102 protein-coding genes (2 of these 102 cut by a window edge) are annotated in these 115343 nt (G+C 45.1%); 21 read left to right on the forward strand and 81 right to left on the reverse strand.

Annotated elements, in window-relative coordinates; genetic code table 11:
• Positions 1–598 carry the 3' portion of an SDR family oxidoreductase gene (locus tag LNL84_RS10495; RefSeq protein ID WP_244357195.1) on the forward strand. It extends 89 nt beyond the left edge of the window, so the window shows 598 of its 687 coding nt (coding positions 90–687); its start codon lies off the left edge, out of view; its stop codon occupies positions 596–598.
• A gap of 22 nt (positions 599–620) precedes the next feature.
• Here the strand turns inward: LNL84_RS10495 and LNL84_RS10500 are convergent, their stop codons facing one another.
• The 3 genes from LNL84_RS10500 to LNL84_RS10510 form a co-directional block, all read right to left on the reverse strand.
• Complete coding sequence (locus LNL84_RS10500) at positions 621–2564, reverse strand: DNA topoisomerase III (RefSeq protein ID WP_244357196.1); 1944 nt, start codon at positions 2562–2564, stop codon at positions 621–623.
• Between the two features lie 84 nt (positions 2565–2648).
• Entirely contained in the window at positions 2649–3200 is a 552-nt protein-coding gene (locus tag LNL84_RS10505; protein WP_244357197.1) for an NAD(P)H nitroreductase, read from the reverse strand.
• Positions 3201–3288: 88 nt separating this feature from the next.
• Positions 3289–5301 (reverse strand): NADPH-dependent 2,4-dienoyl-CoA reductase, encoded by a 2013-nt coding sequence (locus LNL84_RS10510; protein ID WP_244357198.1) that lies wholly within the window; start codon positions 5299–5301, stop codon positions 3289–3291.
• 322 nt (positions 5302–5623) lie between these two features.
• On the opposite strand from LNL84_RS10510, the gene sppA reads away from it, so the two are divergent.
• Together sppA and ansA are read left to right on the forward strand one after the other, a co-directional pair.
• Complete coding sequence (sppA, locus tag LNL84_RS10515; protein WP_244357199.1) at positions 5624–7474, forward strand: signal peptide peptidase SppA; 1851 nt, start codon at positions 5624–5626, stop codon at positions 7472–7474.
• Positions 7475–7584: 110 nt separating this feature from the next.
• Positions 7585–8598 (forward strand): asparaginase, encoded by a 1014-nt coding sequence (ansA, locus tag LNL84_RS10520; RefSeq protein ID WP_244357200.1) that lies wholly within the window; start codon positions 7585–7587, stop codon positions 8596–8598.
• A 50-nt stretch (positions 8599–8648) separates the two neighbouring features.
• On the opposite strand, the gene LNL84_RS10525 is transcribed toward ansA, so the two are convergent.
• Positions 8649–9098: a low molecular weight protein-tyrosine-phosphatase gene (locus LNL84_RS10525; protein ID WP_244357201.1), complete on the reverse strand. Its 450-nt coding sequence runs from the start codon at positions 9096–9098 to the stop codon at positions 8649–8651.
• 95 nt (positions 9099–9193) lie between these two features.
• On the opposite strand from LNL84_RS10525, the gene cobO reads away from it, so the two are divergent.
• A complete protein-coding gene (gene cobO, locus LNL84_RS10530) occupies positions 9194–9802 on the forward strand; it encodes a cob(I)yrinic acid a,c-diamide adenosyltransferase (protein ID WP_244357202.1) in 609 nt (202 codons plus the stop codon).
• A 308-nt stretch (positions 9803–10110) separates the two neighbouring features.
• The gene (locus LNL84_RS10535) at positions 10111–11319 is read left to right on the forward strand and encodes a NupC/NupG family nucleoside CNT transporter (protein WP_244357203.1); all 1209 of its coding nucleotides are present in this window, start codon (positions 10111–10113) and stop codon (positions 11317–11319) included.
• A gap of 60 nt (positions 11320–11379) precedes the next feature.
• Here LNL84_RS10535 and LNL84_RS10540 read toward each other — a convergent pair whose 3' ends face one another.
• The 3 genes from LNL84_RS10540 to apbC form a co-directional block, all read right to left on the reverse strand.
• Positions 11380–13506, reverse strand: a complete 2127-nt coding sequence (locus LNL84_RS10540) for an AsmA family protein (protein WP_244357204.1) — start codon at positions 13504–13506, stop codon at positions 11380–11382.
• Between the two features lie 142 nt (positions 13507–13648).
• Positions 13649–14290, reverse strand: a complete 642-nt coding sequence (gene udk, locus LNL84_RS10545) for a uridine kinase (protein WP_244357205.1) — start codon at positions 14288–14290, stop codon at positions 13649–13651.
• A 204-nt stretch (positions 14291–14494) separates the two neighbouring features.
• Positions 14495–15571, reverse strand: coding sequence for an iron-sulfur cluster carrier protein ApbC (gene apbC / locus LNL84_RS10550; protein WP_244357206.1), 1077 nt, complete (start codon positions 15569–15571; stop codon positions 14495–14497).
• 157 nt (positions 15572–15728) lie between these two features.
• Here apbC and metG point away from each other — a divergent pair, with 157 nt between their 5' ends.
• Both metG and LNL84_RS10560 read left to right on the forward strand, forming a co-directional pair.
• Entirely contained in the window at positions 15729–17789 is a 2061-nt protein-coding gene (metG, locus tag LNL84_RS10555) for a methionine--tRNA ligase (RefSeq protein ID WP_244357207.1), read from the forward strand.
• Between the two features lie 200 nt (positions 17790–17989).
• The gene (locus LNL84_RS10560) at positions 17990–18796 is read left to right on the forward strand and encodes a hypothetical protein (protein ID WP_244357208.1); all 807 of its coding nucleotides are present in this window, start codon (positions 17990–17992) and stop codon (positions 18794–18796) included.
• A 26-nt stretch (positions 18797–18822) separates the two neighbouring features.
• Here LNL84_RS10560 and fadR read toward each other — a convergent pair whose 3' ends face one another.
• Positions 18823–19662, reverse strand: a complete 840-nt coding sequence (gene fadR / locus LNL84_RS10565) for a fatty acid metabolism transcriptional regulator FadR (RefSeq protein WP_244357209.1) — start codon at positions 19660–19662, stop codon at positions 18823–18825.
• Between the two features lie 662 nt (positions 19663–20324).
• Between fadR and nhaB the strand changes: the two genes are divergently transcribed.
• Both nhaB and dsbB read left to right on the forward strand, forming a co-directional pair.
• Positions 20325–21917 (forward strand): Na(+)/H(+) antiporter NhaB, encoded by a 1593-nt coding sequence (gene nhaB / locus LNL84_RS10570; RefSeq protein ID WP_244357210.1) that lies wholly within the window; start codon positions 20325–20327, stop codon positions 21915–21917.
• A gap of 81 nt (positions 21918–21998) precedes the next feature.
• Positions 21999–22520 carry a disulfide bond formation protein DsbB gene (gene dsbB / locus LNL84_RS10575; protein ID WP_244357211.1) on the forward strand — a complete coding sequence of 174 codons (522 nt, stop codon included), beginning with the start codon at positions 21999–22001 and terminating at the stop codon, positions 22518–22520.
• 42 nt (positions 22521–22562) lie between these two features.
• Here the strand turns inward: dsbB and LNL84_RS10580 are convergent, their stop codons facing one another.
• Entirely contained in the window at positions 22563–23159 is a 597-nt protein-coding gene (locus tag LNL84_RS10580; RefSeq protein ID WP_244357212.1) for a YecA/YgfB family protein, read from the reverse strand.
• A gap of 166 nt (positions 23160–23325) precedes the next feature.
• Here LNL84_RS10580 and dusC point away from each other — a divergent pair, with 166 nt between their 5' ends.
• A complete protein-coding gene (gene dusC, locus LNL84_RS10585) occupies positions 23326–24282 on the forward strand; it encodes a tRNA dihydrouridine(16) synthase DusC (RefSeq protein WP_244357213.1) in 957 nt (318 codons plus the stop codon).
• Positions 24283–24357: 75 nt separating this feature from the next.
• Here the strand turns inward: dusC and LNL84_RS10590 are convergent, their stop codons facing one another.
• Genes LNL84_RS10590 through LNL84_RS10600 form a run of 3 tightly spaced genes read right to left on the reverse strand, consistent with a single transcriptional unit; the run spans position 24358 to position 27116 of the window.
• Positions 24358–25152, reverse strand: a complete 795-nt coding sequence (locus LNL84_RS10590; RefSeq protein WP_244357214.1) for an ABC transporter ATP-binding protein — start codon at positions 25150–25152, stop codon at positions 24358–24360.
• A complete protein-coding gene (locus LNL84_RS10595; protein WP_244357215.1) occupies positions 25149–26093 on the reverse strand; it encodes an ABC transporter permease in 945 nt (314 codons plus the stop codon). The genes LNL84_RS10590 and LNL84_RS10595 overlap by 4 nt, the downstream gene beginning before the upstream one ends.
• Positions 26094–26150: 57 nt before the next feature.
• Positions 26151–27116: an ABC transporter substrate-binding protein gene (locus LNL84_RS10600; RefSeq protein WP_244357216.1), complete on the reverse strand. Its 966-nt coding sequence runs from the start codon at positions 27114–27116 to the stop codon at positions 26151–26153.
• Positions 27117–27483: 367 nt separating this feature from the next.
• Between LNL84_RS10600 and LNL84_RS10605 the strand changes: the two genes are divergently transcribed.
• Positions 27484–28587 (forward strand): PQQ-dependent sugar dehydrogenase, encoded by a 1104-nt coding sequence (locus tag LNL84_RS10605; RefSeq protein WP_244357217.1) that lies wholly within the window; start codon positions 27484–27486, stop codon positions 28585–28587.
• 77 nt (positions 28588–28664) lie between these two features.
• Here the strand turns inward: LNL84_RS10605 and yfbV are convergent, their stop codons facing one another.
• Positions 28665–29117, reverse strand: a complete 453-nt coding sequence (yfbV, locus tag LNL84_RS10610) for a terminus macrodomain insulation protein YfbV (RefSeq protein WP_244357218.1) — start codon at positions 29115–29117, stop codon at positions 28665–28667.
• A gap of 336 nt (positions 29118–29453) precedes the next feature.
• On the opposite strand from yfbV, the gene LNL84_RS10615 reads away from it, so the two are divergent.
• Both LNL84_RS10615 and pta read left to right on the forward strand, forming a co-directional pair.
• Positions 29454–30650 carry an acetate kinase gene (locus LNL84_RS10615; protein WP_244357219.1) on the forward strand — a complete coding sequence of 399 codons (1197 nt, stop codon included), beginning with the start codon at positions 29454–29456 and terminating at the stop codon, positions 30648–30650.
• A 124-nt stretch (positions 30651–30774) separates the two neighbouring features.
• Complete coding sequence (gene pta / locus LNL84_RS10620) at positions 30775–32919, forward strand: phosphate acetyltransferase (protein ID WP_244357220.1); 2145 nt, start codon at positions 30775–30777, stop codon at positions 32917–32919.
• Positions 32920–32961: 42 nt separating this feature from the next.
• Here pta and LNL84_RS10625 read toward each other — a convergent pair whose 3' ends face one another.
• The 8 genes from LNL84_RS10625 to LNL84_RS10660 form a co-directional block, all read right to left on the reverse strand.
• Positions 32962–34230 (reverse strand): MgtC/SapB family protein, encoded by a 1269-nt coding sequence (locus tag LNL84_RS10625; protein ID WP_244357221.1) that lies wholly within the window; start codon positions 34228–34230, stop codon positions 32962–32964.
• 104 nt (positions 34231–34334) lie between these two features.
• Positions 34335–35276, reverse strand: a complete 942-nt coding sequence (locus tag LNL84_RS10630) for a glutathione S-transferase family protein (RefSeq protein ID WP_244357222.1) — start codon at positions 35274–35276, stop codon at positions 34335–34337.
• 234 nt (positions 35277–35510) lie between these two features.
• The gene (gene oppF / locus LNL84_RS10635) at positions 35511–36503 is read right to left on the reverse strand and encodes a murein tripeptide/oligopeptide ABC transporter ATP binding protein OppF (protein ID WP_279611007.1); all 993 of its coding nucleotides are present in this window, start codon (positions 36501–36503) and stop codon (positions 35511–35513) included.
• Between the two features lie 5 nt (positions 36504–36508).
• On the reverse strand, positions 36509–37480 hold the full coding sequence (gene oppD / locus LNL84_RS10640; RefSeq protein WP_244357224.1) for an ABC transporter ATP-binding protein: 972 nt from the start codon (positions 37478–37480) through the stop codon (positions 36509–36511).
• 19 nt (positions 37481–37499) lie between these two features.
• Positions 37500–38402, reverse strand: a complete 903-nt coding sequence (gene oppC / locus LNL84_RS10645; RefSeq protein WP_244357339.1) for an oligopeptide ABC transporter permease OppC — start codon at positions 38400–38402, stop codon at positions 37500–37502.
• Positions 38403–38414: 12 nt separating this feature from the next.
• Complete coding sequence (gene oppB / locus LNL84_RS10650) at positions 38415–39335, reverse strand: oligopeptide ABC transporter permease OppB (RefSeq protein WP_244357225.1); 921 nt, start codon at positions 39333–39335, stop codon at positions 38415–38417.
• Positions 39336–39436: 101 nt separating this feature from the next.
• Positions 39437–41065 (reverse strand): ABC transporter substrate-binding protein, encoded by a 1629-nt coding sequence (locus LNL84_RS10655; RefSeq protein ID WP_244357226.1) that lies wholly within the window; start codon positions 41063–41065, stop codon positions 39437–39439.
• 750 nt (positions 41066–41815) lie between these two features.
• Complete coding sequence (locus LNL84_RS10660; protein ID WP_244357227.1) at positions 41816–42652, reverse strand: helix-turn-helix transcriptional regulator; 837 nt, start codon at positions 42650–42652, stop codon at positions 41816–41818.
• Between the two features lie 92 nt (positions 42653–42744).
• On the opposite strand from LNL84_RS10660, the gene LNL84_RS10665 reads away from it, so the two are divergent.
• Both LNL84_RS10665 and LNL84_RS10670 read left to right on the forward strand, forming a co-directional pair.
• On the forward strand, positions 42745–44382 hold the full coding sequence (locus LNL84_RS10665; RefSeq protein WP_244357228.1) for a long-chain fatty acid--CoA ligase: 1638 nt from the start codon (positions 42745–42747) through the stop codon (positions 44380–44382).
• Between the two features lie 249 nt (positions 44383–44631).
• Positions 44632–45858, forward strand: coding sequence for an MFS transporter (locus LNL84_RS10670; RefSeq protein ID WP_244357229.1), 1227 nt, complete (start codon positions 44632–44634; stop codon positions 45856–45858).
• 91 nt (positions 45859–45949) lie between these two features.
• Here LNL84_RS10670 and LNL84_RS10675 read toward each other — a convergent pair whose 3' ends face one another.
• The 3 genes from LNL84_RS10675 to LNL84_RS10685 form a co-directional block, all read right to left on the reverse strand.
• Positions 45950–46471, reverse strand: a complete 522-nt coding sequence (locus tag LNL84_RS10675; protein ID WP_244357230.1) for an NADPH-dependent FMN reductase — start codon at positions 46469–46471, stop codon at positions 45950–45952.
• Between the two features lie 113 nt (positions 46472–46584).
• Positions 46585–46851: a YfcL family protein gene (locus LNL84_RS10680; protein WP_244357340.1), complete on the reverse strand. Its 267-nt coding sequence runs from the start codon at positions 46849–46851 to the stop codon at positions 46585–46587.
• Between the two features lie 34 nt (positions 46852–46885).
• Entirely contained in the window at positions 46886–47416 is a 531-nt protein-coding gene (locus LNL84_RS10685; protein ID WP_244357231.1) for an elongation factor P hydroxylase, read from the reverse strand.
• Between the two features lie 268 nt (positions 47417–47684).
• On the opposite strand from LNL84_RS10685, the gene LNL84_RS10690 reads away from it, so the two are divergent.
• Positions 47685–48308 carry a trimeric intracellular cation channel family protein gene (locus tag LNL84_RS10690; RefSeq protein WP_244357232.1) on the forward strand — a complete coding sequence of 208 codons (624 nt, stop codon included), beginning with the start codon at positions 47685–47687 and terminating at the stop codon, positions 48306–48308.
• Positions 48309–48428: 120 nt separating this feature from the next.
• Here LNL84_RS10690 and fusA read toward each other — a convergent pair whose 3' ends face one another.
• The 3 genes from fusA to prmB all read right to left on the reverse strand — a co-directional run bounded on the left by fusA (position 48429) and on the right by prmB (position 52892).
• On the reverse strand, positions 48429–50447 hold the full coding sequence (fusA, locus tag LNL84_RS10695) for an elongation factor G (protein WP_244357233.1): 2019 nt from the start codon (positions 50445–50447) through the stop codon (positions 48429–48431).
• A gap of 251 nt (positions 50448–50698) precedes the next feature.
• The gene (gene aroC, locus LNL84_RS10700; protein ID WP_244357234.1) at positions 50699–51784 is read right to left on the reverse strand and encodes a chorismate synthase; all 1086 of its coding nucleotides are present in this window, start codon (positions 51782–51784) and stop codon (positions 50699–50701) included.
• A gap of 175 nt (positions 51785–51959) precedes the next feature.
• Positions 51960–52892, reverse strand: a complete 933-nt coding sequence (gene prmB, locus LNL84_RS10705) for a 50S ribosomal protein L3 N(5)-glutamine methyltransferase (protein WP_244357235.1) — start codon at positions 52890–52892, stop codon at positions 51960–51962.
• A 63-nt stretch (positions 52893–52955) separates the two neighbouring features.
• Between prmB and smrB the strand changes: the two genes are divergently transcribed.
• Positions 52956–53486: an endonuclease SmrB gene (gene smrB, locus LNL84_RS10710; protein ID WP_244357236.1), complete on the forward strand. Its 531-nt coding sequence runs from the start codon at positions 52956–52958 to the stop codon at positions 53484–53486.
• 37 nt (positions 53487–53523) lie between these two features.
• Here the strand turns inward: smrB and sixA are convergent, their stop codons facing one another.
• Complete coding sequence (sixA, locus tag LNL84_RS10715) at positions 53524–53988, reverse strand: phosphohistidine phosphatase SixA (protein ID WP_244357237.1); 465 nt, start codon at positions 53986–53988, stop codon at positions 53524–53526.
• Between the two features lie 350 nt (positions 53989–54338).
• Between sixA and LNL84_RS10720 the strand changes: the two genes are divergently transcribed.
• Positions 54339–57122, forward strand: a complete 2784-nt coding sequence (locus LNL84_RS10720) for an insulinase family protein (RefSeq protein WP_244357238.1) — start codon at positions 54339–54341, stop codon at positions 57120–57122.
• Between the two features lie 109 nt (positions 57123–57231).
• Here the strand turns inward: LNL84_RS10720 and fadJ are convergent, their stop codons facing one another.
• Together fadJ and fadI are read right to left on the reverse strand one after the other, a co-directional pair.
• Entirely contained in the window at positions 57232–59346 is a 2115-nt protein-coding gene (gene fadJ, locus LNL84_RS10725; protein WP_244357239.1) for a fatty acid oxidation complex subunit alpha FadJ, read from the reverse strand.
• Entirely contained in the window at positions 59346–60668 is a 1323-nt protein-coding gene (gene fadI / locus LNL84_RS10730; protein ID WP_244357240.1) for an acetyl-CoA C-acyltransferase FadI, read from the reverse strand. The genes fadJ and fadI overlap by 1 nt, the downstream gene beginning before the upstream one ends.
• Before the next feature lie 511 nt (positions 60669–61179).
• Between fadI and LNL84_RS10735 the strand changes: the two genes are divergently transcribed.
• From LNL84_RS10735 to LNL84_RS10745, 3 genes are all read left to right on the forward strand, one after another.
• Positions 61180–61764 carry a sigma-70 family RNA polymerase sigma factor gene (locus tag LNL84_RS10735; RefSeq protein ID WP_244357241.1) on the forward strand — a complete coding sequence of 195 codons (585 nt, stop codon included), beginning with the start codon at positions 61180–61182 and terminating at the stop codon, positions 61762–61764.
• A complete protein-coding gene (locus LNL84_RS10740; protein ID WP_244357242.1) occupies positions 61757–62476 on the forward strand; it encodes a DUF3379 domain-containing protein in 720 nt (239 codons plus the stop codon). Before LNL84_RS10735 ends, LNL84_RS10740 begins: the two co-directional genes overlap by 8 nt.
• A 259-nt stretch (positions 62477–62735) precedes the next feature.
• The gene (locus LNL84_RS10745) at positions 62736–64022 is read left to right on the forward strand and encodes an outer membrane protein transport protein (RefSeq protein WP_244357243.1); all 1287 of its coding nucleotides are present in this window, start codon (positions 62736–62738) and stop codon (positions 64020–64022) included.
• 96 nt (positions 64023–64118) lie between these two features.
• On the opposite strand, the gene LNL84_RS10750 is transcribed toward LNL84_RS10745, so the two are convergent.
• The 51 genes from LNL84_RS10750 to LNL84_RS11000 form a co-directional block, all read right to left on the reverse strand.
• Positions 64119–64943 (reverse strand): MlaA family lipoprotein, encoded by an 825-nt coding sequence (locus LNL84_RS10750; RefSeq protein ID WP_425244302.1) that lies wholly within the window; start codon positions 64941–64943, stop codon positions 64119–64121.
• Between the two features lie 193 nt (positions 64944–65136).
• Positions 65137–66351 (reverse strand): c-type cytochrome biogenesis protein CcmI, encoded by a 1215-nt coding sequence (gene ccmI / locus LNL84_RS10755; protein ID WP_244357245.1) that lies wholly within the window; start codon positions 66349–66351, stop codon positions 65137–65139.
• The gene (locus tag LNL84_RS10760; RefSeq protein ID WP_244357246.1) at positions 66348–66839 is read right to left on the reverse strand and encodes a cytochrome c-type biogenesis protein; all 492 of its coding nucleotides are present in this window, start codon (positions 66837–66839) and stop codon (positions 66348–66350) included. The genes ccmI and LNL84_RS10760 overlap by 4 nt, the downstream gene beginning before the upstream one ends.
• Positions 66836–67390: a DsbE family thiol:disulfide interchange protein gene (locus tag LNL84_RS10765; RefSeq protein WP_244357247.1), complete on the reverse strand. Its 555-nt coding sequence runs from the start codon at positions 67388–67390 to the stop codon at positions 66836–66838. The genes LNL84_RS10760 and LNL84_RS10765 overlap by 4 nt, the downstream gene beginning before the upstream one ends.
• Positions 67387–69351: a heme lyase CcmF/NrfE family subunit gene (locus LNL84_RS10770; protein ID WP_244357248.1), complete on the reverse strand. Its 1965-nt coding sequence runs from the start codon at positions 69349–69351 to the stop codon at positions 67387–67389. Before LNL84_RS10770 ends, LNL84_RS10765 begins: the two co-directional genes overlap by 4 nt.
• Positions 69348–69833, reverse strand: coding sequence for a cytochrome c maturation protein CcmE (gene ccmE / locus LNL84_RS10775; RefSeq protein WP_244357249.1), 486 nt, complete (start codon positions 69831–69833; stop codon positions 69348–69350). The genes LNL84_RS10770 and ccmE overlap by 4 nt, the downstream gene beginning before the upstream one ends.
• Positions 69830–70036, reverse strand: a complete 207-nt coding sequence (ccmD, locus tag LNL84_RS10780; protein WP_244357250.1) for a heme exporter protein CcmD — start codon at positions 70034–70036, stop codon at positions 69830–69832. Before ccmD ends, ccmE begins: the two co-directional genes overlap by 4 nt.
• 2 nt (positions 70037–70038) lie before the next feature.
• On the reverse strand, positions 70039–70791 hold the full coding sequence (locus LNL84_RS10785; RefSeq protein WP_244357251.1) for a heme ABC transporter permease: 753 nt from the start codon (positions 70789–70791) through the stop codon (positions 70039–70041).
• 94 nt (positions 70792–70885) lie between these two features.
• Complete coding sequence (gene ccmB, locus LNL84_RS10790; protein ID WP_244357252.1) at positions 70886–71554, reverse strand: heme exporter protein CcmB; 669 nt, start codon at positions 71552–71554, stop codon at positions 70886–70888.
• 1 nt (position 71555) lies between these two features.
• Positions 71556–72173 carry a cytochrome c biogenesis heme-transporting ATPase CcmA gene (ccmA, locus tag LNL84_RS10795; RefSeq protein ID WP_244357253.1) on the reverse strand — a complete coding sequence of 206 codons (618 nt, stop codon included), beginning with the start codon at positions 72171–72173 and terminating at the stop codon, positions 71556–71558.
• Positions 72174–72379: 206 nt separating this feature from the next.
• On the reverse strand, positions 72380–72883 hold the full coding sequence (locus tag LNL84_RS10800) for a DUF2802 domain-containing protein (RefSeq protein ID WP_279611008.1): 504 nt from the start codon (positions 72881–72883) through the stop codon (positions 72380–72382).
• Positions 72883–73377, reverse strand: a complete 495-nt coding sequence (locus LNL84_RS10805; protein WP_244357255.1) for a chemotaxis protein CheW — start codon at positions 73375–73377, stop codon at positions 72883–72885. The genes LNL84_RS10800 and LNL84_RS10805 overlap by 1 nt, the downstream gene beginning before the upstream one ends.
• Before the next feature lie 63 nt (positions 73378–73440).
• The gene (locus LNL84_RS10810; protein ID WP_244357256.1) at positions 73441–74433 is read right to left on the reverse strand and encodes a chemotaxis protein CheW; all 993 of its coding nucleotides are present in this window, start codon (positions 74431–74433) and stop codon (positions 73441–73443) included.
• Complete coding sequence (locus LNL84_RS10815; RefSeq protein WP_244357257.1) at positions 74423–75202, reverse strand: ParA family protein; 780 nt, start codon at positions 75200–75202, stop codon at positions 74423–74425. The genes LNL84_RS10810 and LNL84_RS10815 overlap by 11 nt, the downstream gene beginning before the upstream one ends.
• Entirely contained in the window at positions 75199–76305 is a 1107-nt protein-coding gene (locus tag LNL84_RS10820; protein ID WP_244357258.1) for a protein-glutamate methylesterase/protein-glutamine glutaminase, read from the reverse strand. The genes LNL84_RS10815 and LNL84_RS10820 overlap by 4 nt, the downstream gene beginning before the upstream one ends.
• 11 nt (positions 76306–76316) lie before the next feature.
• Complete coding sequence (locus LNL84_RS10825) at positions 76317–78563, reverse strand: chemotaxis protein CheA (protein ID WP_244357259.1); 2247 nt, start codon at positions 78561–78563, stop codon at positions 76317–76319.
• Between the two features lie 9 nt (positions 78564–78572).
• Positions 78573–79289, reverse strand: coding sequence for a protein phosphatase CheZ (locus LNL84_RS10830; protein ID WP_244357260.1), 717 nt, complete (start codon positions 79287–79289; stop codon positions 78573–78575).
• 42 nt (positions 79290–79331) lie between these two features.
• On the reverse strand, positions 79332–79703 hold the full coding sequence (gene cheY / locus LNL84_RS10835) for a chemotaxis response regulator CheY (RefSeq protein WP_244357261.1): 372 nt from the start codon (positions 79701–79703) through the stop codon (positions 79332–79334).
• A gap of 42 nt (positions 79704–79745) precedes the next feature.
• Entirely contained in the window at positions 79746–80477 is a 732-nt protein-coding gene (locus LNL84_RS10840) for an RNA polymerase sigma factor FliA (protein ID WP_244357262.1), read from the reverse strand.
• Positions 80470–81357, reverse strand: a complete 888-nt coding sequence (locus LNL84_RS10845) for a MinD/ParA family protein (RefSeq protein ID WP_244357263.1) — start codon at positions 81355–81357, stop codon at positions 80470–80472. The genes LNL84_RS10840 and LNL84_RS10845 overlap by 8 nt, the downstream gene beginning before the upstream one ends.
• A gap of 12 nt (positions 81358–81369) precedes the next feature.
• Positions 81370–82863 (reverse strand): flagellar biosynthesis GTPase FlhF, encoded by a 1494-nt coding sequence (flhF, locus tag LNL84_RS10850; RefSeq protein ID WP_244357264.1) that lies wholly within the window; start codon positions 82861–82863, stop codon positions 81370–81372.
• A gap of 53 nt (positions 82864–82916) precedes the next feature.
• Positions 82917–85013 carry a flagellar biosynthesis protein FlhA gene (flhA, locus tag LNL84_RS10855; protein WP_244357265.1) on the reverse strand — a complete coding sequence of 699 codons (2097 nt, stop codon included), beginning with the start codon at positions 85011–85013 and terminating at the stop codon, positions 82917–82919.
• A gap of 116 nt (positions 85014–85129) precedes the next feature.
• Complete coding sequence (gene flhB / locus LNL84_RS10860; RefSeq protein WP_244357266.1) at positions 85130–86260, reverse strand: flagellar biosynthesis protein FlhB; 1131 nt, start codon at positions 86258–86260, stop codon at positions 85130–85132.
• A 31-nt stretch (positions 86261–86291) separates the two neighbouring features.
• A complete protein-coding gene (gene fliR, locus LNL84_RS10865) occupies positions 86292–87074 on the reverse strand; it encodes a flagellar biosynthetic protein FliR (protein WP_244357341.1) in 783 nt (260 codons plus the stop codon).
• Between the two features lie 9 nt (positions 87075–87083).
• A complete protein-coding gene (fliQ, locus tag LNL84_RS10870) occupies positions 87084–87353 on the reverse strand; it encodes a flagellar biosynthesis protein FliQ (protein ID WP_244357267.1) in 270 nt (89 codons plus the stop codon).
• 29 nt (positions 87354–87382) lie between these two features.
• Complete coding sequence (gene fliP, locus LNL84_RS10875; RefSeq protein WP_244357268.1) at positions 87383–88255, reverse strand: flagellar type III secretion system pore protein FliP; 873 nt, start codon at positions 88253–88255, stop codon at positions 87383–87385.
• Entirely contained in the window at positions 88242–88625 is a 384-nt protein-coding gene (gene fliO, locus LNL84_RS10880) for a flagellar biosynthetic protein FliO (RefSeq protein ID WP_425244303.1), read from the reverse strand. Before fliO ends, fliP begins: the two co-directional genes overlap by 14 nt.
• 67 nt (positions 88626–88692) lie before the next feature.
• A complete protein-coding gene (gene fliN / locus LNL84_RS10885; protein WP_244357270.1) occupies positions 88693–89109 on the reverse strand; it encodes a flagellar motor switch protein FliN in 417 nt (138 codons plus the stop codon).
• A gap of 21 nt (positions 89110–89130) precedes the next feature.
• Positions 89131–90177 (reverse strand): flagellar motor switch protein FliM, encoded by a 1047-nt coding sequence (gene fliM / locus LNL84_RS10890; protein WP_244357271.1) that lies wholly within the window; start codon positions 90175–90177, stop codon positions 89131–89133.
• Positions 90178–90184: 7 nt separating this feature from the next.
• Positions 90185–90679, reverse strand: coding sequence for a flagellar basal body-associated protein FliL (gene fliL / locus LNL84_RS10895; protein ID WP_244357272.1), 495 nt, complete (start codon positions 90677–90679; stop codon positions 90185–90187).
• A 28-nt stretch (positions 90680–90707) separates the two neighbouring features.
• Complete coding sequence (locus tag LNL84_RS10900; protein ID WP_244357273.1) at positions 90708–92237, reverse strand: flagellar hook-length control protein FliK; 1530 nt, start codon at positions 92235–92237, stop codon at positions 90708–90710.
• 121 nt (positions 92238–92358) lie between these two features.
• Positions 92359–92802, reverse strand: a complete 444-nt coding sequence (fliJ, locus tag LNL84_RS10905) for a flagellar export protein FliJ (protein ID WP_244357274.1) — start codon at positions 92800–92802, stop codon at positions 92359–92361.
• A 3-nt stretch (positions 92803–92805) separates the two neighbouring features.
• Positions 92806–94128: a flagellar protein export ATPase FliI gene (gene fliI / locus LNL84_RS10910; RefSeq protein ID WP_244357275.1), complete on the reverse strand. Its 1323-nt coding sequence runs from the start codon at positions 94126–94128 to the stop codon at positions 92806–92808.
• Positions 94128–94928 (reverse strand): flagellar assembly protein FliH, encoded by an 801-nt coding sequence (fliH, locus tag LNL84_RS10915; RefSeq protein WP_244357276.1) that lies wholly within the window; start codon positions 94926–94928, stop codon positions 94128–94130. Before fliH ends, fliI begins: the two co-directional genes overlap by 1 nt.
• A 38-nt stretch (positions 94929–94966) precedes the next feature.
• The gene (gene fliG, locus LNL84_RS10920; protein WP_244357277.1) at positions 94967–96019 is read right to left on the reverse strand and encodes a flagellar motor switch protein FliG; all 1053 of its coding nucleotides are present in this window, start codon (positions 96017–96019) and stop codon (positions 94967–94969) included.
• Positions 96020–97705: a flagellar basal-body MS-ring/collar protein FliF gene (fliF, locus tag LNL84_RS10925; protein ID WP_279611011.1), complete on the reverse strand. Its 1686-nt coding sequence runs from the start codon at positions 97703–97705 to the stop codon at positions 96020–96022.
• Positions 97706–97783: 78 nt separating this feature from the next.
• Entirely contained in the window at positions 97784–98095 is a 312-nt protein-coding gene (fliE, locus tag LNL84_RS10930) for a flagellar hook-basal body complex protein FliE (RefSeq protein ID WP_244357279.1), read from the reverse strand.
• Positions 98096–98208: 113 nt separating this feature from the next.
• Positions 98209–99618 (reverse strand): sigma-54-dependent transcriptional regulator, encoded by a 1410-nt coding sequence (locus LNL84_RS10935; RefSeq protein ID WP_244357280.1) that lies wholly within the window; start codon positions 99616–99618, stop codon positions 98209–98211.
• On the reverse strand, positions 99605–100696 hold the full coding sequence (locus tag LNL84_RS10940; protein ID WP_244357281.1) for a sensor histidine kinase: 1092 nt from the start codon (positions 100694–100696) through the stop codon (positions 99605–99607). Before LNL84_RS10940 ends, LNL84_RS10935 begins: the two co-directional genes overlap by 14 nt.
• Positions 100697–100911: 215 nt before the next feature.
• Complete coding sequence (locus LNL84_RS10945; protein ID WP_244357282.1) at positions 100912–102372, reverse strand: sigma-54 dependent transcriptional regulator; 1461 nt, start codon at positions 102370–102372, stop codon at positions 100912–100914.
• A gap of 237 nt (positions 102373–102609) precedes the next feature.
• Positions 102610–103020 (reverse strand): flagellar export chaperone FliS, encoded by a 411-nt coding sequence (fliS, locus tag LNL84_RS10950; protein WP_244357283.1) that lies wholly within the window; start codon positions 103018–103020, stop codon positions 102610–102612.
• An 11-nt stretch (positions 103021–103031) separates the two neighbouring features.
• A complete protein-coding gene (gene fliT, locus LNL84_RS10955; protein ID WP_244357284.1) occupies positions 103032–103337 on the reverse strand; it encodes a flagellar protein FliT in 306 nt (101 codons plus the stop codon).
• A 37-nt stretch (positions 103338–103374) separates the two neighbouring features.
• Positions 103375–105315 (reverse strand): flagellar filament capping protein FliD, encoded by a 1941-nt coding sequence (gene fliD / locus LNL84_RS10960; RefSeq protein ID WP_244357285.1) that lies wholly within the window; start codon positions 105313–105315, stop codon positions 103375–103377.
• Between the two features lie 48 nt (positions 105316–105363).
• Complete coding sequence (locus LNL84_RS10965) at positions 105364–105810, reverse strand: flagellar protein FlaG (protein WP_244357286.1); 447 nt, start codon at positions 105808–105810, stop codon at positions 105364–105366.
• Between the two features lie 126 nt (positions 105811–105936).
• Positions 105937–107067 (reverse strand): flagellin, encoded by a 1131-nt coding sequence (locus LNL84_RS10970; RefSeq protein WP_244357287.1) that lies wholly within the window; start codon positions 107065–107067, stop codon positions 105937–105939.
• Positions 107068–107336: 269 nt separating this feature from the next.
• Entirely contained in the window at positions 107337–108470 is a 1134-nt protein-coding gene (locus tag LNL84_RS10975) for a flagellin (RefSeq protein ID WP_244357288.1), read from the reverse strand.
• Between the two features lie 488 nt (positions 108471–108958).
• Positions 108959–110095: a flagellin gene (locus LNL84_RS10980; protein WP_244357289.1), complete on the reverse strand. Its 1137-nt coding sequence runs from the start codon at positions 110093–110095 to the stop codon at positions 108959–108961.
• Between the two features lie 460 nt (positions 110096–110555).
• Positions 110556–111749 carry a flagellar hook-associated protein FlgL gene (flgL, locus tag LNL84_RS10985; protein ID WP_244357290.1) on the reverse strand — a complete coding sequence of 398 codons (1194 nt, stop codon included), beginning with the start codon at positions 111747–111749 and terminating at the stop codon, positions 110556–110558.
• A 14-nt stretch (positions 111750–111763) separates the two neighbouring features.
• Positions 111764–113644 (reverse strand): flagellar hook-associated protein FlgK, encoded by a 1881-nt coding sequence (flgK, locus tag LNL84_RS10990; protein WP_244357291.1) that lies wholly within the window; start codon positions 113642–113644, stop codon positions 111764–111766.
• Between the two features lie 215 nt (positions 113645–113859).
• On the reverse strand, positions 113860–114816 hold the full coding sequence (gene flgJ / locus LNL84_RS10995; protein ID WP_244357292.1) for a flagellar assembly peptidoglycan hydrolase FlgJ: 957 nt from the start codon (positions 114814–114816) through the stop codon (positions 113860–113862).
• 12 nt (positions 114817–114828) lie between these two features.
• A protein-coding gene (locus tag LNL84_RS11000; RefSeq protein ID WP_244357293.1) for a flagellar basal body P-ring protein FlgI crosses the window boundary here: on the reverse strand, positions 114829–115343 show its final stretch. It continues 577 nt past the right edge of the window; the window shows 515 of its 1092 coding nt (coding positions 578–1092); its start codon lies off the right edge, out of view; its stop codon occupies positions 114829–114831.

Below are 115343 nucleotides of genomic sequence, written 5' to 3' on the forward strand. Positions count from 1 at the left end.
CACCTATCGCAGTGCCAGTTCAGCTCAGGAACTGCTTGCACTAGAAACCAGTGAATCCCATCTCACGACCCATGTTCTCGATGTCGTTAACTACCCCGAGGCCGCTCAACTTGTTTCGACACTTCCTGAACTTGATATGGTGATTAATAATGCAGGTTACTATGGCCCTAAAGGCTATGGTTTTGGAAATACGGACGTTGAGGAATGGCGCAAAGTATTTGAAATCAATACGATGGCCCCTCTTAAACTTGTCGAACTGCTTTACCCAAAACTGATTAACTCATCGATAAAGAAGATCATTTGTTTGTCTTCTAAAGTAGGCAGTATGGCAGAGAACACCTCCGGCGGCGGCTATATCTATCGCTCATCGAAGGCGGCACTGAACTCTGTCGTGAAAAGTTTGAGTAATGATTTAAGCCAGGAAGGATTTACTGTGCTGGCACTGCACCCAGGATGGGTTCAAACCCAAATGGGTGGGCCAAATGCGCTGATATCCCCTGAGGATTCAGCAAAGGGGCTGGTTGACGTCATCATCAATGCTCAGAGTCAGCAATCTGGTCAGTTTATCAACTTTGATGGCAGTATCATTCCCTGGTAAAAACAGCAGCATGAAAGGCGCGTTATGCGCTTTTCTTGCCTCGCTTGCTAAATTTCCTTTTCTTGTACGCAGGCCTCTCAACCTTGGGCAAATTATTTAGCGACGTTGGTACTGGTGACTGTTTCACTTGCTGCATAATCATCGCCACCTTTTGTTGTAGCGTATCCATGAATGGCTCATAGGCCTGAGTTCTTTCAGCCATACCCTGCAGTTGAAATTCCCAGTGAGCAGTCATATCGGGATAAGTAGACTCATCAGGTAACGCATGTATCAAGCCCCTTCCCGCTGGAGTCGCTCTAACTTGTTTACCTTCTCTTTTCAGCAGTTGTCTTTTAAACAGCGTATCTAGGATACCAGCGCGTGTTGCTTCGGTGCCAATGCCGTCCGTCTCACGAAGAATTTTCTTCAATGATTTGTCTTCAACAAAACGTCCAATCCCCGTCATCGCTTGCAGCAGTGTTGCTTCACTAAAATGCTTTGGCGGCTCGGTCTTTTTGTCTTTAATTTCCCCTTCCCTGCAATGCAGCGTAGTGCCAACGTCTAAAGGGGGTACAACATCGTCTTGCTGATCATTGTTATTGTCTGTTGCCGCTTTCCCCCCCAGGAGTACACGCCAACCGGGTTTGAGCAGTTTCTTACCCTTGGCAATAAATAGCCCCCCTTGAATATCAAACTCAAGCAGTGCTTCAGCATAAACTGCTGCAGGATAAAACTGCATGACATATTGGCGCGCAATCAAACCATAGATTTTCTCTTCATTGGCTGACAATACAGAGCTGGATTGTTTTGGAGTAGGAATAATTGCATGGTGCGCATCGACTTTACTGTCATTCCACGCTTTTGAACGCAAGCTCATGTCAGCGTTTGACACTGCAGAGCTTAGTGACGATGCATTGTTTGATATAGCCGCCATAACTTGACTTGCCTGACCATAGTGATCATTGGGAAGGTGACGGCTGTCTGAGCGAGGATAAGTAATGAGCTTATGTTTTTCGTACAAAGACTGACACGTATCGAGCACCTGCTGGGCACTCATTGAAAATCGTTTTGCCGCATCAATCTGCAAAGAGGACAAAGAGTAAGGCAATGGTGCATTGCTCTTAGTTTGCTTATTTTCCGATTTTTTTACTGTTGCCGGTTGATTAGCAATGCGGGCAGCGACATTTTCAACTAGCTTGCGCTGAATAACGCGTCCTTCCTCATCTTGCCAGGGCTTACACGCCTCGCTTGGTTTCCACCTTGCGCGAATGTCAAACAGCTCGTTACCCTCTTGATAGGGAATCAGTGCGTGCAGTGTAAAGTAGTCCTGAGGCACGAAGTTTTCAATTTCTTCATCTCGGCGTACCACTAATCCCAATACAGGGGTTTGCACTCTGCCCACGGAAAGAACACCTTGATAGCCGGCCTTTTGCCCGAGCAAAGTATATGCTCTGGTCATGTTCATTCCATAGAGCCAATCAGCGCGAGAACGAGCCAAAGCTGAAACCGACAAGGGGATAAATTCATTGTTAGAGCGTAACTGCTTCAGTGCTTTTTTAACTGCTGGTAGGTTTAGGTCATTAATAAGAAGTCGCTGTGCTTGTGATTTTTTCTGTTTGCTCACTTTGCAATAGTCGAGTACCTCATCGACCAGAAGTTGCCCTTCGCGATCCGGATCGCCTGCGTGAACAATCTGAGTGGCACCCTTAAGTAGCTTTTTCACTACAGTGAGCTGTTTGCTGGCGCTTTTTCTTGGCCTCAATTGCCAGGTATCGGGAACAATCGGCAGATCCACTAAAGACCACTTCTTGTATCGCTCATGATAACTGTCTGGCTCGACCTGCTCTAGCAAATGTCCGATGCACCATGTCACTACATCACCACTGCCGCATTGAATAAATCCATCTCCCTTTTTCTGGGGCTTAGGTAAGGCTGCGGCGATGGCTCTGCCAAGGCTTGGTTTTTCTGCAATGTAGAGTGTCGTCATTAAGGGCTCAGTGGATCGAAAAAATAAAGGTAAGCTTAACCAAGCTTACCTTTATTAATCAAGAAAAACTGTACAAATAAACAGTTATAAAAACTCAACGAACTTAGAGAGCTCTCTTTCCGGTACTTTCATCGGTGTACAGCCCGGTGTTCCAACATACAGAAAACCAACGATTTGATCCTCACCGTGTACACCAAAAGCTTCTCGAACATTGTCGTCGAACATCCATTTACCCGAACGCCAAAATGCCTGGAAGCCCTGTGCAACCGCAGCCATTTGCATGGCTTGTACCGCACAACCAGCCGATAAGTGTTGCTCAAACGCTGGCACATGCTCGTGCTCTGTCACTTTAGCGACGATGGTAATCACCAAAGGCGCACGGAAAGGTGCCTTTTTCGCTTTTTCAACAACAGCTTCTTCACTGCCAGCTTTGCGAGCCGCATTAGTTAAGATATCTGCCAGTTTTTGTCGGCCTTGATCACCTTGTGACAAAACAAATCGCCACGGTGTTAACCCAGCATGATCAGGGGCTCTTAATCCAGCTTTAATGATATTTTCCAGCGCCTCACCTTCTGGCGCTGGATCTGATAATCGGGCAATTGAACGTCTATTGAGCAATAACTCGAGCGCATCCATTATTCTTTCCTTTTGTTTCTTATCGCTATATTGAGATAGTAACAAACCCTTTCACAAATGACAGCCCAATTACGAATAATTATCAATACTAAAGCTTAATCGCCAACTCTACCCCCTGGCGTATGGCACGTACTGCATCCAATTCACCCGCATAATCCGCGCCACCAATAACATGTAAACGCTCACCAAACTCACTCCATTTATCTTCAAATGGTCTTACTGACTCCTGGCCAGCACAGATAATCACTTTGTCGGCCTCTAGCAATTGGTGTTCACCCTTAACGGTAATATGTAGGCCTTTTTCATCGATTTTATCGTAACTCACGCCACCGAGAAGATTAACTCCCCGTTTTTCCAATGTACGTTTGTGGATCCAGCCTGTTGTCTTGCCGGGACCTTTGCCTACCCTGCCAGGTCTTCTTTGCAACACCCAAACCGTTTTATCGCTTGCTTCATCAGGGAATGGGAATAGCCCTCCTGGGTGCTCAATCTCTTTGTCGATGCCCCATTCATGAAGCCAATCGTCTAAGCTATGCTCTTTTGGCTCAGTGAGCATTGAGGCGATATCAACCCCAATTCCACCAGCACCTACAATCGCGACGCTGTTACCCGGGTAAATTTTGTCACGGATCAGTGTCTGATAGTCGATGACTTTATCTGATGTGGTCAAGCCTTCTATACTTGGGATACGTGGTTGAACACCTGTGGAAAGAACAACTTCATCGTATTCGGCAAGTAAATCAAAATTGGCTTCTGTATCGAGGTGTAATTTCACGCCCGTTTCGTCAATTCGGTTGGCAAAGTAACGAATCGTTTCGCGAAACTCCTCTTTACCCGGTATTTGCATTGCTAATCGGAACTGGCCGCCAATTCGGTCATTCTTCTCAAAGAGATCAACCGAGTGGCCCTTCTCGGCTAACGTCGTAGCACAAGCTAGCCCCGCTGGCCCTGCGCCCACCACGGCAATATTCTTACTTGTTTTCGCTGGCTCAACATTAATTTCAGTTTCGTAACACGCTCTTGGGTTCACCAGACAAGTTGAGCGTTTACCTTTGAACACATTGTCCAAACACGCTTGGTTACAACCAATACAGGTATTGATTAGCTGCGCTTTATTCTCAACGGCTTTTTGTACAAATAGAGGGTCTGCGAGAAACGGTCTCGCCATAGACACCATGTCGGCATGCCCTTCACTGAGAACCCTTTCTGCCTCATCAGGTGTATTAATTCGGTTGGTTGTGACTACTGGTACAGAAAGATGAGGACGAATTTTTTCGGTCACCCAGGTAAACGCAGCTCTAGGAACCTGAGTTGCGATGGTCGGAATGCGCGCTTCGTGCCAACCGATACCAGTATTAATAATGGTCACCCCCGCTTCTTCGAGCGCCTTACCTAAGGTAACAACTTCGTCAAATGTACTGCCCTGCTCAACTAAATCGAGCATAGAAAGACGGAAGATTATAATGAACTCTTTACCCGCGGCTTTGCGCACGGCTTTAACAATCTCAACCGCCAAACGAATGCGGTTTTCATAGCTTCCACCCCATTCGTCGTAACGTACATTAGTACGTTTACAGATAAATTGATTAATGAAATAGCCTTCGGAGCCCATGATCTCTACCCCATCGTAACCCGCCAATTGCGCTAGGCTGGCACTGTTAGCGTAAGCATCGATCGTCTTGCGTATTTGTCGACTGCTCATTTCGTGGGGTGCAAATTTCGCGATTGGTGCCTTAATATTTGAGGCACTTTGCGCGAATGGGTGCATTGCATAACGTCCTGCATGCAGAAGTTGCAAAGCGATTTTAGCGTCATGTTTATGTACTGCGTCTGTAACTACTTTATGAGCCTTAGCATGTTTAGGTTTACTAAACTCGGAACTAAAAGGATGTAAGCGACCGCGGAAATTCGGTGAAAAACCGCCCGTCACAATTAGGCCGACACCACCTTTCGCTCTCTCTTCATAAAACGCGGCAAGCTTACCTAATCCCTCTTTATGTTCTTCAAGACCGGTGTGCATTGAGCCCATCAACACTCGGTTTTTGAGTTGGGTAAATCCTAAATCCAGTGGCTTCAGTAAATTTGGATACTTGGCAGACATCACTTCATCCTTATAGTTGTGGTCTGACCAGACTATTACTCACACTGTAAAAAAGCAACCACTTGGTTACATTTTGATAACATAAAACAGGTTTATTTTTGATTTCTTTGAACTTAATCTATGATGACAGCTCAGCTATTTTTATCAATTTGGTAAAAAGTATTGAGCTTTCAAATCGACAAAAGCGCTTTAATCGCCTAAGAATCAGGCCCAACTATAACTCATAAACACAAACCGTTTTGTATTTCATTAGTTTAAGACACCAACTAAACTAGGATTGTAGCCATTTTAACGTTCACCAATGTTGTGACGTGGAGAGAGAATGAAAACAGTATTTCGCTATATCGGCCTTTTCTTTAAAGGCATATGGAAGGTCATCAACTTTACAAGACTTGCCATCATTAACCTATTGTTCTTTGCCATCATTGCGATGCTGTATTTTGCGTTCACCCATGTAGAGCCTGCGAGCACAGAGGAAAAAACCAAGTCTGCTCTGGTGCTCAATTTGTCAGGGCCTATCGTAGAACAGAGCCGTTACTTTACTCCTATGGATTCCTTTACTGGATCTTTGTTTGGTAAGGATCTGCCCAAGGAGAATGTACTGTTTGATATCGTTGACAGCATTCGCCATGCGTCAACGGACGACAATATTTCCGGGCTGGTGCTGTCATTAAAAGAAATGCCTGAAACCAGCCTCACTAAACTACGTTACATTGCTAAGGCGATAAACGAGTTTAAAGCAACTGGTAAGCCTGTTTATGCTTATGGCGCTTTCTACAACCAAAGCCAATATTACTTATCAAGCTACGCCGATACCATCTTCCTTGCCCCTGATGGCGCAGTGCTTATAAAAGGCTACAGCGCCTATAGTATGTACTTTAAATCATTGCTCGAGAAGTTAGATGTCACCACACACGTATTTCGCGTCGGCACCTACAAGTCGGCAGTGGAGCCTTTCTTACGTGATGATATGTCTGACGAAGCTAAAGAAAGCGCAAGACGTTGGGTTACCCAACTTTGGGAAGCGTATGTCGAAGATGTCGCAACCAACCGTCAAATTTCCCCAGCTACGTTGAACCCAGACATGGACCAATTCTTGGCATTATTGAAAAATGTTGATGGTGACCTCGCTAAACTATCTCAACAGTTGGGGCTTGTCGATGAACTAGCGACACGCCAACAAGTCAATCAAAGTATGGTGGAGGCTTTCGGTAGTGATAACAAAGGTGGCTTTAATGCCATCGGCTATTATCGCTATCAGGCCGAAATGCCACGTAAGATACCAGAGCATGATGAGTCCATTGCCGTGGTTGTCGCCAGCGGTTCGATCATGGATGGCAAGCAACCTCGCGGCACCATTGGCGGTGATACTACGGCAGCCTTGCTTAAACAAGCTCGCGAAAATAAAAAAGTAAAATCTGTGGTGTTAAGAGTAGATAGCCCTGGCGGTAGCGCTTTTGCATCAGAAGTCATTCGCAATGAAGTGGCTGCACTGCGCAAAGCGGGAAAACCTGTTGTGGTTTCCATGTCAAGCGTCGCGGCATCTGGCGGCTATTGGATCTCAATGAGTGCCGACAAAATCATTGCACAACCGACATCGATCACTGGCTCCATCGGCATATTCAGTGTGGTAACGACCTTTGAAAAAGGGCTAGATGAAATTGGAGTACATACTGACGGGGTTGGCACTTCTCCATTCTCGGGCGTAGGTTTCGCTAGTGGCCTATCAAAAGGGGCGAGCCAAGCATTCCAAATGGGCATAGAAAACGGCTACAAACGCTTCATCGGTCTTGTAGCGGATAATCGCAGCCTTTCCGTCGAGCAAGTTGACAAAGTGGCTCAAGGACGAGTCTGGACCGGAAAAGATGCTTTAGAACATAGGCTTATTGACCAAATTGGCGATTTTGATGACGCTGTGGACGAAGCCGCTAAACTCGCTCAATTGGAAACTTATGATATTTATTGGGTTGAAGAGCCACTAACACCCGCTCAGCAATTTGTACAGGATATGATGCAGCAAGTCAGTATTAGTCTGGGATTAAACATAGAATCTTTGGTACCCAAAAGCCTTCTACCTGTGGCCAAGCAGTTTCAACAACACACTACATTACTTGACACCTTGAATGACCCGAAGGGTCAATACGTACTTTGTCTTACCTGTAACCTAGAATAACGACCATTCATACTGATAAAACCAATAAAGAGCGGCCATTACGGTGGCTCTTTGTTGGTTTTTCGCTATAATCTCGCCAATTACAGTCCCTTTATTCAGTGGCACTTTTCATGACTAGAAAACACATCTATATCGCATACACCGGCGGTACCATTGGTATGCAAAAATCAGCGCATGGCTACATTCCTGTTGCTGGCTTTATGGAAAAACAGTTGGCTGGTATGCCCGAGTTTCATCGACCAGAGATGCCTGAATTTACCATTCATGAATATGAACCACTGATCGACTCTTCTGATATGACGCCAGCGGATTGGCAACAAATCGCCGATGATATTCGTGACAATTACGACAAATACGATGGTTTCGTTATCTTGCATGGCACGGATACGATGGCGTACACCGCATCTGCGCTATCCTTTATGCTCGAAAATTTAGGAAAACCTGTCATTGTTACGGGTTCGCAAATACCTTTGGCGGAGCTTCGCTCGGATGGTCAAGCAAACCTTCTCAACGCGCTTCATATCGCAGCAAATTACCCGATCAATGAAGTCACTTTGTTCTTCAATAACCAATTGATGCGCGGCAACCGCAGCACTAAATCGCACGCCGATGGTTTCAATGCCTTTACATCGCCCAATATGCCTCCGCTACTTGAAGCTGGTATCAACATTCAACTGAGCAGCGGCGTCGAGATCAACAAGACTCCCGCTAGTGACTTCAAGGTGCATGATATTACGCCGCAACCTATTGGTGTCATAACCATGTATCCGGGCATCTCTCACGAGGTCATTCGCAACACACTGCTGCAACCCGTTAATGCCATGATTTTATTGACTTTTGGTGTTGGAAATGCTCCACAAAACCCTGAGCTATTAGCGCATTTAAAAGAGGCATCTGAACGGGGCGTTATTGTGGTGAATTTAACACAATGCCTAGCAGGTAAGGTCAATATGGATGGATACGCCACTGGTTGTGCGCTCGCCGATGCTGGTGTTATAAGCGGATTCGATATGACACCGGAAGCGGCTTTAGCTAAATTGCACTACTTATTGAGTCAAGGGTTAGATTATGAAGAGGTCAAGTCGCAAATGCTTGAGGTCCTTCGCGGTGAAATGAGCCAGTAACCCTGACAGTATCATTAAACAAAAACGCAGCATGCGCTGCGTTTTTAGATTTAAAGCTTTGCCAACACTGCATCAGCTGCATCTTCTATTAAATCCAGCACCAACTCAAACCCCTGTTCACCGCCATAATATGGATCGGGGATCTCGTCATGACTTGAATTACCATGACTCAGGAATAGTGAAAGCTTGTATTTTAAATGGTGCGGACATCGTTTCTTGAGATCGGTAAGGTTGTCTCTATCCGCCGCCAAAATCATATCAAAGAGTTCAAAATCATCTTCGTTAACTTGTCGTGCACGGATACCTGAAAAAGAGTAGCCTCTAGCTTCACCCGCCTGACGCGATCTTTTGTCTGGAGGATTTCCATGGTGATAACCAATCGTGCCGGCTGAATCGATTATCACATCTATCGCTTTCTTCTCAGCCCTCGCTCTGAGAACCGCCTCACCTGTGGGAGAACGACAAATATTGCCCATGCATACAACTAGCACTCGTTTCATGTGATTATCCTTAACTTTTGTCTTGTTTTTTTCTCTCTCTATTTCATTATCATATACTTAAACACTTACTAATTGCAGCTACCCAAGGAATAACCATGTCATTGTCGGATGAGCAAAAACAACAGCGTCATAAAGCACGTCAACAAAAAGTAAAAGAGAACGTCGATAAAAAAATTGCCCATGCCCAGCAAGAGAAAGGACTACTGCTGGTTATTACAGGTAACGGCAAAGGAAAATCAACTTCTGGCTTTGGTACGATTGCGCGTGCGGTAGGGCATGATAAAAAATGTGCCGTTGCTCAGTTTATAAAGGGGACTTGGGAAAACGGCGAACGTAACCTTCTTGAGAAATTAGGTGTCGAATTTCAAGTGATGGCAACTGGGTTTACCTGGGAAACTCAAAATAAAGCTGGGGATACCGAAGCTGCACAGCTCGTTTGGCAAGAATGTAAAAGAATGCTCAACGACGACTCCCTTGATGTCATCTTGTTTGACGAGCTCACCTATATGGTGAGTTACGGTTACATTGATCTTGATGAAGTGGTTAAAGCACTGACCAATCGGCCTAAGATGCAGTCTGTTATTATCACCGGACGTGGTGCACACCGTGAGTTGATTGATCTAGCCGATACCGTTTCAGAAGTCAAAAATATCAAACACGCCTTCGAGTCGGGCGTAAAAGCGCTAAAAGGTGTGGACTGGTAGGTTAACTATCGAACAACCTTATAGATCACAGATAAAAATGAGATGAAGATCTCGTTTTTATCTGTATACTCCTCTCCGTTTGCTCAGAACGTCTAAACGGGCAACAACCAATACAAGCCGTCACCAAGGAACCGTGAACGACCCCAAGGATTTGGACCAGCTTCAGATTTCGCTTGTAAAGGTACATCAATGAAAAACTTATTCTCTTACCACTCCTTGTGGCTTCCTGCACTACCTATCGTTTCCTCTTGGGGATCACAGCCCGCTTTTTTTAATTCTACTTTCATAGCTACGTACCGAGGGTAATCATGAATATTTTATCCGGATTTATCGGTATTCTTACCCTTCTTTTTATCGCCTTTCTATTTTCAGAAAATAGAAAAGCAATTAATTGGAAAATTGTCAGCCGAGCCTTATTACTTCAAACCCTTTTCGCTGCGTTTGTTCTCTACTTTCCTGTAGGACAGCATGCACTTGGGGCGCTGAGCAACGGCGTTGCTAAAATTCTGAGCTTTTCAGATATTGGTATTCAATTCCTATTTGGCGATCTTGCTAATGAAGGTTTTATTTTTGCTATCAGAGTACTTCCTATTATTGTTGTGGTCAGTGCGCTGATCTCTGCCCTGTATTACCTAGGTATAATGCAAATGGTCATTCGTTTTATTGGCGGCGGCGTTCAGCGTTTCTTAGGGACATCTAAGCCCGAGTCTTTAGTGGCTACCGGGAACATTTTTCTTTCCCAAAGTGAGTCTCCGCTGCTCGTGCGTCCATTCTTGCCTACCATGACCCGATCTGAGCTGTTTGCCGTTATGGCTGGTGGTATGGCATCGGTTGCTGGTAGTGTTCTTGGTGGTTACGCGGGGCTTGGCGTCGAGTTAAAATACCTTATTGCTGCAAGCTTTATGGCGGCACCAGGCTCTTTGCTTATGGCTAAATTGCTGGTTCCTGAGCAACAAACTCCAGCTTCTCATGACACAATCGAACTTAGCTGTGGCGAACACAGTAACCTGATTGATGCATTAGCCGCTGGTGCCATGAATGGTATGAAAGTCGCCGTCGCCGTCGGTACTATGCTAATTGCTTTTGTCAGTGTCATAGCAATGGCCAACGCAGGCATTGAATCGACACTAGACCTTGTTGGTGTCGAAGGCGTGAGCTTACAGACCATTTTTGGCTACGTGTTCGCGCCTATTGCTTGGGTCATTGGTGTTGAGCAAAGTGAAATGTTGCTTGCTGGCTCGTTCATTGGTCAAAAAGTTGTCATGAATGAGTTTGTGGCATTTATTGATTTCATACAGCACCAGGCAACGCTAAGTGAGCACTCTAAGGTCATTATTACTTTTGCGCTTTGTGGATTTGCTAACATTGGCTCTGTCGCTATCCAGCTTGGAGCCATCGGGATCATGTCTCCAGAAAGACGCTCTGAGGTTGCTAACCTAGGCTTGAAAGCGGTATTGGCAGGAACGCTCGCAAATTTAATGAGTGCTTGTCTTGCAGGCATATTTGTTACTTTGTAGTTCACTGGCATAAAGAAACGGTGTTGATATCAACACCGTTTCTTTCGTTAACCACAAATGTTAATTGAATAGCCCTTTTAGCAAACCATCCACGGCTTTCTTGGTCTTTTCATCTTTGATACCAAGGCGCTCTGTCGCTCGCTCAACTTCTTTTTTCGCTTTTTGCTTCAATACATCATCAAAAATTAACGCAAATTTCGGATCCGCCCACTGACCGGTGACTTTAATTGGAATCGTCACATCTCGCAATTCAGTGATCTGTTTGCCACCTTGACCTTCAAGGGTACCTACCACTGAGGTACGCACTAAGAAGTCCACGGTTTCATTCAGATAATTGGCACTGCCAGATCCTTCTATACGTAAAAGGGGCGACTCGGCTTTCATGTCATTAGTACTTACAATCCCTTTATTAAGTTTGAGCGTGGCACGCATTGCGCTGAAGTCTGTTTTCTTTGGTTCACTACTCGCTGAGACTCTCTGCCCTTGAATTTTCGCATAGGTATCGCGAATCATTTGTGCGATGTTAATACCATTAACAGCACCATCCAAAAAATTTATCTTTACGGTACCAACCAGATTATTCTTAATTCCTGTAGTCGTTAAGCTTTTTCCCGACACATCGACATCAATATTACCGGTTCCTTCTAACTTATCATTGTCCATAACATCAATAAGCAGTGGCTGAACTTTGACACCTTTAATGCGTTTTACCGCAGAATAAGTAGCCGGCGAAGTATTAGCATTAAGCTTCGCTTTAGCACTAATCGAGCCTCCGTAAAGCTGAGAACTGAATGAGGTGAGTTCAGCAACGCCTCTATTGACATAAAAATCCGCTTTCACTTTCTGCATATGAGCATTAGCTGCTTTAAATTTGTCGATACTAATAATGCCCTTAATGTCCAAGTTTGTTAAAGCCGATAGATCAGGCTCTACTTCCTGGTTTTGCGCTGGCGGGCTGGTATTTTCTGGCTTGCTCTCACTCTGAGATCCATCAGTGTCTGAAGCTGGCGATGAAGTACTCGCTTGCGCTGAGGATGCGTTAAGTGCGTCAACGTCAATATTTGGGCTATGAAGCGCAAAACGTATTTTAGGAATTTCAGCTAGTTGCACTGTGGCTTTGCCGTCTAACTCAATTTGATTGACGGTTAACTTATGCAAAACGAAATCAAGAAAACTCTTATCGAGATCAAAGCTGAGATCCGAAGACATCGCAATATCGGTTGGTGATTGTGGCAATGACGTCCCTTCAAGAGTGGCCTCTAGTTGCAAAGCGTCGACTTTCGCCAGCGTGATTGCTTTATTAATGGTTAAGCCAAGGCTGCCCTTGGCATTAAAATCCATATCCGGAGAAGATCCACTGACTTGATAAGTCATCGCGTTGACGGTGTCGAACACGAAGCTCTCTAGAGTAATCTGAGCGCTTTCAATGGTATTTCCGGCATCAGCATAGGAGGCATTGAACTCAATATTTCGCAAGTCATATTCTACAAAATTCTGGCTAAGCTTAAATTCAGCCGATCCCGTCGCAGCGAAGCTCTGTTCATTGGATTTGCCTTTGGCTTGAAAGTTCGCCGTTGTCCATTGGTCAGCAACAAATTCAGATACCGTTAGGCCAACATCAAAGAGCTGTGTCGAAGCCCCTGTTTGTTGATTACGAATGTCAAGCAGCGCATTCGAGACCGTTACACCTGACAAAGCAATAGACCATTCTTGAGCAGCTTGTGTTTCATCCGCTGGTTGCGATGCCGATTCATTGGATGTCGTCTGTTGCGAAGTGGCTTCTGTTTGTGTACTTGCTTTGGAGAAAGCATCAAGGTTACTTTCTCCATTTTTCAACGTTTCAATATAGACTTGAGCGCCATCAAAAACCACGCTGCCAATTTCAAGCCTTTTGTCTAATAAAGGCATGACACTGACGCTCACCCCGACTTGTTTTACAGTAAACAAATCAGGGTTAGTGAAACCGCTAGGGTTGTTCAGCCTTGTTTCACCTAGCTGAAAACCCAAGCTTGGGAAGAACTGCCAACCAATATCGCCGTCAATTACCAACTCTAAACCCGTTTGGTTTCGAACTTGGTCTGCAATAAGGGGTTTGAATTGATTAGGATTGACCATAAGCATTAATGCAGCAATTGCGAGAACAACAATGGCGAGTGGTATGGCAATGAAGAGAAACAGTTTTTTCATCAGCAACGTCCTTGCAAACAAAAACAAAAAGTGGCACATAAAGTGCCACTAATGTATTAAAAAATAAAGCCTTATTTGGACACTCTACGAGTATAGTCCAGATGACATCGTGTCACCTCTACAAATAAGTAAACCCTGCTGATTAGGACTTGAGTAATTTTGCAATGTGAGCTTTAAGAACATCGATTGCGATGCGGTTCTTACCACCACGAGGGACAATAATATCGGCATACTGTTTAGATGGTTCAATAAACTGCATAAACATAGGACGAACTGTCTTTTGATACTGTTTCAGCACAGACTCCATTGTACGGCCACGCTCTTCAACATCACGCTTTACACGTCTTAGCAAACAAATGTCTAAAGGGGTGTCCATAAATACGGTTGCATGCATTAGGTCACGAAGACGTGGGTCTGTTAATAGTAAAATGCCTTCTAGGATAATCACTTTTTTCGGTGTAAGCGGCTGTGTATTGTCTGTGCGAGTGTGCTCTGTGTAGCTGTACTCAGGTACCTCAACGGCTTCGCCCTTAGTCAGCTGCTCTAAATGCTGGCAAAGTAGATCATGATCAAGCGCATTGGGATGGTCATAATTAGTTTTTACACGCTCATCCATGCTCAAGTGGCTTTGATCGTTGTAATAGCAATCTTCCGTAATCACACCGATTTGATCATCGCCAACCTTTGCTCGCAATTCATTATAAATGGTACTCGCGATAAGACTTTTTCCAGAAGCGGACGCGCCGGCAATACCTACAATGACGCATTGATTATTATCAGACATTTTTGTTACACCTAGTGCTAAATGGTGGTGAATATTGTACCGAGCTAGCTAAGAACGCTTAAGCACCGCTCGGTATAAGTGCGCTAATTATATGGACAACATTCTCCTTATACCAGTCAAGATCGCAGATATTTGTCGAATCTAACTTTTGTTACACTTAAAGTGTAAGTACGCAATCGTTATCGCCACTAATAGTACTTTACATCACTCAACAAATTTGACTCCGATTGAGTCAGGCTTTGGTTGCCCAGTCCAGTACGCTTGTGCACAAACTCGTTCAGCCAGAGCAAGATACTGAGATTGATGCTCACTTTCTCTGTTACTTGCCATAGTAGGAATACCACTATCGATATCCTCACGAATTTGGATATGTAAGGGGATCTGAGCGAGTAAATTTAGCCCAAATTGACGTGACATATATTCAGCCCCCCCAGAACCAAAGATATGCTCTTTAGAGCCGCACTGGCTGCAAATGTGATAGCTCATGTTTTCAACTACGCCAAGCACCGGTACTGAGACCTTCTCGAACATTGCTGCGCCCTTAATCGCATCGGCGAGAGCAAGATCTTGTGGCGTTGTTACGATAATGGCTCCGGTCACCGGTATTTGCTGGGACAACGTCAGTTGAATGTCACCAGTGCCGGGGGGCATATCGATCACCAAAATATCCAGGTCTGGCCATTCGGTTTCATTGAGAAGCTGAACCAAAGCTTTAGAGGCCATTGGCCCACGCCAAATAGCGGCTTCACTCTCGTCAACTAAGTAGCCTATCGATTGTGTATAAATACCATGAGCTTCCACGGGCTGCATCCACTTGCCATCTCTGACCTCTGGCTTTGCGTCACGCGTGCCTAACATCAATGGTACCGATGGCCCATAAACATCCGCATCGAGTAAACCGACTTTTGCGCCCAATTGGTTCATAGCTAGTGCCAAATTCACCGCCGTGGTCGATTTTCCGACGCCACCTTTTGCCGACGTCACCGCAATTACATTTTTGACCCCTTTAACCGCCCCACCATTTTGAGATTCTAGAGTTTGAGTGATGGCCTTGACGCTAAACTCAAACGGTGCAACAAGCGATTGCTGTTGCTGGCTACTGATCCAAGCTGAAATCTCATCCACTAAGCTCTTACTTGCAAATGGCAAGGTAATTTCAAAAGTGCCATCGTGAGTAACACGCACCAAATTAGCGATCTCATTCCAACCGCTCATTAAATTTTTTGCTTCGAACTGTCCGAGCCACGAGCAAAATTCCTGTTTAGATTTAAACGTCTGCATAAAGCCTCCTGTTTTCTGCCATGCTATCACCGTGGCTTGGTAATCAGAACCCTAAAAAAGTTATGGGAATCCACTCTCAGACAACTTGGAGTCGTGACTGTCATCATGTAATATTAGCGATTAATTCAATGTTTATGACTGAAGCGAATAAAAAAGTATGGCAACTGATCCAAGAAAACTATTGGTAACCTGCGCCCTTCCCTATGCTAATGGTTCTATCCACTTAGGACACATGCTAGAACATATCCAAGCGGATATCTGGGTACGCTACCAACGCCTACGTGGCAACACAGTAAATTTCATTTGTGCTGACGATGCTCACGGCACACCAATTATGCTGAAAGCTCAGCAAATGGGGATCACGCCTGAAGAAATGATCGCGGCAGTTAGTGAAGAGCACCAAAAAGACTTTGCTGGTTTCGATATTAGCTTCGATAACTACCATAGCACACACAGCGAAGAGAACCGTGAGCTTGCTTCTCATATCTATTTAGAGCTTAAGAAAAACGGTTTTATCTCTAGTCGTACTATTTCTCAGCTCTTTGACCCTGAAAAAGAAATGTTTTTGCCAGACCGTTTTGTGAAAGGTACTTGCCCTAAGTGTAAGTCTGAAGACCAATACGGGGATAACTGCGACAATTGTGGCGAAACCTACAGCCCAACAGAATTGATTGATCCCAAGTCTGCTGTATCAGGCGCAACACCAGTAATGAAAGATTCTGAGCACTTTTTCTTCGACTTGCCACAATTTGAAAGCATGCTTAAAGAGTGGACTCGCTCAGGCTCTTTACAAACTGAAACTGCAAATAAAATGCAAGAGTGGTTCGAATCTGGATTGCAACAGTGGGATATCTCTCGTGATGCACCTTACTTTGGTTTTGAAATCCCTGGCGAAAAAGATAAGTTCTTCTACGTTTGGCTAGACGCACCTATCGGTTACATGGGTTCATTTAAAAACCTTTGTGACAAACGTGATGATCTTGATTTCAACGAGTATTGGAATAAAGACAGTAACACCGAGCTATACCACTTCATTGGTAAAGACATCGTATATTTCCACAGTCTATTTTGGCCTGCAATGCTAGAAGGCTCTGGTTTCCGTAAGCCAAATAACGTTTTTGTTCACGGTTACGTGACGGTTAACGGCGCAAAAATGTCTAAGTCAAAAGGCACATTCGTTAAAGCGAGCACTTACCTTGAGCACCTAGATCCAGAGTGCCTGCGTTACTACTACGCCGCCAAACTCAATAGCCGTATTGACGATCTTGACCTTAACCTTGAAGACTTCACTCAACGTGTAAACGCTGATGTTGTAAACAAAATTGTTAACCTCGCGTCTCGAAATGCCGGTTTCATCAGCAAGCGTTTCGAAGGCAAGCTATCTGAACACTTCGCCGAGCCTGAGCTTTACGACGATTTCGTCGCTGCAGCGGAACGCATTGCTGAGCTCTACGAAGCTCGCGAATTTGGCCGTGCCATTCGTGAAATCACAGCCCTTGCTGACAAAGCCAACCAATATGTAGATGAAAAAGCACCTTGGGTGGTCGCAAAAGAAGAAGGTAAAGATCAAGAACTGCAAGATATCTGCTCGGTCGGAATCAACTTGTTCCGCGTGCTAATAACCTACCTAAAACCGGTCATGCCTGATCTCGCTGCCCGTACAGAAGGTTTCCTAAATGAAGAGTTAACTTGGGATGGCGTTGCTCAACCTTTAACAAATCATGAAATCACTAAGTTCAAGGCGCTATTTAATCGTATTGATCCTAAGAAAGTCGAAGCGATGGTAGAAGCATCAAAAGAGGATGCGGCTAAAGAAATGGCGGCTAAGGAAAAAGCGGAAGCTGAGAAAGAGAAAGCAAGCCAAACAGAGCTAGATAAAGAACCCATTGCTGACGAGATTGAGTTCGATGACTTTGCCAAGGTGGATATGCGTATTGCTCGTATTATTTCTTGTGAAGAAGTACCTAAAGCGAACAAATTGCTTAAATTCCAACTTGATATTGGCGGTGAAACGCGTCAAGTTTTCTCTGGCATAAAATCGGCTTACAAACCTGAAGAGCTCGAGGGCAAGCTAACTGTAATGGTCGCGAACCTCAAACCACGCAAGATGAAATTTGGCATGTCTGAAGGAATGATCCTTGCTGCTGGTCCTGGCGGAAGCGATTTATGGATCCTTGAACCCCATGAAGGCGCTCAACCCGGTATGCGCGTAATGTAAGCACATCGATATCGATAATCCACAAAGCCAGCAATCTGCTGGCTTTTTTCATTTGAACGCCCCAAAAGAGCCATTATTGCACCAACCTTAAGCAAGTGATCGCCTATGTAATTTATAAGCTGTTGATTTTAATAGGTAATAATCTTGGCATTAGCATTGCTACTAAAGTGGTAGATCGCAAACTTTAGTAGGAGGTCAATATGTTTGTTTTCATCTCACTCGCGGTAGCACTGTGCACCTTATTAGGATTAAGTTATGCAGCTAAAAAGCACTCATCTCAGCACGAACACCGCTATCAGTTAATTGTCGCACTGCGTGATATCATCGAAGTTACTCGACAACACCGCAATGCGGCTCATTACACCTTGATGTTTGGTCAAGACAAATCAAGGCATATTACGTTAACGCAGCAAAGACTCACGAAGATGAGCAGTGACCTAATTGAACTGGCTCCGTTTGACAACAAACCGATGTACCGGATTCTTGAGCAAAACATCAAACAGCTATTGGGACGTTGGAGTCAGCTCAATGTCAGTCGCAGTCAAATCGCTCATGGGAAAATCATCCGACATAGTCTTTTGTTAATAGATGATCTTGTTGTCGACTGGATTGCTAACCAATATAGCGATGCTTTAGATATTGAGTATTCACAAACTTGGCAAGGCGTATTTGACTGCCTCGATGCCCTCACACAATTGCGTTTGTGTATCGACTATATTGACAATGAGAAAGGGGATAGCAGGCTTGTACGGAGAATGGAAACATTGCAAAAAAAACTTATTCGGCTAAGTGTCAACACGCCGACTCGAGTACCATCACCAACCAGCAGCTTAGCGATGACAACTTTAGAACAATATATTGAAAACCCTACGACGATTCGAAGCAAAGAAGATATGTACCAACTCACCACCACGTTGTCAGAGGTTATTTTCCTAATTTATGATACAACAATCAATGAAGTCATCCAGGAACTCTACCAACCTCTGCCCAAGACTGCACTCGCTTAAAAAAAAACCGCCTTTCGGCGGTTTTTTTAACTGTCGTCTTCAGTAAAGTTCGAAGGTAGGGTCGTCTTCATATGATTCCAAATCTGACCACTTGCAATACCATAATTACGAATAGCAATAGGAAGCTGCTCTCGATCGCCTGACTGACAAATCTCTAGTAACTCTTTGTAGAAGTTGAGAGCCAATTGGCGTGCTTGTGGGCTAGAAAAATAGTAACTTCCAACACGATCATACAACTTCTTCAAACCATTGAATATTAAACCGTAAATCTGGTTTCCTGAATGGAACGCGAGATGTTGAAATAGCATGTAATCATAAAAATTGAATGTCTTAGCAACCAAGATAGTTTGTCGCTTTGATTCATCACGCTCGTTATCATCTTTTATGCTTTGCTTAATTTTTTCACCAAACGGCGAAGTTTCTACAAAGCGGTCCCAAGATTCTGCCTGAAGCAAAGTCTCACATGATGAAATAACATTCTCTATCGTTTTTTCTGACGTTTCTTTATTCCCTTTAAATGCATAACGCATAAAAATTGGGCTAATATTCGTACGTGCCGCTAGCAAATCTTCTACAATGGATGTCGCATTATCGGCATCTAATGTCATCAGAGTATCCAGGATATGCAAACCAGATGTTTCCATAAACTGATTAACCTTGGTTGGTTTACCATGTTGAATCGTCAGCCAACCATCTCGTGCTAGTCTTTGAAGCACTTCGCGTAATGTAGTTCTCGTCACCCCTATGAGTTCTGAAAGCTCTCGCTCTGCCGGCAGAATTGAGCCAGGTGGAAATCGTCCATTCCAAATACTTTCGATAATATATTTTTCAGCAAACCCTGCTGGGCTCTTCGCCTTTATAACCATTTTGGGGTAAGTCCAATCAGTGTGTTTTGTTCGTAACTAGAACTCATCATACCACTACTTTAAGAAAATCGACAAGATACACGACTTATATCTGTAACAATTATAATAGAGTGTTAACTCTATTGTTCCTTTAGGCACCATGCATTCTCTATGCAGATTACACAAATCGTGTTGGTACGATGTCATCATAATGTCATCGGATTTCGCCAAAAAAAATACTTCCAAGCGCATATATACCTCTTTTTAATTATTGCGCTTTTTCCGAACATTCAATTCGAAATCTCCTGAATAACTGAATTTTTTCAATCGCATATTGTTTCTATTATTTGTGCGCTGAACCTAACTGCTTTGCAATCGACAACGTTTTTAAATCAGCTAGAGCAAGACCAGTAATTTGAGATATCTGCATAGATCGCGTTTTTCGTAAAAAGTCGAGTTTTAACTGTTACAACCCTTCTTTTTTGTTGACTAAATCTTAACGAGGAGTAGAGTTGCGAGCGAAGCAAGGAGTGCTTGATTGGCCTGTAGGGACTTGGCAAGACAACATGAAAATGCGTTTGTTGTTTTTCTAAGTTTTTGTAGCTAAAGCTCTGTTAGGACTCTCTCCCAGATACTCTCTCGCACCCTGCAATTTCAATTCATTACAACAAAAGAGTATTAACATGCCGATGTCTTTAGGTAATGCTTTTATCAAGAACTTCCTTGGTAAAGCTCCTGATTGGTATAAAGTTGCCATAATAGCTTTTCTAATCATTAACCCTCTTGTCTTTTTCTTTGTCAATCCGTTTGTGGCGGGTTGGTTATTAGTGATTGAGTTCATCTTTACTTTAGCAATGGCACTAAAGTGCTATCCTCTACAACCTGGTGGTCTACTCGCTATTCAAGCCGTGGCCATTGGCATGACATCTCCCGGGATGGTGAAACATGAGATAGTCAATAATATTGAAGTGCTTCTATTATTGATTTTCATGGTAGCCGGTATCTACTTCATGAAGAACCTGCTGCTATTTATGTTCACAAAAATCCTGTTAGGGATACGCTCTAAAGTCGTTCTTTCCTTAGCTTTTTGTTTTACCGCTGCGTTCTTATCTGCGTTCTTAGACGCTCTTACCGTTATTGCTGTTGTCATTAGCGTCGCAGTTGGCTTCTACTCGATTTATCATAAAGTGGCTTCAGGCAAGGCCATTGGCTCTTCCCATGACCATACTCAAGATGAGCACCTATCAGAACTCACCCGTGATGACTTAGAAAATTATCGTGCGTTTTTACGTTCGTTACTCATGCACGCAGGTGTCGGTACGGCTCTTGGTGGCGTAATGACCATGGTAGGCGAACCGCAAAACTTGATTATCGCAGATCAGGCTGGGTGGCTTTTTGGTGAATTTATCGTCCGCATGTTACCTGTTACAGCGCCTGTATTTGTACTTGGACTCTGTACTTGTGCTTTGGTAGAGAAATTCAAAGTTTTTGGTTACGGCGCACAGTTACCTGCAAACGTAAAACAAATCCTAGTCGACTTTGACCGCGAAGAGCGTAAAACGCGAACTAAGCAAGATATCGCGAAGCTAGTGATTCAAGGTTTGATTGCGGTTTGGCTAATCGTCGGTTTGGCTCTTCACTTAGCAGCCGTTGGTCTTATTGGCCTCTCGGTTATCATTCTGGCAACTGCGTTTACGGGCGTTATTGAAGAACACTCAATGGGTAAAGCGTTTGAAGAGGCATTGCCGTTCACCGCATTACTTGCTGTTTTCTTCTCAATTGTCGCCGTGATTATCGATCAAGAACTGTTCAAACCTATTATCGATGCAGTATTGGCTATCGAAGACAAAGGCACACAGTTGGCGCTGTTTTACGTTGCTAACGGTGTCCTGTCTATGGTCTCTGATAACGTATTTGTCGGCACGGTTTATATCAACGAAGTTAAAGCGGCACTACTTGAAGGCACTATCACTCGTGATCAGTTCGACCTCCTGGCTGTGGCGATCAATACCGGTACCAACTTACCATCAGTTGCAACTCCGAACGGTCAGGCTGCGTTCCTATTCTTGTTGACGTCAGCGTTGGCACCATTGGTTCGACTATCTTACGGTCGAATGGTGTGGATGGCACTGCCGTACACTATCGTACTGGCGATTGTTGGCTTGGTTGGTATCATTTACTTTGTTGAGCCAATGACAGCATGGTTTTACGATGCTGGTTGGATTTCGCACCATGTTGCTGGAGCAGCAGATAGTGCGGTAAGTTCCGGTCACTAATATTTTTAGTTGATTGTGAAGCTAATCCGCGTTAAAAAGCTCTGAGTAATCAGGGCTTTTTTATATTTTTAGGGATGAAACGTGACTTTACTATCTCAAATCCATACTTTCTCAAAAACGCGGCTATCTTGGCTATTACTCTTTTCTGCTACTATTTTATTTGAACTTTGTGCTTTGTTCTTTCAACACGTCATGATGCTAGGGCCATGCGTCATGTGCATTTATGAAAGAATTGCAATGCTAGGCATAGTGGGTGCCGCCATGATCGGCTTTGTTAACCCTGGCAATACTGCTGTTCGCTGGCTTGGTCTCGGAGCATGGGGAGCATCGGCCTACAAAGGGTTGTTACTTGCTCTAGAACATGTTGATTATCAATTCAACCCATCCCCTTTTAAAACATGCGACTTATTCGTTAAGTTCCCAGACTGGGCTCCGCTCAATGAATGGGCACCATGGATGTTTGAAGCTTACGGTGACTGCTCGAAAGTGGTATGGGAATTTTTGACGTTATCAATGCCACAATGGCTGGTTATTATTTTCGCAGGCAATTTACTCGCACTTGCTATCATCGTCCTGTCTCAATTTACCAAGCCGAAACACTAGTCACTGCCTCTACAAAAAAAGATGGCTTAAGCCATCTTTTTTCTATTTTGCACAGCACTGCTTAAACTTTTTACCACTGCCGCAAGGACAAGGATCATTGCGCCCTATCTCTTTGTAAGGATTAACCGATTGGGATTGATGACCAACCATAAGCTCATCGGCGGCCATCGCAACTTCAGAAATCATAGTATTTAATTGTGGTAACAAGTCCTTGAGTCGTGGCAGTGATTCGTAACCTGCTTCTTTCATCTGCACATGAGTTTGCTCTTCATCTATAGCGAGCATGAACGTCGTCAAGAGTGCTTGAAGCATCCTCAATGTTCCATCGCTCATTGGTTTATCTTGCCACTGTTCTTCTATCAAAGGCCAAACAACCATAAAACCTTCAGAAAAATCGGCTAATTTGTCTCGCTTACTCGCGATCTCACTGAGATCAAAGCTGTTGGCTTTTAATAACGCGTATTGACTATGGATTCGCTCCGTCACTGCGTCTTTAAGTTCCGCGTTAGGACCTTGTAATGTCTCTAGCCATAGCTCGGGATCCGTTGGTTTTGTCGCAAAATTAGCTGCCAATATTGCACCTTCAACAAACAGTGCACTTTCGCCCTGCCATCCAGCAGGTAATTCAATCAATGTCATTACTTTTCACCATGATAGGTAGATAGGCGAAGTATATACTCAATGACGTGGCTCAGCGACCTTCACGAGTACTATCGCTGTGCTTTTTACAAAAACCACCAGCGGTGGTCGATCATTACTTAAAATGAGGTTAGAATCGCCGCTTCCTTTACATACGAGAAGAATCATGCGACTAGTTTTGGGCCCGATGGAGGGCGTGTTGGATCATTTGATGCGTGAGATCCTAACAGAAATCAACGACTACGATCTTTGTGTTACCGAGTTCGTTAGGGTTGTTGATCAGGCTTTACCTCCTCACGTGTTTCACAAGATCTGCCCGGAACTACTGCAGGGCTCTCAAACCCGCTCGCAGACGCCTATTCATATTCAGCTATTGGGGCAAGATCCACGTTGGATGGCGGAAAACGCCGTCATTGCCGAGGGTTTAGGGGCTAAAGGTATCGATCTTAACTTTGGTTGCCCTGCACGTTTGGTGAATAAAAGTAAAGGAGGCGCAGCCTTACTACAGCATCCAGAACTCATCTACCAGGTGATTAAAGCGTGTCGCGAAGCGGTCGATGACAAAGTTCCCGTTACAGCCAAAATTCGCTTGGGCTGGGATAACCCTGAAGATTGTTTCGAGATCGTCGACGCCGTCGAAAAGGCAGGAGCGAACGAGCTGACAGTCCATGCACGCACTAAATCTGCCGGATACAAAGCAAGTGAAATTAAATGGGACTATATCCGCCAAATTCGCGAAAAGACCACGTTGCCGCTTATCGCCAATGGCGAAATCTGGAATCATGCCGATGGACAGCGCTGCATGGAAACCACACAAGTAAATTCCTTGATGGTCTGCCGCGGTGCTTTTAACGTTCCTAATCTAGGAAACGTGGTGAAGCACAATGCTTCACCAATGTCTTGGCCTGAAGTGGTTGAACTCTTATTACTATATTCAACTTATGAGATTGAAGGCGACAAAGGCCTCTATTATCCTAACCGCGTCAAGCAATGGTTCTCATATTTAAAGCAGCAATACCCTGAAGCCAATCGGTTATTTAGGGAGATTCGCACCTTCAACAAAGCCGCCCCGATTGTTGATCACATCCAGCGCTACCGCGACGAGTTATATACCGCAGTATGAATCAAAAAATCCCCCTTCGAATGAAGAGGGATTTTATGAACGAGAGATGTAAAGAGTTAGCCAGTTCGCTGATATCTAATTCAGTAACAAACTGTCATCGGCAAGTTCTTCACCGCGAACTTTTGAGAACATCTCAAGTAAGTCTGGAACGCTCATCCCCGCTCTTTGCTCACCAGCAACATCCAAGACGATTTCGCCTTGGTGTAACATCACTGTGCGATCCCCACAAGCCAAAGCATCCTTCATCGAATGGGTCACCATCATGACAGTAAGGTTAAACTCTTTAACCACTTTCTTGGTTAAATCAATGACAAACGCTGCCATGCGAGGGTCGAGAGCTGCTGTATGCTCATCGAGCAGCAATAACTTGCTGTCTGAGAGCGTCGCCATAACAAGGCTTACAGCCTGTCTTTGACCACCAGACAGTAAACCAATATTATCACTTAACCTATCTTCTAAACCCAAGCCAAGAATACTGATACGCTCCTGAAACAACTTTCTACGTTTAGCCGATAGTGATAAACCCCAGCCACGCTTTTTGCCACGCATATAAGCCAAAGCCATGTTTTCTTCGATGGTTAAGTCTCCACAAGTGCCAGCAAGAGGGTCTTGAAATACTCTTGCACATTGACTAGCACGTTGATCAACGGTTCTGCGAGTCACGTCGAGATCGTCAATAAGGACACGCCCGCCAACCATCGGCGTTTCTCCAGTGACAGCACCAAGCAACGTTGATTTTCCTGCACCATTCGAGCCAATCACCGTTAGGAACTGATGTTCTGGCACTTCTAAATCGACACCACGTAGCGCTCTGTTTTCTAAAATTGTGCCCTGATTAAAGGTCACTTGAATATCTTCTAAACGGATCATGCTGCTCTCCCCGTTTGATCGCCTGAATTCGATACCGCTTTATTCTCAGCAGGCTTACCGCCCTTTTTTGCCTTGAGGTTTCCTTTAAGCTTTGGCGCAATAAGCGCGATAGCAACGAGCACAGCCGTTACTAAGTTCAGATCGGACGCTTGCAAACCGAACATTCCAGAACTCAGAGCAAAAGCCACTGCTAATCGGTAAAGTACAGAACCGACAATCACAGCAATCACAGCAATCCATATACGGCGACCCGGTATCAAGGTTTGCCCCAGAATAACGGCAGCAAGACCCACTACGATGGTACCCACTCCAGATGTCACATCTGCAAAACTGTTCGTTTGCGCAAACAGTGCTCCGGCGAAGCCGACAAAGCCGTTGGAAAGCGCGAGACAAAAGTAAGTATAAAACGAAGTGCTTGCACCTTGCGCGCGCACCATTCTGTCATTGACTCCCGTTGCTCTTAACCCTAAGCCAAAATCACTGTTCAGTAGACGAACGACAAACCAGGCCGATATTAAAACCAGAATTCCGACAACGATTGGACGAATGTACATTGAATCGCCCATCATCTCGAATGGGGTTAAGATAGTTTCTTCACCAAGCAAGGCCATATTAGGGCGGCCCATGATACGAATATTGATAGAGAAAGCGGCAATCATGGTTAGAATTGAGGCGAGCAGATGCAAAATACCACAACGTACGGCAAGAAATGCGGTCACCCAGCCCGTCGCTGCTCCGGCAACAATTGCCATACCTGTAGCCACCCATGGATTGATACCTGCAACAATCGCAGTTGCTGCTACCGCCGCACCCATAGGAAAGCTGCCATCAACACTGAGGTCAGGAAAGTCGAGTACCCTGAAGGTAAGATAGACGCCCAGCGCAACAAGACCATAAATCATGCCAATTTCAAGCGCGCCAAAAAAAGCGAAAGCAGACATAACAACTCCTTTTCTGCTTTGATGCGCCTAGGCTGCATGCCTAGGCGACGACGAGATTTACTTCACGCTTGTTGCGCGGTCCATTACAGACTTAGGAATTACAATACCTAACTTTTTAGCTGCCGATGCGTTGATAACAAGATCAGAACCTTTAGCTACCTGAACATCAATTTTTCCTGGATCTTGACCTTCAAGAATTTGAGCTACGTAATCAGCCGTTTGAACGCCAATCTGATAGTAGTCAAAACCTAAACTTGCTACAGCACCACGCTCAACGTACGAAGTCGCTGCACCAAATACTGGCGTTTTCGCTTGGTTCGCCGCTACGATCATGCCTTCGATAGCACTAGCAACCGTATTATCAATCAGAGCATAAATGATGTCAGACTTTGCCGAGATAGCTTGAGTCGCCGTTTGCACGTCTGCACTTTTAAGTGCTGTCGCTTCAACTAACTCTATACCGTGCTTTTTCGTGCTGTCTTTTAACAGAGCCATCAAGCTAACCGCATTAGCTTCACCTGGGTTAAAGACCACACCAATCGTTTTAACAGACGGCATAATTTCTTTTATGAGTTCGACATGCTGATCAACTGGTGAAAGATCAGATAAGCCCGTTACGTTCTTGCCCGGTTGCTCAAGTTGCTTAACCAACTTAGCACCCACAGGATCAGTAACAGCGGTGAATACCACTGGAATATCACGCGTTGCAGAAACCAGAGCTTGAGCCGTTGGGGTTGCAATACCAACAAGAACATCAGGTCGCTCGCCGACATATTGACGCGCAATTTGTACCGCAATAGCTGGGTTACCTTGCGCTGTTTTAAAATCAAACTCTAGGTTCTTGCCTTGCTCATAACCTTTTTCTTTCAGGCCGTCGAGTAATCCTTGACGAGTAGCATCTAATGCTGGGTGTTCTACAATTTGGGATACAGCAACTTTGGCTGTTTTTGCCATAATACTAGTGGAGGATAGTAGTGCCGCTCCGGCTAAGATTGCTGCTGTGATCAGCTTGCTTGCTTTCATCTTGACTCCTTGATTCAGCAATTTTGTGTTTGCTCATGTGATGTTTTAGATAGGCGGTGAAACATGCCTTAATGGAAGTGTATACAATAAGTTACACCTCAAAATTCAATGCACATTTATCTCTGTGCGTAATGCTATTACTACCAGCAAGTTCACTAGATTGAAAGGAAATATTAACAAACAAGCTCACAAAGTGTGCATGCAATACTATTTAGTAAAATATTTACGAATCAAAGCGTATAAATTCCGATACAAGACGGTGTGTTTTGTCATTTCCACAAAGTAAACATCTGTTGATGATGCATAAACTGCGTGAATCAAAGGCAAGTGGTGCATCCGTTAATCTAGATAAGTAAAAGGGGTTTCAATGTTAACGTCACATCATAGGTTCCTTGTCTTTATCTACTGCCTACTATTCAATACAGGTATCTGCCATGCTATTGAATTGGAAAGCAGTCAACTCACCAAAGTTGCCACACTCAACTCTGTGCCTTGGGCCATCGAGAATTTTGCCAACAACCGGTTTCTCATTTCCTTACGCAGTGGCAAGCTCTTAGTTCTCGATAGCCATCTAGGAAGTATTAAAGAGGTACCTGGCCTACCAGACATATATGTCAAAGGGCAAGGTGGTCTGATGGACATCAAGCAAGCCCCCTCCGAGGACAATACATTCTATGTGACATATGCAAAGCCCATCGGTAACGGCGGGGCTCCAACCGTTGCCAAAGTCGTGATCAATAATGACCGAATATCGGTTTGGCAAGACTTGTTTACGAGCAATTTCACAGTGACCAGTGGGCGCCATTTTGGCAGTCGAGTTACCTTTGACCAAAAAGGTTTCTTATATATGACAATTGGTGACGGGGGCGATCGTGACAATGGGCAGGACACTACCACCCATGCTGGCACTATCGTCCGTCTTGGAAAAAGCGGTGAGATCCCTAATGATAATCCATATGTAAATAGCAGTAATGTGCTACCAGAGATTTATAGTTTTGGGCACAGGAATCCACAAGGTATCGCGTTTGACCCGCACAATAACGTCCTTTGGGCGATCGAGCATGGCCCACGTGGTGGTGACGAACTAAACAAAATCGAAGCCGGAAAGAACTATGGGTGGCCGATAACATCACACGGCCAAGAATACTGGGGCCCTATTAATGTGGGTGAAGCACAAGAAAAAGAGGGGATAGAGTCTCCTAAAAAAGTGTATGTCCCTTCAATAGCACCCGGTTCACTTTATATTTATACCAATGACTATTTCCCTCGCCTGCAAGGAAAGCTGCTTATAGGCGCGCTTAAGCTCACTCATATTAATATCCTGGACGTTAATAATCACGCACAGGTAATAGAGGAAAGGCGCTACTACTCTGAACTCAATGAACGCATCAGGGACATTACCTCAGATGACAAAGGCAATATTTGGTTTATCGCTGACAGTGGCGCTGTCTATATGGTGTCGCGGAAATAAAGTCGCTAGCATACAATAAGGCCCTAAACTCTTTCTTGTTAGAAGTGTTTAGGGCCTTTTCTATTCGTTCTTTTTATTTAGAACCAACGTTCAAGCGCGTTTTTGTCGAGTTGCCTAAATGCTCTGTTCAAAATAACGGCGAGCTCTCTGTATCTTGGGTTTGCGTTGACAGGTTCGAGCGCGAAGCCAGTCTCTGTTATTTTCTGATGAAGCTCTCGATACCAAGCAGCTAGAGAAGGCGGTAGCTGAGTATTCGCACGATTGCCCAACCACCACATACCTTGCAAAGGCAAGCTAATTGCAAACAGAGCAACCACAATAGCTTGTGGCATTGCTTGAGCATTACTAAATGTCATCTGAGTCAAAATACTAATCGCTGCGACAGCAGGCATCACTTTGATGCCAAATCTTGTGGCTTTTATGATGCGTTGCTCTGGAAACAGCGGAGTAAGCTCTTTTCTCATTGGCCACGTTTCCATGTAACGCTGGCCATTTTTTAAACTTTGAGTTAAACCAGCCCTATCACTCATCTTACAACCTCACTAAAAAAAAGTTGAACCATTCAAAAAATGATACAAAACATTGACGAAAGTTAAGATTCTTTCAAATTATTTTGTTATATTTCGCCATTATCGTTATTCTTATCAGAACCCTCATTCTCATTGTTGCCGTAAATTTCAATTAAGGCAACTAGAGTTGGCTTCTGCAAGGATAGCAAATGTGGTTTTCTTAAGAAAATCGCATATCATTATACGGTAATTGATGTATTTTTGACCAAAGTTAATTGGTGATATTTTGTTACGCCTTAACTTTGGGAAACGTTTATACCCCCGATCTTGGATCAGACAATATACAGGTAACCTCTAATGTCTAAGCTGGTTTTAGTTTTAAACTGTGGTAGTTCTTCTCTTAAATTCGCCATCGTTGATGCAGAAAATGGTAATGAGCACCTAACAGGTCTTGCTGAATGCCTTCACTTGCCTGAAGCGCGTATCAAATGGAAGCTTGACGGTAAGCACGAGGCACAACTCGGTAACGGTGCTGCACACGAAGAAGCATTGGCGTTCATGGTAGAAACTATCCTTGCTTCTAAACCTGAGCTAAAAGCTAACCTTGGTGCTATCGGTCACCGTATCGTTCACGGTGGCGAGCAATTCACATCTTCTGCACTTATCACAGACGAAGTACTTAAAGGTATCGAAGATTCTGCAACATTTGCACCTCTTCACAACCCTGCTCACATCATCGGTATCGAAGCAGCGAAGCACAACTTCCCTGAGCTGAAGAACGTAGCAGTATTTGACACTGCGTTCCACCAAACGATGCCTCAAGAGTCTTACCTATACGCACTACCATACAACCTGTACAAAGAGCACGGCATCCGTCGCTACGGCATGCACGGTACTTCTCACCTATTCATCGCACGTGAAGCAGCTGAGCTACTTGGTAAACCCGCTAACGAACTCAACATCATCAACTGCCACCTAGGTAACGGTGCTTCTGTTTGTGCTATCAAAAACGGTGAGTCTGTAGATACTTCAATGGGTCTAACTCCACTTGAAGGCCTCGTAATGGGTACTCGTTGTGGTGACATCGATCCTGCGATCATCTTCCACCTACACGACGCACTAGGTTACTCTGTAGAGCAAATCAACAACATGCTAACTAAAGAGTCTGGCCTTCTAGGTCTAACTGAAGTGACGTCTGACTGTCGTTTCGTTGAAGACAACTACGGTGAGAAAGAAGAAGCAACGCGTGCAATGGACGTCTTCTGCCACCGCCTAGCTAAATACGTAGCAGGTTACACGGCATCTCTTGACGGTCGTCTAGATGCTATCGTGTTCACTGGTGGTATCGGTGAAAACTCTGCACCAATTCGTGAGATGGTTCTAAACCGCCTTGGCGTATTCGGTATCGAAGTAGACGGTGAAGCAAACCTTAAAGCGCGTTTCGGCGGCGAAGGCACTATCACATCTGCCGACAGCCGCATCCCAGCAATGGTTATCTCTACTAACGAAGAGCTAGTTATCGCTGAAGACACTGCGCGCCTAGCAGGTCTTTAATGTTCAAACTGGCTAACTTTGGTTAGCCAGTTTTCTTATTGGGCTCAGCCGAAGTCTCCTTTCTCCAAAAGGACACAAGTTCTACTGAGCTTCCTCCCTAGATATAGTTTGAGGTACTTAAAGAATGTCCCGTACTATTATGCTTGTACCAACTAGCGCTGGCGTCGGTCTTACCAGTGTTAGCATGGGTGTACTGCGTGCTATGGAGCGTAAAGGCGTGAACGTATCGTTCTACAAGCCTATCGCTCAACCTCGCCATGGTGGCGACCAGCCAGATCTCACTTCTACTATCATCGGCAACAGTAGCGATATGCTCGTCGGTCAACCTCTACCAATGTCAGAAGCAGAGAACCTTTACGGTAGCGAAAAGGTTGACGTTCTGCTTGAGACTATTGTCGAGCGTTACAACCAAGTTAACAAGAATGCTGAAGTAACGCTTATCGAAGGTCTTGTACCGACTCGTAAGCATCCGTTCGCTAACGCTGTTAACGTAGAAATCGCGAAAACGCTTGGTGCAGAAATTGTCTTTGTCGCAACTCCAGGTACTGATAACCCAAGTCAGCTAAAAGAGCGTATTGAAGTCGCTTGTACTAACTACGGGGGTACGAAGAACAAGAACATTTCTGGTGTTATCATCAACAAGCTGAACGCTCCTGTTGATGAAGCGGGTCGCACGCGCCCAGATTTGTCAGAGATTTTTGATGACGCTGATACTGCGCAGCAAGCTAACCTTAAAGTTATGCAGATCTTCAACACGAGTCCAATCCGTGTTCTGGGCTGTGTACCTTGGAAGATAGACTTGATCGCGACTCGTGCTATTGACATGGCTAAACACCTGAACTCTGAAATCATCAACGAAGGTGACATCGCTTCTCGTCGTATTAAGAGCATCACATTCTGCGCACGTTCACTGCCTAACATGATCGAGCACTTCAAACCAGGCTCACTGCTAGTCACTTCTGCAGATCGCCCTGACGTTATCGTAGCCGCAGCTCTAGCGGCCATGAACGGAGTGGAAATCGGTGCAATTCTACTAACAGGTGGCTATGATGTTCCGGTTGAGATCGCAGATCTCATTAAACCTGCACTAGATACAGGTCTTCCGATATTCAAAGCACAAGGGAACACTTGGCAGACGTCTCTTAACCTACAAAGCTTCAGCCTAGAAGTCCCTGCAGACGATAAAGAACGTATCGAGTTCGTAAACGAACACGTTGCTGGTCATATCGACGGCCCTTGGATCGACTCTCTACTGGAAGGTACCATTGGTACTCGTAAACTCAGCCCACCTGCGTTCCGTTATCAGCTAACTGAACTCGCTCGTCGTGCTGGCAAACGTATCGTCCTTCCTGAAGGCGACGAGCCACGTACTGTCAAAGCAGCCGCTATCTGTGCTGAGCGTGGTATTGCCGAGTGTATACTTCTAGGTAACCCTGAAGAGATCAAGCGCGTTGCAGCGCAGCAAGGTGTTGAGCTAGGCACTGGCGTTCAAATCATCGATACGGATGCTGTCCGTGAGCAATATGTCGCTCGCTTAGTTGAGCTTCGTGGCGCTAAAGGTATGACGGAAGTTGTTGCTCGTGAGAAGCTCCAGGACTCAGTATACCTAGGTACGATGATGCTTGAAGCGAATGAAGTTGACGGCCTTGTATCAGGTGCAGTTCATACAACCGCAAACACAATCGTTCCCCCGTTCCAAATTATCAAAACGGCTCCGGGCACTTCTATCGTATCTTCAATCTTCTTCATGCTTCTGCCTGATCAAGTATTGGTATACGGTGACTGTGCAATCAACCCAGATCCAACAGCGGAACAGCTTGCTGAAATTGCAATCCAATCTGCTGATTCTGCACAAGCGTTTGGTATTGATCCACGCGTTGCAATGATCTCTTACTCGACAGGTGAGTCTGGTAAAGGTGCAGATGTAGATAAAGTTCGTGAAGCAACGAAACTGGCTCAGGCTAAACGTCCAGATCTTATCATTGATGGTCCATTACAGTACGATGCAGCCATTATGGAGAACGTAGCGGCTTCTAAAGCACCTAACTCTCCAGTCGCAGGTAAAGCAACCGTCTTCGTATTCCCAGACCTCAACACGGGCAACACAACTTACAAAGCGGTTCAACGCTCGGCAGACTTAGTCTCTATCGGTCCAATGTTGCAAGGCATGCGTAAGCCTGTTAACGATCTTTCCCGTGGCGCACTTGTAGACGACATCGTATACACAGTCGCACTGACTGCGATTCAATCAGCTCAAGAGCAAGAATAACTGTTCAGACATTCTATTTAAAAGCCCCTACTGGGGCTTTTTTTATAGCCAGAAAGTCACTAGGCCAACGATAACGGCTGTCAGCATTGGTATTACGACGAGCTTTCCCAGCTGCCTATCGCCAATCGTAACCACCATCATCATTTTCACCAGCGTATTCATTGCAGCAGCGATCACTATGCCAAGTGCCGCAATGTCCAAAGTTAAACTATCTTGGCTTTGCCTTGCTAAAGCTAAGGAAATCGCGTCAACGTCAGTTATGCCCGACAATGCTGCTAGCAACAAGGTACCAGTACTTCCTAGCCATTCCGAAAGCGCTTTAGACAGCAACATAATCGCGATCAGGACCACCCCAAAAAACAGCGCAGAACGAAGGGCTAAAGGGTTAGCGGTTGTTTTATTAGGCTCAACGTAATTGACATCGGCCCTGCGCCATATCCACCATACAGGAAAGTAAATCGCGGCGGTCATCGTTATTAAAGCAGGCCAAAGATAAGCTATTAGGAAGGGGTTGATAATAAATAAAACGATCAACAATCGTGGGAACATGGTTCCACAGCTTAGTAAAATACCACTGGCTAACAATGGGCTAAGCGAGCTTTGCTTTCGAGATAGATGAGAAAACTGTAAAGTCAAAGCGGTGGAAGAGCTCAACCCGGCAAACAATGACGTAAAGAGGATCCCACGCTTGGCTCCTCCAATTTTTATCGCAAAGTAGCCAACAAACGAAATGCTCGCGATTAAGACTACCATCCACCAGATTTCATATGGATTTACCGCATTCCAAGGGCCGTATGTTTTATTCGGTAACAGTGGCAGTAATACGATGGAGATCATTAGCAAACGCAGCGCTGCATCAAGTTCATATTCTTGCAGTTTCTGAAGCGCTTGGTGAAGCTCGCTTTTGTTATCAAGCACAACCGCTGTGATCACAGCAGCGGACGCTGCGAGTACCGTGTAACCAGAGACGGCTAGGCTGCCCAATACGAATGTGATGAGCAGGCTAACCACGCCTGTAATGCTAATATCTTTGCTTTTTCTCTGCTGAATGACAAACGCAATACATGCCAATATAACCAACGCGAGGAGCGCGAACCCTAGAAGAAGAGGAGAATAAATCTTGGCAAGAAGCGCAATCAACCCACCAAACAAACTCACCAACGAGAACGTTCGTATACCCGCGACACGACTTCCCTCTACACTGTTTCTCATGACCCAGCCACGTTGTGTGCCGACGATAGCGCCTAATACTAAGGCAATAAACAGATTCCAAAACAAGTTGTCGCCATTGACTAACGCATTGATGTCCATCTTTTGTCCTCAATAGCTGCCTCTATAAATAGTGTATTTGTTTTTTCACAAATATCATTGAAGCAGGCATCATTACCGAACAATTCAATGCAGTAGAGTAACTGCTATGTGCTTCTTTCGTGGGGTGAATCTAGATCCAGCTCAGGGCCAACGGGAACAATTTGCGTCGGGTTAATACCAGTATGACTGAAGTAGTAATGTCTTTTAATATGGTAAAAGTCCGTAGTTTCCTTGATGCCTTCAATTTGGTAGAGCTCTTTTAGATACCCTTGAATGGCAGGGTAATCAGCTATTGGCTTTTTGTTGCATTTAAAGTGTCCGACATAAACCGCATCAAATCGAACAAGTGTGGTAAACAAGCGCCAATCGGCTTCGGTGATCTGGTCACCTGTTAAATAACGATGTGTCTCCAAATGCTGTTCCACTTTGTCTAGCGCCGAAAACAAGTTCTTATAAGCTTCCTCGTACGCATCTTGAGTCGTTGCAAACCCGCAACGGTACACCCCGTTATTAATATTCGGATAGACGAATTCATTCCAATCTTCGATGGCAACTGTCAAGTGTTCTGGGTAAAAGTCATCGCTGTTTCCTGTAAGCTCATTGAACTCTGAGTTGAACATGCGAATTATCTCAGACGATTCGTTGCTCACGATGGTGTTTGTCTTCTTATCCCAAAGTACCGGTACCGTAACGCGACCAGTATAGTCTGGTTTGGCTTGAGTGTAGACCTGATGAAGTTTTTTGAAGCCAAAAAGAGGTTCGGGTAAACCAAAGGACCAGCCCTCAGATAACATGTCTGGGCAAACGACAGTGACATCGATGTGCGACTCAAGCCCCTTTAACGTTCGGAAAATCAGTGTTCGATGAGCCCAAGGACAAGCGAGCGATACGTAAAGATGATAACGACCAGACTCCGGTTGAAACTTGGCATCATCGCTGTTTTTTATCCAGCTGCGAAAACCCGCGTCTTCACGAACAAATTTCCCACCAGAAGATTTGGTGTCATACCATACGTCGTGCCAAACGCCATCGACTAACTTTCCCATAGTTTTGATCCTTCCGTATTTCTAAGTACATTGATTATAGGGGGCAAACACTGGGAAATTGAGAGGAAAGTTTAAAAGAAGTTGTTCGAATAACTTGAATAAGCCAAAATCTGAGTCCAAAAAAAGCGCGACAAAAAAATGCTGTCGCGCTTAGGCCCGTCACAGGCTGAAACTAGCTACTCCCAGCCCCTAAGACTGAGAGTATTTCCTTGCTGTTATTTAATAGGGATAACCTTACACGGTAACGTTAAGGCATGACACTGCGTGTACATCCGTTCCCTGTATTGTTGGTTTTGTTTTCGAACATTGCTCCGTTGCCTGAGGGCAACGAGTGCGAAAAACACAACCTGATGGCGGAGTGATCGGTGAAGGTAGATCCCCTTCTAACATCTGAATTTTCTTCGTGCGTTCAATCTTTGGATCTGGGATTGGCACTGCAGACATTAACGCCTTGGTGTAAGGGTGCGTTGGGTTAGCAAATAGTGCTTTCGCCTCGCCTAGTTCTACCGCGTTACCAAGGTACATCACCAATACGCGATCTGAGATGTGTTTAACTACCGACAGATCGTGAGCGATGAAAACTAAGCTAAGACCTAGCTCTTTTTGCAGTTCTTTTAGTAGGTTAACAACCTGCGCCTGAATTGACACATCAAGTGCAGAGACGGGTTCGTCACAGATGATCATTTTAGGACGAAGAATCAAAGCACGAGCGATACCAATACGCTGACACTGACCGCCAGAGAATTCATGAGGATAGCGGTTAATAACGTTTGGTAATAAGCCAACTTTAGTCATCATCTCTTTTACGCGATCTTTGATTTCCTGCTTAGACAGCTCAGGATAAAACGTCTCTAAAGGCTCGGCGATAATATCACCAACGGTCATACGTGGGTTCAAAGATGCCAGAGGATCTTGGAAAATCATCTGGATCTCTTTGCGCGTTTGACGACGTTCAACAGCTTGCATTTTACACAAGTCCTGTCCCATCCAGACGACTTCACCCTCTGTTGCTTCAACAAGACCAATAATGGCACGCGCAAACGTTGATTTACCACAACCTGATTCACCCACGACACCAAGAGTTTCGCCTTCATAGAGACGAACGTTAACGCCATCAACCGCTTTCAGTTGTGAAGGCTTAGCCCAAGGCCAAGCCGACTTTGAAGCAATACTAAAATGTACTTTTAGAGACTTTACGTCTAGTAGTAATGATTTATTGTCTGTCATTGCGTTCATTTGGCCCAAGCCTCCCAATCAGAAAAACACGCACGTTGGCGATCTTGACCAAAGTTCAGTAGCTTTGGTGCTTCTACGCTGCATTGAGGAGTAGCTCGATGACAACGCTCTTGATATGGACAACCTGGTGGCAAACGCAATAGGTTTGGTGGATTACCTGGTATTGTTGGTAGAATCTCACCTTCCGTATCGAGACGAGGAATCGCTTTTAACAACCCTTCTGCGTATGGATGGCTAGGATTGTAAAAAATATCATCAACCGAACCGTATTCCATAGTACGACCAGCGTACATGACCAATACCTTATCGCACGAACCAGCCACAACACCCAAATCATGGGTAATCATGATAATTGCCGTATTGAACTCATCTTTAAGCTCGTTAAGCAAATCCATAATCTGTGCTTGTACCGTTACGTCAAGAGCAGTGGTTGGCTCATCGGCAATCAATAATTTAGGGCGACATAAAAGCGCCATAGCAATCATCACACGTTGACGCATGCCGCCAGAGAATTCGTGGGGGTACATAGTGATACGCTTGCGAGCTTCTGGAATTTTAACCGCTTCAAGCATACGAACAGATTCTTCAAATGCTTCAGCTTTACCCATGCCTTTGTGCAGCATAAGTACTTCCATCAATTGGTCACTCACCTTCATATACGGGTTAAGTGACGTCATTGGATCTTGGAAAATCATCGCAATCTGCTCAGCACGGACTTTGTTAAGTTCCTTTTCTGGCAGGTTTAAGATCTCTTTACCTTCGAACTTTGCGCTACCGGAAATAATCCCGTTTTTAGCTAATAGTCCCATGATGGCAAAAACAGTTTGAGATTTACCTGAACCTGATTCACCCACAATACCTAATGTTTCACCTTGCTTAAGGTTGAAGTTCAGGTCGTTAACTGCGGTAACAATACCATCCTGCGTGGTAAATTCGACACGCAGATCTTTTACATCTAATAAGCTCATAATACTTCCTTCGTCTTTATTATCTGTCTTTTGGATCCAACGCGTCACGAAGACCGTCACCCACGTAGTTAAAGCAGAAAAGAGTAATAACCATAAACGCTGCTGGGAACAGGAGCTGCCATACTGCTACTTCCATCGTATTGGCACCTTCTTGTAGAAGTGCGCCCCAACTTGTCATAGGTTCTTGAACCCCTAAACCAAGGAAAGACAAGAATGATTCCGTCAGGATCATGCTTGGGATAAGTAGTGTTGAATATACGGCTACAATGCCCAGTACATTCGGCACGATGTGACGAGTAATGATTTTCCAATTACTCACACCAGATACATACGCCGCTTCGATAAACTCTTTACTTCGCAAACTCAATGTTTGGCCTCGAACTATTCGTGCCATATCTAGCCATGCGATAGCACCGATAGCCACAAAGATAAGGACAATATTTCGACCAAAGAAAGTCACCAGTACGATCACTAGGAACATAAATGGTACGGCGTATAAAATTTCCAAAATACGCATCATAATGCGGTCAGTTCTGCCACCAATGAAACCAGACGTCGCGCCATAAAGCGTACCAATAAGTACCGCAACTAATGCACCTAATACTCCAACCATCAGAGAAATTCGGCCACCCACGAGGGTACGAACATACAGGTCACGACCTAGGGCATCTGTACCAAACCAGTGCTCTGCGCTTGGCGCTGCATGCATTGCATACCAGTCGGTATCGTCATAAGCAAAGGACGTCATCATTGGCAGAAAAATTACCGCCAGTGTCATCAAAGTCAAAATAAATAGGCTCACCATCGCAGCTTTATTACGCATAAAACGAATGCGCGCATCTTGCCACAAGCTTCGACCTTCAATGTCTAAGTTCTCGGAAAACTTTTCTATTGCTTCTAAGTTCTCTTTTTTCGTTAGCATCATTACTCTCCCTTAGTAACGAATTTTCGGGTCGATCATCGCAAGCAAAATATCCACGACGGCGTTGAACAGAATAAATAGGAAACCAATAAGAATGGTGATCCCCATTACTAACGAATAATCACGGTTAAACGCAGCATTCACAAAGAGCTTACCAATGCCAGGCAGGCCAAAAATGGTCTCGATGACAACCGAACCTGTGATGATACCGACGAACGCAGGTCCCATATAAGAAACTACAGGTAACAATGCTGGCTTAAGTGCGTGCTTGATAATGATATAGCGATAGCTCAGACCTTTAGCTCGTGCAGTACGAATAAAGTTACTGTTCAATGTTTCGATCATCGAACCACGGGTAATACGCGCAAATGTCGCGACGTAAAGTAAAGACATACCAATGATTGGTAGCGCCATGTATTGGAAAGACCCGTCATTCCAACCACCAGCTGGTAACCAACCTAGGTTAATAGAGAAGATATAAATAAGCACAGGCGCTAATACGAATGAGGGCATTACAACCCCGAGCATGGCGGTCGCCATTATTCCATAGTCGAGCCAACTGTTTTGCCGCAGCGCGGCAATGGTTCCGACTGTCACCCCCATGATGACGGTGAAAATGAAGGCCAAAAAGCCTACCTTCGCCGACACTGGTAAGGCGTTAGAAACCAGCTCGTTTACCGTAAAGTCTTTGTATTTAAACGAAGGGCCAAAATCACCCTGCAAAATATTAGTTAGGTAGGTGGTGTACTGCTCAAAAACAGGCTTGTCCAAGCCATATTTAGCATTAATGTTCGCCATCACTTCCGGAGGAAGTGGACGCTCGCTTGAAAATGGGTTACCCGGTGCGAAACGCATCAGGAAGAAAGATACAGTAATCAATACCAATAGAGTTGGTATTGCTTCAAATATCCGTTTCATAATGAATTTAAACATAAACTCATCCATCCAGTCTGTGACAATTTAAAATAGAATAGACGCTGCATGTGTTACCACATGCAGTGCCTGTATTAGTTATAATTTTATTTGAGTAGGAATTACTCGACGATGTACATATCTTTAGAGAACAGTTTATCTTCAGCGTTGTTGCCTGCGTAACCACCTACTTTTGGAGAAACCAAACGAGATGTTACATACTGATAGATTGGTGCAATTGGCATATCTGCCGCTAGGAGTTTTTCTGCTTTGATGTAAAGCGCTTCACGTTCAGCATCACTCGTTGCTGCCATCGCTTCTGCCATTACAGCGTCGTACTCTTTGCTGTTGTACTTAGGATCGTTTGAGCTGTTGTTAGATTGCATTAGCGATAGGAAGCTTGATGCTTCATTGTAGTCGCCACACCAACCCGCACGAGTCACGTCAAAGTCACCTTGACGACGTGTATCTAGGTACGTTTTCCACTCTTGGTTTTCAAGAGTTACTTTTACGCCAAGATCTTTCTTCCACATAGATTGAATTGCAGTCGCAATCTTCTTGTGGTTTTCAGACGTGTTGTATAGCAAGGTAAACTCTAGAGGGTTGCTCTTATCAAAGCCAGCGTCTGCCAGTAGTTTCTTCGCTTCTGCGATACGCTCTTTCTGAGAAAGCTCACCATAAGCAGGAAGTGTTGGGTTGAAGCCAGCCGTGATCTCTGGAGTTAGGAAGTATGCTGGTTTTTGACCTTGGCCAAGAATCGCATTTGCAACGATATTACGGTCGATCGTGTAAGAAAGAGCTTTACGAACGCGTACATCATCAAACGGTGCTTTATTGTTGTTAAAGCCGTAGTAGTATGAACATAGGTTACCCTTAACATCTACAGATTCTGGGTGCTCTTTCTTCAAACGCTTGAAGTGCTCAATTGGCAGCTCGTTAGTGATTTGAATTTCACCAGATAGGAAGCGGTTCATTTCCGCAACTTGGTTTTCAATCGGCAAGAAGGTAACTTTATCTAGGACAGTTTTGCCATTGTCCCAGTATGTTTCGCTACGTGTTAGTTCAATACGCTCATTCACAACCCATTTGTTCAATACAAATGCACCGTTACCAACGAAGTTTTCTGGTTTTGTCCACTGATCACCAAACTTGTCTACTGTGCCTTTGTGAACAGGCTTAACTGTAGTATGGCCCATCATTTTCACGAAATAAGGAACCGCTTGCTCTAGTTGAATTACTAGAGTGTGTGCATCTAGAGCTTTAACGCCCAGAGTTTCTTTGTCTTTTTTACCAGCAATGATGTCTGCTGCATTTTCCATCGTCGTCATTTCTAGGTACCACGAGTATGGAGAAGCAGTGTTAGGATCAACCGCACGCTTAAAGCTGTAAACAAAATCTTCCGCTGTTACAGGATCGCCGTTTGACCATTTTGCATCTTTACGAAGATGGAAAGTAAATTTGGTGTTGTCTGTTGTTTCCCAAGACTCAGCGACACCTGGAGTTGTGTTGCCATCAGCATCTTGGTTAACAAGGCCTTCTAGAAGGTCACGGATTACGTGAGACTCTGGAACACCTTCAGTTTTATGAGGGTCAATTGACGCCACTTCAGTACCGTTACCGCGCACAAGCTCTTGTTTTTCAGCTAGTTGCGTTCCAGCAGGAACGTCAGCAGCAAGTGTCGAGAACGAGGTGGCAGCCACTGCCATACCAGCACCTAGAAGAAGGGCTTGCGTAATTTTATTTTTATACATGCATTTAACTCCAAGTTTTTTAATTTGCATCCATGACTTCTTTGTAAAGTACTAGAACGGGTAGCGATTTAGATCTCTTTAGCTCAAATATTAAGCACGAAACACTAAAACCTTACAAAGATTGCGCCCAACAGTATCAATCATTGAAGTAATTTGCCATAAAAATGTAGCCAAAATGGCACAATTCGCCTGCCAGCCATCATTTTTAGATAAAAACACCACAAAATGATAAATTTACAGTGTCAGGAACTATTAGATAAATTCAGTTACAGTTTATTCTATTGAATATTCCAATTTAATTATACTTAATAGCATGAATGACCATATTAATGCGAGATTGTTTAACTTTTTACTTTCAAAACATCAACAAAACAGAACATCACAATAGGTAAAAAAATACAAATGTGAGTAAGGTCACGTAAATATACCCCGTTTTTATCGCAGTTAATCATCACACAGAATGTCATTTAGAAAGGCATATCAACTATCAAGGAATTATCGGCTTATTCGGTTACCCGTTCGCGACTAATTACGAGAATAAACAAAAAAAACCCAATCTCTGACTACCAAGAGATTGGGTTAAACTGAAGAAATCACGCAGGCTCATTTGCGTGTGCTCAGATAAGGAGATGTGTCACTTCAGTAGCAGATAAGGAGACTATCGACTGCTGCTTTGAACACCCTTAGTGTTAAATATTTCTAACACTAAGGCTATAACCCTATCAGGGGACATTACGTCTTGTTAACACATCAATGCACTTTGTTACCGCCGAAGTATGCGGTAAGTGGGTCAATATCAGAGTCAGCGGGTACCGTTGAGGCTGCCTCTAGAAAAAGAGAAAACAATTCTGACTGAGACGAAATATTTAACTTGTTATGAATACGTTTTCTATAGACCTTAACGGTCTCTGTACTCACATCTAACAAAGGTGCTATGGATTTTGTTGAGTACCCTTGCAAAACTAACTGCGTCACTTGGCACTCTCGTTCACTTAAAAAGTCTTTTCCAAAGTTACTAAAGATATCATTTAACTGATGGCCTATCGTTCTGTCTCTGGTGTCCGCTAATTTAAAGTGACTTTTCACCGCAGCTTCAATTAATTCCGCATAGTTCTTTAGGCCAGTAATTTGATCGCTGTTACTTTCCTGTTCACTACGTAACCCCAAAGAAAGGACAATACAAAAGTCGTCCGTGCAAGGCACAAGAATTCCTATTTCTTTCTTCAAACCAGTTTGGATATAAACCTTTTGATAGTACTGACTTGAATAGAACTCATCGGGAGCAATGTCTTCAAGTTGATAGACTCCCTGCTTTATACCCTTCCTAATCAGCTGATAAAACGGGTCCAATACGAGAGCATTCAAAAACTCCTTATCGCAAGTTTGATCTTCAAAATAAGTGGTATCGTTGTACAAGATAACTGGCGGTTTACCAAATTCAAACCCCATCACTATCAAGCTTTCAAAGCCCACTAAATTGGTGACCAAATTTGACAATTCCGACAGAAACTCCTGACCACCGATTGCTTCGACTACGATAGGGTATCTGCTACTGAATATAGGCCACCCTTCCTTAGGCACAGACATAGACACTCCTCTTCCTTCTCAATATTTTCAATTTACGTACCAATTTCTAGGTACTTGCTCAAACTCAGACCAAAATCATACTGGTAACACTTATGCAACAAATGGAAATAAACATGCTTGGTCAAATGATGAATACCCCACTAACGATCACCGATATCATGCGTCATGCCGATAAAGTCAATGGCGATACTGAGGTCGTTTCGATAACCTATGACAATTCATATCACAAATATTGTTTAACCGACGCCTTCCGTCGCAGTCGACAACTAGCAAATGCCCTCCAAGCGTCAGGGATCGGGCAAGGACAACGTGTTGCAACACTGGCGTGGAACGACTATCGCCACCTTGAGTTATATTATGCCGTTTCCTGCTCCGGCGCCGTTCTGCATACAGTAAACCCAAGGCTATTCCCAGAACAAATCGAGTACATCATAAATCATGCAGAAGATACGATCGTGTTCTTTGATCCCCTTTTTGCACCTTTGTTAGAAAAAATTGCCAAAAACATTAACTGTGTTAACAATTTTGTAATGCTAACCAGTGCAGACAAAATGCCAAAGTGTGATCTAGATAACGTTATTGACTATGAGAGCTACATTGCTAGTCATAGCGAAACGTTTGATTGGCCGCAGTTACAAGAGAACCAAGCAAGCTCATTGTGCTATACCTCTGGAACAACTGGACACCCAAAAGGTGTGGTTTATAGCCATCGTTCGACAGTACTGCATTCTTTGGGCAGCGCATTACCTGATGCATTTTCCCTATCTATGGATCAAACAGTAATGCCTATCGTTCCGATGTTTCACGTCAACGGATGGGGGCTCGCCTATAGCGCGCCAATGACAGGAGCGAAATTGGTGCTGCCAGGTCCAAAGATGGCGGATGGTGAAACTCTTGCCGAGTTGATCAACAACGAAAAAGTGACTATGACGGCAGGGGTGCCTGTTATCTGGCTAAATTTACTCGAGCACTTAAAGCAAAGTGACACTGACATTCCTACTCTAGATAGAATCATTGTCGGAGGCTCAGCTTGCCCTGAAATACTGATTAATGAGTTTGATGAATTGTTCAATGTTTCAGTCCATCACGCATGGGGAATGACGGAGATGAGCCCTCTAGGGACATTCAACCAATTAAAACCAAAGCTTAAAACACTTAGTGATGAACAAAAGATGTCCTATAAGCTAAAGCAGGGCCGTGTGGTTTTTGGCGTTGATATTCGTATCGAGGACTGGCAAGGAAACGAGATTGACTGGAATGGCTTCGAATTTGGTTCGATGAAAGTACGCGGTCCATGGGTGGCGTCCGGTTACTACAAGCAAGGTGAACATACTGACGATAATGGCTATTTCGATACCGGAGATGTGGCAAGCATAGATCCTGATGGGTACATGTTAATTACGGACAGATCAAAAGATGTCATTAAATCCGGTGGAGAATGGATCAGTTCCATAGAACTCGAAAACATCATCGTTGCTCATCCCGACGTAAAAGAAGCTGCTGTTATTGGCATCCCGCATAGAAAGTGGGGTGAGCGTCCTATGGTCGTCATTGTGACTAAGGGCGTCGAAATAGAAGAACAAGAAATTCTCGATTTTTATAAAGGCAAAGTTGCAAGCTTTTGTATTCCGGACGCCGTCGAGTTTGCTGAAGAATTGCCGCATACCGCTACAGGAAAGCTGAGTAAGAAAGATCTGAGAAGCCACTATAAAGATAAAATATTAGGCTAGGAGCTAAATCCCCAAAGGCTACAATCCAATTTAGGGTGCTGCATAGCAGCGCCTTAATACCGGGCAACTCAATTCATTCACAAGCCAAATGATACCCCTATCAAACATTCACTTAAAACACAAAGATAACAAATTTAACATACCTGTAACCCAAAGGGGGACTATTGGTAGTGGCCTTTTCGTCGCAACATGAGAAAGCTGAAAAAAAACGTTAATAACAGCTTGCTCAAGGAATGACAGGAGATACAAATGAGTACCATCTCAAGACTTACCCACCCCACAAGAACCATACATTCGAAAAGCCTGATAATCGCGGCTACGATGCTGGTTATGTTCGCCCCAAATGCGTTTAACTTTTTGCCCTTTATGCTAGGCGGTGTCGCTGATGTGATGTCACTCGATGCTGGTCAAATTGAAACCATTGCAATGGTTGAATTACTTGCTACCGCAGTTTCATCTTTGATTTTTTCTTTATTTTTAATCCGTCGTGCTAACTGGCGTTACGTCGGATATACCGCAGCTATCGCACTCATCGCAGGTAACTACATGAGTATGACAGCGGTGGATTTTGACAGCTTTATTAACAGCCGAATCATCGCAGGTAGTGGGCAAGGCATTGGTTACTCTCTTGGTTTGGTTGGTATGAGTGTCACAAAACATCCCGGACGTAACTTTGGCTACATGATTGCAGCTCTTAATGTTTGGCTCATCACTTGGTTTATCATGATCCCAGAGCTAATGGCGCTCTATGGTTTAGACGCCCTGTATCAATTCTTTATGTTCGCATCCGCACTTTGTCTTGTGGCGTTTTGGTTCTTTCCAAACAACGGTCGCCTTGAAAAAGACGCACATATCACAGAAAACGCAGGAACAACTGTCGATAAGAAACACTTTGTTGTTCCTATGATTTGGGTTGGTGGTGCGTTCCTAGTGTATAGCCTAAGTTTAGGTATCATCTACCCATACATCGAAATCATCGGCGACAGCATGATGGCGACAACTGAAGATGTAGGCTTGGTTCTTGCGGTTGGTTCAATAATGGCGGTTGTTGGCGGGATCTTAACTGCTCTTGTTGACAAGAAATACAGCCACATTGCGATTATCGTTACACTTAGCGTGATTAATGCGGCAGTTTGTTTCGGTATGGCAACGACACAAGATACGACTTCGTTCTTAGGCTTCTCGGCTATGTATATCATGCTTTGGAACATGGTTTATGCTCGTTACTACACGGCTCTTGCGACTACAGACCATTCAGGCTACTTCAGCTCATATGGCCCAGAAATTGGTACAGTTGGTCTGGCAGCAGGTCCAATTCTTGCGCAAGCAATGACCGATACTGGTGATTTCCAAGGCCAAGTAGGCATTGGTTCAGTATGTATTGTTGTGGCAACGCTTATGGTTATCATCGGATTGCGTAAGTCAAGGACTGTTGCGTCTAAGCTAAACTTAAACTCTGCAGCACCAACTCACTAAGCGACAAAAACAATAATAACAGCGTTTCGGCACTAAAAAACCACCTCTAGAGGTGGTTTTTTTCTATTGCGCTTAAGCTAAGGTACTGTCCTTAAAGCAAAGAGACTGCGTCTTGGATCTGCTCCTGAATTGCAAGGTTGTGTATACCACCTTTATCAAGATCAAAATTATCATAAAAGCTTGGCACTGATACACTCGCTTTCACATTACCGCCGAAATAAGGCGCTGAGTTTGTCGCCGCGGCTAATACCGTCGCCGCTCCTCCAGGGCCAGGGGACGTCGATAGATAAACCGCTGGCTTATCCTGAAATACACTCCGCTCGATGCGCGTAGCCCAGTCAAAAAGGTTTTTATACGCTGCCGGATAGTGTCCATTGTGTTCTGCAAACGAAATAACATATGCGTCTGCATCTGATAAGTCTCTAAGAAAGGCCTGTGCACCTTCCGCCTGACCAATTTCTTTTTCTACATCTTCACTAAACATTGGTACATGATAATTGGCGATGTCCAATACCGTGACTTTGGCTCCTTCTACTAAGTTTGCGGCATACTCAGCCAAAGCCTTATTAATCGATGTAGAGCTTGTACTTGCGCCAAATGCGACTATCTTCATCTCGTTACCTACCGTGTATTGAATTTGTTGGTCTAGACTAACGAATAGGAGAAAAGACTCCAGTTCACCGCACACAACGACTTGTTCAAATTTCTTGAATTAGTCTGGTAGAGTTATTGAGATAGATTTTGTAATTCACTCCACAGTTCTTGAACAATCAAGCGGTCTGCTGGAGTAAGCTCGGACTTTGCAGCTTCCAAACTACTATCAACACGTTCAACCAGTTGAGATATTTCCGTTTCTCCTAGCTCTTCACACGTGGCTACTGAAAGAGAAATATGGCCTCTCAGGTAACCACCAGCAAACAGTTCATCATCAGATGCCTCGGCAATTCGTGAATCGATAAAACTCAATAATTTTTCTTCTAACTCAATAATCATAACTATCGACAAATTCTCTATATAAACGGGGGTGTTAACAAACAACAAACAGTTTTTCCGTCAAAGGAGGGCTTTGATAGAAGTGCCTAAGGGCATCACTTAATTGTTTAACTCTCGGTGGTAAACCGACCTCAAGGAGCTTAATAACTTCTTGGTGCACTTTACTCATAAAAGCAAGGCGATCCGGTTCAACATCGCCACTAAGGTTGTCACAGCTAACCGTAAATGGAAAGCCTGCACTGATCGATAAAATCCACTCATAGGCCTGTGGACGTATCTCAACGCGCTCGAACTCAGCTTGAACTTCGGCGCTGCGACCGTCAGGTTCATACCAGTAACCGAAATCCTCTAATAATCGGCGCTCTGGGCCAGCAACACACCAATGAGCAATCTCATGCATTGCTGAAGCGTAATAGCCACGAGCAAAAATAATACGATGATACAAGGTGTTCTGGTCGCTAGGGAGGTAGATGGGTTCATCACCACCTAACTCTAAACGCGTATTATATTGAGAATAAAATGTCTGATTGAAAATGGAGATCAGATCTTGATATTGATGGCTCATGAGTCAACTGTTTCGATAAATTCAGAGTGCTATTTTCGCTGCTATTGATTATTTCGTAAAGCCAAATCAAGAGCGAGCGTTGAATTATCATTAAAACCACCGATAGCCCATCTCAAGCAGGCGGTATCAGAATGAGTTGTTGGTTTGAAAGTTCTATTTTCAGATTACATTAACTAACGTGAATGTAGACTTAGGTGTATATTTTTTCATTCGTCAAAACACACGATTCTATTTAGACTGCCTACATTATATTTTCGTGAGCCTCGTCATGTTATTAAGCGTACTTTATATCATTGGCATCACCGCAGAAGCCATGACCGGAGCACTTAGCGCTGGCCGTCGCACTATGGATTGGTTTGGTGTCATGCTTGTTGCCAGCGCGACCGCTATTGGTGGCGGTACTGTCAGGGACATCTTGCTTGGGCATTATCCACTTGGCTGGGTTAAGCACCCTGAATTTCTTGTTATTACCTGTATAGCAGGTGTTATAACAACAGGTTTCGCGCGTTGGATCATACAATTAAAGGGCATTTTCATCCGTCTTGACGCTCTAGGTCTGGTTGTATTTACCATTATTGGTACTAATGTAGGCATCGAAATGGGGTTGCACCCTTTTATTTGCGTCGTATCTGGCCTGGTTACAGGTGTATTTGGCGGGCTGTTACGTGATTTGATTTGTCGTCAAACACCTTTGGTGCTCCATCACGAGTTGTACGCCTCGATCTCTGTAATGGCTTCTTCTTTGTATTTAACCATGCTTTATTTCAATGTCGACATTCTAGTGACAACCGTCGTCACTCTTATTATTGGCTACATACTGCGTATGGCTTCAGTTCGATTTAAGTGGCGATTGCCTTCCTTCAAGCTTGAAAATGGAGAAACCATTCACTAGTTGGCACACCAATCAAAACAAGTAAAAAAGCCCTAGCACTGTGAAGTGACCCCCAATGGTTGGACACCAATTATTGGGGGTCACTTCACATCAGGACTTATTGCTCTATTCCAATATCAGTTACGACGCTGTACCTTCACAGACTTGCTTCTGTATCGGAGGAGGGGCAGGCTCATAATGACTTAACGTCATACTAAAACGCCCTTCCCCGCCAGTGAGCGCTTTTACTCTGCGCGAATAATCCTGTAATTCATTGACTGGCGATTTTGCATCTAGCAAAGTTGTACCAAAATTCCCTTGTTGGCTGCCTACAATCAAGCCTCTATTGCCCGATAAGTCACCGGAGACATCACCTACTGTAGAGGTTGGAATTTCTAATGTGAGATCAACAATTGGCTCTAAAACTATCGGAGCTGCATTTGCCACTGCATCTAAAAATGCTTTTTTCCCGGCAATAACAAAAGCGATTTCTTTGGAATCTACTGAATGATATTTTCCATCGTACACCGTCACTTCAATGTCTCGGATTGGGTTACCCGAAATAGCCCCCTCTTCTAACGCTTGACGAATGCCTTTCTCAACGGCAGGAATTAATGACGTTGGTATCGCACCACCCACCACTTTATTCACAAATTTAAATCCAGTACCCCGCTCTAAAGGCGCAACTTTGAGTTGGACTTCACCGAACTGCCCCGCCCCTCCACTTTGTTTTTTGTGGCGATATTGCCCCTCAGCTTTCTTGGTGATGGTCTCAAAATACTCAACGCTTGGCTGAGTCGTTTCTACATCCAACTTGTACACCGCAGCCATTTTTTCTAGCGCAATTTTCAAATGAAATTCACCCTGTCCACTGAGCACCGTTTCATTGACCCGGGTACGATGATCTATTCTCAGCGATGGGTCTTCCGCTGCGATTTTTGCCAAAACGTCTGACAATTTCTGTTCATCTCCACGCTTCGTAGGTTTGAGAGCCAGGTTATACATTGATTCTGGAAATTGCAGCGTTTTAAACGCTACGCCGTCTTCATCGTGTGAGTCATGGATCACCGAGTCGAATTGCAGGTCATCCACTTTAACCAATACACATAAATCACCCGCTTTGGCATTCTCGATTTCAATGCGTTTTTTGCCCTGCATTTGATATAAGTGTCCCACTTTAAACGCTTTATTGTTTTCCCCGATAAACAATTGGCTCCCAGCGGTGATCTCACCTTGAAAGACTCTGACATAAGCCAGCTTCCCCATATAAGGATCGACGCTCACTTTGTAAACATGAGCCAGAGTATGATCCAACCGATCGCAATCAATACTGATAAGATTCCCGGCTTTCTCTAGAAGCGGAGGGTTTCCTTCATCAGGCATTGGCATGATTTCGGTCAGTGTGTCCAGGAGTAACTCGCACCCAGCGCCCGTTTCGGCTGAGACAAAGCAAATTGGGATAACATGGCCAGTTCGCAGAGCTTCTTCAAAAGGGTCATGCAATTGTTTGGGGGTCAGCGCTGAACCTTGTTCAAGATAGACCTCCATTAACTCTTCATCTACTTCCACCACCTGATCAATTAAAAGCTCGTGGGCTTCTTCGACACTCGATATCAACGTTTCCTGCTCATACGCTGGCTTGAAATAACAGTCGACCACCTCATCAGCCTTTGTTGAGGGCAAATTAATTGGCAGGCATTCCGTACCAAAACGCTGCTCTATCTCATCAAGCATTGCTAATAGCTTGTCAGGGTGGTTATCAATCTTATTAATCACTATCATTCGACATTTTTGGCGCTCTAAAGAGAGTCGTTGCAGCTTTTCGGAAATCTGGTTTATCGGAGTATGACTATCTAGAATCAGTGCGGTTGATTCTACGGCTGGATAGATGCTCAAAGCTCGCCCCATCAGCTCTGCTTGCCCTGGAGTATCTATGATATTAATTCGATGATTGTGCCAAGATAACGCAACCGGGGTCGCCTCAACACTGTGATGATATTGAATAGACTGGTCGTCAAAATCAGTAATGGTGTCGCCATCTTCGACATGACCAAGATGCCGGGAGGTATGGGACAGATAAAGCAGTCGCTCGACTAAGCTGGTTTTACCGGTACCACTTTGACCAACAAAGGCGATATTTCGAATTTCGTTTTGAGACATAATTCACTCCTGAAAATGTTTGGAAACACACGCAGTACGTTGAGGTAGGCGGATAACCGCCTGCCCGTCTTCCAAGTCATTTTTCGGATCGGAATGTCCAAATAACACAACCTCCCTCGCCTACAGAGAGTTCCAGTTTGAACCGATAGTTAAGGGATTAATGTGATTAAATTCATATCAGAAAAGATTGTAGGTAGATTTTTATTCAAGTCGTGAGCCAGTACAAAAAAACGCCCATCTGGGCGTTTAATTTAGATAACCGGAGTTTCGGTGGTCACACCGTGGTTTTGCCCACGATGCCTTAACAAGTGGTCCATTAGTACAATGGCTAACATTGCCTCGGCAATTGGCACAGCACGAATACCAACACATGGGTCATGGCGACCTTTGGTAATTAACTGGGTAGGCTCACCTTGTCTAGTGATGGTATCACCAGGTACAGTGATGCTGGACGTTGGTTTCAGTGCGATGTTTGCGACAATGTCCTGGCCACTCGAAATTCCCCCTAAAATACCACCAGCATGATTACTGGCGAAGCCGTTCGGGGTTAAAGGATCACGATGCTCACTGCCCTTTTGTTTTACAACATCAAAGCCATCACCAATCTCAACACCTTTCACGGCATTGATGCTCATTAGTGCGTGGGCAATGTCTGCATCCAATCGGTCAAATATCGGCTCACCTAAGCCAACAGGAACTTTAGTTGCAACAACTTGAAGCTTGGCTCCGATTGAATCCCCTTGTTTTTTAAGGTCACGAATCAACTGGTCAAAGGCGTCGACTTTCTCTGCGTCAGGACAGAAAAAGGCATTGTTCTCAATCTCGTTCCAATCCACTTTATCAATTGAAACGTCACCCATTTGAGATAAATAAGCTCTGATTTCTACGCCAAACTCTTGTTTTAGATATTTTTTCGCAATCGCACCTGCAGCAACACGCATCGCAGTTTCACGCGCAGATGAACGACCACCGCCTCGGTAATCACGTGTCCCGTACTTTTGGTGGTATGTGTAGTCTGCGTGCCCTGGGCGGAACTTATCTTTGATCTCGGAATAATCTTTGGAGCGCTGATCGGTATTTTCTATCAACAAGCCAATAGACGTGCCCGTCGTTTGTCCCTCAAAAACTCCTGATAGAATTTTCACTTCATCTGGTTCACGGCGCTGAGTTGTATAGCGAGAAGTGCCTGGACGACGTCGATCGAGGTCCACTTGCAAATCTGCTTCTGTTATTTCTAATCCTGGGGGGCATCCATCGACAATACAACCTAATGCGATACCGTGACTTTCTCCGAATGTTGTCACTCGAAAGTGTTGTCCGATACTATTTCCTGCCATTACATCCTCTGTCCTTCAGAACAAGCACGCACCTGACTTGGTGTCCTTTGCTTGTTTGATTTGTCTATCTGTTGTTCATAATTTCATAGTGACGAGATTAATGGATGATGTAAACCCCTAATAAACAAAAAGCGCCATCCGAAGATGACGCTTTTTTTATGTTGCTCGAAAAGCATTAATCTTTATAAAGAGCAAACTCATCGTGACAGGCAACCAATTGTTCACGCGTCATCATAAATACGCCGTGGCCACCGTTGGCAAATTCGATCCACGTGAACGGAATTTCTGGGTATTGATCCATCATATGAACCATTGAATTACCCACTTCACAGATCAAGATGCCATCGTCCGTCAGGTAATCGGGTGCATTCGCTAGAATTCTACGTACCAGTTTAAGTCCATCGCTACCCGCAGCCAATCCTAGCTCAGGCTCATGCGTAAACTCATCTGGTAACGAGTCCATGTCTTCTTGGTCTACATAGGGTGGGTTGGACACAATCAGGTTGTACTTCTCTTTCGCTAAGTCGCGAAACAGATCTGAGCGAATTGGGAACACCTGTTGTTCCATACCGTGATCTTGAATGTTCTGTTCTGCCACGGCCAGAGCATCAACTGAGATGTCTATCGCGTCGACCTCGGCTTCTGGGAAGGCATGGGCACAGGCAATCGCAATACAACCACTTCCAGTACACAAGTCCATAATACGCGTTGGCTCTTCAACTAACCATGGCTGGAACTGAGCTTCAATCAACTCGCCTATTGGCGAACGAGGTACCAAGACGCGCTCGTCGACAAAGAACTCCAGGCCACAGAACCACGCTTTATTGGTTAAATAAGCCGTAGGTGTGCGTTCGTTGATTCGACGAATAACACGCTCAACGATTCGCAGTCGCTCACTGCTAGTCAATCGAGAGTTCATCACATGTGAAGGCACATCGATTGGTAGATAAAGTGTTGGTAGAATCAGTTGAACCGCTTCGTCCCAAGCATTGTCAGTACCATGACCGTAAAACAGCCCCGCCGCATTGAAGCGACTTACAGTCCAACGTATCAAATCTTGAAGCGTGTGAAGCTCAGAAACCGCCTCTTCTACAAAAATCTTATCCAAAATTGCCTCCAAAAAGCGCTACAATACTGCCTACAAGAATTTTCTAACATAGTTCCTTATTCCATGACTAAGAAAGACACCGAAATTGATGACGATTTCAGCCTGTTTCAGGATGCAGTAAAGGGCGTAAAAAAGTTGCAACAGGATACCATAGTCCAGCAGCCAAACAGAAATAAGAAGCAAAAAGAAGCAAAAAGGCTCACTAAAGAGGCAAAAGATGCTGAATTTTACTTCTCTGACGAGTTTGTCCCACATTTAAGTGAGACTGGGCCCACACGTTATGCTCGCTCTGATGTATCTCAGTATGAAGTGAAGCGACTACGACGTGGTGTGTATGTACCAGATGTGTTTTTGGATATGCACGGAATGACGCAAACCGAAGCAAAACGCGAACTCGGCGCGATGATCGCTCACTGCATAAAAGAAAGTGTCCATTGTGCGTGTGTTATGCATGGTATTGGCAAGCACATCCTCAAGCAAAAAACGCCACTGTGGCTTGCCCAGCACCCTGATGTGATGGCTTTTCACCAGGCACCTTTAGAATTTGGTGGCGATGGGGCGCTACTCGTGCTTCTGTCTGTACCAGAAAAGTAGTGATGCCCTACCCTCGTGAGTGAGTAGGGCGATGACTTTATGGGTTGATATGCCAGAGCATAGCGCCCTTGCGTTGAGTTAAATCAAAGTCGACGCACGCGAGACCAGAGGTCGGAAACATCGGGGCGGCAATGTCTCCAACAAAATCTGCCGTGAGGTATCCCACCAGCGGCAGATGAGAGACGAGCAAAATAGAGTCTAACTTTTCGACTTCAGCCAGAGCACACACAAACTCGACAACATCTTCAGAGTGGCCATAAGGCGTAATGTCATCGCAAGTCTCAACAGAAAGAGTCATGAATTCCTGATTAATGGCTTGCCACGTCTGTTGGGCTCGCAAATAAGGACTCACCAGAACCTTATCGAATCGACCAAACCCTTGCGACTTGCATGCTTTGGCGACCGACAAAGAACAGGAGATCCCGTGTTCCGTCAACGCTCTTTCTTCATCACTTGGCGCATAATGAACAGCTTCACCATGGCGCATAATAAATATTTTCATACTGCTTCCTTTACGTTCTAAGCACTTCTGCCGCACTTAAAACACTAAGACAGAAAAGGTCTACTATCATAACTGTTACACCCAGAAATAATGGGGGACACTAACACTAGCCAAAACCGGTAATTATAAATTCATTATATCAATTCGCTTGCTAAAGGATTCGACTTTCTTAACAATTTGGTAAGTACTTTTCTGATTATACGTAACTTTTCATTGGCTAGTTTGGTATTGAGCGCCATAATTATTACTAATTCAATCAATCGTGTTCGATCAAGCGCTCATCATTCACGACTTTTTGTCGCCGCCTGCAGGGAAACAGCTCCTCGCACGACTTATTCTGGAGAAGGTAAGTGCATCTAAGCCCTAACGATAATCGTTCATATCGCTATATAACGCTAGACAACAACTTGCGCGTTCTGATCATTAGTGACGAGCAAGTACAAAAAGCCGCAGCCTCATTAGCGGTTAATGTTGGCCATTTTGATGATCCCCAAGACCGAGAAGGTTTGGCTCATTATCTTGAACACATGCTATTTTTAGGGACAGAAAAATACCCTAAAGTGGGTGAATTTCAGTCTTTTATCAACCAACATGGTGGTACTAATAATGCCTGGACTGGCACAGAGCACACCTGTTTTTTCTTTGATATTTATCCCAACGCTTTTGAAAAAGGGCTAGACCGATTTAGCCAGTTTTTTACTGCTCCATTATTCAACTCAGAGGCTTTGGACAAAGAGCGACAAGCCGTTGATTCAGAATACAAACTTAAACTAAATGAAGATGGTAGAAGGCTCTATCAAGTACAAAAGGAAACCATCAATCCAGCTCACCCTTTCGCTAAGTTCTCTGTTGGTAATCAGCACACTCTAGCCGATCGCGGCGAGCAATCCATCCGTGAAGAAATTATCGACTTCCATCAAAATAACTATTCATCCGATTTGATGACAATGGCTCTTATTGGTCCCTTTGAAATTGACGAAATGGAAACCTGGGCACGTGATAAGTTCGCTTCCATCGCAAACCACAATTTGGCCAACAAAGCGATTGAAGTACCTTATGTTACAAAGGACAATACCGGTCAATATATTCAGGTCGAACCTATCAAAGAAATTCGCAAGTTGATCATGGCATTCCCAATGCCAAGTACCCAAGCGTATTACCACGAGAAGCCTCTTTCCTATTTCGCTCATTTGATTGGTTACGAAGGTGAAGGTAGCTTAATGCAGTCGCTTAAAGAACGCGGTTGGATCACTTCGCTCTCAGCGGGAGGTGGCGCATCGGGTAGTAATTATCGAGAGTTCTCGGTTAGCGCTACCTTGTCTGTCGAAGGTCTCAACCATGTCGATAGTATTATTCAGCAGGTCTTCCAATTTATTCGTCTCATTTTCGCCCATGGTTTAGATGAATGGCGTTACGCTGAGAAAAGAGCGGTTCTTGAATCTGCTTTTCAATTTCAAGAGCCTGCCAGACCTCTCGATGTCGTTAGTCACCTAGTGGTCAATATGCAAAATTACCAGCCAGAAGACATCATTTATGGTGACTACAAAATGGCTCGATATGATGCATCTCTTCTGAAGAGCTTCGCTGACTACCTCAATGTTGATAACCTTAACGTCACGCTTGTGGCAAAAGGGTTACACTATGACAAACAAGCCAACTGGTATTTTACGCCTTATTCGGTAACGCCTTTTACACCACAACAAAAAGCTCTGTTTAACAGTGATGTTAGCGTTACTGACTGCCCTTTCACGCTGCCTGAACAAAATCCATTCATCAGTTATGACCTCGCTCCTCTTGAGAAAGAAGGACAGGCAGCACATCCAGAATTGATTGAGGATTTACCCGGATTTCGTCTTTGGCACTTACAAGATCATGAATTTCGAGTGCCGAAGGGAGTGGTGTTCATCGCAATTGACAGCCCACATTCAGTTTCTACACCGCGCAATATTGTCAAAACCAGACTGTGTGTTGAAATGTTCCTCGACTCGCTGTCTGAAGAAACTTACCCAGCTGAAGTCGCAGGTTTAAGTTATGACATGTACACCCATCAAGGTGGAGTGACGCTATCGCTCTCAGGCTTTAGCCGCAAGCAGTCTAAGTTGCTGGAAATGATTTTGTCACGATTTGCCAAAAGAGAGTTCAATCAACAACGGTTTGATAGTATTAAAAGTCAACTACTTAGAAGCTGGAGCAACGCGTCAAAAGATCGCCCAATCTCTCAAATTTTTAATGCGATAACTGGAATATTGCAACCCAATAACCCGCCATACCCCGTGCTCATTGAAGCACTAGAATCTGTCGAGGTTGATGAATTATCTACGTTTGTGCAATCAATATTAGCAGAACTTCATATTGACATGTTTGTCTATGGTGACTGGCAGCGTGATGGTGCCCATCAGATCGCTGATACTCTTAAAAACGCCTTACGCATCGTTGATCAGCAATATGAAGAGAGCTTACGCCCACTGGTTATGCTCGGAGATAACGGCACCTTCCAGAAAGAGATTTTTTGTGATCAGGATGATTCTGCTGTCGTGGTTTACTATCAATGTGACGATGTAAGCGCTCGCAGTATCGCGTTGTACTCTTTGGCAAACCATTTGATGTCTGCAACTTTCTTCCATGAAATACGCACAAAGCAGCAACTGGGCTATATGGTTGGCACTGGTAACATGCCACTCAACCGACACCCCGGCATTGTGCTTTATGTTCAGTCGCCCAACGCTGCGCCATTGGATCTGATTAAATCCATCGATGAGTTTCTTAATGCGTTTTATATGGTGTTACTTGAACTTAATGACTACCAATGGCACAGCAGTAAGAAAGGCCTTTGGAATCAAATAGCGACCCCAGATACAACATTACGTGGCAGAGCACAGCGTCTATGGGTCGCGATAGGCAATAAAGACACCGAATTTGATCAACGAGAAAACGTTCTCGATGAGCTAAAGACGCTTGATAGAGCAGATATGCTCCGCTTTATCACTTCGGTGTTAAAACCAAGGACAGCAAATCGCCTCATTGTGCATACTCAAGGTAACGCACACGAAGATGCTCCTAAATTAGATCTTGGATTAGAGATCGGTTCCATTGAGGAGTTTCAGCTTCGCCCGCAAGATACTGAACTTGGCTAGCTCAGTTTTAACACAGAAAAAGGCCTAGTCTTGAACTAGACTAGGCCTTTTTATTAATGCAAGTAACGCAATAGCGTGTTATCGATACTGCATGCTAGTGATGTATGACTTAATAAAACGTTTCGCCAAGCCCTGCACGAGTTAATAGGCCATCACACGGTGCGAATCTGTCACCGTATTTTTCGGCGTGTTCATTCATTAGCTTAACAACATTTTCTAGCCCCAGTGCATCTAAATAGCGGAAAGGGCCTCCTAAGAACGGAGGGAAGCCTATACCAAAGATGGCGCCAATATCACCATCTCTTGGTGAACGAATAATGCCCTCGTCTAAGCAGCGCACCGCTTCATTAAGCATGGGTAGTACGCATCGAATAGCGAGGTCTTTTTCTGCCATCTTCGCCTCAGGCTTCAAACCAAGCAAGCTGTACACCGATCGATCAACGCTCTTTTTCTTGCCCTTATAACTGTAAAAACCTTTGCCCACTTTCCGGCCTTTACGTCCATCATTCAGTAATGTGTCAAACACATCTGGCCCCTGGAAACGTGGCCCTAATTCTTCAACCAGGATAGGCATTATCTTAGCGCCAATGTCGACTCCGACCTCATCAAGTAAGGTGATTGGCCCGACAGGGAAGCCAAAGTTAAGCAGTGCGTTATCAAGTGCTTCAATTGGCTCGTTCGAAAGCAGAACATTAGCCGCTTCATTCATATATGGCGCTAAGATTCGATTCACATAAAACCCAGCACAATCTTTAACGACGATCGCTGTTTTGCCTTGTTTGCGCGCAAACTTAACCGCTGTGGCGATGGTTTCATCTGATGTCTTGTCATGAGGGATCACTTCAACCAGCGGCATTTTGTCGGCAGGACTAAAGTAGTGCAGGCCAACAATGTTTTCAGGTCGCTGTGCTTTCTCGGCAATTTGATGAATCGGTAAAGAAGATGTATTTGTTGCAAAAATCGTCGTTGGTTTAGCGTATTGCTCGACGTCAGCGACCATTTTCTGCTTCAAAGAAAGATCTTCAAAAACGGCTTCAATGACGATGTCGGCGTGTTTAAATCCAGTGTGATCTGTACCACCGGAGATTTGCAACATCTTGCTCTCTAGCCCCGCTTTACTAATGATTCGACGCTTACGCTGCTTTTCAAACAACTTATAATTGTAGTTCATCGCATTGAGCACACCGTCATTAGAGACATCTTTGATCCGTACCGGAACCTTAGCTTTAGCAACGGACACATGAGTAATACCAGCGCCCATCAATCCGCCACCCAGTACAATGGCACTGCCAATGCCTTTAGGCTCAGCAGAGCTCCCCGACTCTTTTTTCATCTCAGTCGTTGCAAAGAAAATAGAACGTAACGATTTCGATTCAGAAGTCATCACCAACTGCCCGAAGCGCTCAGCTTCGTATTCGAGTCCACGCGCCATTCCCTTTTCTAAGCCAACGCGAATAACGTCAAGAATCGCATCTGCGGCAGGGTAATTGCCACGTGTTTTGGCATGAGTTTTCTTTTGCGCCTGCTCAAATACCATTTTGCGACCGAGCCCAGTACCGGACATCAGAACTTCTTTCTTCGACAGTTTTTTCGCTTTTCTCGCTTTACCTTTATCTAAAAACTTCTTAGCAACGTCCAATAAGATAGTTTGCGGTACGCTAGCATCCACAACGCCGAGCTTCTTCGCTTTCTTCGCTCTATGTTGCTTACCCGTCAGTATCAAATCTAGCGAAGGCAATAAACCGATTAATCGTGGTAAACGTTGCGTTCCACCTGAACCCGGTAGCAAACCAAGCTGAACTTCAGGTAGGCCAAGTCGAGTCGCATCAGAATCACTGCATACACGGTAATCACAAGCCAATGCTAATTCTAAGCCTCCCCCCAAACACGGGCCGTGAATGGCCGCGACCACGGGAAACGGCAGATCCGATAGCTGCTGGAACATTCTTTGCCCTTCGGCTGCCAGATTCTGCGCTTCAGAAGCGGATGTACACGCATCTAGCATCCGCACGTCAGCACCAGCGATAAAATTATCTGGTTTTAGAGAATGAACAATAAGACCTTTCAGATCACTCTTTTGTTCTTCGAGTTGGGCGAAGACCTCTTTCATCTCGTCAGCAAAGGCTGCTTGCAGCGTATTCATTTTCTCGTTTGGTACATCAATACCCAACCACGCAACGTTGTCAGAATCAATCGTCAGGTAAAATGCTTTGTCATCACTCATTATTCGACCTCCAAAATCATTGCTGCACCTAGCCCGCCTGCGGCACACGCTGTGTTAAGCGCAAGCCCTCCACCACGACGTGCTAATTCGTTTAGTGTTTGAGTAATCATTCGTGCGCCGGTTGCAGCAAATGGGTGACCGTAGGCAATCGAGCCTCCCAACACATTGAATTTATCCATATCAATTTCACCAATCGCCGAAGAGCGATTGAGTTTTTCTTTGGCAAATTTTTCGCTGGCAAACATTTTTACGTTCGATAACGCTTGTGCCGCGAATGCCTCGTGCATATCGATAAGCGTAAGGTCGGACAGTGAAACCCCAGCTCGGTCAAGCGCCATTGGTGTGGCATAAGAGGGGCCCATGAGCATGTCTTTCTCGACACCGATAGCTGAAAATGCGTACGAACGAATATAGCCTTTGATTTCTAGACCTAATTCTTTAGCTCTGCCTTCCCTCATGAGCATAATAGCCGCGCCACCATCAGTGAGAGGCGTTGCATTCGCAGCCGTAACACTGCCGTATTGACGATCAAAGGCTGGCCTTAACTTTGCGTAACCTTCCAAGGTTGAATCATGTCTTACGTTGTTGTCTTCATCTAATGACTTTTTGTAAGGTGCAGGAAAAGCAGTCATGACTTCATCACGAACCTTACCGTCTTTCCACGCTTGAGATGCCAACGTATGAGAACGGTGAGCCAGTGCATCTTGTTCCTCGCGGCTAATTCCATGGGTTTTTGCCATCTGCTCCGCCGTTTGCCCCATAGAAAGCCCAGTCGAATACTCCGCGACCGCCGGAGGAACAGGCATGAGATCTTTAATAGAAAGCTGTTTGAGGATCTTAAGTTTTTGACCCACAGTTTTGGTTTTACTCAGGGCAAGTAGATTCGCCGCCAGTTTCTTAGATACACCGATAGGTAAAACAGAAGACGAATCCGCTCCACCGGCAATCCCCACATCGATGGTGCCCGCCATAATACTTTCACAAACGTTTGCCGCAGCCTGGAAACTGGTTGCACAAGCGCGAGTCACACTGTAAGCGTCCGTACCGATGTTCATACCGGTGCCCAACACAATTTCTCTCGCAATATTAGGCGCTTCGGGCATCTGAACCACTTGTCCAAAGACCACTTGATCAATCAATTTTGGGTCAATGTCGGTTCGCGCCATCATTTCTGCTACCACCATTTTTCCCAAATCAACTGCCGGTACTTGGCTAAATTCGGTACTTTGTCTTGCAAATGGTGTTCGTAATCCTGCAACCACGGCTATCCGTTCGCCGTTGCGTGTAGTAAGGCTGATCTTCCTCGGGTTCTGTTTGCCCATGTTATCTCCTTTGACATAGAGGTCAGACCACATCATTGTAACGAAGTTGTTAATAAAATTAAACAACTGTTTAATGAAAATTAGCGCTACTATTGGAGGATTAGATAACAAGATGCGAAATCAATGACATTACAGCTTGAGATAACACACTATATTGAATTAAAATCAAAAGCTTACGCTAAATTTTTAAGGCTAGATTTGATGAGAAATATATCAACGCCAACCGAAAAAGTTGAAGACAGATTAAATCGAGGCAAAAAAAAACCACACAAATCTGTGTGGTTGGAATGTATAAAGCAATTAACTTGCGCCAATTGAAATTAATCAGTTTCCTGATTAGGAGAAAGTAAAGTCAGCCTTCAAAAGGAAGTGTCGTCTTGCTCAACATGCTACACCACAAAAGTGTAACGAGACGACAAGGTGTACTATAACGCGTCCAAAAACCCAAATTTTGAACTAGATCAATGTTGAGTGACTTACTGAATTCCAAATCAACAAAAAGCGAACTTATATGGTCAACACGGAGGCTTCTGTGTCGCTAATTAAAAATATCGGAAAGAAATTTTCTAAACGTCCGGTCAACTCTCACATGGACAAACAAAGAAAATACGAAGCACTTGTTCGTGCTTACCACAGAGACCTGTTTCGCTATGCGTTTTGGCTTTGTAAAGACAAAGCGATAGCTGAAGATTTGGTACAGGAGACTTGTCTTCGAGCATGGAAGTCATTGGACAGTCTGCTTGATGAAAAGGCGGCTAAGTCATGGTTAATAACCATATTAAGAAGGGAGAATGCGAGACGTTTTGAGCGCAAGCAGTTCGATCTGGTTGATATAGATGACTATGGTAATGACGCCAAAGTATCCGATGACGCGCACCATCAACAAGAATGGCTTCATACTCAAATTATGAGCTTGGATGTCGAGTATCGGGAGCCACTATTCCTGCAAGTTGTTGGCGGATTTAGCGGCGAAGAAATCGGCGAGATATTAAGTTTAAACAAGAACACTGTGATGACCAGACTGTTTAGAGCCCGTAACCAGCTCAAAGAAGCACTCGAGTCGGCAGACGCACCAAGGGGGCATAAAAATGGATGAATTAGAATTCCGTCGTCGCATAATGTCAGATCCCAAATCTCGAGATCCGCAATTACAGAGCGCGATTCAATCCGACGAGGCCAATGCTAAGTTCGCCGAAGAGATTCTTGCCTTTGACGATAAACTAGAACGTGCCATGAAGATCGATGTACCTGACGATCTGGCCGATAAAATCCTATTCCAACAATCCGGGCAGAGTAATGTTGTAAAAGTTAACTTTACCAAACGGGCACTCGCTACCGCTGCATCCATTGCTTTTGCATTTGGCCTGGTGGTTGGTCAGGTGAATTGGGGCAATATTCTAGTCACTCCAGCGCAAGCGACATTATCTGATACCGCAATTAAACACGTAGTTAATGAGATGAGCTTTATCGAGACACTTGATGAAGCTGTGACGATGAATCAAATCAACGCAAAATTACTGCCTTTTGCTCACCAGTTAACAACGCAGTTTCCCTATCATGTTTACTATCTAAATCACTGTGGTTTTGGCGATTCAAACGCCATGCACATGGTTTTTCAAGGTAGTAAGGGCAAGGTCACACTTTTCATCACTCCTGAATTGTCAGAAAGTGTTACAGAGTTTGACAAGGATGGGCTGTCTGGCGTTGTTGTACCAATGGGTGATTCCAGTGTCATTCTTGTCGGCGAGTTGAATGAGGACTTCTCTGCCATTATCAATAGCATTGATAAGATCATCGATAAAGCATAAACCTCTTTAAAAATGGCTTTATTTTCGTAATAAAGCCATTTTTATTTATGCAGCAGCATTAATAGAGTACCAACTCTAAAAAATACCAAAATCAATACTTTTCCTGTCAGATGGTCGTCATTTATATACTTTTTCCATTATTTTAGTAACTGGTCTGATTTCTATTCTCTATAGTAGTGCTTAGGATCAGCCCCGAATTGAGTGATTGCTCAATTTACTAACGCCCATTAGAGGCGAATTTCAATAAGGAAATGTATAAATGAAAAGCACGCGTCTGTTTAAAAAAACGCTCTTAGCAGTAACCGTTTCATCTCTCTCTCTTGCTTCGTACCAAGTTTCGGCAGCCGGATTCCAGCTCAACGCTCAATCTGCTACAGGCTTAGGCCGCGCATTTGCCGGTGACGCTGTAATCGCAGATAACGCTTCTGTAATGGCGCGTAACGCTGCAGCGATGTCTTTGTTCGACACGCACCAGTTCTCTGGTGGTTTGAATGTCATTAGCTCTGAAATCAACGTTAAGGACATCGGTGGTGCAGGCGCTCCTCCAAATGGACTTCAAGAGCCGAACGCCACCAACAAAGCCGATTCTCCAGTTCCAAATATCTATTATGTTCACCGCTTGAATGATCAATGGGCTCTAGGCGCTGGTATCTACTCAAACTTTGGTACAAACAATGAGTTCGATAGCTCGTTTGGTGATACTAACCTTGCCAAAGTATTTGGCGGCACGACTAAAATCGAAAGTATCAATTACGCACTGGCTGCTTCTTATCGCTTAAATGAGCAATGGAGCTTTGGTGCTGGCCTAGATATTATTTCTGGTGCAGGTGAGTTAAAACGCGAGACCTCACCAGGCACTCCTGGTTTTGGCCAGACTACCGCTCTGAATGTTGACGCTAGTGGTATTGGTCTAGGTTTTAATCTTGGTACAGTTTTTGAGTTAAACCAAAACAACCGTTTTGGTCTGGCATATCACTATAGCCCAGAGATTGAAGCTGACGGTACAGTATTTGCTGATGCTGGGATTGCGTTAGGGGATCCAAACTTCTCAGGCGTAAACGCGGTTGCTGGTGATAAATTAAAACTAGCACTACCGAGCATGCTAGAGTTTTCCGGTTACCATATGATTCAAGATACCAAGTTCGCTGTTCACTACAGCCTACAGTGGATCGGTTGGAGTGTCTTCGATCAGTTGGAAACTACCGGTGGAACAGTACTTAAAGATTATGAATGGAAAGATGGCTACCATGCTGCTATCGGCGGTACATACTACCTAAACGACGCTTGGACACTGCGTGCGGGCTACATGTACGATACAGCGGCGCAAGACCAGCTAACCTCGATTTCTGTACCAGACTCTGATCGACAATGGTTCTCGGCAGGTGTTGGTTACAGCTTCGAGAAGCATCACACAGTAGACTTTGGTTTTACTTACCTAATGGGTAAAGACGTTGCAGTAACTGAGACTTCTGGTCCTTTGACACTAACAGCGACTACAAAAGCGAACGCTATCCTGGCAGGTATTCAATACAGCTACAGCTTCTAAGCTAACCTAGCAAATATTTGCTTAATTGATAAAGGGCTGAATTTCAGCCCTTTTTGCTTTTTCCAAACCACCAAATTTCGCAATGTTGCAACTTTACTAATCAAACCCTTCTTCGAGATATTCGTCTAAATAAGCCTCTTCATCGGCATCGATTTCTTCACTTGCTACTTCTGCATTGTAGTCTTGCCTTTGAAGATAAACCTCACGGGTTAACGCATAGGGATCAGGTGAGTTCTCTAAGGTCACTTCCTGAGGTACCACTAACGCGCGTTTCTCCATACCTTCTAGCGCCCATTTGCCAAAGCTTGCCCAAAAACTAAGGTAAGAGATAGGTGGATACAAGCCATCTACAAAATCCGCCCCCTCTCGAACGACTATCGGCCCATAAGCAGGAAGCATGATGTACGCGCCTTTTCCTGTACCGTAATGGCCAAGGGCATCACCAAACTCTTTTTTACTGCGCTTTTCGATACCGGCATAGGTGGCGATATCAATGAAGCCAAGTAGGCCAAGAGTACTATTAAGCCAAAATCTGTTGAAATGATCCAACGCGACGCCGCCATTGCCCATGACCGCGTTGTTCACCATACTGAACGGCTCGTCTAGGTTGGCTAAAAAGTTGCGTACCCCTAGTCGCAAGGGATCCGGAGTGTAATTCACATAGGCCAAAGACACAGGACGAACTAAGTAAGGGTCGAGATAATCGTAATTGAGTGTCCACATAGCTCGGTTAAAGCTTTCGAATGGATCGTTAGGGTGTGATTCTGCTTGAGGCGTGTTTGCCTGTGCCACTTCGCTCGAACTGGCTGAGTTGCGTGAGGGTTCTTCACCACTAGGGTTATCGGCGGGCGCCGATGAACAACCTGTCACAAATACGAAGGATATAAGAAGGGTAAAAATCGAGCGATTTCTACCGTACAATGCTAAATGCATAACCTCATCCATAAGTTACACAATCAGGCCGAGTTACTAGTTTTATCCCTTAATTCATACGCCAATTAAGGGTAAGCCTTTGATTGTTATGATCACCACTAAGGGTAAGTATACAACCAAGCCTGTATACTCGCTAGCATTCGCTTGGTTGTTAACAATAAAGGCTTACTATTGAGAAACCTTAGTATTGACTATTAATGCTTAACTCAACAGGTTCACCAAGCTCGACCGCCTGGCTCTCACCATACCAATCTCCGCTTTTGGTCGATACGTTTCCGTCGCTATCGATGCGGGCACGTACGATTAATTCTGACAGATCAGATAGTTTTTGTCCTTGCATCATACTGTTATTGTCATCTAATACCACAGTACGCGGAAAGCTACCCAGTGGGTATCGAGCTGCAGCGACTGGCATCGGCGAGCCGTCGGCTCGGTGCACTGAAACAATCAATGCTGAATTTTCAGGAGCTTGAACTTGATCAGCAAGACTGATAGTGACGCGTACAGATTTGCTTTGATCCATCGCTTCACCCATACGACTTTGAGCACTTTGAATACTGCGGCCCAACATCTCATAGCGACTATCTTCTGGACCAATCATTTCACGCATAATGGACCAATAGCGCACCGCTGCTGGGAAGTCTTGACGCTCGAATGCATCAAACGCCAGCAACGAGAACACTCTAAGATCGACATAATCGTCTTGAAGTAATCCCGTGAGTATACGACGAGCGTTATTCTGGTCCATTTCATCTTGCGACATCATCAGCGACTGAGCGTAACCTAATCTCACATCAGCGCTGTCAGACTCAAGCCTATAAGCATTTTCCATCGCATCAATAGCTGTAGATACATCTCTGTTTGCCAAAGCAATGCGGCCAAGTAGCAGCCAGCCTGTTGAGTCGTCTGGTTGGTAATGCAAGCGAGTACGTAGCGCCAAAGTTAAATCACGCATTTCGTCGTCACTAAGTGGCTCGGCTTGCCCTGACATCAATTTCTTTGAAAGCTCAGGTAAGTTTTCTGATACCTCTTGCCAGTGAGAGACCTTATCCGCAGCACCAAATTTTGCGTACAGGCTATAAGACATGACCACAATCAACGCCACTGAAGGAATTAACACCGCCATCGGCGAAATGCTGTCTTTCTTGGTGTGAGTGTCCTCTGGAATATCATCAAGCAGCGATTGTTTTAGATCGGCAATCAGTTCTTGCTGACTGTCGACCAAGCCTTCGTCTGCTTCAACTTGAAGCTCAGAAAGGCGGTCTTTATAAAACGCTTTATTGAGCTCATCACGCAGCTGTTCATCATTAATGGTTTTTTTACGCTTGAGTGGCAGAGCGATTAAAAAACACGCCACTACTGTGAGTACAACAGTCGAAACCCAAAATAATGTCATGACTCTTTATCTCCAGTCTTTGTATCATCAAGTAACGCTTTTAGCTTCGCTTCTTTTTCGTCATTCCAATCCGACGAATCAGCGTCCCCCTTCGGGCTTGTTTTACTGCGGCGACTGCGGGCAAAGATGATCCCAAAACCAACTAAGATGACACTGATTGGGCCTAGCCACAGTACTGATGTCGCAACAGTCAGAGGTGGGTTATAGGTAACAAAGTTGCCGTAGCGAGCAATCATATAATCTACAATCTCCTGCTTAGACTTGCCCTCTTTTGTCATCTCATAGACTTTTTGTCTTAAGTCTTGAGCAAGCTCTGCGTTGGAGTCACCAATCGTATTGTTTTGGCACTTAGGACAACGCAAAGTATTGCTTAAATCTTTAAACTGCTGCTCCTGCTCTAGGTTTTCAAATTCATGCACCTCAATGGCGGCATTTGCTGTAAACCCAATAGCTAGCGAGACGAGCAGGGCTGATATCCATTTCATCATAACTTGGCATCCCCTAGCATTTTTTGATATTTAGGCTGTAGTGTATCGGCCCAGTTTCTTGCATTAACATCACCCACATGGCGATATTGAACAACACCATTAGCATCAATAAGAAAGGTCTCTGGGGCGCCATAAACACCGAGATCCAAACCTAACATCCCATTACCATCAAACAAATTGATCAAATAAGGGTCGCCAAGCTCGTTGAGCCATTGAACCGCCTTTTTGCGATCATCTTTATAGTTCAACCCAATGATCTTGACACCATTGCTTGCCAGTTCATTCAAATATTGATGCTCGGCATAGCAAGTTGGACACCAAGTTGCCCAAACATTAAGAAGCAACGGCTCCCCCTTAAAAATATCCTGATCGTACAACTTGCCTTCTTCAATCAGGTCTTCAAGGCGAAACTCAGGTACTTGCTTACCAATCAATACTGATTCGAGCTTGGTCGGATCATCACCAGCAGAGTTCTTCCCCAGCTGGACGGCAAACACCGCGACAAGAACCAGAAACGCTACCAGAGGAACAAATAAAATCTTCTTATTCATGAGTTTGACTCCTCTTTGTTAGCTGAGCTTCTGAAACGGTAACGCTTGTCACTAATCGAAATAATACCGCCGATAGACATCAACAGCGCCCCCAGCCAAATCCAACGAACAAACGGCTTGTAGTAAATACGTATGGCCCATGCATCACCATCATCAAGACGCTCGCCCATAGCGATATACAAGTCACGTGTAATACCACGATCAATTGCTGCCTCTGTCATCATTGATTTCGCGGTGCGGTAGAATCGCTTCTCTGCGTGTAGCGTATTGATGTACTTACCGTCCTTCGTGATTTCGAAGTCTGCGATATAACCGTCGTAGTTTGGTCCATCACGATCTCGTAAACCAGAGAAGTAAAAATCGTAGTCTTCTATCTGGTAATGTTCACCCGGTGCCAACCTAACATCACGCTCAATGCTGTAGTTCTGCACCATCGCAATACCTATAACTGTAACAGCCAATCCGATATGAGCTGTCATCATCGCCCAATGACTGCGCTGAAGCTTGGTAATGCCCGTAAAAAACGAATGTCTGTGAGTCGCACGTTCGTACAGCTCGAAACAGTGCATCGTGATGATCCAAATAGCCATCACCCAGCCGAGGAATGCAAGGCCAGTAAAGAATTCCGACAACAGGCTTACAAATACGCCTGCTAATACAAGTGAAACCACACCTGATACGATCATCGGTTTAACAAGCGTTGAAAGCTTGTCGCGTTTCCAACGAATCAAGGGGCCTATACCAATCAAGAAGGAAAATGGCACCATCAACCAGGTAAACAACATATTAAAGAATGGTGCTCCGATCGATACTGAGCCTAAGCCGATTTGCTTATGGACCAATGGCAATAATGTGCCGACGAGAACCACAGCAAGAGCCGCCATCAATAGGATGTTGTTAGTGAGCAAAGCATTTTCACGAGAGATGAGATCAAACTTACCTCGTACTCTTACCGATGACCCTTTCAATGCAAACAGTAGCAACGAACCACCGATAACAAAGACTAAGAAGCCAAGGATGAACATGCCGCGGGACGGATCTGAAGCAAAAGCGTGAACCGACACCAAAATACCGGAGCGAACTAAGAAAGTACCCAGTAAGCTTAGTGAAAATGCAGATATCGCCAGAAGTACAGTCCATGCTTTGAACGTACCGCGCTTTTCGGTAACCGCGAGCGAGTGCATGAGTGCCGTACCCGCTAGCCAAGGCATGAATGACGCATTTTCTACTGGATCCCAGAACCACCAGCCACCCCAGCCAAGTTCGTAATACGCCCACCAAGAGCCTAGTGCGATCCCCAAGGTAAGGAAAACCCAAGCTGCGATGGTCCAAGGTCGAGACCAGCGAGCCCATGCGGTATCGAGTCGACCTGTCATCAATGATGCAATGGCGAAAGAAAACGCAACAGAAAACCCTACATAACCCATGTAAAGCATTGGAGGGTGAATGATCAAACCCGGGTCTTGTAGTAGAGGGTTAAGGTCACGCCCATCAACTGGGAAAAACGGTAATGTTCTCAAAAACGGGTTAGATGTCACGATGATAAACAGCAAAAATCCGACCGTGATAAGCCCCATAACCGCAAGTACACGAGCAACAGATTCTTGAGGCATACCACGGCTGAATGTCGCGACGGCGACTGTCCAAGCGGCTTGAATCAGCACCCAAAGAAGCAATGAACCTTCGTGAGCCCCCCAAACGGCCGTCAGCCTGTAATACCAAGGAAGCTGTGTGTTGGAGTTATTCGCAACGTACTCAAGCGTAAAATCGTTGGTATAAAACGCCCAAAGGAGAATTAGAAAAGACATAAGCATCAATAAGAACATCCCCCACGAAAGTGGGCGGGCAGTACTCATTAGCATGGTATTGTTTCGTGAGGCACCCACTAAAGGCAGGATACTCAATAACACGGCCAACCCTAACGAAACAATCAGAGCAAAATGGCCTATTTCAGCAATCATTGACCGCTTCCTTGTGTTTGTTCTGTCGAATATTGAAGCGGCTCGTGCGTTTTCTTCATGGCTTCGGCAACTTCAGAAGGCATATATTCTTCGTCATGCTTAGCAAGGACTTCAAAAGCTTCAATCGTTGTAGCGTCGGTTAGGACACCCTGAGCAACGATGCCTTGTCCCTCTCTAAACAGGTCTGGCAAAATACCATCATAAACAATGGTCACTTTCGGACCGACATCGGCAAGATCAAAACTAACACGTAATGATTGCGGGTCGCGGCGTACCGAGCCTTCGACCACCATACCACCAATACGTAGGCGTTGTCCTACTTCAGGCTTAGCGCCATCTTGCTTGCCATAAACCAATTCCGTTGGCGTATAGAACAAATCCATGTTTTGATTGAGTGCATAAAGGATAAGACCAATCGTTGCGCTCACACCGATAAAAATGGCTAGGATGACACCAAGCCTTTTCTTACGCCTAGGGTTCATAGTGTGTTCTCCATATTTTTTGCTGCTTCAATTCGAGCCTGTCTGTCCACTTTGGCCTGAACTTCCTTCAATAACTTTTTGCCACGCGACACACTTGATACCAGTAATATCAGCATCGATAAAAAGGTGATACCAAACGCTCCCCATACATAGGCCGCATAACCCCCCATTGCCAGGAAATCGCCAAACGATTCAAAATGCATGTTTAGTTCCCCTTATTTAGTTGCTTAGCAGCCAATTCGATAACCCATGGTCTGTGACCTTCTTTACTAATGATTTCGTTACGCAACCGTACCAACGTCAGTGCACCAAAGAAAAACGCGAAACCAAAAATATTTAATAACAAAGGCCAAAGCATGTCGCTTGAAATTGACGGTGCGTCAAATTTAGTGATCGTCGCGCCTTGATGAAGAGTGTTCCACCATTCAACAGAAAAGTGAATGATTGGTAAGTTAATCACACCAACAATAGCCAAAATCCCCGCCGCTTTCGCCGCCGTTTTCTGATCATCAAACGCGTGATAAAGGGCAATAACACCAAGATATAAGAAAAGAAGAATGAGCTCAGAGGTTAATCTCGCATCCCACACCCACCAAGCACCCCACATAGGTTTGCCCCATACCGCTCCAGTCAATAGGGCAATAAAGGTAAAAACGGCGCCAATAGGAGCCATGGCCAATGCGGCTAAGCTCGACAACCGGATTTGCCAAACAAGCCCGATGAATGCTGCAATCGCCATAGACATATAAGCACCCATTGACCAGATGGCCGATGGTACGTGTATGTATATGATTCGGAAGCTATCGCCTTGTTGATAATCCGACGGGGCAAAGGCTAGCCCCCATGTGGTACCAATAGCCAGACACGCTAATGCAAGTAAAGAAAACCAAGGCAACAAGCGACCACACAACTGATAGGTGGTCTCTGCTTTTGCATAAGGATGGAGCCATTTCCACATGTTAGTACTCACTCTGTATTCAACATTGTTCAATTTAACTAAGTCCTATGACCTAGCATTTAGCTAGTCACGCCAACTTTTATGTTATTTATTATTAGTTTACGCTAACCCGCAATGCTGCTGATATCGCAAACGGTGTTAGCGTCATTGCTCCTGCCAACATCGCACCTAACAGGGCCAACTGACCGTTATACGTAACACCAAGGGATGCCGCATCAATTGCAGACGTTGCAAAAATCAAAATAGGGATATACAACGGCAGCACGAGTAGGCTCAGCAGCACCCCGCCCTTTTGTAACCCTACTGTAAGAGCAACGCCAATTGCCCCCACAAAACTCAACGTTGGTGTTCCAACCAACAAGGTCAACACAACAGCAAACCAAGTATCAAAATTTAGCGATAATAGTATTGCCAATAAAGGACTGATCAAGATTAATGGTAACCCCGTCAATATCCAGTGAGCAATAATCTTTGACATGACCACCAATTGCAGCGGGATGGGCATTAGCATCATTTGCTCTAGAGAACCGTCTTGGAAGTCATCACGAAACAATCGTTCCAGTGACAAAAGTGCCGCTAGCAACGCCGCCACCCATACAATTCCCGCAGAAATTCTCGCCAATAAATTCGGATCAGGACCAATGCTTAAAGGAAATAGCGTGATGACGATAATGAAAAACCACAGTGGATTGAATATATCCGCTTGGCGGCGAAAGGCAATCAAAAGCTCTCTACGAATGATGGTCGTCATAGATGCGATCATTTTAGCCTCCTAACTTGATTTTTTTGAGTGCCGGATTGTTACTAAACATATCTTGGTGGGTTGTTAAAAGAACAATCCCCCCTTGCGTTGTATGTTTAAGAAACAACGCTTCCAACACCTTTACACCCTGCTTGTCGATGGCCGTGAGTGGCTCATCGAGGATCCACAGTGTTTTTTCACTTAACCACAGACGGGCTAATGCTACTCGGCGTTGCTGACCTGCAGACAGTTGAGACACTGGGACATCTTCTCTTCCGGCAAGGCCAACTTGAGTCAACGCCTGGAAAATGTCATCTTTTGATGTAGTAGGGGCGTGAATGGCTTGATAGAACTGCAGGTTTTCAAAAGCGGTCAATTCTCGTTTTACACCTGTTTGATGACCGAGGAACAGCAGGTCCTGATGAAACTCTTCACGACTAGATTCAATTCTTTCACCGTTCCAACAAATCTCGCCGTCATCCTTATCACCAAGTCCTGCGATAATTCTCATCAGCGTGGTTTTGCCAGTACCGTTTCGACCTTCAATCTGAACCAGATCGCCGGTCGTCAGTGAAAAAGATAGGTTTTCGAATAAAACTCGCTCATCTCGAATGGCGGTCAGGTTGGTTACTTCTAACATTCCGTATCATTTTGGGGCGAAGGGACGATTATCTTACCATAGGGAGAGCGTTGAGAAAGCTCAATGATATTACCCGTGTCACGAAACTTGGTATGAAATGTCAAATATCTATATTCGAGTAGATAACCGTACCCCAAAAGAGGTAGTTAAGATGAAAAGTTTTCTTGTTTTTTAACTAGTTACACTCAAAACTTGTAAATATTTTGTTACTTAATTCGCTGTGAGAAGTCAGGCTTATTTTTCACCTGGCGTCTGCTTGGGATGTTTTGGCCTTGCAACGGCGGCACTTTTTCTTTGCCAACGATTTTGTTTTGTAATGACATCATGAGTTCGGCTTCAGCCTTGGGTAATTCACATTCTTCGATTAACTCATTCAAGCCCGCCCCAAGTTTTACCATTTTACTGGCGCGCGTGTATAAACGACCGTCGTTATCAATGTTTTCAAGCTCTGACACACGTTCGGTTAGATGTTGAATTAACTCTTGTTGTTCAGTGACTCTCTGTCCTAAACCCACCAAAACGGAGCGCACCTCAAGCAATTGCTTATTGCACTTATCCAACTCTTTTTCTGTAGTACGGTGATTTTGACGCAGAGCATTGATCAGTCGTCGGTTAGCGCGATTTAAGCTCAGTAACCAAACTAACCCGACAAAGGTAATTAACGCCCCTATCCACAATAGAGGCGAATCAATCGGTAAGGATTCTAGCATTATAGGTACGCCATTTCGTCCCATTCGTCTTCAGAAAGCAACTTGTTGAGATCTACTAGGATCAGAAGTTTGCCTTCTCGGTTACTTACACCCTGAATGAACTTAGCACTTTCGTCTGTGCCCACGCTTGGTGTTGTATCAATTTCCGATGACCGCAGGTAAACCACTTCGGCTACGCTGTCAACTAAAATACCAATAACTTGACGTTCAGATTCAATGACGATGATGCGTGTATTGTCAGTAATGTCGCCGGGCATTAAACCAAAGCGAGAACGAGTATCGATGACAGTGACAACATTACCACGCAGATTGATGATGCCGAGTACGTAATCCGGCGCTCCTGGCACAGGTGCAATCTCGGTATAACGCAGTACTTCACGTACTTGCATTACGTTAATGCCATAAGTCTCATCTTCTAGCTGAAACGTTACCCATTGAAGAACTTCATCGTTGGCCTGTTCTTTCCTGACTTCAATATCCATTGTTTGAGACATAGTTTTCCTCTCAACGTCACAGTGACTTCATTGTACGGTGCCAATTCAGCACCAGATAAAATATTAATGCTGAAGCGATGTTACATCTAAACCTGCATTCAACATAGTGATTAGTTCATCGGTATGGACTAACGCACACATTTGCTCTTTTACCATACCTGCCAACCATGGGCGTTTGCCTGCTTTTTCACGCCAACGTACCGCTTCGGGTGACAATGTTTCTGTTCCTTTTAGTTCGGTTGACGCTAAACCCCAATTACTTTCACCTAACATAACGATGAATTCATAATGTTCTCTATGCTCATCATCGGTGAGTTTATCAGGCATGACCCACCTTGCCGTATCAACCACGTCGAATTGATTTTCTCGGCTAGATTGCAAGCCTAAGTACCAACCTGGTCGACCTATAAGATGACTTACCTCACCAAGTTTATGGATGCCGCCAAGCTCATCAAGGGGCACGGCGAACGTCACACCATTAACGTCAAAATAGAGAACTTGAAAACCTTCCGTGCGTTCACCATTCTTCCACGTTGATTCAACCGATTCTGTTTCAACCTGTAACTCCGCTTCATGCGAAGATTCAGTTTGGATCTCACTTTGGTGTAGACTAGTGTCTATTGGCTCTATTTCAACCTTTGCTTCAATCGTTGGCCGCGTATCTATTTCAACCGCCCATTCTTGGATCTCTTCAGTTTGAGTAGTCACAGTAGTAGCGTCAACGACTGGTTCAGCTTGTACTTGCGCAGGCTCTAGACCACTGAATAAGCGTTGTAAGCTTTCAAGGTTTGGCGACTCTTTAGGTTCCACGACCATAGAAGGGGACGACAGCTCTTCCACTGGCTTGGCAATTTGTCGCTCTACTTCAACGGTTGGTTCTTCAAACTCACAAGGTTGCAACTCTGGCTCGGAGCTTGGTAAACCGCTGGTATCATCTTCTCGCTGAACCTTGAGTTGTGGCTCATCGATATCAGCTTCAGGTTCTAGATCCAATAACGCAGTGAAGTAATCCTCAAGCGCCTGCTCACTTGAAAGTGCTGAATGCTCAGTCGCCATCGATCATTAACCTCTCTAGGTACGTCAATAACTGTTTATAAGCGAAGACCCCACGACTACCTGATGCAAAGTGGGAAGCCGGCATGTGTTTTAAGCTTGCGTCTCTAAACTTAGTATCGACTGGAACTGCACTACTCCAGACTTGAGTTGGATAATCTTTTTTCAATTGAGTCAATGTCTGTAATGATGCACGGGTCCGTTTGTCATACATGGTCGGTACGATAGTAATTTTAAACGGGCGCTGCCGTGACTTTTGCATAATGGCTAAAGTTCGAACCATACGCTCTAGACCCTTCATTGCTAAAAACTCTGTTTGAACTGGGATCAAAATTCGATCGCTTGCCGCTAACGCGTTCACCATCATGACGCCCAAAATTGGTGGACAATCAATAAGCACATAGTCGTAATGTTCGCGCAATGCTAGCAGCGCACGCTTCAAAATGAGCCCCATTCCACTGCGGTTGCCCATGACGCGATCGAGTGTGGCCAATGACATGTGGGCCGGCATCAAATCTATATTGTCAATCTGGGTTTGCAAAATCAACGGACTAATTTGTGGCTGATTAAAGTCTTTCAACTGAAAGAGGTCAAACAGACTTTTGTCGAGATTATCAGAATCAAAACCAAGGTAGGTAGTTAACGAGGCATGGGGATCGGTGTCAATGAGCAGTACACGATGCCCCTTTTGACTTAATAGACCCGCTAGAGTCACTGTTGACGTAGTTTTTCCTACCCCACCTTTTTGGTTTGCTACACTCCAAACTATCATCGTGACCTCTTAAGCTCGATTAAAACACGTTCGGCGACTCTATCTAACGGAAGATCTTCTGTGGAAATGCCTGCTTTAGCAACAGCTTGAGGCATACCATAAACCACGCAACTCTCTTCGTCTTGTGCCCACACCGTTGACCCTGAAGACTTTAACATACGAGCACCTTCCCGGCCGTCGGCACCCATACCGGTCAATACTATCGAAAGCACTTTGTCTTGATAGATCTTCGCTGCGGAGCCAAATGTGACATCGACGGAAGGCTTGTAGTTCATTCTTTCGCCGCCATCAATAATGCGAATTTTGCAATTCGACGCACGCCCTTCAAGCATCATCTGCATACCACCTGGCGCCAAATAAGCAACACCAGGCTTGAGTACATCACCGTCGGCGGCTTCTTTAACGGTAATATTACAAAGTGAATTCAAACGGCTCGCAAATGCAGCGGTAAAGGTCGCTGGCATATGTTGAACCAGTAGAATTGGATGCGGATAGTTCGCTGGAAACTGTGTCAGTATTTTCTGCAGTGCAACTGGACCACCGGTGGATGTACCGATTGCCGTCAGTTGGTAAGACTTTCCTGATGCCCGGTAACGAGAACTTGGAGCTCGCGATGCTAAGGGCTCAACACGGTTAGCGGTTGTAGGTCGGCTTTGCGTTGTGGCAGCAGCCCTTACAGGAGGAGCACTGCGTCTTAATAACCCACGACGTGCGGCAATCTGCAATACACGCTGCTGTAATTGAGCTGTCGCTTCTTCTTTGTTGCGGGCAATATCTTCAAACTTCTTGGGTAAGAAATCCAGAGCGCCAGCTTCCAATGCATCGAGTGTCGCTTTCGCACCTTCTTGAGTCAGGGATGAAAACATCAGAATGGGTGTTGGTATGGCTGCCATAATCTCGCGGACTGCTGTGATGCCATCCATAACAGGCATCTCAATATCCATGGTGATGACATCTGGTTTTAACTTTAGAGCCTTCTCGACAGCATCTTTACCATTGATAGCGACATCAATGACCTCTAATCTCGGAGCACCATTAATGATGTCACTGACCCTGCGACGGAAAAAACTTGAATCATCGACGACCAATACTCGTATTGACATACTCTTCCTTTCTAAATACGCGACGCTGCTGCGTATTGCTTAAGCAAATCAGGCACATCCAAAATTAGTGCTATGTGACCATCGCTAGTAATCGTTGCACCGGCCATGCCAGGAGTACCTTGCAGTAACTTATCCAACGGTTTGATAACAACCTCTTCCTGACCAATCAAGGAATCAACGACAAAGCCTACGCGTTGGCTACCAATTTGTACGATGACAACATGCCCGTGACCTTTGCGCAATTGCGCTTGCTCTGCATGAGGAGCTAACCAGTTTTGCAAATAGAACAAAGGAATCGACTTTTCGCGAACAATAATTGTCAACTGGCCATCGACGACATTGGTCCGGCTTAAGTCTAAGTGGAATATTTCATTGACACTGGCAAGTGGTAGCGCAAACGGATGACCAGAAACACCTACCATTAAGGTCGGTAATATCGCCAAAGTTAAAGGGACTTTAATCGTGATCTTTGTACCTTTCCCTAACTCAGAATCAATATCGATTGATCCGTTTAGAGCATTGATTGCCGTATTGACAACATCCATCCCGACGCCACGGCCAGAAATATCGGAGATTTTCTCCTTGCTAGAGAAGCCAGGCATAAAGATCAGATTGAAGCATTCTTTATCTGAAAGTCGAGAAGCGGCATCTTCGTCCATCATCTCACGCTTCACGGCGATCTCTCTAAGCTTATTGGCATCCATACCGCCACCATCGTCGATGATAGCTAATTGAATATGGTCGCCTTCTTGTGCTGCGGATAATGTCACTCGACCAGTACGGGATTTCCCGGCCTTTTCACGAACCTCTGGCATTTCAATACCGTGATCGACCGAATTTCGTACCAAGTGAATCAGCGGATCTGCCAGAGCTTCGACCAAGTTTTTATCAAGATCGGTATCTTCGCCTTGCATCTCCAATACAATGTCTTTGTTTAACGTACGAGCAAGATCGCGAATCACCCTTGGGAAACGACCGAACACTTTCTTAATCGGTTGCATGCGCGTTTTCATTACGGCGCCTTGCAGGTCGGCCGTTACAACATCAAGGTTTGAAACAGCTTTCGACATCTCTTCATCGTTGCTATTTAAGCCAAGGCTAACCAATCGGTTACGCACTAGAACCAGTTCACCAACCATATTCATGATGGTATCTAATGTCGAAGTATCTACACGTACCGTCGCTTCTGCTTGGGGCTTTTTCACCGCAGGTGTCACTTTGTGCTCGGATTTCGCAGGAAAAGATTGAGACCCTGCTGCCGCTTGACTGACTACGACGGGTGACACAGCAGAAACTGCATTGGATTTTTCAGGCACTGATGCGACATCATTTTGAATGGCTGGCTTTGTAGCCACTTCCAACTCTTCAATCGTTGGGCCTTTGCCCGCTCCGTGCAATTGATCGAGCAGTTTTTCAAACTCTTCATCAGTCATCAGATCATCACTGACTGAGTTTGCCGTTGGCGTACTAGACGCAATGTCTTTACCCGGCTTAGAATCATTACTCGTGTCATTTTTTTGACGCAAAGAAGATGCAGGTGTTGATGGAACCGAAACCAAACTTGGCGCTTGTCCCACTCCATGAAGTTCATCTAAAAGTTTTTCAAATTCATCATCGGTAATATCACCGGAATCTGTCGTAGAGTTAACAACAGAAACAGCCGTCGGAGCGGGAGTTGAAGTTTTGCTTGGCGCATTACCTTTCCCATGAAGTTCGTCGAGGAGCTTCTCAAATTCGTCCTGAGTAATGTCATCGATAGACGTCCCTTGAGTGATCTCATTAGGCTCTGACGCTACTGGAATTTCGGGTTCAACGACCGGAGCTACTTCCACTTCTGGGGGAATTGCTGGTGCGACAGGGTCTTTAGATTCAGGCGAGCTTAATCGATGGAGTTCCTCAAGAAGCGCGGGGCTGGCGGCCTCCATTGGGCTCATATCCTTCACGGCTTGAAATTGATGGTTGATGGTATCGAGTGACTGCAACATTGTATCCATCAATGGAGCACTTACGCTGCGCTGACCATTTCGCAATATATCGAAGACGTTTTCGGCACCGTGGCATGTATCCACCAGCTCCGATAATGCTAAAAACCCAGCACCACCCTTTACAGTATGAAAGCCTCGAAAGATTGCATTAAGCAAATCGGTATCTTGTGGGTTATTTTCTAGTTCAACCAACTGCTCTGATAGCAGTTCTAAAATTTCTCCAGCTTCAATTAAAAAGTCCTGAAGAATTTCCTCATCTAAATCGTAGCTCATACATTACCTCTAGAAACCAAGACTCGAAAGTAGATCGTCTACTTCGTCTTGTGATGAAACGGCATCGTCTCGCTCGTGAGGGTTGAGAATAGGTCCCTCTACTCCGGCTGGTGCCTTCTTATGTTCCGTTTTAGTCACTTGTTGGCCGTCGCTAAAGACGGTTAGAATTTCAACCAGTCGTGCTTCAACTTCGCTAACAAGGGTGATCACTCGCCGAATGATCTGTCCGGTTAAATCTTGGAAGTCTTGCGCCATAAGAATGTTGGTTAACTGACCTCGCAACTCTGAACTGTTACCTTCAACCTGACTCAAAAGTTGATCAATGCGATGACACAACTCTTTGAAGGTTTGGAGTTCTAAGCGACCATGCATGAGATCATTCCATTGCGGACGAACTTGCAACAAACTTTGGTGAAGATTATCTGCGATAGGCAAACAACACTCAACCGCATCCATGGTTTTGTTAGCTGACACTTCGGTCTTATTAATCACATATTCGAGACGGTCACATGCTTCCGGGATCTCGTCATTTGCGATCTGGTTGATGCGTTCATCGACGCTAAAATCAACCAATGCATCGTGTAAATCTCGTGTCAGTGCTCCAACTTCTTGCAGCATCTGATTTTCACCAGAGCCATGGATCATCGAGACTAGATCGTCTGCCTCCTGCTGCTTGCCTTTTTCAAGGTAAGCGACAAGCTGCTGTGCTTGTTCTAATGAAATCATCCTGATATAAGCCTTATACAGCACCTAGCGTTTTATGCGTTTTTATTGAAGGCGCTCAAATATTTTATCGAGTTTTTCTTTTAGCGTTGCCGCTGTAAACGGCTTGACGATGTATCCATTTACGCCCGCCTGTGCTGCTTCAATGATCTGTTCTCGCTTTGCTTCTGCCGTAATCATTAATACTGGCAAATGCTTTAAATTGTCACTGGCTCTGATATGGCGAAGCAAGTCAATACCTTGCATTCCTGGCATATTCCAGTCGGTGACGACAAAGTCAAAATCACCCTTTTCAAGCATAGGTAAAGCAGTTAAACCGTCGTCGGCCTCTAACGTATTGCTAAAGCCCAAATCGCGTAGAAGGTTTTTTACAATACGTCGCATCGTTGAAAAATCATCAACAATAAGAATTTTCATGTTTTTATTCAAAATTGCCTCCACTGAAACAAGTCAGTGTTATTAATCCATTTGCGTCCAAGCACTCAGTTTGGTGCGCAAACGCTGCATTGATTGGCTTAGTATTTGGCTGACGCGCGATTCGCTCACCCCCAGTACTTCACCAATTTCTTTTAGGTTTAGTTCTTCGTCATAATACAAAGAAAGTGTTAACGCTTCGCGTTCTGGTAAAGACTTTATCGACTCGATTAGCGCTTGCCTGAACGATTCATCCGCCACCCCTTGGAATGGCGTATTATTGTCTTCGTGTGGGGAAGAGATTGCATCATCAGACACACCAAGATCTTCTATTCCCACGAGTTTGGAGCAGCTAATATCATGTAGAGCATTATGATACTGCTTTAAGGACATCTCTAAATACGATGCCACTTCTGCATCAGTAGGATCGCGATTAAGTTCATTTTCCAATGTCGCGATGGCCTGATTGATATCTCGGTTATTCTTGTGTACCGAACGTGGTACCCAGTCGCCGCGTCGGATATCATCAAGCATCGCGCCACGAATTCGAATCCCTGCGTAGGTCTCGAAACTAGCGCCTTTTGTAGCATCGTAGTTTCGTTGTGCTTCAATTAACCCAATCATTCCCGCTTGGATCAAGTCTTCCACCAATACATTCGGTGGAAGTCGTCCAATCAGGTGATGGGCAATTCGCTTAACCAATACAGAGTATTTCTCTAAGAAAGCTTGTTGACCGCTAAGATTGGCATTTTGGTCATACGTCAAAGCTTTATTCACCAAAGGGTTCCTCTATTGCCGCCGTTCTATTGAGCAATCGTTCGACGAAAAACTCGAGATGGCCGCTTGGCACTTTTGGAATTGGCCACGTAAGTGCCTTATTCGCAAGAGAAGTAATTGCCAGAGCCGCAGGTGAACGTGGAAACGCATCAACTACAATCTTTTGTCTTTTTACTGCTTGTCGAACTTTATCATCTAAAGGGATACATGCGACAAGCTCTAAGCTAACATTGAGAAATCGCTCTGTGACCAAGGTCAACTTTGCAAACAATTCTCGTCCTTCTCGGTAACTACGCACCATATTGGCAACGACTTTAAAGCGTTGAACCTGATGTTCACGGCTGAGCAATTTAATTAACGCATACGCGTCAGTGATCGAGGTTGGCTCGTCACATACCACAACTACAACGTCTTGCGCTGCACGAGAAAAACTCACCACCATGTCTGAGATACCTGCCGCGGTATCAACCAACAGCACGTCCATCTCGTCTTCTAAGCTGCCGAAGGCGCGTATCAAGCCAATATGTTGAGCATGAGTTAGCTCGGTCATGCTTTGCGTTCCAGACGTCGCTGGAATAATTCGGATCCCATGTGGGCCTTCGACAATGGCATCTTTGAGCTCGCACTCACCAGCCAAAACATGTCCTAGATTTCGCTTAGGTCGAATACCGAGCATAACATCGATATTGGCTAAACCCAGGTCAGCATCAAGCACCATGACTTTCTTTCCCTGACGAGCCATACTGATGGCCAGTCCTAGTGTTACATTTGATTTACCGACACCTCCTTTTCCGCCTGTCACTGAAATGACTTTCGTTAAAGTAGGCTTCGTCAAACGCCTAAGGCCGCTTGCTTGGTCTTGAATCATGTTATCGGTCATATTTAACTGCACCTAAACCCCCTCCACATCACTGTTCCAGAAGTGAGGTTCGTTCTCTGTCGACTTCTCGAGTAATTCGTTCGCTTTTGCCACCATGTATCTTGGCTGGGCAATGACAATGTCTTCTGGTACACGTTGTCCGTTTGCGATGTATGTCACTGGTAATGCATTCTGTATCACCACACTAATAAACTCACCTAGGCTTAACGACTCATCCAGTTTCGTCATAATGCAGCCGGAAAGAGGAATTCTTCTAAAATGCTCTAACGTTTCTTGCAACACTTGCCTTTGAGCTGTGGCAGGTAACACTAAGTAGCTATTGATGACCTCGCCACTCTCTTGCATCAAAGTATCCAATTGCTCAGAAAGCCTGACATCTCTTTGCCCCATTCCTGCAGTATCTATTAATACCAAGCGACGGTTTCGCAACTGATATAAAACATCGGCCAGTTGCTCAGAATCTTTAGCAACTCTTACAGGGCATCCCATAATTCGGCCATAAATGGACAGTTGCTCATGGGCACCTATTCGATAGGTGTCCGTTGTTACCAAGGCAACATTGTCAGCGCCATACTCCATTGCAGCTCTTGCTGCCAGTTTCGCAACGGTCGTCGTTTTTCCAACACCTGTTGGACCGAGCAGAGCAACGATGCCGCCCTGACGAAGAATATCCTGTTTGCTGACGACAACCTGATCAGAGACAAGAGACAATAAGGCGTTCCACGCTTTCCGAGGAGGCGTATCTTCAGGGATATAGCAAGCGAGTTGATCAGCGAGTTCAGAGGCTATCCCCATCCGTTCTAACCGCTTGATTAACATTGCTCTTAATGGTTCTCGGCGCTCAACTTCTTGCCACATCAAACCAGAGACCTGATGCTCAAGCAGACGACGAATTGAAGACATGTCTTCTTTCATCGATTCAAGTTCTTGGTCGATTTGCTGGTCCGAGCGAGAGCGACTGCTGGTATTGTATTTTGGCGTCTGAGATTCACTGACAGCATGCCCCATCGAGCGCTGAGACTGCGAGTCTCGGCGACCTAACCGAGCTTGTTGAGAATACTGATATTTGTCTGCGCTTTGAAAGGCACTTGCAGTACTATTATTTTGCTCTGCTTGTCGATCTAACAATGCCGACAGGGAGTCCGAATTTCTTTTTGGCTCAGCATCTTGAGTGCCGCCTCGATAATGCTTAAGCATATTGGCAAAACGGTCGGTCATCGTACCGTTTTTATGATCAACTGCGCCGCGATTAATACTGACTTTGTCATCTTGCAAATCGCGCTCGCGACCAAAGTCTTTATTTTGTAACGCTGGCGGCGGATTAAAACTGCTAGGTTCCATCTGGCGAGGAGCAACTGCGGCCGACTCTCCATCGACGGCTGCGACAATCTCAACCCCACCAGCCACCTTTTTGTTGGACATGATTACGGCATCGGCCCCAAGCTCCTCTTTAACTTGAAAGAGCGCCTGTCTCATATCCTTGGCAAAGAAACGTTTAATTTTCAATCGCTATATCCATAATCTGATTTCGTTCGAGCGCAAGCGTAATACCGCTAATTCTAGTTACCGACCGCTTGCACAATTCGAATCTGCTTTTCATCCGGTATCTCTTGGTAGGAGAGCACTCTTAAGCTTGGTATTGTATTTTTAACAAATTTCGCGAGTGTTGAGCGTAACACGCCCGAAGTGAGCAGCACTGCGGCTTCCCCTTTCAGTTCTTGCTCTTGCGTCGCGTTGCTGAGCGAAGATTGTAACCTTTCAGCAAGACCAGGCTCTATGCCCGTTGATTCACCACCGGATGCTTGCATAGTTTGATGCAAGATTTGTTCCAGCTCAGGTATTAATGTAATCACCGGAAGCTCTGGCTCTATACCATTGATTTCCTGAACAATAAGGCGCTTCAATGAGATGCGAACAGCGGCTGTTAAAACGTCAGGATCTTGACTCTTCGACGAATACTCTGAAAGAGTCTGAACGATGGTGCGAATATCACGTATCGGTATCGCTTCGTTTAACAAGTTCTGTAGAACCTTGACCACCACTCCTAATTGCAACTGTTCTGGTACAAATTCATCGACCAATTTAGGCGTTGAGCGCCCCAACATTTCTAAGAGATTGGTCACTTCTTCATGGCCTAGCAGTTGAGAGGCGTTGTTGGTCAGTAGCTGACTCAAATGCGTTGCCAATACGGTTGATGAATCAACAACCGTATAACCCATAGCTTGTGCATGCTCGCGTTGCGATTCTTGAATCCAAACGGCCGAGAGACCAAATGCTGGGTCAATCGTTTCTTCGCCCTCAATCAAGCCATAAACCTGACCTGGATTGATGGCCAGCTCTTGATCGGGGCGGATCTCAGCCTCGCCTAAGGCAACGCCCATCAGGGTAATTCGGTAGGAGTTTGGCGTTAACTCGAGGTTATCGCGCATATGGACAGCAGGGATGAGAAAACCGAAGTCCTGAGAAAGCTTCTTACGCACGCCTTTCACGCGCTCTAACAGTTCTCCTCCCTGATCCCTGTCCACCAATGGGATCAATCGATAGCCCACTTCTAAGCCAATCACATCCACAGGCTGAACATCATCCCATGATAGTTCTTTCGGCTTAGATGGAGTATCAGAAGAAAGCTCGGCTGGCAGGTTTGCTTCGGCGGCTTTGAGTTTGCTTTTCCTGTCAATCCAGTAAGCTCCAGCTCCAGCTAAGAGAGCCAACAACAAAAAGGCAAAATGTGGCATTCCCGGCACAATGCCCATGACACCCAAAATACCCGCCGTGATCATCAAAGCTTTGGGGTTATCAAACAACTGGAACACCACTTGTTGTCCCATATCTTCGTCGGTATTTTGACGGGTTACCATGATTGCTGCTGCAATCGACAGCAGTAGAGACGGGATTTGCGCGACAAGACCATCACCGATAGTCAGCAAAGTATAGATTTCGATGGCTTCCCCAAACCCTAGGGAATACTGCATCATACCAATACTCAAGCCACCGATAATGTTTAAAAACAGAATCAAGATACCGGCTATTGCATCGCCTTTTACAAATTTTGAGGCACCATCCATTGAGCCGTAAAAGTCTGCCTCTTTTGTGACTTCAAAACGTCGAGTTCGCGCTTCGTCTTGTTCTATCAGCCCTGCGTTCAAATCTGCATCAATCGCCATTTGCTTTCCGGGTAAGGCATCAAGAGTGAAGCGAGCACTAACTTCGGATATACGTCCAGCACCTTTAGTCACTACCATGAAGTTTATAATCATCAAGATCAAAAACACCACTAAACCCACCGCGTAGTTGCCACCAATCACCACATTACCAAACGCTTCGATAACGTTACCCGCCGCACCCTCACCTTCGTGACCAGATAACAAAACGACACGAGTTGATGCTACGTTCAGGGCTAACCTTAAAAGAGTCGCTATAAGCAGTACGGTTGGGAAAGCGGCAAAATCGAGTGGACGGCGTGTATAGACAGAAACTAATAGCACCACCATCGCCAAGGCAATATTGAAGGTAAAGAAGAGATCGAGTAGAAACGGTGGAATTGGCAACACAATCATTGCCAATGCCGCTAGCACCATTACCGGAGCGCCAATAGCGGGAAATGCCCGTTTGGGAATATGTGGAAGCCAACTGGCAAAAGGTAAACTGAATTTCATTCTAACAACATCACTGCTCTGCCATTGCCGATCATTAAGGACAATGGTTTAAATCCTATTAACTTGTTAACTAAGCAAATATCGTACCGCGCGTTCGCGCCAATTTATTGACACCACTAGTGCCGCATGTCTTTCGGTATGGTCATTTGGTTTTCATTGAGTGTCGGTCGCTCCCCTCCCTTGCGGCGGTATTGCTTGAGTTGATAAACATACGCCAGTATCTGTGCAACAGCGGCAAATAACCCATCTGGAATTTCTTGCTCTAACTCGGTGGTATGATACAAAGCACGCGCCAATGGCGGTGCAGGAACGACGTAAATATCATGCTCACGTGCGACTTCTCTTATTTTCAACGCCATATGTTCTACCCCCTTTGCAACCACAATCGGCGCTCGGTCTGAGCCTTGTGCGTAGCGAAGTGCTACGGAAAAGTGTTCCGGGTTTGTCACGATGACATCCGCTTGAGGGACCTCGGCCATCATTCGCCTTTGAGCCGCTTCTCTTTGTAACATCCGGATCCGGCCCTTAACCTCAGGCTTACCTTCAGTGTCTTTGTGCTCGTCCTTGACTTCTTGTTTGGTCATTTTTAGCTGATTACTGTGTTGCCATATCTGAAAGGGGATATCTATTGCAACCACAATCAAGAGGGTACAACTGATCAATAAAACGAAGTTGAGTAGAATTGATAAGGCATGAAAAATGTTCTGCGGAAACACTTCCATGCTGAGTTGAAACAGGTCTGCTTTCGAGGCACTAATGAGATAAGAGGCCATACCCGCTACCAATGCAACCTTAAGTATCGACTTGACGAGTTCAACCCAACTTTGCATACCAAGCATTCGTTTAAATCCACTGAGCGGATTCATTTTAGACATTTTGGGCATCGCAGCCTGCGCTGAAAAACTGATCCCGCCGACGCCAGCCGCGCCAATTAGCGCAGCAACAAACAGCACAACTAAAATCAGCATCAATGGCAGCACTAAGTCACTTAATGCTCCCAACGCGACATCCAATAACTTGGTCGGATCGTAAATCTCTTCCCTACTTAATGAAAACAAACTGCGCATCCCTGAAAAAAGGGCCTGAGCGAGTGACTCACCAAACATCATCAAGGAGACTGAACCGACGACCAATACAGAAACTGACGCTAGCTCTTTAGAGCGAGCAACTTGGCCTTTTTCACGCGCCTGCTTTAACCGCTGGGGCGTGGCGTCTTCTGTGCGTTCTTGTCCATCTGACTCTGCCAAGCCAGCCTCCTTACATTTTATCTAATGGCTTTTAACAACTTATGTCGATTAGACGACAGATCTGCGACTCAACTTCGATCCAATACAACTGATAGTGGCTGTACAATCCAGCTAATATATACCAGCAAATCATCAAGCCGATGATTAACGCAAATGCGAAGCCTAGGGAAAAGATATTTAATTGAGGTGCGGCACGAGTCATGACACCAAATGAGAGATTCACGGTTAAAAGAGCAATAATTCCCGCCAGTGCCATACTCAAAGACGTCTTAAAAATCAGGCTCAACCACAAGGCCAGTTCTCGGTAATCAATTGCACTTAAGTGCCCAGTACCAATGGGTAGAGTCTTAAAACTCATCACAACCAATTGGATCAGCTTTAAGTGCCCGTCTGTGGCCAAAAAGAACATGGTGGCCAGAAACATAAATAATTGACCTAATAGCGGCGTACTCTGACCGTTCGCAGGGTCGACCATCGAAGCAAAGCCCAGGCTCGATTGCATGCCTAGTATTTGGCCCAACATGACAAACGTTTGTACCATAAAGATGGCCACCATTCCCATTGCAACGCCAATCAATATCTGCTCTGCAACGGTGAGAAACCCTTGAAAGGACAACAGTTCTATAGTTTCAGGTACCTTAGGTATCGAAGGCATCACCGCAAATGTCAGTGCCAGGCCAAGGAAAAGGCGAATTCTTGGTGAAACAAATCGCGCGCCCGTAACAGGCATCACCATCAACATGGCCGAAATACGAACATAGGGCCAAAAATAGTTAGCCATCCATTCAAGTACAGCGGTGGTTGGGTACTCCATCATGATGCGTTACCACAACACTTGAGGTAATCGCTCGATAATGCCAAAGAAAAACTCCATCATCATCTGAGTACCCCAGTGTGCAAAAGCCATCAGCGCTAAAATCGTCACAATCAATCTTGGCAAAAAACTCAGTGTTTGTTCATTGATTGATGTTGCGGCTTGAAATACGGCCACAACCAAGCCCACCATTAGACTGGGGACGATAATGGCACAAACCATGATCAACACCATCCATAAAGCGTCTCGAAACAATTCAACAAATACCTCTGGGGTCACACGTTACTCCTCGTTCGCTGTTGCAGTAGCTACAACGCAAAGCTTCCGGCTAAGGTCGATAGAATAAGATTCCAGCCATCCACCAAAACAAACAACATCAGCTTAAATGGTAAGGAGACAATCATTGGCGAGAGCATCATCATACCCATTGCCATCAAGATCGACGCTACAACTAAGTCAATGATTAAGAAAGGCAAAAACAACATGAAGCCAATTTGGAAAGCGGTTTTCAATTCTGAGGTAATAAATGCAGGGATCAACACCGCAAGCGACACATCTTCAGGGTTTTGCGCCTGTGAACCGGACATTTCAACAAACGTCTCTAAGTCTTTGACCCGTGTTTGCTTGAGCATGAAGCTCTTCATAGGTTCTTGTGCTTGTGAAAATGCTTGTTTAGCGGTGATCTGCTCATTTAAATACGGCTGTATTGCCTTATCATTCACCTCATTGATCACCGGCGACATAATGAATAAGGTTAGGAAAATTGCAATACCAATGATGACCTGGTTAGACGGTGTCTGTTGCAAACCCATCGCCTGTCTTAAAATAGACATCACCACGACAATACGAGTGAATGACGTCATTAAAATAACCATGGCTGGCAAAAAGCCAAGCATGGTCATCAGCGCCAATATTTGTAAATTTATTGAATAGTCTTCACTACCATCGGCATTGGCTTTCATGGTAAAAGCCGGGATACCTGGCCCGGTACCGAAAGAAGATGCGCTGGTACTGCCACCGGCTCCTCGATCTTCTTTCATGGCGCTTACCGTCACTCCCGCCTCTAAAGCCGCTCCATCAGGTACGGGGGTTGTAATACCTTCCTCTGCGGTCGCAAAGAATGAAAAGATCAGACCCACTAACAAGATCAGGGTTTTAAAGCCACGGTTACTTATTTGCATTTTTACTCAATAATTGCGCTAAGTGGTTTGCGAAGGCGGGCTTAGCAGCCTCAGTTTCCTGTAAAGGCTGGTCCAACTTAGAAATCAACTGAATCGATTGTGGCGTAATACCAACCAAAAACTGTTCATTCCCTGCTTCAACAATCGCAATACGCTCTTTAGTGCCTACAGGTAACTGTCTGACAATCTTAAGCCCTTGCTGCTGCACCAGGTTCGGCACTCGCATACGTTTTAGCAGCCAAGCCAGGCCCAATATAATAGCAATAACCAGTACTAGAGAGCCTGTCGTCGCAGCCAAATCTAATTGCGTCGCTCCACTCCCTACAATTGGGCTTTCAGTACTGCTGACCACGTCTTCACTTTGCGCCATGACAAAGCCTGACAAGCAAGAAGCGACAACACCGAGACCACTGCGCATAACTTGTTTCAACATAGCGTTATCTTAGCTTCTTAATTCGTTCGGTTTGGCTAATGACATCGGTTAGTCGGATACCAAATTTGTCGTTTACCACCACAACTTCACCATGGGCGATGAGCGTTCCATTGACCATTACGTCAAGGGATTCTCCGGCAATACGATCCAGTTCGACCACTGAGCCTTGGTTTAGCTGTAACAAGTTACGAATGCTAATTTGTGAACGCCCTACTTCCATAGAGATCGTGACGGGAATATCCATGATAGTGTCGAGCTTGCGTCTTTCATCAACGCTGATCGGCGCAGCGTCATCTTTCAATTCGTCAAGCGGTGCTGCAAGCACATCATCAATGTCTACGTCGGTACTTGGCGCCAATGGATCCTGACCCAATGCAGCGGCCCATTCGTCGGCTAGTTTTTGATCGTCTGTCGTTCCCATAATCTAATTAACTCTCATCGGTTATTCTTGGTCTTCTTCCACATTGTCAAGTTCGGCCATGATATCTTTTCCAAGAAAGGCTAAATCTGTTTTGACAACATCTGGACGTCTAATTTTTTCTGAAATTTGGACTGCCATTTTCTCGCCCGAGCGACCCATCTTCACCCGATAGGTTGGCAATTCTTCTACAAACATCGTCGCATTTTCTGGCATGTCTATCGGTATGATGTCGCCGACTTGCAGCTCCATCAAGTCTCTTAGAGAAACATCTTTTTCTAAGAGGTTAACGCGAAAGTTGACGGGTACATCCATGATTTCTTCACGCAACGCACTGCTCCAACGAACATCCGTTTCCATTTTGTCCGATTGTACACCTGCATCGAGTAACTCGCGTATCGGCTCTACCATGGAGTAAGGCATCACGACATGAAAGTCACCGCCACCACCGTCAACCTCAATATGGAAAGAGCTGACAACGATAACTTCTGTTGGACTAACAATATTCGCCATACTTGGGTTTACTTCGGAGTCCAAATACTCAAACTCTACACCCATAACCGGAGACCAAGCTTCCTTGTAATCTTCGAAAACAGTTTTCATCAACAGTTGAATGATGCGCCTTTCGGTGGGCGTAAACTCCCGGCCTTCGATCTTGGCGTGAAAACGTCCGTCACCGCCAAAAAAGTTTTCAACCAAAATAAAAACAAGCCTTGCTTCCATGGTAATGAGAGCGGTACCTTTAAGCGGTCTAAAGCGCACCATGTTCAGACTTGTCGGCACATACAATGTGTTTTGATACTCGCCAAACTTCATCATTTGCACGCCGTTAATCGACACTTCTGCCGTTTTACGGAGCATATTAAATAAGCTTATCCGCATATGACGGGCAAAACGTTCATTGATAAGTTCGAGGGTCGGCATTCGACCACGAACGATGCGATCTTGCGATGAAAAATCAAAATTGACCACACTGCTGGGGTCTTGATCTAACTCGTCCTCCACCTCATCCACATCATCAACGCCGTGAAGTAGAGCATCAATTTCATCTTGGCTTAATAAATCGGTCACAAATTACCTACTGAATAACGAAGTCTGTAAATAGTACTTTTTCAACGACGGGGCGGCCGACCACTTTAGATAGGCTCACCTGAATGTCGTTTGTGGCTTGTTCTCTTAATTCTACTCGACCATTTGAACTACGAAGTTGCTCTACTGACATAGAAGCAAACGTAGATAATAAAGTACTTTCCACCAAAGGAGAGTGGTGTCTGGCCAATTCTTCATTTTCTAAGCCACGTACCATTAACTGTACTTTGATTTGCACCACACGATCTCGTGACTGACCAGAAACATTAAAAATAAAAGGCTGAGCAATGTTCACATAGCTTATCGGATTGGTCATCCGCTTAGGTTCAGCGCTTGCGAAAGTTGTTCTTTCGGGGGTTGAATCGCCGCCTAATAACAAGTAAGCCATTGAGCCAATTGACAGTAGCAACACTAATGCCGCGACAACAATAATCAATAACTTCTTATTTAAGCCAGCATTACCCGTTTGTATTTCTTCAGCCATTCTGGCTCCATTCCTTTATCATGCCTGACTAGGCGTAAAGACTAATTCCATCGGACTTCTCAGTCACGTTCATTTCGATCGAAGTTGCGCCTTCCATCGATTCAGCATCGTGCTCTCCGCTCGCCAGCTGAGATGAGCCATTGTCGCTGCCTTGATGCTGTGCCATTTGTTGTTGCCCTGAACTTTGTTGTTGAACAGAGCTATCAGCGAGCTGCAACCCTTGCTGAGCCAACATTTCACGAAGCCTTGGCATGGCTTGATCAACAAGATCTCGAGTCTGCTGATTCTGAACGGTAAAATGTACGCTCGCAGCGTCGCTGTTCAGGCTCATGCGGATCTGCATTCTGCCAAGTTCGGGTGGGTCTAAACGAATATCAACGTGTTTTAGATTTTTCGACATCATCATTTGTAGCCTTTCGGCTACTTGCTCACCAGCATTCTCTTTCGTTAATACCAAAGGAGATTGCGCGTTTGCTGTGGGCTGATCTGCCCTTAACTGATTCATTGCCGTGGTACTGTTCAAGCTCGTTGTAGGAGCGAGTCCATTTTCCGTGACTTCATTTCCCAACGGACGCTTTTCTAGTCCTTTAGCACCTGTCGTAACTCCTAAGCCTGCAATCATTGCCGCTTGCTGTGATGAATCAGCTGCAGACGTCGCCGCTGGCGATGCTGTTAAGACTTGCTGCATTCCCACGGCTGAGTTGAGTTGCGCCGAAGATGAATGAGATTCATTTAACATCTGAGTGGTTTTTTCACCTTCGGAAACGGGTGCCATCATGGTCGCGACGGCCATACCTTTGGTGTCGTTACCTTGGCCTTCCTTGCTCCAGACAATTTGGTTGCTATTGGCATTGCCTTTTGAAACTTTTTCAAAATCAGGTATCAACTTTCCATTCGCTAGTTTAGAGTCAGAGCTAAGCTCTTTACTTAGCGGAGTATCTTCTGATAACACTGCTGGTGATGTCGGCTCTATTGTTTGTTGTTCAGACTCTATTTTTGAGCCTGCCAATATGGCCGTTGTTCCTTCAGCGCTTGACACTGACTTCTGCTCTACGGTCTCGTTTGATGCGAGCTGTTGCTCTTTGGAGTCACCTTGGCTAGATGCTGACTTCTGCAGCGTTTTATTTGACTCGTCTAATCGACCTAATAAAACCGCACCTTCAGCAACAACCTCATCGGCTGGTACGCTATTTTCTGCTGGCTTATGGTCAGAGTCAGAGCCTTGTGAGACTCCTTTGACGATAACATCAGTGTCATCCAACTCTTCTGAAGTCATTTTTTTGACGCCATCGGTCGCCATCATGTCGTCAGAGTCTAGAATCACTTTTTCACTGTCAGAGGAGTCATCATCGTTTATTGTCAACATGACATCTGAGGACTCACCAGAGGATACGTCTTTTGTTTCCCCAGACTCGCTCCCTTCCATAGCAGCCGAAATTCGACTCCAAAAGCCTTGAACTTCTTCGCCTTCGCTAGGAGTTGCTGGCTTATTAGAAACAGCAATGCCTTTTGCATTAACGGTTGGTGCTGAATTAGTCGTAGATACAGAGAAGCTCATCGTGAAAAGTGCCTTTCTAAAAAATTTGCCCATGTCCTTAGCAGCAAGCGGCAATAAATCGCCCCTTCCACCATTTAACCTGTTAATGATGCAATAATTACGCCATTAAACAAGAGTTTCGCTAGCGTTGAGCTTTACGGCGAGAAAACAGTAAGTTGGCAAATTCGTCCATTTGCTTTTGTTCAATTTTTTCTTCTTTTTGACGTTTTTCTTTTAAGCGCTTCTCCATCATCCATTCATACGATCGGCGCTGGGTCCTGGTGTTATGCCAGTAATCTTGGCAGTTTTCGACTTGTGTTTTGAAATGAGATTCTGCCGAACGCTGCTTGGAAAGAGTTTCATCAAGTTGCGTCAAGAAGCGGTTCAAGTGGCCATATTCACTGGCCGTTAACCCCTTCATTCCTCGCTGAACCAATTGATTACAATAGTCTAAACGGTACTGCTCGATCTGCTGAACCTGCTTATAGTAATCATCGAGTTCCACTTGAGCTTTATTAAGAGCAAGCACCGCTTGTTCTTCGTTGTCTTTAGCTTGCTCTAAAAGAAAATCGAGTGCATTGTCCATAGGTTACTCAACCTGTAGCAATTGTTTGAGCATATTAATGCACATATCATAAGGCACGGAGTCCTTCATACTTTGCTGCAAATACTGATCAAGTTTTGGTTTCAGGGTAAATGCGCTGTCGATAGCAGGGTCGGTTCCCGGCTTATAAGCACCAATCGATACCAAGTCCTGATTTTTTCGACATACAGAAAGAATTTGTCGAACCGCTTTTGACATTAATAGGTGTTGGTCATCGGTAATTTGCGGCATTACTCGGCTCACAGACTTCTCAACATCGATCGCAGGATAGTGCCCAGCGTCCGCCATTTCTCGCGATAGAACGACGTGACCGTCTAATATCGCTCGCGCTGCGTCAGCTATCGGATCTTGAAGATCATCACCCTCAGTTAATACGGTAAAAAAGGCCGTAATGGAACCTTGATTCTCACTACCATTACCCGCTCGCTCAACCAATGCGGGTAGCTTGGCAAAGACGGAAGGTGGATAACCTTTTGTCGCTGGCGGTTCGCCCACAGATAGCGCAATTTCACGTTGAGCTTGTGCAAAACGAGTCAAGGAGTCCATGAGCAATAAAACATCGAAGCCTTGATCTCTAAAATACTCAGCGATCGTCAATGCGGTTTGACAGCCCTTAAGTCTCATCAATGGCGACGAATCAGCGGGTGCGGCGACCACAACTGAACGCTGACGCCCTGATTCGCCGAGGATTTCCTCGATGAATTCTTTTACCTCTCGGCCACGTTCACCAATCAAGCCAACAACCACAACTTGCGCGGTGGTGCCGCGAGTCATCATGCCCAGCGTCACCGATTTACCGACGCCTGAACCTGCAAAGAGGCCAATACGTTGACCTTTACCTACCGTGAGTAAGCCATTAATGGCTTTGAGACCAACGTCGAGTGGCTCAGTGATTGGCTTTCGTGCTAATGGGTTAATGGTCTGCGCAACAAATGACGACTTCTGGTCAGTGTATATTTCACCCAAGCCATCAAGGGGGTTACCGACGCCATCAATCACACGCCCGAGTAACTCCATACCAACCGGAACGCCCGTTTCGCCGACTAATGGGGTGACCTTCGCTCCGGGCAACACTCCTGTGATCTGCTCACTAGGCATCAAAAATAGGTTATCTCCGGAAAACCCGACAACTTCAGCCTCCATATCGCCTGACATAGTTTCTACTGTACACAAGCTTCCAATAGGGGCTTTACAGCCTGTTGCTTCAAGGGTCAATCCAACCACTCGAACAAGTTTGCCTGACGCGATCGCGCGAGATTTAAAACCATGACTTTTGTAATTAGCCAGACGATCAGCAAGGGCAAGCATTACTCACCTCCCTGGTGCCGATTAATACCACAAAAATTTTGCAATACTGAACGCACTCGCTCTTCCATACGGTAATTAACACTCGACTCGCCGGCTTCGATTTGAACATCACCGCGATTTAAGGCTGGCTCAATAAGCAAGGTCCAATTGCGAGTTGCAATCTCTTCATCGCCATACGCTGCTTTAATAATATCAACATCTTGAGGGTTGAGCTTAATCGTGATCGCATGCCCAAGAATTGGCAAGGCTTCAACGGACTGCTTTAAGGTATCTAAAACAATCTGAGGATTGGTTTGCACTTCAACATGAATGACTTCTTTAGTCAGCGCTAAAACCATATCTATCAGCTGCTTCTCAACTTGGGCGTTCATTAACTCTAATGGTTGAGCAAACTGATTTGCCAACTGGACAAAGGTCTCTACTTGCTGCTTGATATAGTCTTCACCTGCAGCAACACCTTCTACTTTGCCGGCGGCGAGCCCCTCTTCGTGGCCGTCTTGTAAGCCTTCTTCTTTTCCTTTGTCATAGCCTTGTTTAAAGCCGGCTTCTTGGCCCTGAAACAGTCCTTCTTGATAGGCTCCTTGCTTAATCTGTTCGAATTGTTCTTCGGTCAGTTCAAGCGGCTCCTCTTCAGCTTCTGAAGGCTCGGATGGTGCCCAACCGGGATCGTAATTGAATGCAGTTTCACGCGCCTGTTGTGTGGTTTGCGAACTATAATCTGGCAACCCCCACGAGTGGGCTGCTTCGACACTGTTGTCTTCTGAAGGTCGTAAAAAACCACGTTTTCTATCGTTTGACATAGTATTCTTCGTTTAACTTAGAGTTTACGCAGCAAAAGTTATAAGAACTCATCGGCACCACCAGTTAGTGCCAGATCACCGTTGTCGGCCATACGGCGAGCAATAGTGAGGATTTCTTTTTGCGCTGACTCTACATCAGACACTCGCACAGGTGGCATAGCTTCGATGTCTTCACGCATCATATCGGCGGCGCGGTTGGACATATTGATGAATATTTTCTCTCGGAGAGTATCGTCAGTGCCTTTGAGCGCTCTTTGAAGCACATCTTGTGGAACATCTCTAAGTAGCTTTTGAATACCTTGATCATCAACTTCGATTAGGTTTTCAAAGACAAACATAAGATCTTGGATTTGTGTTGCCATGTCTTCATCATGATCACGAATATGATCCATCAATGCACTTTCAACGTTATTATCGAGATAGTTCATAATTTCAGCCGCAGCTTTAAGGCCACCAATTTTCGCAGCCTGAGCACCAGCTTGACCAGCAAATTGTTTTTCCATGATTTCGTTGAGCTCTGCCAACGCTGAAGGTTGAACTTCTTCTAGGTTAGCGATTCGCATCATCAGATCAAGGCGAACACGCTCTGGGAACTGAGATAGAATTTCTGCTGATTGATCCGCTTCCAAGTAGGATAAAACAATGGTTTGGATCTGTGGGTGCTCGTTTAAAATGATGCTGGCAACTTGTCTTGGATCCATCCATTTGAGGGAATCTAGGCCTTTAGAACCGGTACCAAGTAAGATCTGATCCACCAAATTATTCGCTTTATCTTCGCCTAATGCTGCCACTAAGGCATTACGCATAAAGTCTTCGCTACCCATACCGATATTGGTGTATTTTTGGATGTCCTCCAGAAAAGCACGATGCACCGCCCCGACTTTCTCCTGATTGAGATCGTTGGCTTTGGCCATAGCACTACCAACCTTTTGTACCTGTTTAGGCTCTAGGTGGCGAATAATGCTCGCAGCGTCCTGCTCGTTGAGACTGAGCAACAAGATTGCTGCCTTTTCTTCGCCACTGATCGAGGCAATGTCGACCGTGGTTTCAGCAACCCCATCACCTTGTTTTGCTATGATTTCATTTGCCATTTAGGTTTCAGCCATCCAATTTTTCACCACCTGAGCTGCGAGTTCAGGCTCGTTTGCAACCAAAGCTCTCACAGCTTTGAGAACATCTTCATCTTTATGTAGATTCGGCAGATCGATACCACTGCTAAATTCGAACAATTCACCGCCTTCAATATCGCCAGAAATCAAACTGGTCTCGCCATCGGCACCAAGTGGTAAACCATCAGGACCGTATAGCTGCTCTTCCTCATCATTGACGGATGGATTAAGCAGTTTTTTCATCGCAGGACGAATGAGCACAAGAACAACCACGATTATGACAACGGCACTTGCCAACCAGCGGATCCAATCGTTGAAATTTGGATGCTCCCAGATAGGGGCATCAGCTAATGTATGCTCCATTGGCTCTTCGAAAGTCACGCTAAGGACATTAAGTAAATCGCCGCGTGCTTCACTGTAACCCACGGCTCCAATAAGCACTTGTCGAATCGCAGATAATTCACTTTCTGAGCGAGGTTGATAGGTGACCTCGCCACTGTCTGGGTTAACGTTTTGACGATTTTTAATTGCCACGGCCACGGTTTGGCGATTCACCACACCAGTTTGCTTTCGTTCATGACTGATCGTGGTGTCGAGTTCAAAATTACGAGTCGCTTCTTTATGAACAGAGCCTTGCCCAAGTATAGAGCCATCTTTCATCTGCGCGACGTCGGTCGGTATTGACGCATCCGCGGGTGGCTGATTACTTAATGCCCCCGGAACCCCAGCGACTACATTACCGTTGTTGTAATCTTCTAATGTGTATTCGCTGCGCGTGGCAGGCGTATTTGGGTCAAAGCGCTTTCTTGTTTGTTCAACAGCACTGAAATCTAATTCGATATCGACTTGCGCTGTGTAATTACCCAGGCCAAGGATCGGGATCAGTACTGAATCGATTTTTTCACGAAGAGCCTGTTCTTGTTTTCTTTCTAAGTCATGTTCTTTGCGTCGCGCAGCTGACATAGGATCTTGCGAGCCAGAACTTAACAAGCGTCCGTGTTGGTCAGTAACGGTGATACGCGTTGGCTTCATGCCAGGTACAGCGCTGGCTACCATATCGACCACAGAATCTACTTCTTCTTGTTTCAACACCGACCCTGTTGCCAAGGTTAAAAACACCGATGCCGAAGCTTCTTGATTGTGCCTTACAAATACACTCTGCTTAGGCAACGCCAACAACACTTTGGCTTTGCGTACCTGTTTCATCTGTTCGATCGCTTTGGCTAATTGACGCTCACGGCTCAGCTTTAAACGCTCTTGTTCAAGACGCTGAGAAACACCAAAACCCATGTCATTCATGAGAATGTCATCGCCAGTATTGCTTTCACGATTAAGGCCTGCTCTGGCAAGATCAAGCTTCAGTCCATTATAATCACTCACGGGAACGCTCAAGGTATTACCTTGAAGGTTGTAGGCGATTTTTTTCTGATCGAGGTAGTCAAGAACAGGAATAAGTTCTTCGGTTTCATATACCCCCAACGGGCGCATCTCTGGTTCTTTTACCCAAAAGAAGAGCATTACAATAAGAGCAACACAGATTGAAATCGACAATACCAATACGATCTGCCTTAGCAAATCGAGATCGCCCATTGCCAAGTCAAATTTGGAGCTACTTTTCTCGTTAGCGTCGGGGTTCTGACTGTTACTGTCAATGTCAGAACTGGCCATGAGGGCGGTATCCTGACCACCATCAACAACGGCTAAATCGGTCGAATGAGTATCTTGAGCCACTATTTAATACCTAACTTATACCGGCATGTTCATTAGTTCTTTGTAAGCATCGACAAGCTTGTTTCTCACTTGAATCGTTGCCTCAAACGCGACACTGGATTTGTTGCGGGCAATCATCACATCAGACAGCGACACGTTTTCGTCGCCGCGGTCAAATCGCATTTGTAGATCACCAGAGGATTTTTGCAGGCCATTAACGTTATTAATGGCGTTATTGAGCATATTACCAAAGTCAGCGCCAACCGTATGGCCGCTTGCTGCGGGCCGGCTGTTAGTTGCTTCTAGCATCATTGCTTGCATTTCACTTTGTAATCCCTGAACTTTCATGCGGTCCTCATTTCGTCAATAATTTGACTATCGCTGTTCTTATGCTTCCACTATATCTAACACAGCAAAATATATGCCATTGAGCGTCGCTTTTTGTGCACTAGTACGCACTACTAAGCTGGAATGTCTATTCCTGCGTCACGCATTTTCGCGAGCTTGTAGCGCAAAGTCCGAGGGCTAATCCCCAACTTCTCTGCCATGTCTTTGCGACGCCCCTGACATTCTTTGAGCGTATCAAGAATAATGGTGAACTCTTGGTCTCTCAGTTCATTCCCTAAGCCATCGCCAAGGGAAACAGCACGTTCTACTGGTGCGCTAAACCCGGCAACAGGCGCAATAATCGGTTGAGCGATTTCACCGCTAACCACTTGCTGCAAACTACTCGCGTCTTGCCAATCCAGTCCTTCAATCAGGATGTGTTCGGCATCGATGTCTTTTTCATCACTCAGGATTAGCGCTCTTTGAATAACGTTGTCGAGTTCACGTACATTGCCTGGCCAAGTGTATTGAAGCAGTTTTTGCTTCGCTGTTTCACTAAGTCCTATCACTGGAAGACCCAGCTTTTTACAGTGCCTTTCGATTAAGTGCAACGCCAGTGGAGTAATGTCCCCAAGTCGATCACGCAGGGCAGGCCAAGTAATTGGGAAAACATTCAGGCGATAGTACAAATCCTCGCGAAAGTTGCCTTCTTGCACATATTGCTTTAAATCTCGGTTACTGGTCGCCAATACTCTCACATCCAAAGCAACGCTCTTTCGGCTGCCCAGTCTTTCAACTTCACGTTCTTGCAACACACGTAGAAGTTTTGCCTGCAAATTCAGATCCATTTCGCTAATTTCATCGAGCAATATTGTGCCGCCTTGAGCCTGCTCAAATTTTCCTGGACACGCTTGTACAGCGCCAGTAAATGCCCCTTTTTCATAACCAAACAGTGTTGCTTCAAGCATATTGTCGGGAATGGCCGCACAGTTAATTGCCACAAAAGGCCCATTAGCGCGTGTTGATGTTTTATGGATGTGGCGAGACATCACTTCCTTGCCTGATCCACTTGGCCCAAGAACCATAACGTTTGCATCGGTTTTAGCGACTTTTTCAGCCAGAGCTAACAGCTTGAGACTCTTCTCGTCAGCGACAACAGCGTTACCATCGTCCTCAGATTTATGTGGCGCGTAGCGTCCAACCATATTGAGTAACACTTCAGGGGCGAAAGGTTTTGCCATGTAATCGATAGCGCCCTCTTTCATCGCTTCAACGGCATCTTCGATATTGGCGTACGCGGTCATTAGCAGTACAGGCAATTTAGGCCAATTTTGTTTGATATTACGTAACAACGCTAAGCCGCCCATTCCAGCCATTTGAACATCCGACACGACAATATCAATTTGCTGCGCTTTGAGTTTAATCAATGCATCTTCGGCACAATCAGCTTCTACCCAGTCATATCCAGCAAGGGCAAGGGTGTCGACGAGCGCTTCGCGTAACCCTTCGTCATCTTCTACAATCAGTACTTTACTCTGAGCCATCATTTACTCCATTCGTTTCTTGCTCGCCGGATGTTTTATCGTTTGCAAGTGGCAAACACATCGTAAAACAAGCTCCGTCTCCCTCTTCTGACAGCAACTCAAGGCGTCCATCGTGTGCACGACAAACCATTTGAACCACTGCTAACCCAAGTCCTGTACCTTGAGAACGAGTCGTGAAAAAGGGTTCCATTATTTTTGCTTGCAGCTCAGGAGGGACCCCTGGGCCGCTATCTTGGACCGAGATTTTTAATTCACCTCGTACCGGGCGAAAGAACACATCTATCTGTGCTTGTTTACCCGCAATTTGAATCGCATTGAGAACCAGGTTACTCAGTGCAGAAGCAAGGGCATTGACATTACCAAGTAGAGCGACATCTTCTTGTTCTACTTCGATAAAATAATCAATTTGATTGCTTTTAATTGGCGCTTCTACCATAGGTTGGAATTCGGCAACCAGGTCTTTTAATTGAAAAGGTTTAACGACTTTGTTGTCGCCGCCTTTTGCAAACAACAGCATGTCATTGACCTGTTTTTCTAGATCTTGCAGTCGATCCATTAACTTGGTTTGAAAGCGCGATTTTGTCGCTTCTGGTAAGTTTGGCGCAGCAAGATTCGAGGCGTACAACATAGCGCTCGATAAAGGCGTTCTAACTTGATGCGCTAGCGAAGCTACCATCCGGCCAAGCGAAGATAAACGTTGCAAGTCGCTAACCCGAGACTGCAATAGTCGGGTTTCAGTCAAATCGGTGACAAGAATCAGTTGCCCGGTAGAGGATGCTGATATCGCCAAGCGAACTTTTCGGCCGTTACGCAGTGAGATTTCATGGCCATCATCTTCTTTGGGATCAAAAGCCAGTTGAATAAGTTCAAACCATCGATGACCAACAAGGGGCAATTCGAGAATTCGCTCGGCTTCTGGATTTGCTTCGCGAACCACACCCTGACCATCCAGCAATATAACGCCTGCAGGCATAACATCGATCACTTGCTGGTAACGCTCAACCTGCGCTTCCAAAGAGTCTAGGTGCGAGGTGACTCCGTCTGAGGTCGATGGTAATTCAGATACGCCATTATCCATTGAGAGCTTGCTTCCTTTTCTCTGCACTAAGTACTAAACATTCATACTTGTTTGTCACGTCCTTGGTCATTTTGATGACGTTTAAAACGGCAAAAACAATAATAGCCCAACAATGCAATTAGCATGCCGAGCTATTTCTTTTATTTTTCATTGTCTTACATGCGTCAAATAATTGTCACCACCAACTAGCCGACTTAATGTGTGGTTTCGCAGAGCTAACGATTAAGATTGTATTTGCGCATTTTTTCTACCAGTGTGGTACGGCGCATACCCAACATGTCAGCGGCTCTGGCGACAATACCCTCTTGAACATCTAAAGCTTGAGTGATCATAGTCACTTCTAGTTCCGCAAGTAGCTCTTTAAGGTTCACCCCTTCTGGAGGTAAGGATTTGGGGGCATTAAAGCTCTCAGATTCTGGTTCAGAAAAGCTAAAATCATCAGAAAAGATGCTATCGAGTACGTCACGCTCTTGCTCTTCAATTGAACGATAGACCATTTTTTCTGGTTGGAATTCAGGAATATCACTGTAGCGATACTTAACAGGTAAATGGTTTACATCTACCAAACTATTTGGATAGAGGATCACCATTCTCTCAACCAGGTTTGCTAACTCACGAACATTTCCTGGCCAGTCGTGTTCCATTAACGAGTTTACCGCTCGCGGTGCAAAGCAGATAGGTTGCCCACCTTCAGCTTCCAGGCGCGTTAGCAGCTCTTGAAGCAACAAAGGAATATCTTCTTTTCGCTCTTTCAATGAAGGCATTTCAATTGGAAATACATTGAGTCGGTAGTAGAGATCTTCCCTAAATTCGCCCCTACTGATCATAGCCTCAAGGTTACGGTGTGTCGCTGCCACAATACGTACATTGGCTTTAATCACACTGTTACCACCCACGCGCTCAAAGACTCTTTCTTGTAAAACGCGTAAGAGTTTGACTTGCATCGGCATTGGCATATCACCAATTTCATCAAGAAACAGTGTACCGCCCTCAGCTAACTCGAAGCGCCCTTTACGGGACGTGATCGCACCAGTAAAAGCGCCTTTTTCGTGACCAAAGAGCTCACTCTCTAGTAGATCCGGTGGTATCGCACCACAGTTAACAGGAACGAATGGGCCGTTTCTGCGTGTAGAATGATAGTGAATATTACGTGCAACGACTTCTTTGCCCGTACCCGACTCTCCGAGTATCAACACATTTGCATCTGATCCAGAGACTTGTTCGATCAAATGCCTCACCTCTTGAATGCCGTGGCTTTGACCAACAAGGCTTCGAAAAAGGGTATTCTTGCGAGCCGAAGAAGGGACTTGTACGCCTTTGCGACCAAGGAACTCTCGGCAATGTCGCAGTGCATCACTCAATTGTGGGTAGTTCAGAGGAAAGTCGAGCTCACCGACAAAGTGAGAAAGATTTTCAACTTGAGGGGTATGCTTACCAAGGACCAAAAGTGGAATGTGATTGGACCGTGTAAGTTGCTTGCAAAGCTTCGATGTTAAGCTTCCGCCTTCCATGTTGCCAATGATGCAGCCTGACCATGAGGCGTTCCAGTCAACGGTGTTTAGCTGATTGGAATCGATTGCAACGCAATGCTCCCCGACAAACTCTAAAATAGTGCCAAGATTGATACGCCCTTGAGAGTCGTCCTCGATAACCAGTAATTTAGCTAAGCCTTGCATTGTGGAATAGTCATGCCTTGATTAACGTCGCTAACTCACTGCGTTCTATAGACTTCCAGTCTCCGGATCAGATAAAAGCGCGGAGAAAATAAAGAAAACTAAAGGTAAGTCCCTGGAATTTATAAAACAGTCAGTTAGCGACAAAAAAACGCCATTAGGCGGATAATGGCGTCTATTCTATTGACTATAAAATGATAAGGCAACCGAGCGAGTCGAGGTTTAAGAGGTTAATTCCGCTTAAATACCTACTTCTGTGGCTGTCAGGTTGTGATATTCCGCAGGAATTTGGTCCCATGCCGACTTAATTTCTCTGATAATTTCAATCACATCATCAATCGGCTGAGGATTATTTTCGTGGTTAGCTTCCGAGATCTGCGTGATCATAAATTCGTACAATTGATCAAGATTACTCGCGATTTCACCGCCGTCATCAAGAGATAAGCAACTACGCAAACTGATGATGATGTCCAACGCTTTACCGATGCGCTCGCCTTTAACTGGTATGTTCCCTTGTTGCATTGCCGCCTTCGCTTGGATTAAGCGCTCAATAGCGCCAGCCATCAGCATTTGAATCACTTTATGCGGTGAGGCTGCACTAAGTTGACTATCTACTGATACTTTTTTGTATGCCTGTAATGAACCGCGCATTGCATTCCTCTTTAAATAAACTTTTTATACTGTGCGAGCGAGCGTGAACCATGGCGATATTGCCTAAGTTTTTGCCCTAACTGCTGGGTTTGAGCTTCCATTGTGATCACGACCTGTTGAGTGCGTTTGATCGCGCAACTCCACTGTTCACTCTCTGCCAATCTGGGGTCTTGCTCGACAGCATTAATAACTCGTTTGAGTAACTCTTCCCTTGTATCGACCAATCCAAGGATTTCTTCAGCACTTAGCTCGTCTTTTTCAATGAGTTGTAATAATTGGTGATCAATATCACATAATCTTTCTAGCAATACATTCATTTATCGCTCTTTGACCTTAAAGCCTTGTGCCACCCTTTTATCTTAATGCATTCATCATGCCAGCTAATTGGCTTTGCATTTTTCCTGTCGCATCTTGCATCGCTGAGAACTTGTCATGCGTCCTTTTTTCCAGGGTGTTCATACGACGATCGAGCGTGGTTTGGTCATCATTCAAGCGATAACTCTGTTCCGTTAAGCTTTTCTCTCGAGTACGAATAGACTCCGTTATCCCTGTCATACTATGAATGGCATCTTCAACCTTACGTGCAAAGCCATTACTTCCGCCAAAAAATTCCCCTAGCTTATTAAAGTTATTGTTTAGCTGCCTATCTAGCAATTCATAGTTAATTTCTAAGTTACCTTGCCTTGTCGTGGTAATACCAAACTCAGTTAACGTTTTAAGATCTTCTGGTGCACTGTCTATAGAGCTCGAAAAGACGCCCTTTAGACGAGTATCGGCACTTCTGACCAGACTATCGCCAGCAAGTGGGCCTGCACGGCCTGTCAGCGGGTCAACTTTCCCCAGGTCTTGTGACACATTAAAAAACTGATTGTAAGCGGCAACAAACTGTTCGATGTCGGTACGAACACTCTGCCTATCGTATTCAACACCAATCTCTGCTGGGCGCTCGCCTTGCTTGGTTGTACCTTTTAAAGCTAGGTCAACCCCTTCAATGGCGTCTTCTATCACATTGTTATGGCTAGATAGTTCGGCGACACCATCTAACAACACAATGGAGTCTTGCGCAGCTTGAACTTCACTCATACCCGTGTACGTTTGCAGCGCCGTTTGCGCTTCTTTTAGCTCTGCGGCGGCCTTATCAACCTTCTCTAGTCGCTCACGTTCTTCTGGAGACAGTTTCGCACGCTCCATCTTTTTTGCTTGTTCTGCACTCAATTCACCCTCGGCCACAGCTTTTGCTATTGACGCCTTTTCGGCTGCAAGCTCTTGTTCTAATTGACTTTGAGCTTCAGAGGCTGTGACGTATGAATCCGTTAATGTGCCCGACGCTGTGTTGGTCCACCCTGGCACTTCCTGAGATTTCTTTAGGGCCTTCTCATCGAGCTCGGGCTGAGGGGCGCGATAGGAGTCAATTAAGGTTCCCGATGCAGTCTCGGTCCAACCGGGTATCGTATCCTGTGGGCGGCCAGAAGTTGCCTCTTTTGGCGATACGGCCCCATCGGCTTGTTGTCGACTCCGTTCATTGACTTCTTGCTGTTTTTGTTGCTCTTGAGCCTGTTGTTCTTGTTTTGCTTGTTCTAATGACTCTTTTGCATTGAGAGGTTTATTGCCACCAGTTAAAGCCATTGCTTCATCGTAGGCTTTTTCCAGATCTTCGACCCTTTGCTCTAGGGTTTTATATTCAAGACGGGAAAGCTCAGAACTCGGATTGTCTGGGTCAGCCAACGCTTTTATCGACAATGCATTCTCAGATCCAGATTGATTCGCCGCGACGATCAGGCGTGGCCCATTTCGGTCATTTATGAGTGATGCTCTTACACCGGGGTTATCTTTTGCGGCATTGATAGCTCGAACCACATCGGTGAGCCTAGAGTTTTTGCGAAGGGAAATATCAAAGCTTTTTTCACCCATCGACAATTGCAACTTACCAGGGCCAAATTTCGCGTCTTCTGGAAGAACCTCGGACGCGACTTTGTGGCTCTGAGCAAGTTGCAAAACATCGATAGCATATTTGCCAGCTATAGCGTCGGTTGTCGCCGTCGCAGTGACTACACTTTCTTCGGTTGAGCTAACGCTACGTAATGCGAACGCTTTCTCTTGACGAAAACTCGCCATGAGGTTTTTCATGGTATCGAGCGACTCTCTAAGTCTGCCATAGGCACTAATATTGGTATCAATTTTGGTACGCTCAATGTCGATGCGCTGCTGTTTAGGAACACGCTCTGCATCAACTATTTTGCTTACCACGGCATTGATATCCATGCCTGAAGACATCCCTATCGGGCCCATACTCATCCAACTACCTCAAATAAATCAGCAAATCTAACGACTACGAAAGATTCTTTATACTCGCTCCTCAATTAAACCTGAGGAGTGACGTTCAAGGCGCAGCAGTACATCGAGTAACTCTTTATCCGGTATCTGGCGAATGATGTCACCATTATTGGAATACACGGTTACAATGCTTCTGCCAGATTCCTCATCGACCCGAAAAGACAAATCTTTGGTTAAGTTTGAGACAAATTCATCAAGCTTATCAACCATCTTCTGCCTTTCTTGCTCATTAAGATCGTGACGTTCTTTGGCGATTTTCTTTATGAGCTCGCTGGTTTTCTCCTGAGAGAGTTCCATCGTTCGAGCCTCTTCGCCGTGCTTTACAACGTTATCTGCATGTAAATCTGTCGAAGAGGGTGATTTAGAATCAACGCTTTGCTGTTTATTGTTAGCAAGTTCTGTGCCATTTGAAGTGGCAAAAGGCTGAATGTTCGATGTGTAGGATGCTATATCCATAACGCTCTCCGTTCTCACCTTATACTGTCCGCTCAAATGGTTCGGAACACCAAAATCCCAACCATTTGATACGGGAAATAGTCGTTATTATGCAATAACAACTATGCTAGCTGCCTAAAGCGTAATTTAACCTAGCAAACTAAGCGCTGCCGATGGAGCCTGCTTTGCTTGAGCAAGAATGGACGTACTTGCTTGTTGCAAAATCTGGTTCTTGGTCATTGCTGTTGTTTCTTTAGCGTAATCCGTATCTTTGATGCGGCTCTTAGAAGCATTAACGTTTTCGTTGATGTTATCTAAGTTGCTAATAGCATGATTGAAACGGTTCTGGAATGCACCAAGTTCGGCACGCTTAGAGTCGACACTTTTCAGAGCACCGTCAATAACCGCTACTGCCTCTTGAGAACCAGCAACCGATGTTACATCGATGTCTTTAACCGTGACGTCTTTCGCGTCACCCAAGTTAAGCTCAGATGCCAAACCACCGCTAAACGCAACATCGCCCTGTACTTTCTGAGACGCTGCAAACAGTTGGATCTTACCATCTTCACCCACCGATGCTTTCACATCTTGGCTTTGGCCATTCACGTAAGTCGCAAGTTGCTCGATATCATCACCTTGCTTAGCGTTGACCGTTAATTCAACTTCTTCGCCTTGCTTATTGGTATAAGACATCGTCAGTTCAGTATCTTCCGCAACACGCCAGTCTGGGCTTTTGCCTTCTTGCGCGGCGTAGCTCTTACCACCCATCTCCATAGTGTCTGAACGTAAGCTGCTCATGCTTAGCATGACCGCTTCACCAGAATCAGCACCGATTTGAAAAGATTGAGTACCGTAAGTACCGTTTAACAGACGATTACCACCAAAAGACGTTGTTTCAGCGATACGGTTTAGTTCGTCATTAAGCGCGGTCACTTCTTCTTGAATCGCCACACGGTCTGATTTCGAGTTAGAGCCATTCGAGGACTGTAGCGATAGATCACGCATTCGTTGAAGAATGTTGGTGGTCTCGTTCATTGCGCCTTCAGCAGTTTGGGCGATTGAAATACCATCATTGGCATTTTTCACTGCCATATCAAGACCACGACTTTGAACGTTCAAACGGTTAGAAATCTGAAGGCCCGCTGCATCGTCTTTCGCGCTGTTGATTTTGTAACCGGAGGACAAGCGCTCCATCGATTTTTGTGTATTTTCCGCTGCACCATTTAGGTAGCGCTGCGCAGTCATTGCAGACACATTCGTGTTTACATTAATTGCCATATTGATCTCCTTAGGCAGATAGGTTGATGGCCGCCGTGTCTCTCACCTCACATTGGCCGATCTCATTTCTCTCAACCTTTTTAACGGCGATCATTTTCTAACCTTTAGGAAAAAAACACTTTTTTTAGATCAAATATTCAATTGATTGGATAAATGTGATCAAGATTTGATATCAACTTGTTTATACTGTCTTCCCCTTTTGGTGTCCCATAAAAAAACCAGAGCCGAAGCTCTGGTTTTTTGTAATCGCTGTTAGTCGGCGCTAAAGCTTAGCCCAGTAGGCTTAGCGCTGCATTTGGCGCTTGCTTTGCTTGTGCCAGGATAGAGCTTGATGCTTGAGAAAGAATCTGGTTCTTAGTCATTGCCGTTGTTTCTTTTGCAAAGTCTGTGTCCGAAATGCGGCTCTTCGAGGCATTAACGTTCTCGTTAATGTTGTCTAAGTTGCTGATAGCATGACCGAAGCGGTTTTGGAAAGCGCCTAGCTCTGCACGGTGGCTGTCGACATACTTAAGAGCAGAATCTAGAATCGCCACAGATTCTTGTGCGCCGCCAACTGTCGTCACGTCGATCTTGTTTACAGTTACATCGTTACCTGCTTGCATGCCAAGCTCACCCGCTAGGCTGCCAGAGAACGACACTTCACCGTCAACGTTGTTGCTGCCCGCAAAGACTTGCAGTTGGCCGTCTTCGTTAACAGATGCACGCACTAGATCCGTTTGACCGTTGATGTACGTCGCCAATTGCTCGATATCGTCGCCTTCTTTCGCGTTGATGGTCAGCTCCTGCGCTTCACCAAACTTATCGGTTAGTGAGATAGCCAATTGGTTTGAGTCTGCTGATACTGCCCAGTCTTTGTCTTTCGCGTTCTCAGCCTGATAGCTCGTACCACCCATTTGCGCGTTGTCAGAACGCATATCACGTAGGCCAAGCATGACCGCTTCACCATTGTCAGCACCGATTTGGAAAGATTGAGTACCGAACGTACCGTTAAGCAGTCGATTACCACCAAACGATGTGGTTTCGGCGATACGGTTTAATTCATTGTTTAGTGCTGAGACTTCTTCTTGGATAGCCACACGATCTGACTTTGAGTTCGAACCGTTTGAAGATTGCAGTGACAAATCACGCATACGTTGCAGGATGTTGGTGGTTTCGTTCATCGCACCTTCAGCTGTTTGCGCAATAGAAATACCATCGTTGGCGTTACGAACCGCGACGTCTAGACCACGGCTTTGTACATTCAAACGGTTAGAAATTTGAAGGCCAGCAGCGTCGTCTTTCGCACTGTTGATTTTTGAGCCAGAAGACAAACGCTCCATCGACGTTGCTTGAGCTTGGCTTGCGCTGTTTAGGTAACGCTGAGCTGTCATTGCCGATACGTTAGTATTTACATTTACTGCCATGGTATTTCTCCAATTGATTTTCCGGTGGTGCGGTTTCCTACGTCTCGGAAAACCAAGTAGTTTTTTAAAGTTATTTCATTTAACGACACGGTTTGGAAAAGCTTTAGCATAAATTTATCAAAAACTTCTATTTGGATAAAAAACAACCAAAATGGCATTAAAACAAGGGGATAACTTGGCATTAGATCACAATTCATAGGTAATCTTAACCAGAGTCCGACGGAATAACTGACAAGAAGGTGAGAAGACAATAAAGGAAAAAGCCCCTTTTCCTTTGAGAGAACTGGGGCTGGGGTTGGACGCCATATCCTATGTGGAGATCAAGAGAAATGAATCACATACGGGCAATCCGAGACACACTCTGATGATATTAATGAGCAGGTGAGAGTGAGAGAGCTCACTAAAACATGCTAGAGCGTGCTTGCCAGGCAGTAAAACCTTAAGCGCCACGTCTGGGCTCAAGGTTAACTGCCTTCACTGCGACTTCACTACTGAAGTAGTGACATCGCAGAGTTTGGCAACTGTTTTGCTTGAGCAAGAATTGAGGTACCTGCTTGTTGCAAAATTTGGTTTTTCGTTAATTCAGTCGTCTCTTTAGCAAAATCGGTGTCTTTGATTCGGCTGTTTGAGGCATTGACATTTTCTTGAACGTTAGCCAGGTTATTGATGCTGTGGCTTAGACGGTTCTGTTTGGCACCTAAGTCGGCACGCTGTGAGTCTACATACTGCAGTGCCGAATCAAGGATGGCGACCGCATTTTGAGAGCCAGCAACCGTCGTCATGTCGATGTCTTGAACAGTATGTTTAACACCTTCGTTATTTAAGCCAAGCTCAGAGGCTAAGCTGCCCGAGACAGAAAAGTCACCTTCTAAATCAGGGTCGGCGATAAATAGCTGCAATTCACCGTCATCACCAACTGATGCACTGATTTTATCAGATTGACCATTGATGTAAGTGGCAAGTTGCTCGATGTTGTCTCCCTTCTTGGCAAGAATGTCGATGCTGACTTCCTGGCCATCCTTAGTGACAAACTCGAATTTCAAATCGTTCGCATCCGGAGCAACGGACCAGTTCTTATCTTTAGCGTTTTCTGCGGTAAATGTTGAGCCGCCCATGCGGGTGTCATCAGCTCGAATACTGCTCAGGCCCATAATCATCGCTTCACCAGAGTTAGCACCGATTTGGAACGATGCATCACCAAATGAACCATTGAGAAGTCTACGGCCACCAAAAGAGGTCGTCTCTGCAATTCGGTTTAGCTCGTCTTGCAGTGCCATCGACTCTTCATTGATCGCTTCGCGCTCTGATTTAGAGTTTGTACCATTGGCAGATTGTAATGCCAGGTCACGCATACGTTGCAGTATGTTGGTGGATTCATTCATCGCACCTTCAGCGGTTTGGGCGATGGAAATACCATCATTCGCGTTTCGCATTGCAACGTCCAGACCACGAGACTGCGCTGTCAAACGGTTGGATATTTGTAGGCCCGCAGCATCGTCTTTCGCACTGTTGATCCTATGTCCAGATGACAAACGTTCCATCGAGGTGTTCAAACTATCCGTTGCTTTATTTAAATGACGCTGCGCGGTCATTGCGGCAACGTTGGTGCTTACAGTTACAGCCATCATGCTCTCCTTTCGAGTTCGCTAACCGTTTCATCGGTTGCGAAGCGGCCAGCTTCACTCTCTTGTATATAAGCACTGACCGTGAACCCTAATTAACAACGAAACACCATCACGTTCTTGGTTGAGAGGCTTCGCTGAAATCGTTTATGTTGATCGCCACTGCCTATTAAAGCGGCAATCAATTCCTTCGTGTCTATAAACAATACAATCTTCGTGCCAATTATTTAAAAAAATCACAATTCGAAAAATAAATATACTATTCATGCATTTACATATTTAAATCTGTTAATAGTCGTATTGAAATATTCAATCAAACATTACATGGCAATCTTATGCAGCCTTACTTGCCACCTATCGTTTGCGTAGTTTTCGTTCTCCTGCACATAAGGCAAAGCACTTAAGGCAACTGGATTACACTCACGCTGATTCACCCGCAATGGGTGGCAGCCGAACAATCGGGCTACAAGTAATTAAACAAGGTAAGGTCTTTTGTCTTACCAAAGGCCTGCTGTGACGCTTGCAGGGCTCGGGTGTTCTCATTAAAGTCGATCACTGCTTTAGAGTAATCAAGATCTTCGAAGTTACTCTTTGACTTTGCCAAAGAGAGTCGAAAGTCATCGTGTTGCTGCTCTTGAATATCCAGAGTATTCAAGCGAGCACCCACATCGGTTCGCGCCTGAGTCAAATGGATAAAAGCCGCATGGAACTCTTGTGTAAACTGATGAAGCTTAGCGGACGCGGATGCATCCGACACGGGAGCTTCGCTCCATTCCATCGCACCTTTAAAGGTATCAAAAATGCTGAATGAGCGTTGTGGCTCCAAGACAATTGAGTCACCCTTGGAAATTTGCCCTTTCACACTGATGGCCAAACCTTGGTAAGAAATTCCTTTACTCGGTTCAAAGTCTCCAGCATCAACAACGCTGCCATTGCGTTCTAGCTGATAGCCGAATGTTTTGTTGCCCATGTCAACAAAAGTGACTTTATACACACCTTCATCTTGAGGATCTCGATTGGTCGCCTGTTGCAATAACAATTCTGATGCGGGTGTTAATTGATAATCGGGTTGATAATCACCAAGGGGATTATCAATATTCATAAACAGCTTACTGCCCGGATCGCTAGCGGCAATCTCCATGCTGTTAGAGATTTTCATCTTGCGCTGATAATCATCCCCGGCATACGAAATCTGCCCCTGATTATCCACAAAAAACGGTTGAGTTTTCGGCTTAGTACCGGCAAAGGTGTAGTTGCCCGACTCGTCTTGATTATTGGCCAGAGCGATAAAATTTCGAGCAAGCTCTTCAATCTCTCTTGCCTTTGCTGCTCGATCTTCTTGAGACAAAGAACCATTAATCGTTTCCATGGTTAAGCGCTTGGCTTTGTCGGCAAACTGCTCGGTATCATTGATCATCACCTCTTGATGCTCTAGGCGATTTCGAGTCAGCACGATGGCGTCCGTATATTGCTCGAGTTGCTTTGTTTGCTGACCAAGTTTTTGCAAGTAGTGCGTTGCCAATGGATCATCGGCAGGTGATAGCAACTGCTTACCCGAAGCCAATTGTTGTTGGTTGTGGTGAACTTTACCTTCTTGGCGTCGAAAGTCGTTTTGCACCGCCTGATAGTTATGAAAGCTAGAAATTCGATTCATCATAATTTATTGCCTCCCTAACGCAGTGCCAAAATCGTATCAAAGGTTTCGTTAGCCGCTTGCATCACGCGTGATGACGCCATATACGCCTGCTGGAATTTCATCATATTTGCCGCTTCTTCATCCAAATTCACCCCAGAGATCGACGCTAATCTCTCTTGTGCCGTTTGCTGCTCTAGGGTGGCAATTTCATGCAGCCTCGTTGCCGTTGACGTTTTAAGACCAACATCTGTATTGAGGTTATGGTACAAGTCAATGATGGTCGACTGCTTGTCGTTGACCGTCTTTGCCGTCTGAATATTTAGCATTTTCCTTAAGTTACCGTTATCACCCTCAGAGGCGGTCAAGTTAGCGGTAAACTTATCGTTGGGTAGAGCGCCTGGCGACAGACGAAAAGTCGTGCCCAACACGGTCACATCCTCTTTAGGAGGGTAAGCTTGTGGGGCCAATAATACCTTGCCTTTGGTATCTGTGACGGCAAATTCATTACCCGTCGGCGATATATGAACTTCGAATTCGCGTAATTCGCCCGCATCAATCATTTTAAATGTGGCATCCCCCTGAGCAAAGGTGCTCGATGCTTCGAAGCTTTGCGCAGCTATGGTGTGAGGGTCATTGGTCGCCATCTTGATCTGCGCCGCGGAATGGCGAGTTGGCCTTAGCAATAGCTTTTCGCCAATACTTGGCTCCTCTCTTATTTCAACACGCATACCATCCATAAAAAATGATGAGCTAGATGAATCAAGATCGACCATGACGGTTTCACCTGATGGTTTAGTCACAGAATAGCCATCGCCAGTGTATTTCACGGCATACTCGCCACCTTTTAATTGACTGGTGTCATCGATATACACGGCAACATCGGCTTGTGATTGAGAAGCGGCCACGACTCGAGATTTGGCAATCACTTCTGAATTAACATCGGTGTAAATATTGCCACCAACTTCACCATTTAAATCCAATCCCTGGCCTTGCAGTTTGTTAACCTCGTAAGAAAATGAAGCGGCTAAACGCCCTAGTTCATCCATAACGTTGGGGATTTGCTCATCACGCAACTCAAGCATGGCTTCAATTTTTCCGCCAATATCGTCGGTTTTGATGGCTTTAATGCCCTTGCCTTCCACCATGGCAAGGCGACGCTGATGTACATCAGGGACGCCATCAATCATTTTAAGTTGGCTGGCTTCAGCGCCGGACACCAGGGTATGGCCATTACCAATATGGACATTAAATCCTTCGCTGTTACCGCGGGGTGTAACGGTCACTTTGGTGTATTCAGATAGCTCACGGATAAGATTTTCGTGTCTGTCCATCAAGTCGTTGTGCGGACCTGGCACCTTCATCATTAACCGGTGCAAGTCTCGAATTTCGACGGCAATTTGGTTTACCCTTTCGATACCAATAGTGAGCTTTTTATTGGCGACATCGGCTTGCTCTCGCACAGTCTCATGGAAGTTATTCAATGTTTGTCGAGTAAGGTCGGCTTTTTCAAGCACGACTTTCCGAGCACCGACATCATTTGGCGTGTCGGCTAAGGTTTTTACACTGTTAAACCAATCATTGAGGTTTTCGGGGATTTTCTTAGAGGTTACCGACGACAACATGCTCGATAGCATATCCAGGTTAGATAGGTTTTCCTGACGATGATTTTGTGTCGTCGTCGCAACATTGAGCTCTTTGACGGCAAACTGATCCCAGGAGCGGCGAACATTGTCCACATGTACACCCATACCGTACGTTTGCCCGCCAAGCTGACGAGGATCGTTGGTTCCCTGAATTACAGATTGGCGGCTATAACCCTCTGTATTTACATTGGAAATGTTGTGACCAGTTGTATTCAACTGTCTCTGAGCCGTGAGTACACTTTGTGTACCTAGGTTCAGAAGATCTGACGCCATATCGCCCCCGAATTTCACCAAATTACGTAACTAAAACGACTAGTTACGCCTTCTATCCGATTAATTGCAATATATATGCCAGCTATGAAAAATGCGCTCCGTCAGAGGCGATTTTTATTATCAGTAACCTCCAAGCGCCATCAGAGCGAACTTTTAACGATAAAACCCCGCAAAAGCGGGGTTTTATCGTTAAAAGTCTCAATGTGAATACCGTACTAAAGGGGCATCTGGTCTATTTTCTGTTTAACACGCAATACCTTATCTGCGTAGTTCGGGTCGGTTGCGTAGCCTGCTTTGTGGATCCCGTGAATAAATTGCTCCGAACCGCCACGTTGTTGGAGTGCTGTCTGGTAACGCGGATTCTCATTGAGAAATTGGATATAGTCGTTAAAGCTGTCTTCGTAAGACGCATACGAACGAAACGCGGCATGTTCTTTGACTGGCACCGCCGAATGATACTCGAGAGTTTGCGTTGCCACCTTGCCGCCTTTCCAGCTTCTGTCAGCCTTAATATTAAACAAATTATTGCTGCTGCCCTGGCTATTTTGAACCACTTTCTTGCCCCACCCCGTTTCGAGCGCGGCTTGAGCCAGTAACAGTGACGAGTCAATACCCAAAGCGCTGGCCGCTTTTTCCGCATACGGCTTGAGTGAACGCGCAAACGTTTCTGGCGTAGAAAAGTTCGGTTTCTCGCTTAGCTCAACCCTCGCTTCACCTTTTACGCCGTTGAGATTGCGCTCTGCCGAAATGGCGCGCGCTTTCTCTTCGTCATAAGGCATTTTCAAGGTGGTATTGAACGCTTCGTTTCTCATACGGATCTCAGTATTTACTTCAGCTTGCGCCTCGTCGCCTCTTGCTGCACCAAGCTGAGCGACGATCATATCGGCTAAACCTAAAGAGCCCGACGCACTGAGATCGGCGGCCATTTGATCATCGAGCATTTGACGATAAAACTGCTCATTTTGACTGTTCATCATATCCGATTCAAAGTGTGTATTCGCATCCCGCATGGACTTTAGCATCATAGAGGTGAAGATCGATTCAAATTGCTTTGCCGCGGCTCGTAATGCTGCTTCTTCATCGCCCTTATCATCACTCACGGCTTGCTGACGAAGCTTATCTAAGCTGCTTAAATCGTGAATAAAACCGATATCCTGTTGATTCTTAATCATAGAATTTAGTCCTTAAATAATGATCAGCTGACCTTCGATGGCACCGGCTTGCTTTAGAGCTTGTAAAATAGCCATGAGATCCGAAGGTGCCGCGCCAACCTCATTCACCGCACGAACCAAATCATCTAAGGTTAAACCGGGTTCGAACTTAAACATTTTGCCGCTGCCTTCGGTCACTTGAATATCCGAATTTGGCACCACTACGGTATCACCTTCTGAAAAAGCACCTGGCTGGCTGACGCGCAAGTTTTCTTTGATTGCCACCGTCATACCACCATGAGTCACAGCGGCAGGTTTTAGCCTCACATGCTTACCAACAACAATGGTGCCTGTACGCGAGTTAACGATGATTTTAGCCGAGCCATCTGCCGGATCAAATTCGATGTTCTCGACTGCAGACAAGAAGGCTACACGTTGGCTCAAATCACGCGGAGCTCTAACGCGCACAGAAGTCGCATCAAGAGCATTGGCCATTTGAGGACCAAGAAAATCATTGACCGCATTCGCCATGTTTTGTGCGGTGGTAA

This window comes from Vibrio gelatinilyticus (assembly GCF_022836845.1).
Taxonomy (GTDB): Bacteria; Pseudomonadota; Gammaproteobacteria; order Enterobacterales; family Vibrionaceae; genus Vibrio; species Vibrio gelatinilyticus.

Excerpts from the sequence above, each read along its gene's own strand:
- fliH (WP_244357276.1), bottom strand. The coding sequence starts at position 94,928 with ATGTCAAACGATAGAAAACGTGGTTTTTTACGACCTTCAGAAGACAAC.
- LNL84_RS10945 (WP_244357282.1), bottom strand. The coding sequence starts at position 102,372 with ATGCAAGGCTTAGCTAAATTACTGGTTATCGAGGACGACTCTCAAGGG.
- cheY (WP_244357261.1), bottom strand. The coding sequence starts at position 79,703 with ATGAAAATTCTTATTGTTGATGATTTTTCAACGATGCGACGTATTGTA.
- LNL84_RS10805 (WP_244357255.1), bottom strand. The coding sequence starts at position 73,377 with ATGTCTCAAACAATGGATATTGAAGTCAGGAAAGAACAGGCCAACGAT.
- LNL84_RS10600 (WP_244357216.1), bottom strand. The coding sequence starts at position 27,116 with ATGAAAGCAAGCAAGCTGATCACAGCAGCAATCTTAGCCGGAGCGGCA.
- LNL84_RS10900 (WP_244357273.1), bottom strand. The coding sequence starts at position 92,237 with ATGAGCTTCTCTGTATCTACGACTAATTCAGCACCAACCGTTAATGCA.
- LNL84_RS10670 (WP_244357229.1), top strand. The coding sequence starts at position 44,632 with ATGAGTACCATCTCAAGACTTACCCACCCCACAAGAACCATACATTCG.
- ccmI (WP_244357245.1), bottom strand. The coding sequence starts at position 66,351 with ATGACATTATTTTGGGTTTCGACTGTTGTACTCACAGTAGTGGCGTGT.
- LNL84_RS10820 (WP_244357258.1), bottom strand. The coding sequence starts at position 76,305 with ATGTCAATACGAGTATTGGTCGTCGATGATTCAAGTTTTTTCCGTCGC.
- fusA (WP_244357233.1), bottom strand. The coding sequence starts at position 50,447 with ATGTCTCAAAACGAAATTCGAAATATCGCCTTTGTTGGTCAAAGTGGT.
- LNL84_RS10625 (WP_244357221.1), bottom strand. The coding sequence starts at position 34,230 with ATGGACATCAATGCGTTAGTCAATGGCGACAACTTGTTTTGGAATCTG.
- fliS (WP_244357283.1), bottom strand. The coding sequence starts at position 103,020 with ATGCGCGGTTCATTACAGGCATACAAAAAAGTATCAGTAGATAGTCAA.
- LNL84_RS10830 (WP_244357260.1), bottom strand. The coding sequence starts at position 79,289 with ATGATTTCATTAGAACAAGCACAGCAGCTTGTCGCTTACCTTGAAAAA.
- LNL84_RS10615 (WP_244357219.1), top strand. The coding sequence starts at position 29,454 with ATGTCTAAGCTGGTTTTAGTTTTAAACTGTGGTAGTTCTTCTCTTAAA.
- LNL84_RS10505 (WP_244357197.1), bottom strand. The coding sequence starts at position 3,200 with ATGGATGCGCTCGAGTTATTGCTCAATAGACGTTCAATTGCCCGATTA.
- sixA (WP_244357237.1), bottom strand. The coding sequence starts at position 53,988 with ATGAAAATATTTATTATGCGCCATGGTGAAGCTGTTCATTATGCGCCA.
- yfbV (WP_244357218.1), bottom strand. The coding sequence starts at position 29,117 with ATGAGTGATAGGGCTGGTTTAACTCAAAGTTTAAAAAATGGCCAGCGT.
- fliN (WP_244357270.1), bottom strand. The coding sequence starts at position 89,109 with ATGGGAACGACAGACGATCAAAAACTAGCCGACGAATGGGCCGCTGCA.
- smrB (WP_244357236.1), top strand. The coding sequence starts at position 52,956 with ATGACTAAGAAAGACACCGAAATTGATGACGATTTCAGCCTGTTTCAG.
- LNL84_RS10595 (WP_244357215.1), bottom strand. The coding sequence starts at position 26,093 with ATGTCTGCTTTCGCTTTTTTTGGCGCGCTTGAAATTGGCATGATTTAT.
- ansA (WP_244357200.1), top strand. The coding sequence starts at position 7,585 with ATGACTAGAAAACACATCTATATCGCATACACCGGCGGTACCATTGGT.
- LNL84_RS10965 (WP_244357286.1), bottom strand. The coding sequence starts at position 105,810 with ATGGATATAGCATCCTACACATCGAACATTCAGCCTTTTGCCACTTCA.
- apbC (WP_244357206.1), bottom strand. The coding sequence starts at position 15,571 with ATGCAGACGTTTAAATCTAAACAGGAATTTTGCTCGTGGCTCGGACAG.
- LNL84_RS10815 (WP_244357257.1), bottom strand. The coding sequence starts at position 75,202 with ATGATAGTTTGGAGTGTAGCAAACCAAAAAGGTGGGGTAGGAAAAACT.
- flhA (WP_244357265.1), bottom strand. The coding sequence starts at position 85,013 with ATGAAATTCAGTTTACCTTTTGCCAGTTGGCTTCCACATATTCCCAAA.
- flgL (WP_244357290.1), bottom strand. The coding sequence starts at position 111,749 with ATGATGAATCGAATTTCTAGCTTTCATAACTATCAGGCGGTGCAAAAC.
- oppF (WP_279611007.1), bottom strand. The coding sequence starts at position 36,503 with ATGACAGACAATAAATCATTACTACTAGACGTAAAGTCTCTAAAAGTA.
- oppC (WP_244357339.1), bottom strand. The coding sequence starts at position 38,402 with ATGCTAACGAAAAAAGAGAACTTAGAAGCAATAGAAAAGTTTTCCGAG.
- LNL84_RS10535 (WP_244357203.1), top strand. The coding sequence starts at position 10,111 with ATGAATATTTTATCCGGATTTATCGGTATTCTTACCCTTCTTTTTATC.
- LNL84_RS10740 (WP_244357242.1), top strand. The coding sequence starts at position 61,757 with ATGGATGAATTAGAATTCCGTCGTCGCATAATGTCAGATCCCAAATCT.
- LNL84_RS10540 (WP_244357204.1), bottom strand. The coding sequence starts at position 13,506 with ATGAAAAAACTGTTTCTCTTCATTGCCATACCACTCGCCATTGTTGTT.
- LNL84_RS10660 (WP_244357227.1), bottom strand. The coding sequence starts at position 42,652 with ATGTCTGTGCCTAAGGAAGGGTGGCCTATATTCAGTAGCAGATACCCT.
- LNL84_RS10785 (WP_244357251.1), bottom strand. The coding sequence starts at position 70,791 with ATGTGGAAATGGCTCCATCCTTATGCAAAAGCAGAGACCACCTATCAG.
- flgJ (WP_244357292.1), bottom strand. The coding sequence starts at position 114,816 with ATGATTAAGAATCAACAGGATATCGGTTTTATTCACGATTTAAGCAGC.
- LNL84_RS10590 (WP_244357214.1), bottom strand. The coding sequence starts at position 25,152 with ATGATCCGTTTAGAAGATATTCAAGTGACCTTTAATCAGGGCACAATT.
- fadJ (WP_244357239.1), bottom strand. The coding sequence starts at position 59,346 with ATGAGTGATGACAAAGCATTTTACCTGACGATTGATTCTGACAACGTT.
- LNL84_RS10760 (WP_244357246.1), bottom strand. The coding sequence starts at position 66,839 with ATGATGAAATGGATATCAGCCCTGCTCGTCTCGCTAGCTATTGGGTTT.
- LNL84_RS10765 (WP_244357247.1), bottom strand. The coding sequence starts at position 67,390 with ATGAATAAGAAGATTTTATTTGTTCCTCTGGTAGCGTTTCTGGTTCTT.
- fliI (WP_244357275.1), bottom strand. The coding sequence starts at position 94,128 with ATGCTTGCCCTTGCTGATCGTCTGGCTAATTACAAAAGTCATGGTTTT.
- fliL (WP_244357272.1), bottom strand. The coding sequence starts at position 90,679 with ATGGCTGAAGAAATACAAACGGGTAATGCTGGCTTAAATAAGAAGTTA.
- LNL84_RS10680 (WP_244357340.1), bottom strand. The coding sequence starts at position 46,851 with ATGATTATTGAGTTAGAAGAAAAATTATTGAGTTTTATCGATTCACGA.
- fadR (WP_244357209.1), bottom strand. The coding sequence starts at position 19,662 with ATGGTTATAAAGGCGAAGAGCCCAGCAGGGTTTGCTGAAAAATATATT.
- LNL84_RS10525 (WP_244357201.1), bottom strand. The coding sequence starts at position 9,098 with ATGAAACGAGTGCTAGTTGTATGCATGGGCAATATTTGTCGTTCTCCC.
- LNL84_RS10685 (WP_244357231.1), bottom strand. The coding sequence starts at position 47,416 with ATGAGCCATCAATATCAAGATCTGATCTCCATTTTCAATCAGACATTT.
- fadI (WP_244357240.1), bottom strand. The coding sequence starts at position 60,668 with ATGGGCAAACAGAACCCGAGGAAGATCAGCCTTACTACACGCAACGGC.
- LNL84_RS10665 (WP_244357228.1), top strand. The coding sequence starts at position 42,745 with ATGCAACAAATGGAAATAAACATGCTTGGTCAAATGATGAATACCCCA.
- metG (WP_244357207.1), top strand. The coding sequence starts at position 15,729 with ATGGCAACTGATCCAAGAAAACTATTGGTAACCTGCGCCCTTCCCTAT.
- ccmB (WP_244357252.1), bottom strand. The coding sequence starts at position 71,554 with ATGATCGCATCTATGACGACCATCATTCGTAGAGAGCTTTTGATTGCC.
- fliT (WP_244357284.1), bottom strand. The coding sequence starts at position 103,337 with ATGAATGTATTGCTAGAAAGATTATGTGATATTGATCACCAATTATTA.
- LNL84_RS10605 (WP_244357217.1), top strand. The coding sequence starts at position 27,484 with ATGTTAACGTCACATCATAGGTTCCTTGTCTTTATCTACTGCCTACTA.
- fliE (WP_244357279.1), bottom strand. The coding sequence starts at position 98,095 with ATGAAAGTTCAGGGATTACAAAGTGAAATGCAAGCAATGATGCTAGAA.
- fliD (WP_244357285.1), bottom strand. The coding sequence starts at position 105,315 with ATGAGTATGGGCCCGATAGGGATGTCTTCAGGCATGGATATCAATGCC.
- LNL84_RS10935 (WP_244357280.1), bottom strand. The coding sequence starts at position 99,618 with ATGGCTCAGAGTAAAGTACTGATTGTAGAAGATGACGAAGGGTTACGC.
- LNL84_RS10655 (WP_244357226.1), bottom strand. The coding sequence starts at position 41,065 with ATGTATAAAAATAAAATTACGCAAGCCCTTCTTCTAGGTGCTGGTATG.
- LNL84_RS10940 (WP_244357281.1), bottom strand. The coding sequence starts at position 100,696 with ATGGATAATGGCGTATCTGAATTACCATCGACCTCAGACGGAGTCACC.
- LNL84_RS10690 (WP_244357232.1), top strand. The coding sequence starts at position 47,685 with ATGTTATTAAGCGTACTTTATATCATTGGCATCACCGCAGAAGCCATG.
- aroC (WP_244357234.1), bottom strand. The coding sequence starts at position 51,784 with ATGGCAGGAAATAGTATCGGACAACACTTTCGAGTGACAACATTCGGA.
- oppD (WP_244357224.1), bottom strand. The coding sequence starts at position 37,480 with ATGAGCTTATTAGATGTAAAAGATCTGCGTGTCGAATTTACCACGCAG.
- flgK (WP_244357291.1), bottom strand. The coding sequence starts at position 113,644 with ATGGCGTCAGATCTTCTGAACCTAGGTACACAAAGTGTACTCACGGCT.
- ccmA (WP_244357253.1), bottom strand. The coding sequence starts at position 72,173 with ATGTTAGAAGTAACCAACCTGACCGCCATTCGAGATGAGCGAGTTTTA.
- LNL84_RS10800 (WP_279611008.1), bottom strand. The coding sequence starts at position 72,883 with ATGCTAGAATCCTTACCGATTGATTCGCCTCTATTGTGGATAGGGGCG.
- ccmD (WP_244357250.1), bottom strand. The coding sequence starts at position 70,036 with ATGCATTTTGAATCGTTTGGCGATTTCCTGGCAATGGGGGGTTATGCG.
- LNL84_RS10500 (WP_244357196.1), bottom strand. The coding sequence starts at position 2,564 with ATGACGACACTCTACATTGCAGAAAAACCAAGCCTTGGCAGAGCCATC.
- fliG (WP_244357277.1), bottom strand. The coding sequence starts at position 96,019 with ATGGCAAATGAAATCATAGCAAAACAAGGTGATGGGGTTGCTGAAACC.
- LNL84_RS10580 (WP_244357212.1), bottom strand. The coding sequence starts at position 23,159 with ATGACATTGATTGAATTACCTGCTGGATGGCAGGGCGAAAGTGCACTG.
- LNL84_RS10630 (WP_244357222.1), bottom strand. The coding sequence starts at position 35,276 with ATGGGAAAGTTAGTCGATGGCGTTTGGCACGACGTATGGTATGACACC.
- LNL84_RS10675 (WP_244357230.1), bottom strand. The coding sequence starts at position 46,471 with ATGAAGATAGTCGCATTTGGCGCAAGTACAAGCTCTACATCGATTAAT.
- LNL84_RS10770 (WP_244357248.1), bottom strand. The coding sequence starts at position 69,351 with ATGATTGCTGAAATAGGCCATTTTGCTCTGATTGTTTCGTTAGGGTTG.
- fliF (WP_279611011.1), bottom strand. The coding sequence starts at position 97,705 with ATGGCCAGTTCTGACATTGACAGTAACAGTCAGAACCCCGACGCTAAC.
- oppB (WP_244357225.1), bottom strand. The coding sequence starts at position 39,335 with ATGTTTAAATTCATTATGAAACGGATATTTGAAGCAATACCAACTCTA.
- LNL84_RS10970 (WP_244357287.1), bottom strand. The coding sequence starts at position 107,067 with ATGGCAATTAATGTAAACACGAATGTGTCTGCAATGACTGCGCAGCGC.
- fliO (WP_425244303.1), bottom strand. The coding sequence starts at position 88,625 with ATGGCGCAAAGTGAAGACGTGGTCAGCAGTACTGAAAGCCCAATTGTA.
- LNL84_RS10810 (WP_244357256.1), bottom strand. The coding sequence starts at position 74,433 with ATGGCGACTGAGCATTCAGCACTTTCAAGTGAGCAGGCGCTTGAGGAT.
- fliP (WP_244357268.1), bottom strand. The coding sequence starts at position 88,255 with ATGCAAATAAGTAACCGTGGCTTTAAAACCCTGATCTTGTTAGTGGGT.
- ccmE (WP_244357249.1), bottom strand. The coding sequence starts at position 69,833 with ATGAACCCTAGGCGTAAGAAAAGGCTTGGTGTCATCCTAGCCATTTTT.
- LNL84_RS10745 (WP_244357243.1), top strand. The coding sequence starts at position 62,736 with ATGAAAAGCACGCGTCTGTTTAAAAAAACGCTCTTAGCAGTAACCGTT.
- fliR (WP_244357341.1), bottom strand. The coding sequence starts at position 87,074 with ATGGAGTACCCAACCACCGCTGTACTTGAATGGATGGCTAACTATTTT.
- pta (WP_244357220.1), top strand. The coding sequence starts at position 30,775 with ATGTCCCGTACTATTATGCTTGTACCAACTAGCGCTGGCGTCGGTCTT.
- LNL84_RS10980 (WP_244357289.1), bottom strand. The coding sequence starts at position 110,095 with ATGGCTGTAACTGTAAGCACCAACGTTGCCGCAATGACCGCGCAGCGT.
- LNL84_RS10510 (WP_244357198.1), bottom strand. The coding sequence starts at position 5,301 with ATGTCTGCCAAGTATCCAAATTTACTGAAGCCACTGGATTTAGGATTT.
- fliJ (WP_244357274.1), bottom strand. The coding sequence starts at position 92,802 with ATGGACAATGCACTCGATTTTCTTTTAGAGCAAGCTAAAGACAACGAA.
- LNL84_RS10560 (WP_244357208.1), top strand. The coding sequence starts at position 17,990 with ATGTTTGTTTTCATCTCACTCGCGGTAGCACTGTGCACCTTATTAGGA.
- LNL84_RS10825 (WP_244357259.1), bottom strand. The coding sequence starts at position 78,563 with ATGAGCTACGATTTAGATGAGGAAATTCTTCAGGACTTTTTAATTGAA.
- sppA (WP_244357199.1), top strand. The coding sequence starts at position 5,624 with ATGAAAACAGTATTTCGCTATATCGGCCTTTTCTTTAAAGGCATATGG.
- LNL84_RS10975 (WP_244357288.1), bottom strand. The coding sequence starts at position 108,470 with ATGGCAGTAAATGTAAATACTAACGTATCGGCAATGACAGCTCAGCGT.
- LNL84_RS10735 (WP_244357241.1), top strand. The coding sequence starts at position 61,180 with ATGGTCAACACGGAGGCTTCTGTGTCGCTAATTAAAAATATCGGAAAG.
- cobO (WP_244357202.1), top strand. The coding sequence starts at position 9,194 with ATGTCATTGTCGGATGAGCAAAAACAACAGCGTCATAAAGCACGTCAA.
- LNL84_RS10845 (WP_244357263.1), bottom strand. The coding sequence starts at position 81,357 with ATGACCGATAACATGATTCAAGACCAAGCAAGCGGCCTTAGGCGTTTG.
- nhaB (WP_244357210.1), top strand. The coding sequence starts at position 20,325 with ATGCCGATGTCTTTAGGTAATGCTTTTATCAAGAACTTCCTTGGTAAA.
- dusC (WP_244357213.1), top strand. The coding sequence starts at position 23,326 with ATGCGACTAGTTTTGGGCCCGATGGAGGGCGTGTTGGATCATTTGATG.
- udk (WP_244357205.1), bottom strand. The coding sequence starts at position 14,290 with ATGTCTGATAATAATCAATGCGTCATTGTAGGTATTGCCGGCGCGTCC.